The sequence below is a fragment of the Barrientosiimonas humi genome (assembly GCF_006716095.1).
GTDB lineage: Bacteria > Actinomycetota > Actinomycetes > Actinomycetales > Dermatophilaceae > Barrientosiimonas > Barrientosiimonas humi.
Genome location: NZ_VFOK01000001.1, coordinates 621,721 through 735,423 on the forward strand (window position 1 = coordinate 621,721; position 113,703 = coordinate 735,423).

Consider the following 113,703-nt stretch of genomic DNA (forward strand, 5'->3'; position numbering starts at 1 on the left):
GCAGTGGCGCCACCAGGCGGTGCAGCCGCCGGGCCAGGCGCAGAGCGAGCTGGACTTCTTCTTCGAGCTGGGCCGGCGCATCCGCGCGCGGCTGGCCGACTCGACCGACGAGCGCGACCGTCCGCTGCTGGACATGACCTGGGACTACCCGCTCGACGCGCACGGCAACCCCGACCCCGAGGCGGTGATGTCGGAGATCAACGGCTTCTACGTCTCCGGTCCCGACAAGGGCAAGAACCTGTCGGCCTACGGCGAGATGCGGGCCGACGGCTCGACCGCCGGCGGCTGCTGGATCTACACCGGCGTGTACGCCGACGGCACCAACCACGCCGCCCGCCGGGTGCCGCAGGGCGGGCCGGGGCAGGCGCAGTCGGAGTGGGGCTGGGCCTGGCCCGCCGACCGGCGGATCCTGTACAACCGCGCCTCGGCCGACCCCGAGGGCAAGCCGTGGAGCGAGCGCAAGAAGTACCTGTGGTGGGACGAGCAGGAGCAGCGCTGGGTCGGTCCCGACGTGCCCGACTTCCCGGCCGACAAGGCGCCGGGGGAGCGACCTCCGGTCGGAGTGGGCGGGGCCGAGGGCCTCGCCGGTGACGACCCGTTCATCATGCAGGCCGACGGCAAGGGCTGGTTGTTCGCGCCGCGCGGTCTGGTCGACGGGCCGCTGCCGACGCACTACGAGCCGCAGGAGTCGCCGGTCGACAACGCGCTCTACCCGCAGCAGCAGGCGCCGGCTCGCATCATGTTCCCGCGCGAGGACAACCTCGACGCCCCCAGCGCGGGGGAGCCCGGGGTGGAGGTCTACCCGTTCGTCTTCACGACCTACCGCCTCACCGAGCACCACACCGCGGGCGGCATGAGCCGCTGGTCGCCGTTCCTGGCCGAGCTGCAGCCGGAGATGTTCTGCGAGATCTCGCCGGCGCTGGCCGCCGAGCGCGGCCTGACCAACGGCGGGTGGGCGACGATCGTCTCGCCGCGCGCCGCGATCGAGGCGCGGGTGCTGGTCACCGACCGCATGACGCCGCTGCGCATCAACGGCCGGGCGGTGCACCAGGTGGGGCTGCCCTACCACTGGGGAGTCGGGACCGAGGCGGTCGTGCAGGGTGACGCCGCGAACGACCTGATCGGCGTCACGCTCGACCCGAACACCCAGATCCAGGAGTCCAAGGTCGGCTCGTGCGACATCGTCGCCGGCCGCCGGCCGCGCGGCGCGGCGCTGCTGCAGCTGGTGCGCGACTACCAGGAGCGCGCGGGCGCCACGACCCAGACCGACAACGTCCGGCTCACCGAGCAGCCGACCAGTCCCGAGGAGGGAAGGACGACCGATGGGTGAGTTCTCCGGCCCGTCCGACCCCGCACCCGACGCGGGGTGGACGGACGACCTGCCGCGCAAGGGCTTCTTCACCGACACCTCGATCTGCATCGGGTGCAAGGCCTGCGAGGTGGCCTGCAAGGAGTGGAACCACAACCCGCGCGACGGCGACCTGGAGCTGTCCGGGATGTCGTACGACAACACCGAGCAGCTCGGTGCGAGCACGTGGCGGCACGTGGCCTTCATCGAGCAGGGGCGTGAGCGCATCGAGGAGGCGCGGGCCAGCGGCCAGCAGCTGATCGACCTCGGCATGCCGCGGGTGGGGCCTCCCGAGACCCGCGCCGCCGCGCAGACCGACACGCTCGTCGACACCACGCCGCCGGACACCCCGGAGTTCCGCTGGCTGATGTCGTCCGACGTGTGCAAGCACTGCACGCACGCCGGCTGCCTCGACGTGTGCCCGACGGGCGCGCTGTTCCGCACCGAGTTCGGCACGGTCGTCATCCAGGACGACGTGTGCAACGGCTGCGGCACCTGCGTGGCCGGCTGCCCGTTCGGGGTGGTCGAGCGGCGCAGCGACGGCACGGCCGCGCCCAAGACCGACAAGCGCGGCCCGCGCGAGCAGCCCGACGTGCCCAACGTGGGCGTCGCCCAGAAGTGCACCCTGTGCTACGACCGGCTGCTCGACGACGAGACGCCGGCGTGCGCCAAGACCTGCCCCACGACGTCGATCAAGTTCGGCGACCACGACGACCTCGTGGTGACCGCGCACGAGCGGCTCGCCGAGCTGCAGGCGCAGGGCCGCACCGAGGCGCGGCTCTACGGCGCCAACGAGCACGACGGCGTCGGCGGCACCGGGTCGGTCTTCCTGCTGCTGGACGAGCCCGAGGTCTACGGCCTGCCGCCCGACCCGCGGGTGCCCACCGCGGACCTGCCGGAGATGTACAAGCGGGTCGGCATGGCCATGGCCGGGATGGCCGCGGCCGCCGCGCTCGCCTTCGTGAAGGGAGGGTGATGACCACCTCGGAGTTCGACGCCTACCGCCCGCCGGAGAAGCCCCGGCGCCGGTTCGGACGTCGCCCCGGTGGACGGCGCCGGCACGGCAACCTCGGCACCCAGCCCGGGGGCGACGGCACCCGCGAGGTGCCGATGGTGCCCGACGCCGAGTTCGTCTCCTACTACGGCAAGCCGGTCGTCAAGCCGCCGCCGTGGGAGTGGCCGGTCGCGCTCTACCTGTTCGTCGGCGGGGTCGCCGGCGGCTCCGGCGTGATCGCCGCCGGCGCGCAGCTGGCCGGGCTCGACACGCTGCGCCGCAACGCCCGGCTCGGGGCGATGACCGCGGTCGGCATCTCCGGTGCCGCGCTGGTCGCCGACCTCGGCCGGCCGGAGCGGTTCTACAACATGCTGCGCACGTTCAAGATCACCTCGCCGATGAGCGTCGGCTCGTGGATCCTCACCGGGTTCAGCTCGGGCATGGGCGTCGCCGTCGCGAACGAGGTGGACCGGATCAGCGGCAACCGGCTGCCGATCGGCCCGGTGCGTCCGGTGCTGCGCGCCGTCGAGGGTCCGGCCGGCATCGGTGCCGGCGTCTTCGGGCCGCCGCTCGCCGGCTACACCGCCGCGCTGCTGTCCAACACCGCCGTCCCGACCTGGAACGGCGCCTACAAGCACCTGCCGTTCGTCTTCGCCAGCTCCGCGAGCCTGGCCTCCGGCGGCCTCGCGATGGTCACCACGCCGACCTCGCAGACCCGGCCGGCGCGCACGCTCGCCGCCATCGGCTGCGCCGCCGACCTGGTCGCCACCAAGGTCATGGAGCGCCAGATGGACCCGGTGCTGGTCGAGCCGCTGCACCACGGCACCCCCGGGAAGCTGCTGCGCTGGAGCGAGCGGCTCGTGGTGGCCGGCGGCATCGGCACCCTGTTCGCCGGTCGGTCGCGCGCGGTCGCCGTGGCCTCGGGCCTGGCGCTGATGACCGCCTCGGCGTTCACCCGGTTCGGGGTGTTCGAGGCCGGGCTGGAGTCGGCCAAGGACCCGCGCTACACCATCGAGCCGCAGAAGCGCCGGCTAGCCGCCCGCCGCGCCGCCGGCATCACGGGCGACTCCATCACCACCGCCTGACCCGCCCGCCCCACCCCGCCCCACCAGCATCAGGGCGCAGGTACCCCACCCGGAGGTGCGCCTCCACCCGCGCATGAAACCGGGTTACGTGCGTTTGACCTCGATGCATCAGGGTCAAACGCACCTAACCCGGTTTCATGCGGGCGTTCTCCGGAGCTGCGGCGGTGGTCCCTAGACTGCCGCGGTGATCCAAGGACTGGGCCGGCTCGGCCTGAGCTGGAGCGTGCACGGAGGCGACGGCCGGTTGCGGCCCGGCGAGGTCGTACGTCCGGGGGAGCGGCTGACCTGGCCGCGCACCGTCGGCATCGGGGCCCAGCACGTGGTGGCCATGTTCGGCGCGACGTTCCTGGTGCCGCTGATCACCGGCTTCCCGCCGGCGACGACGCTGTTCTTCTCCGCGGTCGGCACGATGATCTTCCTGGTCGTCACCGCCGGCCGGGTGCCGTCCTACCTCGGCAGCTCGTTCGCCTTCCTGGCGCCGATCGGCGCGGCCAAGGCCGAGCACGGGATGGCCGGGGCGCTCGGCGGCGTGGTGCTCACCGGCATCGCCCTGGCGGCCGTCGGGCTCGTCGTCCAGGCGGCCGGCGCCGGGTGGCTGCGGGCGCTGATGCCGCCGGTCGTCACCGGCGCCATCGTGGCCCTCATCGGCCTCAACCTCGCGCCCGCGGCCAAGGACAACTTCGTGAAGTCGCCGCTCACGGCGCTCGCGACCCTCGTGGTGATCCTGCTCGTCACGGTGCTGGCGCGCGGCATCCTCGGCCGGCTCTCGATCCTGGTGGGCGTCGTCGCGGGGTACGCCGTCGCGGCCGTGCGCGGGGAGGTCGACCTGGCCGCCGTGGGCCGGGCCGGCTGGGTCGGGCTGCCGGAGTTCACCACTCCGACCTTCCACCTGGACACCGTGGGCCTGTTCGTGCCGGTCGTGCTGGTGCTGGTCGCCGAGAACATCGGCCACGTGAAGTCGGTCGCCCAGATGACCGGTGACGACCTCGACCCGATGTCCGGGCGGGCGCTGATGGGCGACGGGCTGGCCACGACGCTCGCCGGGCTCGGCGGCGGGTCGGGCACGACGACGTACGCCGAGAACATCGGGGTCATGGCCGCCACGAAGGTCTACTCCACCGCGGCCTACTGGGTCGCCGCGCTCGTCGCGCTCGGGCTGTCGTTCTCGCCCAAGTTCGGCGCCGCGATCTCGACCGTGCCGCCGGGGGTGCTCGGCGGGGCCGCCGTCGTGCTCTACGGGATGATCGGGCTGCTCGGCGCGCGGATCTGGGTCGAGAACCGGGTCGACCTCGGCAACCCGGTGAACCTGATGACCTGCGCCGTGGCGCTGATCATCGGCATCGCCGACTTCACCTGGCAGGTCGGCGAGCTGCAGTTCGCGGGCATCGCGCTCGGCACCGGGGCGGCGCTGCTGACCTATCACGTGATGCGCGCGTTCGCCCGGCTGACCCGAGCGGTGCCCGACCCGCAGGCGCCGGTACGATAGTTGAAACGCTGCCCCACCCATCGGAGGATCCCGTGAGCCAGCTGACCGTCGAGGTCGTCGCCGCCGACCGCAAGGTCTGGGAGGGCGAGGCCAGCCGGGTGACCGCTCGCACGCTCGACGGCGAGCTGGGCATCCTGCCCGGCCACGAGCCGATGCTGTCGCTGCTCGCGGAGAGCGACGTCAAGGTCGAGCCGCTCGACGGCTCCACCCGCACGGTCCACGTCGACGGCGGTTTCCTCTCGGTCGACCACGACACCGTGCGGATCGTGTCCGAGACGATCACCGACGGCGCCTCGGCCTGACCGAGGCGGTGTGACCGGGTGGGCGAGCTGGTCGTCACAGGAGAGATCCTCGGCGGCCTGCTGCTGCTCTTCGCCCTGATCCTGGCCCTGCTGCTCCTGCGCCGCTCGCGCATCTCCCGCGGCGGGCCGATGGTCCTGATGTCGCTGCACCGCGACGGCTCCTGGCGCTCGGGCATGGCCCGCGTCGGCGGCGAGGACATCGCCTGGTTCCCGTTGTTCGGGGTCACCACGCGCCCCGCGGCCCAGTGGGAGCGCGGCCGGCTCGCGCTCGGCGTGCCGCGCGACAGCGACTACCGCCCCACCGGCATGCCCGACCCGGTGCTCGTGCCGCTCGAGCTGCCCGAGCAGACCGTCGACGTGGTGCTCAGCCGCGCCGACTACACCGCGGTGCGGTCGTGGTCGGAGTCGGCGCCCCCGGGGCTCAACGCCAACAACGTGGCCTAGCGCCCGGGCGCGCGCTCAGCGCTCGCCGCCGGGCACCCAGGGCACGTCGCCCTGGGGCAGGTTGGCGACCCGGCCGAGGATGAACAGCAGGTCGGAGAGCCGGTTGAGGTACTGCGCGGTCAGCGGGTTGACCCCGCCGACGCCGCGCTCGCTGCCCGCGGAGGCGACCTCGGTGCCGTACTGCTCGATGGCGGCCCAGGTGGCGCGCTCGGCCCGGCGGACGACCGTGCGGGCGACGTGCAGCTGCGCCGCGGCGGGGGTGCCACCGGGCAGGATGAACGAGCGCATCGGCTCCAGGCCCTCGTTGTAGGTGTCGCACGCCTCCTCCAGCGCGTCGATCCACTCCTGCTGCACCCGCAGCGGCGGGTGCTCGGGGTTCTCGACCAGCGGGGTGCACAGGTCGGCGCCCACGTCGAACAGGTCGTTCTGCACCCGGGTGAGCAGCGCGCGTACGTCCTCGGCCACCTCGGTGGTCGCGAGGACCACGCCGATGCTGCTGTTCGCCTCGTCGGTGTCGGCGTAGGCCACCAGCCGCGGGTCGGTCTTGGACGTGCGGCTGAAGTCGCCGAGCGCCGTCGTGCCCTTGTCGCCGGTGCGGGTGTAGATCCGGGTGAGGTTGACCATGGCGACGATCGTCGCAGACCCGTGACGAGATCGTGACCGCAGCACAGGGCAACTCGTGGGCTCGTCGTGCGTCAATACGCATACACGCGACGGACGACGATCGGGGACGTGATGCGGGGGCACACGGCGAGGGACCAGGTCACGGCGACGATGGACGTCGAGGGCATCACGCTGCAGGGCAGTCTGGGGGTGGCGACCGCCGCCGACGTGCGCGCGCTGCTGCACACCGCGATCGACACCGGCTCGGGCGACCTGGTGCTGCACCTCGGCGAGGCCGAGGTCGAGGACGCCACCGGCCTGGGCGTGATCGTCGAGGCCCACCGGCGGGCCCGGCGGGCGGGGCGTCAGGTGGTCATCGCCGACGCCACGCCGCGCATGCGCCGGCTGCTGCGGGCCACGAAGCTCAGCCGGATCATCCCGACGGCCCCGGTGGCCGAGGCCGTCGCGGTCGCCGGCCCGGTCCCGGCCTGAGCCGGGTCACCCGGTTCGCCGGGCCCGGCCGGTTCACCCCACGGCGGTCGCTGCGGCCCGGCGCGGGTCGCCCGCGGCGCTGAGGTCGCCCTCGCGCGACACGAGCGCGCCGCCCACGCCGCCGAAGTACATCGCGACCGGGTCGTGCACGTTGCTCGGCCAGCCCAGAGCCTGGACCGCGGCGTCGATGCGCGGGTCGGGCTCGTGCTCGACCACCACCTCGTCGCCGGCGAGCACCCGCAGGTGCAGGCGCGGGTGGTCGATGGCCTGCTGCAGCCCCAGCCCGCCGCACAGGAACCACGCGAGCGTCTGCTGCAGCGCGGTGGTGATCCGGTCGGCCCCGGGGCTGCCGACCGCCAGGGTCGAGCCGTCGGGGTGGCGCGCGGTCGTGGGGGCCATGTTCGACGCCAGGCGGGTGCCCGGCGGCAGGGCGTGCACCCCGTGCCGGTTGAGCTCGGGCTCGCCCAGCGAGTTGTTGAGCAGCAGGCCGGTGCCCGGCACCGTGACGCCGGAGGAGTAGCCCGAGGAGGCGGTGATCGCGCAGGCCAGGCCGTCGGAGTCGACCGCCGACACGTGGGCGGTGTTGGGGGAGCGGGGGACGCGGTTCAGCGACAGCGCGTCCAGCGAGGCGAGCAGCTCGGGCCCGGCCACCTCGAGATCGGCGGCGGTGTCGAGGTTGTCGCGGCGATAGGTCAGCACCTCCCGCTGCACCCGGGCCAGGGTCTCCGGGTCCGGGGTGCCGTCGCCCATCAGGCGCAGCATCGTGGCCAGCACCGGGCCGCCGATCGACGGCGGCGGGTTGGTGGCCACCTGCCAGTCGCCGACCGCGCTGAGCGTCGCGGGGCGCACGACCACCTCGTAGTCGGCGAGGTCGGCGCGGGTGACGAGCCCGTCGAGCTCCTGCAGGTGGTCGGCGATGCGGTGGGCGAGGTCGCCGCGGTAGAGCGGCGCGGTGCCTTCCTCCGCCAGCTGCGTCAGCACTCGGGCCATGTCGGGGTTGGTCAGCGCCGCCCCCGGCCCGTGCGGCACGCCGTCGTCGGTGAGCGCGGCCCGGGTGTCGGGGTCGAACGTGAACAGCCCCTCGCCCACCTGCTGCAGGTAGCTGCCGGCGGCCGCGCCGACCCGCCACCCGCGGTCGGCGACGTGGATGGCCGGCGCGAGCACCTGCGCCCACGACGCCCCGCCGAACATCTCGTGCGCGCGCTCCATCGCGGCGAACGCGCCCGGGGTCGCCACGGACCCGGCGCCGGCCTGGATCTCCATGCCGCCGGCGTAGTCGAGCCAGACGTTGCGCACGCCTCGGCCGAACCGCTCGGGCGGCAGTCCGCGTCCGGGCATCTCGGCGTTGCCGTCGACGACCACCGGGTCGCCCTGCACCGGCCAGACCGCGACGAACGCGCCGCCCATCGCACTGACGATGCCGGGCTCGCTGACGAAGGTGACGGCCATGGCGGCCAGGGCCGCGTCGACGGCGGTGCCGCCGAGGGCGACGGCGTCGACACCCGCCTGGGCGGCGAGGGCGTTGGGGGCGGCCACGGCCGTACGTCGTGCTCGGGTCATGCGGGCGATTCTGCACCGTAGGTTGGACCGACCATGACGACATTCACCACTCGACCCACGCTGGCCGGAACCTTCGGGATGGCCGCGAGCACCCACTGGAGCGCGACGGCCACGGCGATGAGCGTGCTGGAGCGGGGCGGCAACGCCGTCGACGCGGCGTGCGCCGCGGGCTTCGTGCTGCAGGTGGTCGAGCCGCACCTCAATGGCCCCGGGGGCGACGCCCCGATCATCGTCTCGGTGCGCGGGGAGCGACCCCGCGTGCTGTGCGGGCAGGGTGTCGCCCCGGCGGGCGCGTCGGCCGAGCACTACCGGGGGCTGGGGCTGGACCTGGTGCCCGGCACCGGCCCGCTCGCCGCGGCCGTCCCCGGGGCCGTCGAGGCGTGGCTGGTGCTGCTGCGCGACCACGGCAGCTGGCCGCTGCGCGACGTGCTCGACCACGCCATCGGTCTCGCCGAGCGCGGGCACCCGTTCCTGGAGCGGGCGAGCGGCACGGTCGCCTCGGTGCGCGACCTGTTCACCGAGCACTGGCCGACGTCGGCGCAGGTGTGGCTCCCCGGCGGCGCGGTGCCGGCCCCGGGGCGGTTGTTCACCAACCCGGCGCTGGCCGCGACGTGGCAGCGGGTGCTGCGCGAGGCCGAGGCCGCCGGCGCCGACCGCGAGGCGCAGATCGAGGCCGCGCTGCGCACCTGGAAGACCGGCTTCGTCGCCGAGGCGATGGTGCGCACCGCGCAGACGCCCGCGATGGACTCCAGCGGCGAGCCGCACGCCGGCACGATGACGGCCGACGACCTGGCCGCGCCGCAGGCCCGCTGGGAGGACACGGTCGACGAGCGCTGGGGCGACTGGACGGTGCACAAGGCGGGGGCGTGGAGCCAGGGCCCGGCCTTCCTGCAGCAGCTGCAGCTGCTGAACGACGTTGCGCCGCAAGACATCTCGGACTTCGACCCCGATCTGATGCACCGGCTGGTGGAGGGCACCAAGCTCGCGCTGGCCGACCGCGACGCCTGGTTCGGCGACGCCGCGCCGGTCGACGTCGCCGCGCTGCTCGACCCCGGCTACGCCCGCGCGCGGGCCGGGCTGATCGGCGAGAAGGCGTCGGGCGAGTGGCGGCCGGGGCAGCCGTACGGCCGGGAGGCGCAGCTGCCCGCGCACGTCCGGCGGTTGCTGAGCGGCGACGTGGTGCCGGTCCGGGGCGAGGGCGCGGGCGAACCCACCGTGCAGGACCACGCGGCCCCGCGGGTCGACCGCGTCGGGCGCACGGCCGGCGACACGTGCCACCTCGACGTCGTCGACCGCTGGGGGACGATGGTGTCGGCGACGCCGAGCGGCGGCTGGCTGCAGTCCAACCCGGTCGTGCCCGAGCTCGGCTTCCCGCTCGGGACCCGGCTGCAGATGACCTGGCTCGACGAGGGGCTGCCGAACACCCTGACGCCGGGCCGTCGGCCGCGCACGACGCTGAGCCCGTCGATGGCCTCGCTCGGCGGGGTGCCGACGATGGCGTTCGGCACGCCGGGCGGCGACCAGCAGGACCAGTGGTCGTTCCACCTGTTCCTGCGGGTGGCGGCCGGCCACGCGCGCACGGGCGAGCTCGACCTGCAGGGCGGCATCGACGCACCCGACTGGCACACGGACGCGCTGATCGGGTCGTTCTGGCCACGGGCGTACGTGCCGAGATCCGTCGTGCTGGAAGCGAACCACGGGCCGGGCGTGGCTGCGGCGCTGCGCGCTCGCGGGCACCAGGTGAGCGTCGGACCGGCGTGGTCGGAGGGCCGGCTGAGCGCGGTGGCGCGCGACCCCGAGACGGGGATGCTCTATGCCGGTGCCAACCCGCGAGGGATGCAGGGGTACGCCGCCGGGCGCTGACATTCGGGTCCGTAGGGAGGTTCCTCGGGGGTCCTGCTGGTGGTTGGCTGGCCGGCATGACGACGCAGGTCACCTTGCAGGTCGACGGTGCCGCACGCACCGTCGACATCGACGTCCGGACCACCCTGCTCGACGCGCTGCGCGAGCGGCTCGGCGAGACCTCTCCGAAGAAGGGCTGCGACCACGGGCAGTGCGGTGCGTGCACGGTGCTGCTGGACGGGCGCCGTCACCTGACCTGCCTCAGCCTCGCGATCGACCACGACGGCGCCGAGATCACGACCGCGGCCGGGCTCGCCGACGGGGAGCGGCTGCACGAGGTGCAGGAGGCCTTCGTCGAGCGCGACGCCCTGCAGTGCGGCTACTGCACCCCCGGCCAGGTGTGCAGCGTGGTCGGCATGCTGGCCGAGGTGCGGGCGGGGCAGCCCAGCTATGTCAGCCCCGACCTCTCCGCCGCGCCGGAGCTGGGCGAGGCGGAGGTGCGCGAGCGGCTGAGCGGCAACCTGTGCCGCTGCGGCGCGTACGTCAACATCTGCGCCGCCGCGCTCGACGTCGCCGACGCCGATGTGGACCCGGTGACCGAGGAGGTGGCCGGATGAGCGCCCCGACGTATGCCCGCCCCACCTCGCCCGACGAGGCGGTCTCGGCGGTCGCGGACGACCCGAACGCGGTCTTCCTCGCCGGCGGCAGCAACCTGGTCGACCACCTCAAGCTCGGCATCGTCGCGCCCAGCGCGCTGGTGAGCGTCGCCGACCTGGGGCTGGACGAGATCACCGAGCAGGACGGCGGCCTGCGCGTCGGCGCCCGGGTGCGCAACAGCGACCTGGCGTCGGATCCGCAGGTGCGACAGCGCTATTCGGTGCTGTCGCGGGCACTCCTGTCGGGCGCTTCCGCGCAGATCCGGCACCAGGCCACGACCGCCGGCAACCTGCTGCAGCGCACCCGCTGCGTCTACTTCCAGGACCGCACGGTGCCGTGCAACAAGCGCGAGCCGGGCTCGGGCTGTCCGGCGATCGAGGGCTACGGCCGCTACAACGCGGTGCTCGGCGCCTCCGACCGCTGCGTGGCGGTGCACCCCTCGGACATGGCCGTCGCGATGCTCGCGCTCGACGCGCAAGTGGGCGTGCTCGGGGCCGGCGGCGCGCGGTCGCTGCCGATCGCCGAGCTGCACCGGCTGCCGGGCGACGACCCGTCGCGCGACACCGCGCTCGAGCACGGTGACCTGATCACCCACGTCGACCTGCCCGCCCAGCCCGAGGGTGCCCGCTCGGACTACGTCAAGGTGCGCGACCGCGCGTCCTACGCCTTCGCGCTCGTGTCGGTCGCGGCGAGCCTCACCGTCGACGACGACGGCACGGTCACCGACGTACGCGTGGCGTGGGGTGGCATGGCCCACAAGCCTTGGCGCGCAACGCTTCTCGAAGATGCGATGGCAGGAGGATCGGTGACCGCGGAGAACGTCCGGACGGCCTGCGCACGCGAGCTGGAGCAGGCCTCGACGAGCCAGCAGACGGCGTACAAGCTGCCGATGGTCACCGAGGCCACGGCGATGCTGCTGACCAAGCTGGCCGCCGGCGAGGGAGTGGACCGATGAGCGAGGCGACCCTGCCCGAGCAGATCCGGGCCCACGCGATGGGCCGGCCCGACCGGCGGCGCGACGCGCGCCTGAAGGTGACCGGACGGGCGACCTACGCCGTCGAGCACGAGACCGACGACACGCTGCAGGCCCACCTGGTGCTGTCGACGGTGGCCAAGGGGCGCATCCGGCAGATCCACGCCGACGAGGTGCGCGAGCTGCCGGGCGTCGTCGACGTCGTCGACCACACGAACGCGCCGCGGGTCGCGAGCGACGCCGACCCGGAGCTGGCGATCCTGCAGGACGATCGGGTGCACTATCGCGGGCAGGTCGTGGCCGTGGTGCTCGCCGAGACCGCCGAACAGGCGCGGGCGGCCGCGCAGCAGCTGCGCGTCGACTACGACGAGGAGCCGGCACGCACCGAGTTCGACGCGGACTCCGAGGGCTACGAACCGGATTCGGTCAACGCAGGGTACGAGACCGCCACCGACAAGGGTGAGGTCGACGCGGCTCTGCGCACGGCGGCGGTGGTGGTCGACGAGACCTACCGCACGCCGTACGAGCACCAGATGCCGATGGAGCCGCACGCCACGCTCGGACGGTGGCGGGGCGAGGGGGAGACCGACGAGGACCAGCCGACGCTCTGGCTCTACGACTCCACCCAGGGCGTGCACCCGGCGGCGTCGACGGTGGCCGAGCTCATGGGGCTCGACGCGGCCGACGTGCGGGTCACCGCGCCGTACGTCGGGGGCGGCTTCGGGTCCAAGGGCCTGCCGCACCCGCAGGTGGCGACGGTCGCGCTGGCGGCCAAGAAGCACGCCGGTCGGTGGGTGCGGCTGCCGGTCACCCGGCAGCAGATGTTCACGGTGACCGGGTACCGCACGGCCACCGTCCAGCACGTCCGGCTCGGCGCCGACTCCGACGGCAGGCTCACCGCGGTCGACCACCGGGTGCTCGAGCAGACGTCAGCCATCAAGGAGTACGGCGAGCAGACGGCAGAGGTGACGCGGCACGTCTACGCCACGCCCAACCTGCGCACGGCCCACCGGCTGGTCGAGCTCGACGTGTCGGTCCCGACCTGGATGCGGGCGCCCGGCGTCATGCCCGGGATGGTCGGTCTCGAGATCGCGATGGATGAGCTCGCCGAGCGTTGCGGGATCGACCCCATCGAGCTGCGCCGCCGCAACGAGCCCGAGGTCGACCCGGAGTCGGGCAAGCCGTTCGGCCACCGTCGGCTGATGGAGTGCTTCGACCGGGGAGCGCGCGAGTTCGGTTGGGAACAGAGGGCTTCCGAGCCCCGACAGACGCTCGAGGGCGACTGGTGGGTGGGGCTCGGGGTCGCGACGTCGACGTATCCGGCGCACCCCGCGCCGGGCAACACCGCGACGGTGCGGTCAGAGCCGGGGGAGCGCTACACCGTCGCGATCGGCGCCGCCGACATCGGCACCGGCGCCTGGACGGTGCTCGCCCAGATCGCTGCCGACGCGCTCGAGGTCGACGCCGACCGGGTGGAGATGCGCATCGGCGACACCCGCGACCCGAAGGCCACCGTGGCGGGCGGCCCGACCGGCACCAGCGGGTGGGGGTCGGCGATCGTCGCCGCGGCGCTGGCCTTCCGCAAGGAGCACGGCGACACCCCGCCGCCGGGGCTCGAGGCGACCGCCGACGCGGCGAGGAACCCGGCGTACAAGACCTTCTCGCTGCACTCCTTCGGCGCGCAGTTCGCCGAGGTGCGGGTCAACCGCTGGACCGGGGAGATCCGGGTGCCGCGGATGCTCGGGGTCTTCTCGGCGGGGCGCATCGTCAACCCCCGGCTGGCGCGGTCACAGCTCATCGGAGGCATGACGATGGGCATCGGCGCAGCGCTGTTCGAGGAGTCGGTGCGCGACCCCCGCTTCGGCCACTTCGTCACCCAGGACCTCGCGAGCTATCACGTCCCGGCCCACGCGGACATCCGCGACGTCGAGGCGGTCTGGTTGGACGATGTCGACCCGCGCGCCAACCCGATGGGGCTGCGCGGGGTCGGTGAGATCGGCATCGTCGGAGCGACCGCTGCGGTGGTCAACGCGATCCACCACGCCACGGGCGTGCGCGCCCGCAGCGTCCCGGTCACCGCGGACGAGCTGCTGCCCCGTTCCTGACCGCTCGGTACCACTCGGTCTCGATACGCGCTCGCCCAGCGGCTCGCGCTGCTCGACCAGCGTGGGCTCGCGGTCAGAACAGGCGGGTGGTGGCGTCGTCGATGCCGCGCAGCTCGTCGTAGTCCAGCGTCACGCACCGGATCCCGCGGTCGGTGGCGAGGGTGCGGGCCTGCGGCTTGATCTGCTGGGCGGCGAACACCCCGCTGACCGGGGCCAGGTGCGGGTCGCGGTTGAGCAGCTCGAGGTAGCGGGTCAGCTGCTCCACCCCGTCGATGTCGCCGCGGCGCTTGATCTCGACCGCGACCGTCGCGCCCGTGGGGTCCTTGGCGACGATGTCGACCGGGCCGATGGGGGTCTGGTACTCCCGGCGCACCAGCGTGTAACCCTCGCCGAGGGTGTGGATGTGCTCGGCGAGCAGCGCCTGCAGCTGCGCCTCGACCCCGTCCTTGACCAGGCCCGGGTCGATGCCGAGGTCGTGGCTGCTGTCGTGCAGCACCTCGTGCAGCAGGATGCGCAGCCGGTCGTCGGACTTGGCGTGCTGGACCTGCCAGCACTGGCGTACGCCCTCGGCACGTTCGTCGTCGGTCGGCTCGACCTCGGCCATCGCGCACGGCGGCGCCATCCAGTTGAGCGGCTTGTAGGAGCCGCCGTCGCTGTGCACCAGCACCGACCCGTCGGCCTTGACCATGAGCAGCCGGGTCGCGAGGGGCAGGTGGGCGGTGAGACGGCCCATGTAGTCCACGGAGCAGCGGGCGATGACGACACGCACCCGGACAACCTACCGACCGCCCGCCTTGGAAGACTGGCCCCCATGAGTGATGAGCGCACGAGCGGCATCGACCGCGTCGGAGTGGTCGGGCTCGGCACCATGGGTGCCGGCATCGTCGAGGTGTTCGCCCGCGCCGGGCTGAGCGTCGTGGCAGTGGACGGTACGCCCGAGCTGGCCGAGCGCGGACGCGGCTTCCTGGAGAGGTCGACCGGCAAGCAGGTGCAGCGCGGCCGGCTGAGCGAGGCCGACCAGCAGGCGCTGCTCGAGCGGGTCACCTTCGCGCACGAGCTCACCGCGCTCGCCGACGTCGACCTGGTGGTCGAGGCCGTGCCGGAGCGGATGGAGATCAAGCACGACATCTTCGGCACGCTCGACGGCATCGTGCGCGACGACGCGATCCTGGCCTCCAACACCTCGAGCCTGTCGCTGACCGAGATCGCCGCCGCGACCGCGCGCCCCGAGCGGGTCGTCGGCATGCACTTCTTCAACCCCGCGCCGGTGCTCAAGCTCGTCGAGGTGATCACCACCATCCTCACCGACGAGGCCGTCGTCACGAGCGTGCGCGACCTGGCCGAGCGGCTCGGCAAGAAGCCGGTCGTCGTGCGCGACCGGGCGGGCTTCGTCGCCAACGCGCTGCTCATCGCCTACCTGGCGCGGGCGATCCGGACGTACGAGACCGGTCACGTCACCCGCGAGGACCTCGACGCCGCGGCGACCGCCGGCATCGGGCTGCCGATGGGGCCGCTCACCCTCAGCGACCTCATCGGGCTCGACGTGGTCAAGGAGGTCTGCGACGTGCTCTACGCCGCGACGCACGACCCGGCGTCGGCGCCGCCGGCTCTGCTGCAGCAGATGGTCGCGGCCGGTCGGCTCGGCCGCAAGACCGGTCGCGGGTTCTACGACTACGCCGACGGCGCCCCCGAGACCCCGGCCCCCGAGGGAGAGGTGGTCACCGCCGACACCCCGGAGGCGCTGGCCCAGGCGCTCGCCGCCGACGGGGTGCGGGTCGAGCTGCACACCGAGTCGCCCAAGGGCCGACTCGCCGAGATCGTCTGCGGCGCAACGGCTTCCGAGGCCGACGTCGCCAAGGCGCGGGCGAGCCTCGCCGCCGCCGGGCTGGTGCCGGTCGTGTCGCGCGACCGGGCCGGGCGGGTGCGTGACGCGCTGCTGCTGCCGCACGTCAACGAGGCCGTGAAGATGCTCGACTCCGGCTATGCCTCGGCCGAGGACATCGACACCGCCATGACCGCCGGCTGCGGCTACCCCGAGGGCCTGCTGCAGATGCTCGACCGCTGGGGCGCCCAGCGGGTGCTCGAGGGGCTGCGGGAGATGACGGCCGAGACCGGCGAGCCGGCGCTGCACCCCTCGCCGCTGCTGGTCGAGCACGCCGCCACCGGCCGCCCGTTCCGCGGCTGAGCGATGCCGCGGCGCAACCGCCCGAAGCGGACCGAGCCACGCGGCGATGTGGCCCGGGCCTTCGGCGGGGGCACCCGGCGCGAGGCGTACGCCGGTCGCACCTACGAGGTGCGCTCGGTGCGCGGCAACGACGCCGGGCGCAGCTATGTCTGCCCCGGCTGCCAGTCGCAGGTCAGCAGCGCGGTGCCGCACGAGGTCGTCTGGCCCGCCGACGGGCTGGGCGACGTGAGCGATCGCCGGCACTGGCACACACCGTGCTGGCGGGCGCGCGACCGCAGGCCGCCCCGGGGGTCGTGGCGCTGAGTGGGCTCGCCCCGAGCGCTCAGGCGTGCGCCTGGCGCGGCACCAGCACCTCTTCGTAGAGCAGCAGCAGCCCCGCGGCGATCGGGATCGCCAGCAGCGCGCCGAGCACCCCGAGCAGCGTGCCGCCGGCCAGCGCCGCCACGACCGTGACCGCGCCGGGCACCGACACGGTGCGCTGCATGACGCGCGGGACGATGACGTAGTTCTCGAACTGCTGGTAGATCAGGTAGTAGATGCCGACGACCAGCGCCGTCTGCGGCGAGACGAAGAACGCCACGATCGCCACGATCACGGCGCCGATCGTCGCGCCGACCATCGGGATCAGCCCGAGGAAGCCGACGACCACCGCGAGCACCGCCGCGTAGGGGACGCCGAGCAGCGTCATCATCACCCAGCTGCAGACGGCGTTGATGCTGGCGACGATGACCTGGCCGATGGCGTACGACCCCGTGCGCCGCATGATCTCCTCGGCCAGCGACACGAAGCGGGGGCGGCGGCTGGCCGGCACCATCGCGTAGACCGCGCGCTTGACGGTGGGGAAGGAGGCGAGGAAGTACAGCGTCAGGATCAGCACGGTGAACGCCTGGAACAGCCCGCTCGCGACCGCCTTGCCGGCGCCGAGCACGCCGCCGAAGACCTGGCTGACGAACGCGCCGTCGGTGGTCTTCTCGGTCACCTGCTCGTTGATCTTCTGCCCGATCTGGTAGTCGTGGTCGAGCTGCTGCACCCACTCCTGCTCGGTGAAGCTCTCGGCATAGCTCGGGGCGTTCTCGACCAGCTGCGTGGTCTCCTTGATCAGCGGCGGCACCACGACCCACGCGAGGATCGCGAAGACGCCGACGAGCCCGAGACAGACCAGGGTGACCGCGAGCGAGCGCCGGGCGCCGCGCCGCTCCAGCGCCTCGACGATCGGGTTGAGCGCGAGGGTCAGGAAGAACGCGACGAGCAGCACCGTGAGCGTGGTCTGCAGCTCGGTCAGCATCTTGACCAGGCCGTACGCCAGCGCCACCCCGATCGCGGCCGTGAACCCCAGGTAGAGGGGGGAGTGGCGGTTGAACGCCTTCCCCAGCTGCCCGTACGCCGTCGCCGCCCGACGCCCGGACGTCGCGTGGGCCGCTCGGCTGGCTCCGTGCCCGCCGGCCTCAGCGGCCTCGTCGTCGGTCGCCTGTCCCGCGCTGGCTCGTCCCGCAGCCGGCTGCCTCGCGTCGTCCCCCGCGGCGTCGTGCTCCGCGGGGTCGTGCTCCGTCGCGTCGCGCTCGACGGCGTCGCCGAGCTCGGTGCGCCCCTCGTCGGGGTGGTCCGCGCCGGTCCGGCGGGCGTCGTCGACGGCTGCGGTGCCGGGGACGTACATCTCGTCGGGGTCCGCCGGCCCCGTCGGCCCCCCGCTCACCGGGTGGGTGTCGGGCCGCTGGATGCGGTTGCTCTCGCGCAGCGTCTGCAGCTGCTGCTCCTGGAACTGGCGCCAGCGGCGCATCGCGTCGCCGGGCCGGTACCCACGGCGCGCGGCGCCCTCGGCCTGGGCGTCGGTGCCGGACCCCGGCCCGGTCCCGGAGCCGTGCTCGCCCGCGGGGGTCGCCGCGTCGTCGATGGGCTGTCCGGGGCGCTCCACGGAGAGGCGGATGCGCGGCAGCTGGGGACGGGGCAGGCGCGGCACGACGGCGACTGTGCCACACCCGGGCAGGGACACACAGTGTCCTTGGGGGTGATGTCGTCAGGTGCGGCCCGGCCGCGCGCCGGGTGCTCGCGCGGTGCCTGCGGAGGGCAAGACTTACAGTGGTGCAGGTCACGCCCTCGCGTGCACCCACGTCACCACCGCCGTCGCTGGAGGCTCTTTCGTCATGGCGCAGAACGCTGATCGCACCCCCGTCCTGGTCGCCGGGGCCCGCACCCCGATGGGCCGGCTGCTGGGTTCGCTGAAGGACTTCTCCGGCGCCGACCTGGGTGGCGCGGCCATCCGGGGCGCGCTCGACAAGGCCGGGGTCACGCCCGAGCAGGTCGACTACGTGATCATGGGCCAGGTGCTCACCGCCGGCGCGGGCCAGATCCCCGCCCGGCAGGCCGCGGTCGCCGCGGGCATCCCGATGAGCGTCCCCGCGCTGACCATCAACAAGGTCTGCCTGTCCGGCGTCGACGCCGTCGCCCTGGCCGCGCAGCTGGTGCGGCTCGGCGAGTTCGACATCGTCGTCGCGGGCGGCCAGGAGTCGATGAGCCAGGCGCCGCACCTGCTGGAGAAGAGCCGCGAGGGGTTCAAGTACGGCGACGTCACCATGCGCGACCACATGGCCTACGACGGGCTCTGGGACGCCTTCACCGACCAGGCGATGGGCAACCTCACCGAGTCCGCGAACACCGGGGACCAGGGGTTCAGCCGCGAGGAGCAGGACGCCTTCGCCGCCCGCAGCCACCAGCTCGCCGCGCGCGCCTGGAAGGACGGGCTGTTCGACGACGAGGTCGTCTCGATCTCGATCCCGCAGCGCAAGGGCGACCCGATCGAGTTCAAGTCCGACGAGGGCATCCGCGCCGACACGACCACCGAGTCGCTGGCCAAGCTGCGCCCGGCGTTCAGCAAGGACGGCACGATCACCGCGGGCTCGGCGTCGCAGATCTCCGACGGTGCCGCCGCGGTCGTCGTGACGAGCAAGGCCAAGGCGGAAGAGCTGGGTCTGGACTGGCTGGCCGAGATCGGCGCCCACGGGGTCGTCGCGGGCCCCGACTCCACGCTGCAGTCGCAGCCCGCCAACGCGATCAAGGTCGCCTGCGTCAAGGAGGGCATCGAGCCCACCGACCTCGACCTGGTCGAGATCAACGAGGCGTTCGCGGCGGTCGGCCTGGCCTCCACCAAGGAGCTCGGGCTCGACCCCGACAAGGTCAACGTCAACGGCGGCGCGATCGCCATGGGCCACCCGATCGGGATGTCCGGCGCGCGCATCTACCTGCACCTCGCCCTCGAGCTCGCGCGCCGCGGCGGCGGGGTCGGCGCGGCGGCGCTGTGCGGTGGCGGGGGCCAGGGCGACGCCCTGGTCGTACGCGTGCCGAAGGCTTCGTCCTGACCGACCAGCAGGCGCGGCCCGCCCGGCGGCGACGCCGGGACACCGACGTCACCGGCCTGGTGGCGCAGGCCCGCGAGGGCTCGCCGCGCGCGGTCGCCCGGCTGATCACCCTCGTGGAGAACGCCGACCCGGCGCTGCGCGAGGTGATGGCGGCGCTCGCGCCGCACACGGGGCACGCGCGGATCATCGGGCTCACCGGCTCGCCCGGCGTCGGGAAGTCCACGTCGACGTCGATGCTGGTGCGGGCGTACCGCGACCAGGGGCTGCGCGTCGGGGTGCTCGCGGTCGACCCGACCTCGCCGTTCAGCGGCGGGGCGCTGCTCGGTGACCGCATCCGGCTGGCCGAGCACGCCACCGACCGGGGCGTCTACATGCGCTCGATGGCCAGTCGCGGCCACCTCGGCGGGCTGTCCTGGACCACGCCGCAGGCGCTGCGGGTGCTCGACGCCGCCGGGTGCGACGTGGTGCTGCTGGAGACCGTCGGTGTCGGCCAGTCCGAGGTCGAGGTCGCCGGGCTCGCCGACACCACCGTCGTACTGCTCGCGCCGGGCATGGGTGACGGGGTGCAGGCCGCCAAGGCCGGCATCCTCGAGATCGGTGACGTGTTCGTCGTCAACAAGGCCGACCGTGAGGGCGCCGACGTCACCGTGCGCGACATCCGCGGCATGATCAGCCTCGGCGACCGCACCGAGCCCGGCCTGTGGCGCCCGCCCGTCGTGAAGACCGTGGCCGAGCGCGGGGAGGGCGTCGAGGAGGTCCTCGAGGCGCTCGACAAGCACCGCGCGTGGATGGAGCAGACCGGCACGCTGCGCCAGCGGCGGCTCGACCGGGCCGCGCGCGAGGTCGAGGCCATCGCGGTGCGCACGCTGCGCGACCGGATGGGCGACGTGCGTGCGGGGCGCGGCCTGGACGAGCTGGCCGCCCAGGTCGTCGACGGCCGCACCGACCCGTACGCCGCCGCCGGCACCCTCGTCGCCGAGATCTGATTCCGCTGGCCTCGGTGGGGCGGGCAGGTGGGGTCGGTATCGACCCGAGGTGCCCGGTTTCGTCCGTTCGGGGCGGGCAGGTGGGGTCGGTATCGACCCGAGGTGGCCGGGGCCGCCGCGTAGCCTTGAGGCCATGCTCTTCGCCTTCTCCGTCGCCCCGTCCACGACCGACGACCCGGAGGGGTCGGTGAGCGCGGCCGTCGCCGACGCGATCGCCGTGGTGCGCGACTCCGGCGTGCCCTACCGGCTCGACTCGATGTTCACCACGCTCGAGGGCGAGTGGGACGAGTGCATGCCGGTGATCAAGGCCGCCTGCGACGCCGTCGCGAAGCACTCCCCGCGGGTGAGCCTGGTCGTCAAGGCCGACCTGCGGCCGGGGTTCACCGGGCAGCTGGACGCCAAGGTCGAGCGCGTCGAGCAGCGCCTGCGCGACGCCGGCGCATGAGCGAGGAGCTGGTCCTCTACACCGTCCGCCCACCGCGGCTCGCCGACGCCCCGCAGCTGGGTGAGCTGCACGTGCAGGTCTGGCGCCAGGCGTACGCCGGGATCATGTCCGAGGAGTACCTCGCCGGCCTGCGTCCGGCCGACCGGGCCGAGCGCTGGCGGGCGATCGCGGCGGAGGAGGCCGAGGGGGTCGCGGCCGCCGACGGCAAGGTGACGCGGGTCGCGCAGCACCCCGACGGCCGCCTCGTCGGCTTCGCCACGGTGGCACCGGCGCGCGACGACGAACCGCCAGTTCCGTTGGAGCTGTGGGCGATCAACGTGCTGGCCGAGTTCCACGGCACCGGAGCCGCGGGGCAGCTGCTGGCCGCGACCCTGGGCGACCGCTCGGCATACCTCTGGGTCGTCGAGGGCAACCAGCGCGCCATCGCCTTCTATCGCAAGCACGGCTTCGAGCTCGACGGGGAACGGGCCGTGCACGACGCCAGCGGGACGCCCGAGGTGCGCATGGTGCGCCGCCCCGCCTGAGGCGAATCGGTCCAGGACGACGGCGGCCGCTAGTTTGGCGCCGTGCCGAAACCGTTGCCGTTCGACCCGATCCGCCGCGCGGCGCAGCTGTGGGAGGAGCGGTTCGGCGAGGACAGCCCGGTGGCGGCGATGGCCTCGGCCACGTCGGTCATGCGGGTGCAGCAGATCCTCGTCGCCCGCCTCGACGCCGCCGTCGCGCCGTTCGACCTGACCTTCGCGCGCTACGAGGCGCTGGTGCTGCTGAGCTTCAGCCGCAACGGCGAGCTGCCGATGAGCAAGGTGGGGGAGCGGCTGATGATCCACCCCACGAGCGTGACCAACATCGTGCAGCGGCTGGCGGCGCAGGGTTATGTCGAGCGGGTGCGCAACCCGCGCGACGGGAGGGGGATGCTCGCGCGGCTGACCCCGCAAGGACGTACGGCGATGGAGCGGGCCACCGAGGCCCTGCACGAGATCGAGTTCGGGCTGGGTGCGCTCGACGACGACCAGCACCGCGACCTGTTCCGGCTGCTGCACGCCGTGCGCACCGAGCAGGGTGACTTCGAGGAGGGCGAGGCATGAGCGAACGCCTGGACGTGCTGGTCTTCTACGTCCCGGTCGAGGACGCCGAGCGGGTGCTGGCGGCGGTCTTCGCGGCCGGCGGCGGCCGCATCGGTGCGTACGACTCGTGCGCCTACCGCCAGACCGGCACCGGGCAGTTCCGCCCGCTCGACGGCGCCAACCCCGCGATCGGGCGCGTCGGCGACGTCGAGCAGGTCGCCGAAGAACGGTGCGAGCTGGTGCTGCCGCGCCGGCTGCGCGCCGAGGTGGTGGCCGCGCTCGTGGCCGCGCACCCGTACGAGACGCCCGCCTTCCACGTGCTCGAGACGGCCGACATCGACAACTACTAGGACGTCCTAGTATTCTGGGGTCATGTCGACGCAGCCTGACCCCACCACCGGCCGCTCCCGCTGGGAGCAGCGCTTCGCCGCCGCGCAGAGCAAGGGGCAGGTGCGCGACGCCGACTTCACGACCCTGTCCGGCATGGAGGTCGAGCCGGCCTACGGCCCGACCAACGGCGAGGCCCCCGAGCGCATCGGCTGGCCGGGCGAGTTCCCTTACACCCGAGGGCTCTACCCCACCGGCTATCGCGGCCGCACGTGGACGATCCGGCAGTTCGCCGGGTTCGGCAACGCGGTGCAGACCAACCAGCGCTACAAGATGATCCTCGAGCGCGGGGGCGGCGGGCTGTCCGTCGCGTTCGACATGCCGACCCTCATGGGACGCGACTCCGACGACGCGCTGAGCCTCGGCGAGGTCGGCCACTGCGGCGTCGCCATCGACTCGGCGGCCGACATGGACCTGCTGTTCTCCGACATCCCGCTGCAGGACGTCACGACGTCGATGACGATCTCCGGCCCGGCCGTGCCGGCCTTCTGCATGTACCTCGTCGCGGCCGAGCGCCAGGGCGCCGACATCAGCAAGCTCAACGGCACCCTGCAGACCGACATCTTCAAGGAGTACATCGCGCAGAAGGAGTGGCTGTTCGCGCCCGAGCCGCACCTGCGGCTCATCGGTGACCTCATGGAGTTCACGACCGCGAACATCCCTGCGTACAAACCACTTTCGGTCTCCGGCTACCACATCCGCGAGGCCGGCTCGACCGCCGCGCAGGAGCTGGCGTTCACCCTCGCCGACGGCTTCGGCTACGTCGAGCTGGGCCTCTCGCGCGGGCTCGACGTCGACGCCTTCGCCCCGGGCCTGTCGTTCTTCTTCGACAGCCACCTCGACTTCTTCGAGGAGATCGCCAAGTTCCGCGCCGCCCGCCGCATCTGGGCGCGCTGGATGCGCGACGTCTACGGCGCCAAGAGCGAGAAGTCGATGTGGCTGCGCTTCCACACCCAGACCGCCGGCGTCTCGCTCACCGCGCAGCAGCCGATGAACAACGTCGTGCGCACCGCCGTCGAGGCGCTCGCCGCCGTGCTCGGCGGCACCAACTCCCTGCACACCAACGCGCTCGACGAGACGCTCGCGCTGCCGACCGACCAGTCGGCCGAGGTCGCCCTGCGCACCCAGCAGGTGCTCATGGAGGAGACCGGCGTCGTGAACGTCGCCGACCCGCTCGGCGGCAGCTGGTACGTCGAGGCGCTCACCGACAAGATCGAGGCCGAGGCCGAGAAGATCTTCGACAAGATCCTGCAGCTGGGCGGCAGCGACCTCAGCTCCGCCGACCACGCCGGCCTGGCCGCCAAGGTGCGCTCCTCGGTCGGCCAGGGCGGCGACGGCGACTGGCCGATCACCGCCGGGATCCTGCGCGGCATCGAGGACGGCTGGTTCATGTCCGAGATCGCCGAGGCCGCCTTCCAGTACCAGACGGCGCTGGAGAAGGGCGACAAGAAGGTCGTCGGCGTCAACGTGCACACCCACTCGCTGGCCAACGAGCTGGAGATCCTGCGGGTCAGCCACGAGGTCGAGCGCGATCAGGTGCGCGAGCTCGGCGCCCGGCGCAAGGCACGCTCCCAGGCCGACGTCGACGCGGCGCTGCGCACCATGACCGAGGTCGCGCGCGGCGAGGGCAACCTCATCCCGCCGATGCTCGAGGCGGTGCGCGCCGAGGCGACGCTGGGCGAGATCTGCGACGCGCTGCGCGACGTGTGGGGCGTCTACCGCGAGCCCGCACGGTTCTAGATTCCTTCTGGTTCAGCTCCTCCTCCGGGAGCCGCTTGCTGCGCTGCGCGTCTCCCGGCATCGTCGCCGAACCGCTGCGTCCAGGTGGACTGGGTACTCCTGCTCCGGGAGGCGCTTGCTGCGCTACGCGTCTCTCGGCATCGTCGCCGAACCGGGTTCCCGCCGGGGTGAACCATCGGTGAGAATGACGGCATGACTCAGCAGCCTCTGAACGCCGCGCTGCGCGGTGCGGTGGACCTGTCCGGACTGGCCAACAAGCGCCCCGACGCCGGCGGCGCCGCAGCCGGAGCCCCCGGGGCGGGCGGCGGAGGCGGCTCGACCGGCGGCATGGTCGTCGAGGTCGCCGACGCCCAGGCGTTCAGCTCGCTGGTCAGCGCCTCGGTGCGCTACCCCGTGATCATCGCGCTCTACTCCGCCTCGCAGCCCGGCACCCGCACGCCGGTCGACGAGCTGGCCACCGCCGTGCGTGCCCAGGGCGGCAAGATCCAGCTCGGCGCGGTCGACATCGACCGGGTCCCCGAGGTCGCGCAGGCCTTCGCCCAGCTCGGGCAGCAGGTCGCCCAGCAGGGGCAGCTGCCGCCCGGCACCCAGGTGACCACCGTCGCGTTCCTGCAGGGGCAGCCGATGCCGCTGCCGCCGCTGCCCGACGCCGAGGCCGCGACCCAGCTGGTCGACGAGCTGCTGAAGGTCGCCGTCGCCAACGGCATCGCCGGTCGGGTGCCCGACCCGGGCGCCGACGAGGGCGCGCAGGACGACGCCGAGGGGGAGGGCGCCGAAGAGGCGCCGCTGTCGCCGGAGCTGCAGCAGGCGTACGACGCGATCGAGGCGGGCGACTACGCCGGCGCCGTGACGGCGTACGAGTCCGCGCTCGCGAAGAACCCCGCCGACGAGGAGGCGCGGCTCGGCCTCGGGCAGGTCAAGCTGCTGCAGCGCACCGAGGGGCTCGACGCCACGGCGGTGCGCGCCGACGCCGCGGCCGACCCGAGCAACCTCACGCTTGCCGCCCAGGTCGCCGACCTCGACGTGCTCGGCGGCCATGTCGAGGACGCCTTCTCGCGGCTCGTCGACCTGGTGCGCACCACCTCCGGGGACGAGCGCAACGCGGTGCGCGAGCATCTCGTGGGGCTGTTCGACATCGTCGGCGCGAGCGACCCGCGGGTGAAGAAGGCGCGCACCGCGCTGATGTCCGCGCTCTACTGAGCGCACCCCGCGCACGGTGGCTGCACGGCGAGAGCCGGCCTGGCTGAGCGCGCCCGCGACCGGCGGGCGCTCGGTCGACCTCGCGCTGGCCAGCGCGCTCGCGCACCCGTTGCCGGTGACGCTGTGGACGCCGGACGGGCTGGGCGACGCCGACGCCGCGCCGCTGGTCTGGTGCCACGACGGCCCGGAGTACGCCCAGCGCGCCGCCCTGCTCCAGTGGGCCGGCGCGCACGTCGAGGACGGTTCGCTGCCGCCGTTCCGGCTGGCGCTCGCGCAGCCGCAGCGGCGCAACCAGATCTACTCCGCCTCGCCGCGCTACCTGCGCTCGTTCGACCGCGCGGTCGCCGACCTGCGGGATCGGGTGCCGGTCGAGTCGCCCCTCGCGGTGATGGGCGCGAGCCTCGGCGGGCTCACCTCGTTGCTCGTCGCCCTGCACGACCCGGGCGTGGGTTGCGTTCTGTCCCAGTCGGGTTCGTTCTTCGAGGCCGGCGGCGAGGACCGCGCGTGGCGGTGGTTCGAGCGGGTGGTGGGCGCCGCCGACCGGGTGCGCGACGGGGCGTTCGCCGACCGCAGCGACGACCTGCTGATCGGGCTCACCTGCGGGCGCGACGAGGGCAACCTGGCCGCCAACCGGCGGATGCGCGACGCGTTGCGGCGCCAGGGGTTCGACGTCGCGTGGCAGACCGCGCGAGGCGGCCACGACTGGGACACCTGGCGCGACACCCTCGACCCGGTGTGGCCCGACCTGCTGCGCCGCGCCTGGTCCGGCTGAGCCGGACCGTCAGGCGCAGGCGGCGGAAGCGGCCTCGGGGCAGGTACGCCCACCGCCCGACCCGCGCTCGACCCGCCAGCTGGCGGTGGCGACGGTGAGCGACGTCAGGCCGAGGGCGATGGCGACCCAGATCGGTGCGCGCAGGCCGAGGCCGGCGTCGATCACCAGCCCGCCGAGCCACGGGCCGGCGGCGTTGCCGACGTTGAAGGCGGACACGTTGACCGAGGCGGCCAGGGTCGGAGCCTCGCCGGCGAAGGCGAAGACGCGGCCGTTCAGCGCGGCGGCGATCGAGAACGAGGTCGCGCCGAACAGGAACGTCGCGACCACCACGCCGACCGGGGACCCGGCGAGCGTGACGAGCGCCAGCAGCGCGAGCACCATCGCCCCGAGGCTGACGAACACGTTGAGCAGCAGGTTGCGGTCGGCGAACCGTCCACCGATCGTGACACCCACGAACGTGCCTACCCCGAAGAGCAGCAGCACCAAGGGAACTCGCGAGGCGGAGATGCCCGACACGTCGGTTAGCAGGGGCGCGAGGTAGGAGAAGCAGGCGAACACGGCCGCCTGGAAGGTCGCGGTGGTCGCCAGAGCGAGCCACACGCGGCGGTCACGGAAGGCGGCCACCTCGCGGCGGACCAGCACCCGCATCGGCGTCGACGCATCGGCGTGCTCCTGGGCGGGAACCATCACCCGCAGCACCACCGTCACCGCGAGCGTGGCAACAGCGACGGCGACGAACGCCGCCTGCCACCCCAGCTGCTCGCCGATCCACGTGCCGAGCGGGACGCCGAGCACGTTGGCCAGGGTGAGCCCTCCGACGATCGCTGCGAGTGCCCGGGCCGTCTGGCCCGGCCCGGCGAGGCGTACCGCGATGACCGCGCCCACGGCCCAGTAGGTCGCGCACGCGACGGCGGCGACGACACGGCCGACCAGGATGGCGGCGTACCCGTCGAACGCCAGCGGGAGCAGGTGCACCGCCGCGAAGACCAGCGCGGCTCCGAGCAGCGTCGCGCGGCGGGGGAGGCGCAGGGTGGCCAGGGTCATCAGCGGCGCGCCGAACGTCATGCCGAGCGCGAACGCCGTGATGAGCAGGCCCGCGCGCGCGATGGACACGTCGAGCCCCGCGGCCAGCTGCGGCAGCAGCCCGGCGAGCATGAACTCCGAGGTGCCGATGCAGAAGGTGCCGAGCGCGAGCACGTAGACGGCCAGCGGGAGGCGGGTGCGGGTGGGTGAGGTTTGGGTCGCGAGGGACACGACGGGACCTTTCTGGACGGATCGGTTCAGAAACATGCCGGGCGTCGATGCCGAGCAGTTCGGGCGGGGCGGGGGTCAGAGGAGCGAGAGGAGCGTGTGCAGTGCCTTCGTGTGGGCCGCCGGGTCGCTGCTGACGCGGGCGCTGATCTGCAGGCCGCTGAGCGTGGCATGGACCACGGCGGCGAGCTCGGCGGCAGGAGTGGTGGCGCTGATCGACCCGTCGTCCTGGCCGCGGGCGATCAGCGCGGCGACCACCGCGCGGAAGCTGTCGAAGCTCGCCCGCGAGAGCGCCGCGATCTCGGGGTCGCTGTCGCCGAGCTCGACGGCAGCGTTGATCGCCATGCAGCTGCGCCGCTCGGGGCTGTCGCACTGCGCATGGAGCACGTCGCCGAGCAGTGCGGCCAGCACCTCACGCCCGGTGCCCGCGCGGTCGAGGTAGTCGCCACGCTCCGCGGCGCGCAGCTCGTCGTAGCGCTCGAGCGCGCGGCGGTAGAGGTCGGACTTGCAGGTGAAGGTGTTGTAGAGGCTGCTGCGGGACAGGCCGGTGGAGGTGCACAGGTCCTGCGTGCTCGTGGCGGCGTAGGTCCCCGACCAGAACGTCTCGAGCGCATGGTCGAGCGCGCGCTGCTCGTCGAACTCCTTGTGCCGGGCCACGGGCTGAGCCTGGCACGTTCTGTACCGATGTGTCCAGAATCGGTCTCGTCAGGCGTCGGACGACCTCGCCCAGATGTTGATGCCCGCGTCGACCGCGTGCTTGTCGATCTTGGCCAGCTCGGCGTCGTCGAACGCGAGGTTGTCGAGCGCACCCACGCTGTTCTCCAGCTGCTCCACGCTCGAGGCGCCGACGAGCACCGACGTCACCCGCGGGTCGCGCAGCACCCACGCCAGCGCGAGCTGCGCCAGCGACTGGCCACGCGACCGCGCGATGCGGTTCAGCGCCCGGATGTGCTTCAGCGCCGTGTCGTCGATCATCTTCGGGTCGAGCGACTTCCCTTGTGCCGCACGGGAATCGGCGGGAATCCCCTTGAGGTACTTGTCGGTGAGCATGCCCTGCGCCAACGGCGAGAACGCGATGCAGCCGACACCCTCCTCGCCGAGCACGTCGAGCAGGTCCTCCTCGACCCAGCGGTTGAGCATCGAGTACGACGGCTGGTTGATCAGCAGCGGAGTGCCCAGGTCGCGCAGGATCCGGACCGCCTCGCGGGTGCGCGGCCCGGAGTAGGAGGAGATGCCGACGTAGAGCGCCTTGCCCTGTCGCACCGCCGTGTCGAGCGCGCCGAGCGTCTCCTCCAGCGGCGTGGTGTCGTCGAAGCGGTGGCTGTAGAAGATGTCGACGTAGTCCACCCCCATCCGGGAGAGCGACTGGTCGAGCGAGGCGAGGACGTACTTGCGCGAGCCGCCGCCCTGGCCGTACGGCCCCGGCCACATGTCGTAGCCCGCCTTGGTCGACAGGATCAGCTCGTCGCGGTAGCGACGGAAGTCCTGGGCGAAGACCGTGCCGAAGTTGCGCTCGGCCGAGCCGTACGGCGGGCCGTAGTTGTTCGCCAGGTCGAAGTGGGTGATGCCGAGGTCGAACGCCCTACGGAGAGTAGCCCGCCCGCGCTCCAACGGGACGTCGTCGCCGAAGTTGTGCCACAGGCCGAGCGAGACCGCGGGCAGATCGAGACCGCTCCGCCCGCAGCGGCGGTAGAGCATCGAGTCGTAGCGCGAGCGGTCGGCCTGGTAGTCGTCGGCGTGCAGCGTCATGCCCACCATCCTGGTCCCGGTGTCAACGCTCCGCCGCCGGTGCCGCCCCGGAGTGCGCGCATGAAACCCGGTCAGGTGCCTATGACCCTGATGCATCGAGGTCAGACGGGCGTAACCGGGTTTCATGCGGGGTGGGGGGTGTGCGGGGGAGTGCGGGGGATCAGGCGGAGGCGGGGACCTCACCGTCAGCCCGTACGCCTTCGCCGGCTCCCGCGACGGGCGCCGGCTCTCCCCGCAGCTGGGTGGCGACGAGCAGCGCGGCCGCCGCGACGACCGCTGCGTCGACGCCGATCGCCACGCGCAGCGCGCCCAGCGACTCCAGGGAGCCGACCGTCGTGGCGACCGCGCTCATGACCGGGACGCCCATGGCGACACCCACCTGCTGGGTCATCGTGGCGAGGCCGGTGGCCAGGCCCTGCTCGTGGTCGGGCAGCCCGGAGGTGGCCGCGACCATGAAGCCGACGATCACGCACACGTGGCCGATCGCGCCGAGGAAGGTGGCGCCGAGCACCAGCCAGATCCAGCCCACCGCGGGGCCGACGAGCAGCAGCAGCGCGGTGAAGACCGCCTGCACAGACAGCCCGCCGACGAGCGCACCGCGCACCCCGAAGGTGGCGATGACCCGCGGCCCGGTCACGCCGCCGAGGATCGCGCCCAGCCCGAGCCCGCCGAGCGTGAGCCCGGTCTGCAGCGGGGTCAGGTCCAGCACGTGCTGCAGGTAGAGCGTCAGCAGGAAGACCAGCGAGCTCTCCATCGAGAAGGTGACGAAGCCCGCGGCGTTGCCCCAGCCGATGGTGCGCCGGCGCAGGATCGCGGTCGGCACCAGCGGGTGCGGGTGGTGCGACTCGGCGCGCCAGAACGCGACGAGCAGCACGACCGAGGCCAGCATCGCCGCGACGGCCCACGGGTCGGTGAAGCCCTCCTCGCCGGCGCGGGTCACGCCGAACACCAGGGCGAGCAGGCCGGTGGTCACCAGCACCGCCCCCGGGACGTCGAGGGGCGACCGTTCGCGGTCGGCGCTGTCGGTGAGCAGCAGCGGCGCGAGCAGCACCACGACCGCGGCGACGGGCACGTTGACCAGGAACGCCCAGCGCCAGCTCAGCAGGTCGGTGAGCACGCCGCCGAGGATCGCGCCGGCGGTGAAGCCGGTCGACATCATCACGCTGTTGAGGCCGAGCGCGCGGGCACGCAGCGGACCCTCCGGGAACGAGGTCGTCAGCAGCGACAGGCCGGCGGGGGTCACGGCCGCGGTGGCGAGGCCCTGCGCCACCCGAGCCGTGAGCAGCATGGCCGGGTTGGTCGCGAGTCCGCCCACGAGAGAGGCGATCCCGAGCGAGGCCATGCCGATGAGGAAGATGCGCCGGCGGCCGACGTAGTCGCCGACCCGGCCGAGCAGCAGCGTGAACCCTGCCGCGCACAGCGCGAACGACGTGGCGATCCACTGCAGGTCGGCCTCGGCGAAGCCCAGGCCGGCGCCGACGGTGGGCAGCGCGACGTTGAGGATGGAGAAGTCGACGGCGAGCATGAACTGAGAGGCCAGCAGCAGCAACAGGATCAGCAGCTGCTTGCGGGTCATCGAGGTGGGGGCCTCGACGGGTGGTGCGGCGGTCACGGGGATCCCCTTCGGGGTCGACGGTCGTGGAACGACCACCAACCTCGGCCCGCGCGGCCGGGCCAGCCAGACCCCCGCGCTGCCTACCCACCGCGTGACTATCACTGACAGGGACAGGCAACCCCGGGCGTACGTCCGCACAATGGTGGGCATGACGACCGAGCTGGGCGAGTTCCTGCGGATCCGACGGGCCGCGATCAACCCCGAGGACGTCGGCGTGGTGTCCTACGGCGCGCGCCGGGTCCCCGGTCTGCGCCGCGAGGAGCTGGCGCAGCTGGCGGGGGTGAGCGCGACGTACTACACGCGGCTGGAGCAGTCGGCGTCGCACAACGCCTCCGACGGCGTCATCGACGCGCTGGCCCGGGCGCTGTCGCTGAACCCGCAGGAGCACGAGCACCTGCGCCGGCTGGCCCACCCCGAGCCCGGTCGGGTGCCGCGGCGGCCCAAGCCGACGCAGGCCCGCCCGGAGACCGTGGCGATGATCAGGTCGATGCACAACCCGGCGGTGATCCTCGACCACTGCAACGACGTGCTGGCGTGGAATCCGTTGGGGCACAAGCTGATCGGCTACCAGACCTGCTTCGAGCACCCGCGGCAGACGCGCAACCGGCCCAACCTGCTGAAGATGTTCTTCCTCGACCCGGACGGCCGCGACCTGTATGTCGACGCCGACCAGGTCGCCAAGGACATGGTCGCCTTCCTGCGCTTCTCCTCCGGCAACAACCCCGAGGACCCGGCGCTCACCGCGCTGGTCGGGGAGCTGTGCCGCAAGAGCGACGAGTTCGCCAGGCTGTGGTCCAAGCACCTGGTGCAGGACTGCGGGTTCGGCGTGAAGCGCTTCCAGCACCCGCTGGTCGGGCGCATCGACGTGGCGTTCGAGGTGCTCAGCCTCTCGGACAGCACCCACCGCATCGGGATCTATCACGCCGAGCCCGGCACGCCGGCCGCCGACGGGCTGGAGCTGCTCGCCCGCAGCTGACCGGAGCGCCGACGCGCGCTCAGACCTTGCTGTGCGCCCCCGTCATCAGCCCGGCCAGGTCCTCCGGCTGCAGGAACGACGGCGGCGGGGGCGGACCCCAGCTGAACAGCCCGCGCGCGCCGTCCAGCACCTCCGGCTCCCAGATCTCCTCCTCGGGGATGCAGTCCATGTCGGAGAAGTACTCCGAGAAGTTGCCGGCCGGGTCCTTGAGGTACCAGAAGAAGTTCGAGCCGGCGTGGTGCCGCCCCAGACCCCACACGTGCCGCTCGGGGTTGTCCTCGAGCATGGCGTACGCCCCGCGCCCCACGTCGTCGATGTCGTCGACCTGCCAGCTGGTGTGGTGCAGGTAGTTCACCGGCGACTGCAGCGCCAGGAAGTTGTGGTGGTCGTTCGAGCAGCGCAGGAACGCACCCTTGTCGCCGATGTAGTCGGACACCTTGAAGCCGAGCCCGTCGACGAAGAAGCGCATGGTCGCGGCCAGGTCGGTCGTGCCGGCGACGGCGTGGCCGAGGCGACGCGGACGTACGGGCTCGGTGCGCAGCACCCCGGGCGCCCGCCCGACGCGCTCGATGCGCCCGGGCCCGTTGTACGGCGTCGCAGGCGTCTCCTCCTGGCGCAGCCTGGGCAGCACGGCCAGGCGGGCGCGGAAGCCGCCGACCGGCTCGGTGGCCACGAGCTGCTCGCCCTGCAGGTCGACCGCCACGCCGAGGCGCTGTAGGTTCACCGCGACGCGGGCCAGGTCGTCGGTGTCGTCGACGGCGACGCCCACCTCGACGAGCTGGCGGCGCGGCGCCGCGACGATGCGCAGCTGCTCGCCGCCGTCGCGCGTGCTGAACCCGCCGTCGGCACCCTGGCTGAGGCCGAAATCGCTGTAGTACGACTGGGTCTCGGCAACGTTGGGCACGCCGATGACCACGTGGCTGAGGCGGTGCAGGCTCATGATGCGTCCTTCCCGTCGACGGCCGCCACGAACGTCTGCCGCAGCTCGCCGATGCCTTCGATGGTGCTGACCAGGACCTCGCCCGGCCGGATGAACCGTTGCGGCGAGCGGCCGAGGCCGACGCCGTCGGGGGTGCCGGTGAACACCAGGTCACCGGGGTAGAGCGTGACGACCCTGGACAGCTCGGCGACCAGCCGCGGCACGGGGACCAGCAGGTCGGCCGTGCGCCCGTCCTGGACCACCTCGCCGTCGAGCGAGCAGGTGAGGCGCAGGTCGTCGCGGTCGGGTAGCTCGTCGGGCGTGACCAGCCAGGGGCCGGTCGGGGCGAAGCCGGGGTAGGACTTCCCGAGCCCGAACTGCGGTGCCGGACCTGCCAGCTGGATGACCCGCTCGGAGATGTCCTGCCCGACGGTCAGGCCGGCGACGTGGTCCCAGGCGTCGTCCTCGGACACCTGCGACGCGGTGCGCCCGATGACCGCGACGAGCTCGACCTCCCAGTCGGTGTTGCCGCCCTCGGGCAGCGTCACCTCGGTGACCGGACCGGAAAGGCTGGACAGGAACTTCGGGAACACCGGCGGCAGGCCGGTCGGGGAGTCGAACCCGGACTCCTTGGCGTGCGCGCCGTAGTTGAGCCCGATCGCCAGGATCTGGCGTGGCTCGGGGGAGGGGGCGCCGAGGTCGGCAGCGTCGTAGGGGACGGCGTCGTCGAGCGGGGCCTCCTGCGCCCAGTCGCGCAGCTGCGCCCAGCTCTCGTAGACGGCGCGCAGGTCGGGGCCGAGGCGGCCGTCGCTCGCCTTGTGCACGTCGAGCGCGCGCCCGTCGGTGGTGATGAGCGCGGCGCGCCCACCGAGGTTGGCCAGTCTCATGTCAGCTCCTCGTGTCTGTGGTGGTCTCGGGGATCGGGTCGGTCGGGTCTGTCGTCGCTGCGGGGGAGGCGAGCGAGAGGGTGTGCCGCACGGCGCGCTCGAGGTCGGTCAGCGGGCTGCCGGTGAGCTCGGGGGCGCGCCAGGCGACGTGGTGGTCGGGCCGCACGAGCAGCACGCCGTCGTCGGCGATCTCGCGCAATGCCCGCCAGCGACCGGAGGTGTCGGCGTGCGCCTCGCCGTGGGCGATGACGTGCGCGGTGATCGGCACCCCGAGCTCGGCGGCGACCTTGTCGGCGGCCTCGACCCACGCGGTGCCGCCCACGCCGGTGAGCACGGTCAGCGCCCCGTGGCCGGCGAGGTCGATCGTCGAGACGTCCTCGCCCGCGCCGGTCAGCCAGGCGTGCGGCAGCCGGGCGCCGGGGTGGGTGGTCGGGTGGTGGTAGAGCTCGGGGTCGCGCGCCGGCTCGGGCCAGCTCGTGCCGTCGTCGAGCACCGCGCCCGAGGCGTAGCGCTGGTCGAGCTCCACGCCGTGCGCGTTGAACTGGTAGTTCTGCAGACGTACGGCCTCGTCCAGCGTGCGCCGGCGCATCGCCGCCTCCGGGGTCGCGCCGTACAGCCCGGCCAGGGCGGCGAGCCCCTCCTCGCGGGTCTGTCCGGGCGCGAAGCCGAGGGCCTGGGAGATCGGCAGCATGTCGGCGACGCTGCGCATGGCGCGGTCGACGACCTGCTCGCCCACAGGTCGCCGCTCGGCGTCGTAGCTGTCCAGGAGCGCGTCGCCGGCCCGGCCCTGGAGGACGTACGCCAGCTTCCAGGCCAGGTTGAACGAGTCCTGGATCGAGGTGTTGGTGCCGAGCCCGTTGGCGGGCGGGTGGCGGTGCGCGGCGTCGCCGACGAGGAAGGCGCGGCCGCGGCGGTAGGTCTCGGCGACCTGGCGGTTGATCTGCCACAGGCTGGTCGCCTTGATGCGCACGTGGACGCTCGGGTCGCCGATGGTCTGCTGCGCCCGGGCCACGAGCGACTCGTGGGACATGTCGGGCTCGCCCTCGGCGGGGTCGTACATGAACAGCAGCACCCACTCGGTCCACGGCTTGACGCAGATCCAGGTGCCCGAGCCGACCCAGTAGTCGTTGCCCGGCTGGCACATCCAGTACAGCGTGCCGGGGCGGTGCGCGGTGTAGGCCGTGAGGTCGGCCTCGAGCCAGACGTTGGCCGCGGCGCCGAGCCCGGCCTCGCCGCTGAAGGTGAAGCCCAGCTGGTCGGCCACCGTGCTGCGCCCGCCGTCGGCGCCGACGAGGTAGCGGGCCCGCACGCGCTGCTCGGTGCCGGTCTCGCGGTGACGCACCAGTGCGTCCACCCCGTCGTCGTCCTGGGTCACGCTCACCAGCTCGGTGGAGAACCGGATGTCGGCGCCACGGCGCTGGGCCGCCTCGAGCAGCACCGGCTCGAGCACGTGCTGGGGGATGTTGCACATCTGGCTCGGGCTGGCCAGGTCGTAGTCGCCGTGCCGCTCCGGCCCGCTGCCCCAGGTGAGCAGCCGGGCGATCTCCCGCTCGGCGAAGCTGGTGGCCCACACGTTGGTGCCCATCAGCTCGTTGGGCGTCGCGACGGCGCGCACGTCCTGCTCGATGCCGAGGTCGCGGAAGACCTCGACCGTGCGCTGGTTGGTGATATGCGCACGCGGGGAGTGGGCGGTGCCGGCGTACTTCGTCACGGTGACGGCGTCGACGCCGTGGCGGGCGAGCAGCGCAGCCATCGCGAGTCCGGCGGGTCCGGCGCCGACGACCAGCACGTCGGTGCGCAGGTCGGGGGCGGTCTCGGGTGCCGCGTCGGGCGGGCGGGTCGTGTCCATCGGGTCCATCGGGGGCTCCTTCGCGAGGTCCGTGACCTACCTCACTGTTGTACGCCTCGATGTGTGAATGTTCAACAGATATTCGAATATTTTTGGAAAATCGCATGCTGGTACGCTCGTGGCATGCCCGAGACCAAGCAGCGCGCCAGCACCGAGGCCGTGCACGCCGCCCTGCGCGCGGACCTGATCGCGGGCGCGCACGCCCCGGGCGAGCGACTGAAGTTCGCGCCGCTGTGCGAGCGCTACGGCGCCAGCGTCAGCGTGGTGCGCGAGGCCCTGACCCGGCTCGAGCAGCAGGGGCTCGTCGAGTCCGAGCCGCGCATCGGCTTCCGGGTGCGTCAGGTGTCGTTGGCCGACCTCGATGACCTCACCGAGACGCGAATCGACCTGGAGGCGTTGGCTTTTCGCCGTGCGATCGATCGAGGCGACGTCGACTGGGAGACCGCGCTGGTCGCGGCCCACCACCGTCTCGAGCGCACCGAGATGCTGACCGACGACGACCCACCCCAGCTGCGCGACGACTGGGAGGGCGCACACCTGGCCTTCCACGACGCGCTGCTCGCCGGCTGCGACCGGCCCTGGCTGCTCGGCATGACGCGCACGCTGCGCGACGCGGGGGAGTTCTACCGCCGGCTGTCCCACCTGCAGGAGCCCGGGCGCGACGTGGCCGGTGAGCACCGTGGCCTGCTCGAGGCCGCCCTGGCCCGCGACGCCGACGAGGGGACCCGACGGCTGCGCGAGCACTACGAACGCACTGCCGCGATCGTCCGCCGCACGCTGCCGTAGTCGCCGCCCCGGGCGTACGTCCTGCGCGGCTCGTTCGACAGGCGGACCCGTTCCCCGTGAACGCTGTGCGCGGCCTCACCCGTAGGACAGGATGTCCCCGTGGACGGCGAGCGGACCCAGCTCCAGGTCCCGGGCACCGACGTCGAGCTCGGGGTGATCCGGCACGGCCACTGGGGCCGGCCGGTGCTGGTCTTCCCCAGCGAGGCCGGGCGGGCCGAGGACTTCGCCGACAACGGCATGGTCGAGGCGGTGCGCGACCTCGTCGACGGAGGGCGGGTCAGCTTCTTCTGCGTCGACTCCGCCGACCGCTGGTCCTGGTCCGACAACGCCGCCACCACCGAGGAGCGCGCGCACCGGCACCAGGCGTACACCCGGTGGCTGGAGCACGCCGTGGTGCCGTGGATCCGCAGCCAGGTGGGCGACCAGGCGCCGCCGCTGATGACCCTCGGGGTCTCGCTGGGCGCCTACCACGCGGTGCACTTCACGCTCACCCACGCGCACGTCGTCCCGCTCGCGATCGGGATGTCCGGCAGCTACGACGTGACCAGCTGGCACGGGCACGGCGACCACGGCGACGCGACCTACTTCGCCAACCCGATGAGCTATGTCGCCGGCATGCACGGCGAGCACCTCGAGTGGCTGCGCCGGCACGCGTCGGTCCTGCTGACCGTCGGGCAGGGGCCGTTCGAGGTGCAGCCCACCCGCGCGCTGCCCTCGACGCAGGAGCTCGCGGAGCTGCTGCAGCGCAAGGGGATTCCCTGCGAGCTCGACCTGTGGGGCCACGACGTCGCGCACGACTGGCCGTGGTGGCGCAAGCAGCTGGCCCACCATCTGCCGCGGTTCTGCTGACCGCCGAAGCTGCCCGAGAGTCCGCCGAACCGAGCGAAGGAGCACGATGACCGAGCATCTGATCGGACTGCTGCTGGGGGCCGAGGAAGACTGGCCCCAGGCGCTGGAGGAGCTCGTGCGCCGAGTCGGCCCGATCGCCGGGCCCGACGGCGACAAGCACGAGCTGCGCACCGAACGGCTCACGATCGAGCCGTTCAACCTGCGCTCCACGCCACGGCAGCAGCTGGTCATCGATCGGTTGGCGCACTGGTACTACCACCCGCGCGAGTGGCTCAAGAAGGCCGCGCTGATGGACGACGTCTACCTGCTCAACAGCCCGTTCACGTTCCAGTCGATGGAGAAGCACTCGGCCTACTGCGCCCTCATGCGGCTCGGGATGCACGTGCCCGAGACGGTGCTGGTGCCCTACAAGAACCCCCTCGACAACGTGCGCTGGGCCTACACCTCCTCGAAGTACAACCGCTCGTTCGACCTCGACGCGGTCGCGGCCGAGCTGGGCTACCCCATGTTCATGAAGCCGTTCGACGGCGGCGCCTGGCGCGGGGTCTCGATGATCCGCGACGAGCGCGACCTGCACCGGTCGTACGACGACTCCGGCGAGATGCTCATGCACCTGCAGAAGGCCGTCGACGGGTTCGAGGTGTTCGCCCGGGCGCTCACCATCGGCCCCGAGACGATGGTCATGAAGTTCCGCCCCGACGAGCCGATGCACGAGCGCTACGCGGTGTCGTACGACTTCCTCTCGCCCGAGGTCGGGCAGGAGACGGTGACGATCGCCCAGACGGTCAACGCCTTCTTCCGGTGGGAGTTCAACTCCTGCGAGATGCTGGTCAAGGACGGCGTCGTCTATCCGATCGACTACGCCAACGCCTGCCCCGACGTCGCGCTCACCTCGCTGCACTACTACTTCCCCTGGGCCATCAAGAGCCTGCTGAAGTGGTCGGCCTACTGCGTGGTGTTCGACCGCACCGCCAAGACCCAGATCGACACCGGGCCGTGGTTCGAGGTCGCCGACGACGACGCGCTCGACTACGGCGCCAAGCTGCAGGCCTACCAGGAGCTGGCCGACGACCACTTCGAGACCGAGCGATACCGGGAGTTCGTCGACGACGCCCTCGGGCACGTCGACGAGATGGTGCTCGACTGGGTCGTGTCCGACGACTTCGACCGGCTGCTGGTCGAGACGGTGCGCTCGACCTACCCCGCCCACGAGCACGAGAAGTTCCTCGGGCACTTCCGCGGCCTCACCGGGCTGTGGGCCAAGGACGAAGCCGGCCGGCTGGGCTGATCGACGTGCAGATCGGCATTCCGCGGGAGACCGCGACGGATGAGACGCGCGTGGCCGCCACCCCCAAGACCGTCGGGCAGATCCGCGACCTCGGCTACGACGTGGTCGTCGAGTCGGGTGCGGGGGAGCGGTCCTCCTACCCCGACCAGGCGTACGCCGACGCGGGCGCGACGATCAGCGACGCCGCCGCCGTGTGGGCGAGCGACGTCGTGCTCAAGGTGCGCGCACCGTCCGAGCCCGAGGTGACCGCGCTGCGGCGCGGGGCGACGCTGATCTCGCTGCTCAGCCCGGCGCTGTCGCCGGAGCTGGTGCAGCGGCTCGCCGACCAGGGCGTCATCGCGCTCGCGATGGACGCGGTGCCGCGCATCTCGCGCGCGCAGTCGCTCGACGTGCTCTCGTCGATGGCCGGGCTCGGCGGCTACCGCGCGGTCATCGAGGCGGCGCACGAGTTCGGGTCGCTGTTCACCGGGCAGGTGACCGCCGCCGGGAAGGTGCCGCCCGCCCGGGTCTTCGTGATCGGTGCGGGCGTCGCCGGGCTGGCCGCGATCGGCACCGCCTCCAGCCTGGGCGCGGTGGTGCGCGCGTTCGACGTGCGGCCCGAGGTGGCCGAGCAGGTCGAGTCGATGGGGGCCGAGTTCGTGCGCCTCGACGTCGACGCCTCCAGCGACTCCGGCTATGCCACCGAGCTCACCGGCGACGCCGAGCGGATGACGATGGAGCTGTATGCCGCCGAGTGTGCCGCCGCCGACATCGTCATCACCACGGCGCTCATCCCCGGGCGGCCCGCGCCGCGGCTGATCACCGCCGAGACGGTGGCGGCGATGCGGCCCGGCTCGGTGATCGTCGACATGGCCGCGGCCAACGGCGGCAACTGCGAGCTGTCCGAGCCCGACCGGATCGTCATGAGCGACAACGGAGTTCGCGTCGTCGGATACACCGATCTGCCGGGGCGGCTGCCCACGCAGGCGTCGCAGCTGTTCGGCACCAACATCGTCAACCTGCTGAAGCTGCTCACGCCCGAGAAGGACGGTGAGCTGCGGCTCGACCTGGACGACGTCGTACAGCGGGGGCTGACGGTCACCCGCGACGGCGAGGTGCTCTGGCCGCCCCCGCCGGTGCAGGTGTCGGCCGCCCCGGCGCCGGCGAAGGCCGCGGAGCCGGTCGAGACCGAGCCGCCCCCGCCGCCCGACCCGCGGCGGCGATACGTCGCGATGGCGCTCGGCGCGGCGCTGTTCGCGCTCGCCGCGGCGTTCGCGCCGGCGTCGTTCCTCGGGAGCTTCACGGTGTTCGCGCTCGCGGTGATCGTCGGGCTGTACGTCATCTCCAACGTCGCGCACGCGCTGCACACGCCGCTCATGGCCGAGACCAACGCGATCAGCGGCATCATCCTGGTCGGCGCGTTGCTGCAGGTGGGCAGCGACGACCTGCTGGTGCGCACCCTCGCGTTCGCCGCGGTGGTGGTCGCGAGCATCAACATCTTCGGCGGCTTCGCGGTGATGGGCCGGATGCTGCGCATGTTCACCCGGGACGACACCCGATGAGCGGCAACCTCGTGCAGGCGGCGTACGTCATCGCGGCCGTGCTGTTCGTGATGTCCCTCGCCGGGCTGTCCAAGCACGAGACGGCCAGGCGCGGGAACGCGTACGGCGTGATCGGGATGGTCGTCGCGCTCGGCGCGACGATCTGGCTGGCGGCCGACCGGGCGAGCAACCCGGGGCTGACGGTGCTGCTGATCGCGGTGGCGATGTCGATCGGCGCGGCGATCGGTCTGTGGCGCGCGCGGGTCGTGCAGATGACCGAGATGCCGCAGCTGATCGCGATGCTGCACAGCTTCGTCGGCCTCGCGGCGGTGCTCGTGGGCTACAACTCCTACCGCGAGTCGCACGGGCTGACCGGCGCCGAGGCCAACGTGCACCTGGTCGAGGTGTTCCTCGGGGTGTTCATCGGTGCGGTCACGCTGTCCGGCTCGGTCGTGGCCTTCCTGAAGCTGTCGGCCAAGATGTCGTCGAAGCCGCTGATGCTGCCGCGCCGGCACCTGCTCAACCTGCTCGCGCTGATCGTCTGCGCCGGGCTGCTGGTGTGGTTCGTCGCGGCGCCGTCGTTCGTGCCGCTGATCGCCATGACCGTGATCGCGCTCGCCTTCGGGTGGCACCTGGTCGCCTCGATCGGTGGCGGCGACATGCCCGTCGTGGTGTCGATGCTCAACAGCTACTCCGGGTGGGCCGCGGCGGCCGCCGGCTTCATGCTCGGCAACGACCTGCTGATCGTCACCGGAGCGCTCGTGGGCGCCTCGGGTGCGATCCTCAGCTACCTGATGTGCAAGGGCATGAACCGCTCGTTCGTGTCGGTGATCGCCGGCGGGTTCGGTTCGGACGGAACGGTTTCCGGCGAGGAGCGCGACTACGGCGAGCACCGCGAGACCTCCGTCGACGAGGTGGCCGAGCTGCTGCGTGAGGCGAGGTCGGTCGTCATCGCGCCCGGCTACGGCATGGCGGTGGCCCAGGCGCAGTACCCCGTCGCCGACCTCACCTCGCGCCTGCGCAAGGCCGGCGTCGACGTGCGCTTCGGCATCCACCCGGTCGCCGGCCGGCTGCCCGGCCACATGAACGTGCTGCTGGCCGAGGCGAAGGTGCCCTACGACGTCGTGCTCGAGATGGACGAGATCAACGACGACCTCCCCGAGACCGACGTGGTGCTGGTGATCGGCGCCAACGACACGGTCAACCCCTCGGCCGCCGAGGAGCCCGGGTCGCCGATCGCGGGGATGCCGGTGCTGCACGTGTGGGAGGCCAAGGACGTCGTCGTGTTCAAGCGTTCGATGGCCACCGGCTACGCGGGGGTGCAGAACCCGCTGTTCTTCCGCGACAACACCCGGATGCTGTTCGGCGACGCCAAGGAGCGGGTGGAGCAGATCGCCGCGGCGCTCTGAGCGGTCGACGCCCCTCCTCGTCAGGGGGTGCTGCTGACCACCCAGGCGATGCCCGCGGCGAAGCACAGGAGCATCGCGAGCCCGGCGTACGCCATCGGCCGGCGCGGGTGCGCCCGTCCCTTGCCTCGACGGAGCCAGGCGAGCGCGATGCCGACCACGGCGAGCGGGATCTGCGGGGCGGCCGCGAGCACGCTGCCGCGTGCGACGCCCGTCTCGCACGCGACCTGCGCGCAGTCCACGGCCAGGACCCGCGAGCTCATGCCCACCCACGACAGCACCAGCGCCAGCAGGGCCAGGATGATGGCGGCGCCCTCGATGTTCTGCTGCGGCCCGGGCTGCTGCGGCTCGGGCTGCTGCGACTCGCTCTGCTGCGGGCCGGGTTGATCGGGAGTCGCCACGGCCTCAGCGCTCCGGGGTCTCGACGACGGCCTCGTGCTGGCGCTTGATGATCTCCAGCACCGTCTCCGGCACGTCGCGCTCGGCCGGGTCGAGCCGCAGGCCGACCGCGTCCGAGCCGCCGGTCGCACCTGCGTCGCCCGTCGGTCCGAGCAGCACCAGGTGCAGCGTCTCGGGGGCGGCGATCTCGAGGTAGTCCTCGAAGAACAGGCTCGGGATCTCCTCGGCGATCACCGCGTCGAACCCGGCGGCGCGGTAGGTGTCGGCCAGCACCAGCCCGCCGGCGTAGCGGAAGAGCAGCTGCTCCACCGCCTCGCTGCTCGGCTCGTCGCCCACCTCGGCGCGACCGCTGACCACGACGTCACCGACGACCTCGCCGTCGATGAACACCGCCTTGGTCAGCGTCTCGGCCAGGGCACGCCCGACCGTGGTGCGCGCCGGCTCGGCGCTGCTGATGACGAACAACCGCCCCGTCTCGGTCTGGTCCTCCACGGGCGCCACTCTGGCACAGGCGCGCTCAACCCAGCGCCGCGCCCACGACCTCGCGCGCCTCGGCCTGCACCTGCTCGAGGTGCTCGGGGCCGCGGAAGGACTCGGCGTAGATCTTGTAGACGTCCTCGGTGCCCGACGGGCGCGCGGCGAACCAGGCGTTCTCCGTGGTGACCTTCAGCCCGCCGATCGCGGCGCCGTTGCCTGGCGCCTCGGTGAGCTTCGCGGTGATCGCTTCGCCGGCGAGGGAGTCGGCCTCGACGTCGTCGGGCGATAGCGCCTTGAGCTTGGCCTTCTGCGCGCGGTCGGCCGGTGCGTCGACCCGGGCGTAGGCCGGATCGCCATGTGCCGCAACGAGATCGGCGTAGTGCTCGCTGGGGCTCTTGCCGGTGGCGGCGAGGATCTCCGAGGCGAGCAGCGCCAGGATGATGCCGTCCTTGTCGGTGGTCCACACGGTGCCGTCGGTGCGCAGGAACGACGCGCCCGCCGACTCCTCGCCGCCGAACCCGACCGAGCCGTCGAGGAGTCCGGGCACGAACCACTTGAACCCGACGGGCACCTCCCACAGCTCCTTGCCGAGGTCGGCGGCCACCCGGTCGATCATCGAGGAGGAGACGAGCGTCTTGCCGACGCGGTCGGAGCGCCAGCCGGGCCGCGCGCCGCCGTAGAGGTACTGGATCGCCACGGCGAGGAAGTGGTTGGGGTTCATCAGGCCGCCGTCGGGCGTGACGATGCCGTGCCGGTCGGAGTCGGCGTCGTTGCCGGTGGCGATCTGGAACTCGTCCTTGCGCGAGATCAGCGACGCCATGGCGTACGGCGAGGAGCAGTCCATCCGGATCTTCTCGTCCCAGTCCAGCGTCATGAACCGCCACGTCGGGTCGACCAGCGGGTTCACCACGGTCAGGTCGATCCCGTGCCGCTCGGCGATCTCGCCCCAGAAGGCGACGCTCGCACCGCCCAGCGGGTCGGCGCCGATGCGGATGCCGGCCTCCTTGACCTTGGCCAGGTCGACGACGTTCGGCAGGTCATCGACGTAGGTCCCGAGGAAGTCGTACGTCTGCGCGGCCGCGCGCGCCTGGGCCAGCGAGACCCGGCGCACCTGCTCGTCCTTGCCGCGCAGGTAGGCGTTGGCGCGGTCGGCGATGACCGTCGTGGCGTCGGTGTCGGCCGGGCCGCCGTGCGGCGGGTTGTACTTGAAACCGCCGTCGGCCGGCGGGTTGTGCGACGGCGTGACGACGATGCCGTCGGCGAGCCCGATTCCCTTGCGGCTCAGGTCTTTTCCGCGGTTGGCGCGCAGGATCGCGTGCGACACCGCGGGCGTCGGGGTGAACCCGTCGCGGTCGTCGACCAGCACCGTCACGTCGTTGGCCGCGAGCACCTGCAGCGCCGACGACCACGCCGGCTCGGACAGCCCGTGCGTGTCGCGGCCGAGGAACAGCGGCCCGTCGATGCCCTGTTCGCGGCGGTAGTCGCAGATCGCCTGCGTGGTCGCGAGGATGTGCCCCTCGTTGAACGCGCCGGCGAACGAGGAGCCGCGGTGCCCGGAGGTGCCGAACGTGACCTGCTGGTCGACGTCGTCCGGATCGGGCTCGGTCATGTAGTACGCCGTGACCAGTGCGGCCACGTCGACCAGGTCGCGCGGCTCGGCCGGCTGCCCTGCACGGGAGTCACTCATCGTCGCCATCCTTCGTTCGAACCATCATCGGGGTCTCGATACGGCCTCCGCAGGCTCCGGCCTACTCGACCGGCTTGGTGGTCTCGGCCGGCTTGGTCGTCTCGACCGGCTCGGCCTCCTCGGGGACGAACCACACGGTCGACAGCGGACCGAGCGTGACGCGGGCGGAGGCGGGCTGGCCCTGGTGCGGCTCGGCGACGGCCTCGACCGCGCCGAGGTTGCCGGCGCCGCTGCCGCCGTACGCCTCGGCGTCGGTGTTGAGCACCTCCAGCCAGCGGCCCTGGTGCGGCATCCCGATGCGCAGGTCCTGACGCTGCGACCCGCTGAAGTTGCAGATCGCCACCACGCTCGGCCGGTCGGCGCCCTCGCCCTCGCCGTAGCGCACGAAGGCGTAGGTGTTGCCGGCCGCGTCGTCGGCGTCGAGCCACTGGAAGCCGTCGGGGACGTGGTCGTACTCCCACAGCGCCCGGTGCTCGCGGTAGATCCGGTTGAGGTCCTTGGTCAGTGCGTGCACGCCCCAGTGGGCCGGCTGGTCGAGCAGCCACCAGTCGAGGCTGCGCCCGTCGGCCCACTCGGCCTCCTGCGCGAACTCGGTGCCCATGAACAACAGCTGCTTGCCGGGGTGGGACCACATGAAGCCCAGGTAGGCGCGCAGGTTGGCAAGCTGCTCCCACCGGTTGCCGGGCATCTTGCGCAGCAGCGAGCCCTTGCCGTGCACGACCTCGTCGTGGCTGATCGGCAGCACGAACTTCTCGCTGAAGGCGTACGTCAGCCCGAACGTCATCTTGTGGTGGTGGTACTTGCGGTAGACCGGCTCCTTGGCGAGGTACTCCAGGGAGTCGTGCATCCAGCCCATGTTCCACTTCAGGCCGAAGCCCAGGCCGCCGTCGCTCGTCGGTGCGGTGACCCCCGGCCACGAGGTGGACTCCTCGGCGATCGTGACCACGCCGGGCACCCGCTTGTAGACCGTCGCGTTGGTCTCCTGCAGCAGCTGGACGGCCTCGAGGTTCTCCTTGCCGCCGAACTGGTTCGGCACCCACTGGCCGTGCCCGCGGGCGTAGTCGAGGTAGAGCATCGAGGCGACGCCGTCGATGCGCAGCCCGTCGACGTGGAACTCCTCGAGCCAGTAGACGGCGTTGGCGACCAGGAAGTTGCGCACCTGCGGCCGGCCGAAGTCGAAGATGAACGAGCCCCACTCGGGGTGCCAGCCGCGCCGCGGGTCGGGGTGCTCGTACAGCGGGGTGCCGTCGAAGCGGGCCAGCGCCCACTCGTCGGTGGCGAAGTGGCCGGGCACCCAGTCCAGGATCACGCCGATGCCGTTCTGGTGCAGCGTGTCGACGAGCTGCTTGAAGTCGTCGGGGCTGCCGAACCGGGCGTTCGGGGCGTAGTAGCTGGTGACGTGGTAGCCCCAGCTCGGCGGGTAGGGGTGGTCCATGACCGGCATCAGCTCGACGTGGGTGAAACCCAGGTCCTTGACGTAGTTGACCAGGTGCTCGGCCAGGTCGAGGTAGCCGTGGTCCTGGCGCCAGCTGCCGAGGTGGACCTCGTAGGTGCTCATCGGCCCGTGGTGCGGGTTGTGCTCGACCCGTCGCCGCATCCACTCCTCGTCGTCCCACTCGTGGGTCGAGTCGGTGACGACCGACGCCGTCTGCGGAGCCACCTGTGCGCGCCGCGCCATCGGGTCGGCCTTCGCGCGCCACTCGCCGTCGGCGCTGAGGATGTTGAACTTGTACGCACTCCCCGGCTCGACGCCGGGCACGAACAGCTCCCAGACGCCCGAGCTGCCGAGCACCCGCATCGAGTGCCCGCCGCCGTCCCAGCGGTTGAAGTCGCCGACGACCTGCACCGCGCGGGCGTGCGGCGCCCACACCGCGAACGAGGTGCCGCGCACCTCGCCCAGCTCGCTGGGATAGGTGCGCACGCGGGCGCCCAGCACCTGCCACAGCTGTTCGTGCCGGCCCTCACCGATCAGGTGGATGTCGATCTCGCCGAGCGTCGGGAGGAAGCGGTAGGGGTCGTCGGCGACGTGCTCGACGCCGTCGTCGTACGTCGTCACCACCCGGTAGTCGGGCACCCCGTCGCCGGGCACCAGGCCCGACCAGATGCCCTCGTAGTCGTGCTGCAGGTCGACCGTCTCGCCGTCGGCCAGGCGCAGCTGCACGCGGTCGGCGAGCGGGCGCAGCACGCGCACGGTCGCTCCGTTCTTGCTCGGGTGCGCCCCGAGGAGGGAGTGCGGCCCGCGGTGCAGCCCGCGCAGCAGAAGGTCGGCCTCGGCGTGGTCGAGCGGGGCCGGACCCGAGCCGTCGGCGCGGTCGCCGCCGGTGGTGGGCGCGGGCGCGGCTGCGGGGGCGGCGGCCCGACCGGGCAGGGGAGCCGCGAGGCGACCCTGGCCCCCGCCGCGTGCGAGGTAGACCGACGACGCGGTGGAACCGGTCCGCGCACCTGCGGTGGTCGGCGAATCTCCTTGCGGTCGTTCGGTGTTCATGTCATCTCCAGTCGACTGTGCGGTGGCCAGACGGTCCACCGCAGCACGCGGGATCCCGACCCAGTCGGGCCGGTGGCGGGTCTCGTAGACGAGCTCGTAGAGCGCCTTGTCGAGCTCGTACGCCCGCAGCAGCGGGTCCTGCTCGCTCAGTCCGCCGTCGGCGGCGTACCCCTCGAGGAAGGCGGTGCGCGCGTCGCGCGCCCAGGCCGTGCGGTCCAGGCCGTCGGTCTGCTGGACCGACCCGGCGGCGTAGTCGAACGAGCGCAGCATGCCGGCCACGTCGCGCACGGCGGCGTCGGGCTCGGCCCGCTCGGCCAGCGGCCGCAGCGGCTCGCCCTCGAAGTCCAGCAGCACCCAGCCGAGGCCGGGGGCGTCGAGCACCTGCCCGAGGTGGTAGTCGCCGTGCACCCGCTGCAGCGGCGGCCAGTCGGCCGACTCCAGCCGCTGGAAGACCCGCTCGACGGCGTCGCGGTGCTCGGCCACGGACGGGTCGGCCGCGATCGCCTCCTCGAGCCGGGCGCGCATCCCGGCGATGGTGCCGGCGACGCGCTCGGCGTCGGCGTCGGCGGTCGGCTGCCCCGCGGCGAGCTGGGCGTGCACGTCGGCCGTCGCCTCGCCGAGCGCGCGCGCCTCACGGGTGAAGTCGCGGTTGTCGGTGGCCGCGCGCAGCGCCTCGCGCCAGGCGTCCTGCACCCCGGGGAGGAACTGCTGGGCCATCGCGAGGTCGCCGGTGTGGCGGGTCCCGGTGGCCTGGTCGGTCCAGCCGCCCTGCAGCCACCCGAGCATCCGCGGCACCCGCGTGCTGCCCGCGGCGGTGAGGCTGCCCTGCAGCTCCACGTCGGGGTTGCGCCCGTCGTGCAGCACCCGGAACACCTTGGTGATGACCTGCAGCTCCTGGCCGTCGAGGGTCACGTTGGCGATGAGCGAGGTGTTGGACTGCTCACCGGTCAGCACCCGCGCGCTGGTCACCGCCAGGTCGTGCTGGGTGCCGTCGCCGTGCCGCGGACGGGTGCCGAGCAGGCCGCTGCCCTTGCACGTCGCGGTGCTGGGGCGGGACTCGCCGGAGTCGGCGACGACCTGGCCCGCCTCGCTGCCGCCCTGCACGATCGCGCGCAGCAGCTCGGTGGCGTACACCGGGTCGTAGGCCGCGTCGTAGACGTAGCGGGTGCCGAGCACCGAGTGCTGCATCTCGCCGAGGAACGCGCGCTCGGGCGCGCTCTCCAGCGGCGCGCCGCGATAGCTGAGCGGCACCTGGTAGAGCACCGGCGAGGCCCCGGACTCGTCGAGCAGCAGCAGGGTCTCCAGGCCCACCTCGCCGTCGGGGTCGTCGAACCGGTACGCCGCCAGCTGGCGCAGCGCGGGCGTGCCGGTGCCGGCGTACCACCGACGGTCGGCGATCCAGCGGGAGACGATCGTCACCTTGTCGGGCTCGAGGGTGGCCCGGTGGATGGTCGCCATGTCAGTCCTTGTCCTGGGTCGTGAGGGAGAACCAGAAGAAGTCGCGCGACCCCAGGGTCAGCTGCAGCGTCCCGTCGTCGGCGACGTCGGGGAAGCCGACCCCGCCGAACAGGTCGCCGACCTCGGCCCCGGCCAGCTCCTCGGGCAGCTGGATGCGGGTCGCCTGCGGGCGGGAGGACAGGTTGTTGACGCACAGCACCCGGCGGTGCCGGGCGTTCTCGGACTGGGCGTCCGCCTTGCTCATCGTGCGCGTGTAGGCGAGCACCGCCTCGTTGTCCGCGGGGGCGACCACGAAGTCGCCGAGCCCGAAGACCGGGTGCTGCGCGCGTACGGAGAGCATGCCCCGGACCCAGTGCAGCAACGAGGAGCTCGACGCCATCTGCGCCTCGACGTTCACGTTGTTGTAGTGGTAGACGAGGCTGGACACGATCGGCAGGTAGAGCTTGCCCGGGTCGGACGCGGAGAACCCGGCGTTGCGGTCGGGCGACCACTGCATCGGGGTGCGCACCGCGTCGCGGTCGTCGAGCCAGATGTTGTCGCCCATGCCGATCTCGTCGCCGTAGTACAGGCACGGCGAGCCGGGCAGCGACAGCAGCATCGCGTGCGCCAGCTCGATCTCCGGCCGCGAGTTGTCCAGCAGCGGAGCCAGCCGCCGACGGATGCCGACGTTGGCGCGCATCCGGGCGTCGGGGGCGTACCAGCCGTACATCGCGGCGCGCTCCTCGGGCGTGACCATCTCGAGCGTGAGCTCGTCGTGGTTGCGCAGGAACGTGCCCCACTGCGTGCCGCCCGGGATCGCGGGGGTCTCGGCGAGCACGTCGATGATCGGGGCGGCCTTCTCCTCGCGCAGCGAGTAGAACAGCCGCGGCATCACCGGGAAGTGGAAGCACATGTGGCACTCCGGCTCCTCCTCGGTGCCGAAGTAGTCGACCACCTCGTGCGGCAGCTGGTTGGCCTCGGCGAGCAGGATCCGCCCGGGGTACTCCTCGTCGACCTTGGCGCGCAGCCGGGCGAGGAACTCGTGCGTGCGCGGGTGGTTCTCGCCGTTGTGCCCGTCCTCCTCGAACAGGTAGGGCACGGCGTCGAGCCGGAACCCGTCGATGCCCATGTCCAGCCAGAACCGCATGACGTCGAACATCGCCTCGGCCACGGCCGGGTTCTCGAAGTTGAGGTCGGGCTGGTGGGAGAAGAAGCGGTGCCAGAAGAACTGCCGGCGCACCGGGTCGAAGGTCCAGTTCGACACCTCGGTGTCGACGAAGATGATCCGCGCGTCGGGGTAGCGCTCGTCGGTGTCGGACCAGACGTAGAAGTCGCCGTAGGGGCCCTCGGGGTCCGAGCGCGACGCCTGGAACCACGGGTGCTGGTCGCTGGTGTGGTTCATCACCAGGTCGGTGATGATCCGGATGCCGCGCGCGTGCGCCTGGGTGACCAGCTCGGTGAACTCCGGCAGCGTCCCGAACTCGGGGAGCACCGCGGTGTAGTCGCTGATGTCGTACCCGCCGTCGCGCAGGGGAGAGGCGTAGAACGGGGGCAGCCACAGGCAGTCGACGCCGAGCCACTGCAGGTAGTCGAGACGTTGCAGCAGGCCGGAGAAGTCGCCCGAGCCGGACCCGGTCGAGTCGCCGAAGCCGCGCACGAGCACCTCGTAGAACACGGCTTTCTTGAACCACTGCGGGTCGTGCCGCAGACCCGGCTGCTGCAGGTTGAGACCTTGCACCACTGCTCAGAACCTCCTGACCTGGACGATGTGCACGGGTTCCTTCCCTGCCCCCAGCTCCACCCAGTTGTGCTGCCCCCAGCGCCACTCCGCGCCCGTGATCAGGTCGTGCGCGGTGAACGACTCGTCGGGCTGCAGCCCCAGCTCGGCCAGGTCGAGGTGGATCCAGGTCTGCCGCGTGCTGTGCGGGTCGCAACCGGCGACGACGACGATGACGTCCTCGGTCCCGTCGTCGAGCACCCGCCGCTTGGAGAAGCACAGCACCGTCTCGTCGTCGGTCTCGTGGAAGCGCAGGTTGCGCATCCAGTCCAGGGCCGGGTGCTGGTGGCGAATCTCGTTGAGCCGCGTGAGGTACGGCGCGAGCGACTGCCCCTCGCGGGGACCGCCCGGCTCGTAGTCGGCCCAGCGGCGGTCCTTGAACTCGTACTTCTCGTTGTCGATCTGCTCCTCGGCGCCCGGCCGCGCGACGTTCTCCATCAGCTCGTAGCCGGCGTAGATGCCGTACGTCGGCACCAGCGTCGCGGCCAGCGCCGCCCGCATCTTCCAGGCCGTCGGGCCGCCGTACTGCATGAACGGGGTGAGGATGTCGTGCGTGGTCGGCCAGAACGAGGGCCGCATGTAGTACGACGCGTCGCCGGCGAGCTCCTCGCAGTACTCCCGCAGCTCGGCCGCCTCGTTGCGCCAGGCGTAGTAGGTGTAGCTCTGCTGGAAGCCGACCTTGGCCAGCGTGTGCATCATCGCCGGGCGGGTGAACGCCTCGGCCAGCCAGATCACGTCGGGGTAGGTCTGCGCCACGTCGGCGATCAGCCACTGCCAGAACTCGGTGGGCTTGGTGTGCGGGTTGTCGACCCGGATGATCCGCACCCCGTGCTCGAACCAGACCTCGAGCGCGTCGCGCACCGCGCGGTAGAGCCCGTCGGGGTCGTTGTCGAAGTTCAGCGGGTAGATGTCCTGATACTTCTTCGGCGGGTTCTCGGCGAAGGCGATCGTCCCGTCGGCGCGCGTGGTGAACCACTCGGGGTGCGTCTGCACCCACGGGTGGTCGGGCGCGCAGTTCAGCGCCAGGTCGAGCGCGACCTCCATGCCGAGCTCCTCGGCGCGCTCGCGGAAGGCCTCGAAGTCGGCCCAGCTGCCGAGCTCGGGGTGCACCGCCTCGTAGCCGCCCTCCTTGCTGCCGATGGCGTACGGCGAGCCGGGGTCGCCGGGCTCGGCGGTGAGGGTGTTGTTCTTGCCCTTGCGGTTGACCGCGCCGATCGGGTGGATCGGGGTCAGGTAGACCACGTCGAAGCCCATCGCCGCGATGCCGGGCAGCCGGTCGGCGGCGGTGCGCAGCGTTCCGGTCGTCCACTCGCCGGTCTGCTCGTCGCGGTGCGCCCCCTCGCTGCGGGGGAAGATCTCGTACCACGCGCCGGTGAGCGCGCGCTCTCGCTCGACGAGCCAGGCGTACGTCCGGCTCGCGCTCACGACGTCGCGCAGCGGGCGGCGCACGGTCAGGTCGCGCAGCTCCTGGCTGAGTCCGGCGCCGAGCCGCGCGTCGACCGGCAGGTCGGTGTCGCGCAGGTCGCTCGTGGCGCCGGTGACCAGCGTGCGGTCGGCCGGCTCGAGGTCGAGCTCGGCAGCGAACCGCTCCAGCAGCCGGGCGCCCTCCTCGAGCATCAGCTCGGTGTCGACCCCGGCGGCCACCTTGATCGCGGCGTCGTGCGCCCACGTGCCGTAGGGGTCCGACCAGCCTTCGATGCGATAGCTCCACAGCCCCGTGCGGTCGGCCGCCACCTGCGCCTCCCACCGGTCGAGACCGGGGTTGGTGCAGGTCATCGGGACGTAGGTGACGGCTCCGTCGGGGTCGGTCACGACGACGCTGGCGTTGACCGCGTCGTGCCCCTCGCGGAAGACCGTGGCGCTCACCTCGAGCGGCTCGGCCACGACGCTCTTGGTGGGCAGCGCGCCCCCGTCGACGGCAGGACGGACGTCCTGGACGGGGATGCGACCGATCGGTCTGGGCTCGGGCGCGCCGGAGCGGGTCGTGGCGGTCGTGGCGGGCAGTCGGTACGAACGTTGCTGCTGCTCAGTCACGTCGCCGACGCTACTCGTTCCGGGCAGGGCACAGCACCCCGATCCCGCCGGTGGGTCCGGTGAGCTCGGGGGAGGTGCGGGGTGCGGATGCCTGGGGCGTCCCACCCGACCGCGTTGCTGACTGACCCCGACGGTTCTGACCCGCCCCCGCGTTCCTGACACACCTGCCTGCTGCAGCACACCGGTGTGTCAGAAACGTCGAATCGGGGTGTCGTCGGGGCGTTCTCGACGTACCGCTACGCGTGACCCGACAGGATGCCGCCATGCTGAGACTGCTCGAGGCGGCGCGCGCCCGTCCGTTCGGGCGACGCTGGCGCCGTTTCGCGCGGTGGCGTCACGAACGGGGGCAGCAGCCCGGTGCGGTTGGTTCAGTGCTGGGCACGCTGGACGAGGGGCCCAAGGACTGGCGCGACCGCGAGGTCGTCAAGCTCGTCGCCGTCGCGGTTCTCGCCATGCTGCTGGTCGCGGTGAGGTTCTCGACTCGGGACGCCTGGGCGTGGGTGGCCCTGCCGGCCGTCGTGGCTTTCCTCGCCTGGTGGGCGCTCGAGCTGGGTGTCGTCCGCCCGGACGCTCGGAGCGCGTGTTCGATCTGGGCGCTGATCGACGATCGGCTGGTGTCCGGTGGCGAGGTGCCCACGCCGGCCCCGGGCGTGGTCGTGCCCCAGCGCGCCATGCGGGCCGGCTGCTCGGAGCTGCTGCGATCGCGTGAGCGGGACGCGCCCGCCCAGCTGCGGCGCATCGAAGGCACGCGACTGACGTACGCCTTCACCGGAGTGATCGAGTGCTCGCGCCCACCGAGCGCGGCCGTGCTGAGCACCGCGCTGGCGACCTTCGTCGCGGTGCCGGACGAGGCGCGGCCGGCTCGCCTCCGCGACGGCACGGTCGCGTCGATCTCGCCACGCTTCCTCGCACCGGAGGTCGGTTCGGTCGCGGCGGGTCGGTGCACCTTCCGGCTGATGGCCGACGACGAGCCCGGCGGTCTCGACCAGTCGGACGTCCGACGCGACTGGCGCGTCGTCGAGGTCGTGGACGATGCCGCCTCGGCGGCGCGGCGGGGGACGTGGGAGGTCCGGATCGAACCGGTCCACGTCATCGGTGAGCCGGATCGGTGACCAACCGTGCGCTCAGCCGCACGCCTGCTCACCGATCCGACTCACCGATCCCGGTGGCACGCCGCTCAGGCGAGCCAGACGCGGTCCAGGTAGTCGCGCATCGAGCGGTCGCTGGAGAAGAAGCCGGTGCGGGCGACGTTGAGGATCGCCGACCGGGTCCAGGCGTCGCTGTCGCGGTAGGCCTCGTCGACCCGCGTCTGCGCGTCGAGGTAGGACCGGAAGTCGGCGAGCGCCATGAACGGGTCGTCGTGCAGCAGGTTCTGCACCAGCGGGGCGCTGGCCGAGGCGTCGCCGCCGGTGAAGATGCCGGAGCCGAGCAGGTCGAGGGTGCGGCGCAGCTTCTCGTCCGAGCGGTAGAACGCCTTGGGGTCGTAGCCGTCCGCGCGCAGCTGCTCGGCCTCGGGCTCGGTGAGCCCGAACAGGAAGAAGTTGTCGTCGCCGACCAGCGCCCGGATCTCGACGTTGGCGCCGTCGTCGGTGCCGATCGTCAGGGCCCCGTTGAGCGCGAACTTCATGTTGCCGGTGCCCGAGGCCTCCTTGCCGGCGAGCGAGATCTGCTCGGACAGGTCGGCGGCCGGGACCACCTTCTCGGCCAGGGTCACGTTGTAGTTCGCCGGGAACGCGACCGACAGTGCGCCCTCGATCCGCTTGTCCTCGTTGATGGTTCGGCCGACGGAGTTGATCAGGTAGATGATCTCCTTGGCCATGTAGTAGCCCGGCGCGGCCTTGGCGCCGAAGACGAACGTGCGCGACACCATGTCGGCGGGTGAGACGTCCCCGGAGATGAGGTCGTCGTACAGCGAGACGATGTGCAGCAGCTTGAGGGTCTGGCGCTTGTACTCGTGGAGCCGCTTGACCATCACGTCGAGCATGGCGTGCCGCGGCAGCTCCAGCCCGTCGCGGGCGCGCAGCTCGCGGTAGAGCCGCTCCTTGTTGGCCTGCTTGACCGCCTGGAACTGCTCGCGGAAGCCGGCGTCGTCGGCGTAGGGCTCCAGCCCGCGCAGCTGCTCCAGGTCGGTGACCCACGACGGGCCGATCGCCTCGGTGATGAGGGTCGACAGCAGCGGGTTGGCCTGGTGCAGGAAGCGGCGCGGCGTCACGCCGTTGGTGATGTTGGTGAACTTGTCCGGCCACAGCTCGGAGAAGTCGGGGAGCACCTTCTCGCGCAGCAGCTGCGACTGCAGCTCGGCCACACCGTTGACCCGCGAGCCACCGATCGTCGCGAGGTACGCCATCCGCACCGCGCGCTGCGGACCCTCGGCGATGATCGACATCCGGCGGACCCGGTCGGCGTCACCGGGGTAGGCCTCGCGCACCTCGTCGAGGAAGTTGTCGTTGATCCGGTAGATGATCTCCAGGTGGCGCGGCAGCAGCCGCCCGAGCAGCTCGACCGGCCACACCTCCAGCGCCTCCGGCAGCAGCGTGTGGCAGGTGTAGGCGAAGCACTCGCGGGTGATGTCCCAGGCCTCGTCCCACTCGAATCCCTTGAGGTCCACCAGGATTCGCATCAGCTCGGGGATGCCGATGACCGGATGGGTGTCGTTGAGCTGGAAGATGATCCGCTCGGGGAGGCGGCGCAGGTCGAAGTCGCGGGGGAGGGTGTTCTCGATGAAGTCGTGCAGCGAGCAGGCCACGAAGAAGTACTGCTGCTGCAGCCGCAGCTCCTTGCCCTGCGGCGTGGAGTCCTCGGGGTAGAGCACCTTGGAGATGTTCTCCGCGAAGGTCTGGGAGCGGACGGCCTCGGCGTAGTCTCCGGAGTTGAAGATCTGCAGGTCGAACGCCTGGGTGGCCTTCGCGCTCCACAGCCGCAGCGTGTTCACCGAGCCGTTGCGATAGCCGGGAACCATGTAGTGGTAAGGGATTCCGAGCACGTCCCACGCCGGGATCCAGGTGGTGCGCTCGCGGCCCTGCTCGTCCGTGGTGGTCTCGGTGCGGCCGCCGAACGCGACGCGCACCTGACGCTCGGGGTGGGGGAACTCCCACGGGCTGCCGAGCGACAGCCACGAGTCGGGCACCTCGGCCTGCCGGTCGTCGACGAAGGTCTGGCGGAAGATGCCGTACTCGTAGCGGATGCCGTAGCCGATGCACGGCACGTCGAGCGTGGCCAGGGAGTCCACGAAGCACGCCGCCAGGCGCCCGAGGCCGCCGTTGCCCAGCCCCGGCTCGATCTCCTGCGCGCGCAGCCGCGCCAGGTCCAGACCGCACTGGGTCATCGCCTCCTCGGCGATCTCGCCGAGCGTCGTCGCCATCAGCGCGTTGTCCAGCTGGCGCCCGAGGAGGTACTCGGCCGAGAGGTATCCGATGATCTTGCGGTCGCCCTGGCGCCGCCGCGCCCCGGTCTCGAGCCAGCCGGCCACGAGGTATTGCTGCACCGTGCGGGCCAGCGCGAGGTACTGGTCGTTGACGGTCGAGCGCGACAGCAGCACGCCCTGCCCGAAGTTCAGCTCGCGCAGGAACGCCTCGACGAACCCGTCGACCGTGTGCGCGGGCGGGTTCACCGGCCCCTGGGCGACCGGGTTGCGCACCGGCATCGTCGGACCGACCACGTTGGCGTCGGTCGTCTGCAGTTCGTCGGCGGCGGACTTGCCCGTGTTCGCATCAGTCACGGCGTACAGATTGCCGCACTGCCCGCCGCCGCGCGTAGTGCGACCGGTGATCAGGCCGTTCGTGTCGAGGACGTACGCTTTCCTGCCGTGGTCCCCGTCCTCACCGGCGCCCTCGTGGCCAGCCTGCTGCTGCTCGCCGGGCTCGCCGCCCTCGCCACCGCGCGCGGGCGGGCGGTGGACAACCCCACCTTCTACGCCGCCGCGCTGGTCGAGCTGCTCCTCGTGGTGCAGGTCGTCGTCGGGATCGCGCTGCGCGACGACGCCCCGCACGGCCTCTCCACCGGCCTGTTCGTCGCCTACCTGCTCGGCATGGCCGTGGTGCCGCCGGCGGCGTTCTACTGGGCGCTGGCTGACCGCGAATCCCGTTGGGGCACAGGAGTTCTCGCGGTCGCGGCGCTCGGGCTCATGGTGATGGTCGGCCGCCTCCTGCAGATCTGGAACGGCCAGTGAGCGGCGACGGCCGCGTCGAGCGGCGCAGCACCAGCAGCGGCCCGGGCCGCGTGCTCGTCGCGGTCTACGCGTTGTTCGCGCTCGCGGCCACCGGCCGGTCGGTGCTGCAGATCACCGAGTACTTCGACCGCGCGCCCGCGGCCTACCTGCTCTCGGCGCTCGCAGCGTTCATCTACGTCGTGGCGACGGTCGCGCTCGCGCGCGGGGATCGTACGTCCGCGCGCGTGGCGCGCATCACCATCGCGATCGAGCTGGTGGGCGTGCTGGGGGTCGGGCTGTGGTCGTACGTCCAGCCCAGCGCCTTCCCCGACAAGACGGTGTGGTCGCACTTCGGCCAGGGCTACGGCTTCGTGCCGCTGCTCCTGCCGCTCGTCGGCCTGTGGTGGCTGCGCCGCACCGGCAACCTCACGCCGGCCGACTAGTTGCGGACGGACGTGCGAGGCTGGGGCCACTCGACGAGGGAGGCACCCATGAGCACGTTCCGTTGGCCCGAGCTGCGGGTCGAGGACTGGGAGGACACGCGCGACACCCTGCACCTGTGGATGCAGATCCTCGGCAAGGTGCAGCTGGTCTCGACCTCGCTGGTGAACCACTGGTGGAACGTCTCGTTCGAGGTGAGTGCGCGCGGGCTGCGCACCCACCTGATGCGCGGGCCGGAGGCCGAGGTCGACGGTGAGTTCGACTTCGTCGACCACCGGCTGGTGCTGCGCAGCACCAACGGCGAGCAGCGCGAGATCGCGCTGGAGCCGAAGACGGTCGCCGCGTTCTGGCAGGAGGTGCAGGAGGCGCTGCCGCAGCTCGGCGCGGAGTGCTCGATCGACGCGCGTCCCAACGAGCTGGCGACGGCGATCCCGTTCGCCGAGGACACCGAGCACAAGTCGTACGACGCTGCCTCCGCGAACGCCTTCTGGCGCCAGCTGGTCAGCGCCGAGAACGTCTTCAGCGCCTGGCGCGCGGGCTTCGCGGGCAAGGACAGTCCGGTCCAGGTCTTCTGGGGCTCGATGGACCTGGCCTGCGCGCGGTTCTCCGGGCGGCCGGCGCCCAAGCACACCGGGAGCGTGCCGAACTGCCCGCCGTGGGTGATGCAGGAGGCCGAGTCGCGCGAGAACTCCGCGGCCGGCTTCTGGCCCGGCGGCTCCAGCGAGGGCACGTTCTACGCGTACGTCTATCCCGAGCCCGACGGCTACCGCGACGGCGACCTGTCGCCCGCCACGTTCGACACCGAGCTGGGGGAGTGGGTGCTGCCCTACGAGACGGTCCGCACGAGCGACGACCCCGACCAGACGCTCATGGACTTCCTCGACCGCACCTACGCCAAGGCCGCCGACCTCGCCGGCTGGGACCGCAAGCTGCTCGAGGTCGACCCGCACCGCCTGGACCGTTACCTCTACCCCCGCGGCGAGAAGCACTGGCCGCGCAGCGCGAAGAGCTAGCAGGCGCAACGGTTTTGGAGAAGGTTCCCGAGCCGGTCCTGCTCCGGCCCTGGCGAGACACCGATGCTGATGCCCTGCTGGCGATCAGTAGTTCTGACCCTGACCTGGTCCGTCAGATGCCGCCGGTGGTGAGTGCTGAAGACGCCGTGCGGGTGATCGCCGAGCGGTTCCCGTGGTCGACCGAGCACGTCAATGCCGCGATCGTGGTCGCCGGCCGCGCCGTCGGAAACGTCAGCGTCACCAACATCCGTCGCGAGGGTCCCGCCGCCGGAACGGCGTGGATCTCTTATCTCAGCGCGGCTGACGTGCGCGGACGTGGCCTCGTCGGGCGCGCGACGGCGGCGCTGTGCACCTGGGCGCTGCGTGACCTCGGTCTTGCGCGCCTGGAGCTGGGTTATCGGCAGAACAACCCCGCATCGGGAGCGGTCGCGCGGCGGGCTGGCTTCGCCACCGAGGGCTTGGAGCGGCAGAAGCTGGTCTACGACGGAGTTCGGTACGACGTGGTGACCTGCTCGCGCCTGGCGAGCGACCCCGTGCCACCGGCCGAGGGAGTCACGATCCAGCCGGCGTGATTGCGCCGCCCGGCGCATTTCGTACGTCAACGCACGATCTGAGGGGGCGTCGGCCGGGATTCCGGGGCTGGCGGCTGCATTTCGTGCGTCAACGCACGATCTGAGGGGGCGTCGCCCGGGATTCCGGGGCTGGGGGCTGCATTTCGTACGTCAACGCACGATCTGAGGCGGCGTCGCCCGGGATCCCGGGGGTGGCCGCAGCATTTCGTACGTCAACGCACGATCTGCGTGACCCGGCACCCGCCGCGCCGCTCTCGTCCGGCGCTCAGACCCCTTGGAACAGCAGGAAGTTCGCGCCCACCACCGGGTAGGCCTCGCCGGGGGCGGCCTCGCGGTCGGTGACCTCGCCCGGGTGCTCCCAGGCGCTGTCCCACAGCAGCCGCCACCGACGTACGCCGGGCTGACGGGGGAGCACCACCTCGCCGCCGTCGGTCGAGCCGTGCAGCACCATCAGCAGCCGGTCGTCGCCCACGTCGGCGCCGTCGAACACCGCCTGCAGCGTGCGGGTCTCGGGGGAGTCCCACCGCTGCGCGGTCATCAGCTCGCCGTCGATCGCGTGCCAGTGCAGCGCGGCGCGCTCGTCGCCGTCGATCGGGTCGCCGGGGAAGAAGTGCCGCTGACGCAGCACCCGGTGCTCCCGGCGCAGCCGCAGCAGGGCGCTCGTGGTGTCGATCAGGTCGTGCTGCCAGGGCGCCAATCCCCAGTCGTACCAACTGATCTCGTTGTTCTGGCAGTACGGGTTGTTGTTGCCGCCCTGGGTGCGGCCGAGCTCGTCGCCGCCGAGCAGCATCGGCACCCCCGACGACAGCGCGAGCGTGGCGAGCAGGTTGCGCCGCGACCGCCGCCGCAGCGTCTCGGTCTCCTCGTCGGCCGGGCCCTCGACGCCGTGGTTCCACGACCGGTTGTCGTTGCTGCCGTCGCGGTTGCCCTCGCCGTTGGCCTCGTTGTGCTTGCGGTCGTAGGCCGTGAGGTCGGACAGGGTGAACCCGTCGTGCGCGGTGACGAAGTTGACCGACGCGAGCGGCCCGCGGTGCGCCGAGCCGAACCGGTCGGCCGAGCCGGCGATGCGGGTGGCGAGCTCGCGCACGCCGTGCCCCGGCCGCCCGTCGAGCGTGCCGGCGACGTCGGGCAGCCAGAACGTGCGCACGGTGTCGCGGAAGGTGTCGTTCCACTCGGCGAAGGGCGGCGGGAACTGCCCGGTGCGCCAGCCGTCCGGCCCCAGGTCCCACGGCTCGGCGACCAGCTTCACCCGCGACAGCACCGGGTCGGTGCGCAGCGCCACGAGCAGCGGGTGGTCGGGGTCGAACGCGCCGTCCTTGCCGCGCGCCAGCGCCACCGCCAGGTCGAACCGGAAGCCGTCGACGTGCATCTCCTGCACCCAGTAGCGCAGCGAGTCCAGCACCATCCGCACCGGCACGGTGTGCTGCGGCGCGACGGTGTTGCCGCAGCCGGTGACGTCGACGTCGACGCCCTGCTCGTCCAGCCAGTAGTAGGTCCGGTTGTCGAGCCCGCGCCACGACAGCGTCGCCCCGCCGGCCGCCGACTGCTCGGCGGTGTGGTTGTAGACGACGTCGAGCAGCACCTCGATGCCGGCCGCGTGCAGCAGCTTGACCATGCCCTTGAACTCGGCGACCACACCCTGCGGGTCGCGCGCGGCGGCGTGCCCCGCGTGCGGCGCGAAGAAGCCGAGACTGTTGTAACCCCAGTAGTTCTCGAGCCCGCGCTGCACCACGGCCGGCTCGCTGGTGAAGCTGTGCACCGGCAGCAGCTCGACGGTGGTCACGCCCAGCCGTCGCAGGTGCTCGATCGTCACGGGATGCGCCACCCCGGCGTACGTCCCCTGCAGGTGCTCGGGCACGTCCGGCAGGAGCATGGTCAGTCCGACCACGTGGGTCTCGTAGATCACGGTGTGCCGCCAGCTGTGCTGCGGCGGCCGGTCATCGCCCCAGTCGAAGGTGGGGTCGACGACGACGCCGCGCGGGACGTGCGCCGCGCTGTCGCGGTCGTCGCGCGTCAGCCCGTCGCCGGCGAACGACTCGTCCACCCGGTGCCCGAAGACCTCGGGGCGCCAGTCGACCGTGCCGTCGACGGCCCGGGCATAGGGGTCGAGCAGCAGCTTGGCCGGGTTGTGCCGGTGGCCCGCGGCGGGGTCCCACGGCCCGTCGACGCGGTAGCCGTAGCGCTGACCGGGCCCGACGCCCTCGACCCGCAGTGACCACGCGCCGTGCGAGTGCTCGTCCATCGCCAGGTGGCGCTCGCGTCCCTGCTCGTCGAACAGGCACAGGGTGACGGCGTCGGCGTGACCGGCGTGCACGCAGAACTCCACACCGCCCTCGACGGGGTGCGCCCCGAGCGGCGGAGGGACGTCGGCGGGGGCGGTGCGAGCAGCGCGTGCGGCGGCCTCGACGGGCAACGGGGCGGGCATGGTGGCCAGCGTATTGAGCGGTTACGTTGGCCCCATGACTGATCCCACGTCACTGCCGAACTTCCCGCCCCCGTCCGACGAGTCGCCGCTGCGCGGTCGCGTGCTGGATGCGCTGCAGGACGACGGCTATCGCCCCGACATCGACGCCGACGGCGACGTGAGCTTCAAGGTGCAGGGCCAGCAGCTGTTCGTGAAGGCCATGGACGGCGACGTGCCGCTGATGCGCGTCTTCGGCCAGTGGCAGATCGCCGACGAGCTGCCGAGCGACCTCCTCACCCAGCTCGACGCCGCCAACGACGTCACCCTGAGCCTCAACATCATCAAGGTCGGGATCGCCGGCGGCACCCTCGTGGTCACCGCCGAGCACCTCGTCGGCCCCGACGCCGACCTGAAGACCCTGCTGCAGTCGACCGTCCAGATGCTGCTGCAGGCGGTGCAGATGTGGCACATGTCGGTCAACGGTGACCAGCACGTCTCGACCGGCGGCACCCCCGCCTTCATGCAGGACCCGCCCCCCGGCGCCGGCCCCGACGGCGCGCCGCAGGACGGGCCGCAGTGACCCAGTTCGGCGAGTTCGTCTCGACCAGCGTCGAGGACGGCATCGGCACGCTGCGCATCGACCGGCCCAAGCTCAACCCGCTCAACGCCGCGATCCAGGAGGGCATCGCGGCCGCGGCGGCCGAGCTGGCGGCCGACGACGCCGTCGCGGCGGTCGTGCTCTACGGCGGCGAGAACGCCTTCGCCGCCGGAGCCGACATCAAGGAGATGCTGGACATGTCGTACGCCGACATGGCCAAGCGCGCCGGTCGCCTCAGCGAGTGCTTCACGGCCGTCGCCCGCATCCCCAAGCCCACCGTCGCCGCCATCGAGGGCTATGCCCTCGGCGGGGGCTGCGAGCTGGCGATGGCCTGCGACTTCCGGGTCGCGGGCCAGAACGCCAAGCTCGGCCAGCCCGAGATCCTGCTCGGCGTCATCCCCGGCGCGGGCGGGACCCAGCGCCTGGCGCGCCTGGTCGGGCCGGCCCGGGCCAAGGACATCGTCTTCTCCGGCCGGTTCGTCGACGCCGACGAGGCGCTCGCGATCGGCCTGGTCGACGAGCTCGCCGAGCCCGGCGAGGTCTACACCGCCGCGCTCGCCCGGGTGAAGCCGTACGTCGGTGCCGCCGCCATGGCGCTGCGCGCCGCGAAGGAGGCCATCGACCGCGGCCTCGACGGCGACCTCGACACCGGCCTCGCCATCGAATCCCAGCTGTTCGCCGGGCTGTTCGCGACCGACGACCGCGAGATCGGCATGCGGTCCTTCGTCGAGAACGGCCCCGGCAAGGCGACCTTCACCGGCCGCTGACGGGTCGCGCCGAGGCGGGTGCGCGGTACATTGCGCAGCACGTCGCGCCGTACCCGCGACACCCGCCCCGGTCGCCGACCGTCACTGCCCGGAGAGGAACAGCCGTGACCATCAAGGCCTGGCACATCGACAAGGACTGGCAGGAGACGTTCGTCGCCGCGCTGGGCAAGCGGGGGGCGTCGCCGCAGGCCGTCAACCACGCGCTCGAGGTGGTCGACGACGCGCTGACCGCCAGCGGCAGCACCGCCCAGGAGGAGTTCGGCGACCCGGAGGAGTACGCCGGCAAGGTCAGCATCGCCGACGACCCCGAGGCCGCCCGCGCCTCGCAGACCAAGGCGGTGCTGCTGGCGCTGCTCGGCCTGGTCGGCATGTTCCTCGCGCTGTGGGGCTTCACCGCGCTGACCCGCGACGTCGACCGGCTGATCGGGATGCCGCCGGTCCTGCCCCTGGTCGTCGGACTGGTCGTCGTGGTCGGCGCCGCGGTGGCCGACAGCCTGCTCGGCCAGCGCGCCGACATCTACCGCGCCCGGGTCGGGGCCGCCGAGGCGCCGGGCGTGCTGGCCTTCGTGGTCAACCGGCTCGGCCCCTGGATCATCGTGCTGCTCACCCTCGTGGGGATGCTGCTGATCTGGATCCGCTACGCCTGAGGGTCGCCCACCGACCCTCACCCCTGCGCCCCGTTACCGGTCGGTAGCATCAGGGTCGCAGGACTCCCTCGCACGACAGCGACAGGAATGAGGACGAACGACATGAACATCGTCGTCTGCGTGAAGTACGTGCCCGACGCCCAGGCGGAGCGCACCTTCACCGAGGACAACACCACCGACCGCGAAGGCGTCGACGGGCTGCTCTCCGAGCTGGACGAGTACCCCATCGAGGCCGCGCTGCAGATCAACGAGGCGGCGGGCGGCGGTGAGATCACCGTCCTGACCGTCGGCCCCGAGCAGGCCGCCGACGCGGTGAAGAAGGCGCTGCAGATGGGTGCCGACAAGGCCGTGCACGTCGTCGACGACGCGATCGCCGGCTCCGACGCGCCCGCGACCTCGCTGGTGCTCGCCGAGGCGATCAAGAAGATCGGCAACCCCGACCTGGTCCTCATGGGCCTGGCCTCCACCGACGGCTCGATGAGCGTCGTGCCGGCCATGCTCGCCGAGCGCCTCGGCCTGCCGCAGGTCACCCAGATCTCCACGATCGAGGTCACCGACGGCAAGGTCACCGGGCGCCGCGACGGCGACGTCGCGAGCGAGACCCTCGAGGCCTCGCTGCCGGCCGTCGTCTCGGTCACCGACCAGACCAACGAGCCGCGCTACCCCTCGTTCAAGGGGATCATGGCCGCCAAGAAGAAGCCGGTCGAGACCTGGAGCCTCGCCGACCTCGGCGTCGACGCCGGTCAGGTCGGCCTCGACAACTCCTGGACCGAGGTCGAGTCCTTCACCGCGCGCCCGCCGCGCGAGCAGGGTCAGATCGTCACCGACGAGGGCGACGGCGGCAGCAAGCTCGCCGAGTTCCTCGTCTCCAAGAAGTTCGTGTGAGGGAGAGCATCCATGGCTGAAGTACTCGTCCTGGTCGACCACACCGACGGTGAGGTCAAGAAGACCACCGCAGAGCTGTTGACCATCGCCCGCCAGTTCGGCACTCCCGCAGCGGTTTTCGTCGGCAGCAACGTCGAGGCCGCCCGCCCGCGCCTCGCGCAGTTCGGCGCCGAGAAGGTCTACGTCATCGACAACGCCGACGTGTCCGACTACCTCGTGGCCCCGCTCGCCGAGGCCCTCGCGGCGGTCGTCGAGCAGTCCCAGCCCGCCGCGGTGCTGCTGCCCGCGACGCCGCACAACACCGAGGCCGGCGCCCGCCTGGCGATCAAGACCGGCTCCGGCCTGGTCACCGACGCCGTCGCGGTCGAGGGCTCCGAGGGCGCGCTCACCACGACCCAGTCGGTGTTCGCCGGGTCCTACACGCTCACCGGCAAGGTGAAGCAGGGCACGCCGATCATCACGGTCAAGCCCAACGTCGTCCCGCCGTCGGCCGCGCAGGCCAGCGCGACGGTGGTGCCGGTCGAGGTGTCCGTCAGCGACGGCGCCAAGACCGCCCGCATCACCGACCGCAAGGCCAAGGAGAAGAGCGGCCGTCCCGAGCTGACCGAGGCCGCGATCGTGGTCTCCGGCGGCCGCGGCACGGGCGGCGACTTCAGCCCGGTCGAGACGTTCGCCGACAGCCTCGGCGCCGCCGTCGGCGCCTCGCGCGCCGCGGTCGACTCGGGCTGGTACCCCCACTCCAGCCAGGTCGGCCAGACCGGCAAGCAGGTGTCGCCGCAGCTGTACGTCGCGTGCGGCATCTCCGGTGCCATCCAGCACCGCGCCGGCATGCAGACGTCCAAGACGATCGTCGCGATCAACAAGGACGAGGAGGCGCCGATCTTCGAGCTGGTCGACTTCGGTGTCGTCGGCGACCTGTTCACCGTGCTGCCGCAGGCCACCGAGGCCGTGCAGAAGGCTCGTTCCTGACGCGCTCTTCCACGCCAGCAGCGAGGCCCTCCGGTTCCGACCGGAGGGCCTCGCTGCGGCTAGCCGCAAGAGTCACGCTGGTCGAGCGCCCTGAGGAGCGCGAGGGACGAGCGCTCCCAAGGTGGTCGAGTAGGCCGAGCCGCTAGGCGAGGCCGTATCGAGACCCGTCACCTCGGTCTGCGGTCACCGAAAGGCGCCTGGAGGCGGGAGTGGGTGCCTGGTCGGCCCGGTCTGGCGGCTCGCGGTGGTGACGTTTCTGACAGAGCCCGACGTTGTTGACACGGACTGGCGTTGTTGACAGACCTGGGTGCTGTAGCAGCCCTTCGTGTCAACAACGCACTGCCGTGTCGAGATCGTGGGGTCGGGTCAGGAAGGACCCCGCCCAGGCTGGCCAGAAACTCCCAGACTGGTCGCGAGCTAACAGACGGGTCAGTTGCAACCGACCAGTTTGTTAGTTCGTGACCATTCTGGCGATGTACGCCGGCGGCGACTCGCGAGTCCGACGTCACCACAGGCGTACTCACGCCTCCCGGCGCCTTTCGGTCACCACTCGACAAGGTGACGTGGTCTCGATACGGGCTCCGCTGCGCTCCGCCCTACTCGACCAGCTTGGTGACGTGGTCTCGATACGGGCTCGCCTAGCGGCTCGCCCTACTCGGCCGACGTGCCGGGGCGGGGGTGACTAGCTGCTGGGGCTCGGCGCGGGCGTACCCGACCCGGTCGAGGGGGCAGGCGAGCTCGAGCCCGACGGCGCCGAGGACGACGGCGCCGACGAGGACCCGCTGGGCCTGGGCTTCGGGGCCGGCTTGGGGTAGGGCGGGTTCTCGTTCTTGTTGTAGAACGCCGCGTCACCGGTGTTGGAGGTCGCCCGCGAGCGGTAGATCACCTGCAGGTCCTTCAGGTCCGACGCCGAGCCCTTCGGGGCCCAGAAGATCAGCGTGTACGTCCGCGTCTGGCCCGCGGGGACCAGGTCGCTGGAGAGGTTCTCGCCCTCGGTGCCGAGCTGGCTGTAGCCGCACAGGTTGTTCTTGCCGTCGACCATCTGGAACATGTTGCGCTCGACGAACGCGACCGAGCCCACGGCCTCGACCTTCACGGTGACCTCGAGGCCGTCGACGTTGTTGGGGTGGCGGTCGCTCGGCTCCAACGTCTTCGGCCGGGGGTGGCTGACCGCGACCCGGACCGCGCCGGTGCGGGGGTCGCCGATCGTGTCGCGCTCGCCACCGAAGGAGGTGCGCTCGACACCGTCCTCCAGACCCATCGGGCTCGGCTTGTTGCTGCAGGTCGTGGCGCTCACGGACTTGGGGGCCGTGCCCTCGGAGGACCACTTGGCCGCCGCGGTGCGCGAGCTGGGGTCGCCGACGTAGACCACGGAGTACTCGGACAGGTCGGCGTCGTCGGGCACCAGGAAGCCCACGGTCCCGGTGACCGACTTGCGCTCGTCGATCTCGCTCACCGCGAGCGGCGAGGGCAGTGCGCTCGTGCGCGGGCGGGTGCACTGCTTGCCCTGCGGGTCGACCAGCACGAACGAGTCGGGACTCACCGCGAAGACACCGTTGGTCAGCACGCTCGCGTGCACCTTCAGCTGCGCCACGGCCCAGCCCCGCGCGCCGCTGGACACCTTGGTGAGGGTCGGCTCCGAGGTCTGCACGCCGACCGACTCGTCCTGGTCGACCTTGGCGACCGAGTCGTACGCCTGGGTCGTGCCCGTGAACTTCGGCGCCGCCGGGCCGTCGCACCCGGTGAGGGTCGGGCGGGCCGAGGAGGAGGGGGCGTCGCTGCGCGAGTCGGACGCGGAGTCGTCGGACGAGCACGCGCTCAGCGCGGTCGCCAGCGAGACGGCGGCGATCACCGGGAGGACGCGGCGGGGAGCAGGACGCATGAAGGCACCTTGGCTGGGGGAGCGGGCGAGGGACAGTGTGACAAACCCCGTGGTCGGGAGCGAAACCTCGTCCGGTGGCCGGGCCGGGCCGTCGGTGCCCCGACGTACCATCGACGAGTGCCTTCCCAGCCCGTCTATCTCGACCACGCCGCCACCACCGCGGTGCTGCCCGACGTGGTCGCCGAGGTCTCCGCGCAGCTGAGCACCCTCGGCAACGCCTCGTCGCTGCACGCCCAGGGCCGGGCCGTGCGCCGGGTGGTCGAGGAGTCGCGCGAGCGCATCGCGACCGCGCTGGACGCCCGCCCGTCGGAGGTGGTGTTCACCTCCGGCGGCACCGAGTCCGACAACATCGCCGTGCTCGGCGCCCACCGGGCCCGCCGGGGCGCCGACCCGGCCCGCGACCGGCTCGTGGTCAGCACCGTCGAGCACCACGCGGTGCTCGACGCGGTCGAGCACCTGGTCAAGCACGAGGGCGCCCGGGTGACCTGGCTCGAGGTCGACGAGACCGGCCGGGTCGACCCCGCGGCGCTGACCGACGCGCTCACCGGTGGCGACGTCACCGTCGCCAGCGTCATGTGGGCCAACAACGAGGTCGGCACGGTGCAGCCGGTCGCCGAGCTCGCGAGCGCCGCCCACGCGGCGGGCGTGCCGCTGCACACCGACGCCGTGCAGGCCGTCGGTCAGGTGCCGGTGTCGTTCGCCTCCTCCGGCGTCGACCTGCTGAGCATCACCGGCCACAAGCTCGGCGGCCCGGTCGGGGTGGGCGCGCTGCTCGCCCGGCGCGACGCGACCGTCGAGCCGCTGTCGTACGGCGGTGGCCAGGAGCGTCAGCTGCGCTCGGGCACGCTCAACGCACCCGGCATCGCCGGCCTGGCGCTCGCGGTCGAGCGGGCCGTCGCCGAGCAGGAGCAGCACGCCCGGCGGCTGGCCGCGCTGCGCGACCGGCTCGTCGCGGGCGCGCTGGCGCTCGACCTCGGCATCACGGTGAGCGGTGCGTACGCCCCGGGCGAGGTCACCCGGCGGCTGCCCGGCAACGCCCACCTGGTCGTGCCCGGGTGCGAGGGCGACTCGCTGCTCTACCTGCTCGACGCGGCCGGTGTCGCGGCCTCCACGGGTTCGGCGTGCACCGCCGGGGTGCCCCAGCCGAGCCACGTGCTGCTCGCGATGGGACTGCCCGAGCAGGCGGCCCGCGGCGCCCTGCGCCTGACGCTCGGTCACCCCTCCACCGAGGCCGACGTCGACCGCTTCCTGCAGGTGCTGCCCGGGGCGGTGGAGCGCGCCCGCAAGGCCTCGTCGGCATCGCGGGGTGCCTCGTGAGGATCGTCGCCGCGATGAGCGGCGGGGTCGACTCGGCCGTCGCCGCCGCCCGCATGCTCGACGCCGGCCACGACGTCGTCGGGGTGCACCTGGCGCTGTCGCAGTCGGCCGCCACGCTGCGCGAGTCGGCCCGCGGCTGCTGCACGATCGAGGACGCCGGCGACGCGCGCCGGGTGGCCGACCGGCTCGGCATCCCGTTCTACGTCTGGGACATGGCCGAGCGGTTCCGCGCCGACGTGGTCGACGACTTCGTGTCGGAGTACCAGGCGGGTCGCACCCCCAACCCGTGCCTGCGCTGCAACGAGCGCATCAAGTTCGCCGGGCTGCTCGACAAGGCGCTCGCGCTCGGCTTCGACGGGGTGGCGACGGGTCACTACGCGCAGATCGTCGAGACGCCGCAGGGGCGCGAGCTGCACCGCGCCGTCGACCCCGCCAAGGACCAGTCCTACGTCCTCGGCGTGCTCACCGCCGACCAGCTCGCCGCCGCGCACTTCCCGCTCGGCGACACCACCAAGCCGCAGATCCGGGCCGAGGCGGCCGAGCGCGGCTTCGCCGTGGCCAAGAAGCCCGACAGCCACGACATCTGCTTCATCGCCGACGGCGACACCCGCGGCTGGCTGACCGAGCGGCTCGGCGAGCAGCCCGGGCCGATCGTCGACACCGACGGCGAGGTCGTGGGCGAGCACGCGGGGGCCTACGGCTACACCGTCGGTCAGCGGCGCGGCCTCGGCCTGAAGGTGCCGCGGGCCGACCACGCCAAGCGCTACGTCGTCGGCGTCGAGCCGCAGCGCCGCACCGTCGTCGTCGGCACGGCCGACCTGCTGGGGGTCGACCTGATCGAGGCCGACCGGCTGCGGTGGTGCGGTGCTGCGCCCGAGGGTGAGCAGGCGTACGGCGTGCAGCTGCGGGCGCACGGCGAGGAGCTGCCCGGCCGGGCCCGGGTCGACGAGCAGGGGCGGCTCGTGGTGCGGCTCGCGGAGCGCACCCGCGGCGTCGCCCCCGGCCAGTCCGTGGTGCTGTACGCCGGCACCCGCGTCGTCGGGTCCGGCACCATCACCGGCGCCCGCCGCGCGGACCGCGATGCCTCGGAGTCGTGAGCGCGCCGCACTAGTCTGAGCGCAGACTTCGCTCAGGGAGGGATCGCATGAAGCCTCGTCAGACCTTCGGCGCCGTGGTGGTCGCCGTGCTCCTGCTGTTCACCGCGGCCTGCGGCAACGACGACGGCCCGACGGTGTCGGCGCCGTCGGCCACCCCGACCTCCTCGGCGCCGAGCGCGAGCCCGACCTCCGACCCCGGCCCGGTCGCCTCGGCGAGCACCGCCCAGCCGACGACGCCCAGCAGCAGCTCGACGTCGGCGCGCCCGACGCCCCCGAGCCAGCCGTACAAGGTCGGGCAGTGCCTCGGCCCGAAGCCGGGCTACACCCAGACGTCGTGCTCGCAGCCGCACACCTACGAGGTGTTCAGCGTGCGCAACGACTCGCGCGACTCCGGCGACCTCGTCAAGCGCGCCGCGTGGAAGACCGCGACCTGCAACCAGGACGGCGCCGGCTTCTTCGGCAGCCAGTCCTTCCTGCTGTCCCGCCTCGACGCGATCCCGCTCCCCGACGCGGCCATCAGCAAGCCGGACGCCGAGATCGTCTGTGTCGCTTATGAGTTCCGCGAGTCGCTGAGCGGTCTGGTCACCAACACCGGCTCGCTGAAGAACAAGCTCAAGGGCGACGGGTTCTACAGCTACAACGTCTGCACCAAGGGGCGCCCGAGCACCAGCGACGACGTCGAGGTCGTCTCGTGCAAGGAGCCGCACTCGGCAGAGGCGACGGGGGCCAAGCTCAACGGCAAGCCCGGCGACACCTTCCCCGGCAGCGACAAGGTCCAGTCCCAGGCCGTGAAGTTCTGCCTGCCGCTCGGCCAGAAGTTCCTCGGCGGGAAGCGCTCGGACATCATCGCCTCGCAGAACTCCGGCGGCAGCGCTCCCTGGTCGCGCGGGCTGATGGTGACCGGCTGCTTCGTCGAGGTGACCAACGGCACGGTCAAGAAGTCGTTGCGCGGCATCGGCAACAAGCCGCTCGACTCCTACCGCTGAGGTGCCGCGCGCGAGCGGGGTCGGGTCGTGGCCCGGACTGCAGATCACCGAGGCAGTCCGTCAGGTCCGTGACCTGCTCGTCGTCGAGCAGGGGCTGCCCTACCTTCCCGAGCTGCCCGCCCGCGGGCCCGGCGCCGACCTGGTCGGGCGCAGCGCCGGGCTGCTCGTCGAGCTGCCGGTCGACCTGCAGCCGTCGGGCTGGCGGCTGACCGACGCACCGGGGCGCGACGTGCGCCGGGCGCGCTCGCTGCTCGGTGAGGACCTCGACGCGCTCGCCGAGGCGTACGACGGTTTCGCTGGCGAGCTCAAGGTCCAGGTCGCCGGCCCGTGGACGCTCGCCGCGTCGATCTTCCTGCCGCGCGGCGAGCGGGCGGTCCACGACCCCGGGGCGGGCCGCGACCTCGCGGCGAGCCTGGCCGAGGGGGTGCGCGACCACCTCGCCGCCCTGGCCCGGCTGGTGCCCGGCGCTCGCTGGGTGCTGCAGGTCGACGAGCCGGCGCTGCCCGGGGTGCTCGGCGGCGTGCTGCCGACCGCCTCCGGGCTCGGGGTGCTGCCGGCGATCGAGCCCGACGTGGTCCGCGCCGGGCTCACCGAGGTGCTGGCGGCCGCGGCCGAGCGCGCCACGACCGTCGTGCACTGCTGCGCCCCCGACGTGCCCGTCGAGCTGCTGCGCGCGGCCGGGGCCGACGCCGTCTCGATCGACACCAGCCTGCTGGACCGCCCCGGCTGGGAGGAGCTGGGCGCGGTGGTCGAGCGCGGGGCGACCGCGTGGGCCGGCATCGTGCCGACCGACGCCACCGCGCCCCGTCCCGACGACCTGCTGCGCCCGCTGCTCGGCGCCTGGGAGTCGCTGGGCCTCGGCGACGACCGGCTCGACGCGGCCGTCCTGACCCCCGCCTGCGGCCTCGCGGGGGCGACCCCGCGCCAGGCGCTCGACCTGCAGCGGGCCGCTGTCGCGGCCGCCGACCTGCTGGCCGAGCGGCTCGCCTGACCCGCGGCGCACCGGGTGCTGTCGGCCTGTCGGTGCCGTGCGCCAGGATGAGCGGGTGAGCGAAACGTCCGTGCCCGAGGCCGACCCCGACGCCGCTGCCACCCAGCCGCCCGACGACGTCCGCCACACCTGGGCCGACCTGGCCGAGCAGCTGCGCGCCCACCAGTTCGCCTATCACGTCAAGGACGCGCCGACGATCAGCGACGGCGAGTACGACGCGCTCTACCGCGAGCTCGACCGGCTCGAGCAGGACTACCCCTCGCTGCGCACGCCCGACAGCCCGACGCAGCAGGTCGGCGGCGCGACGTTCAGCACCGACTTCGCCGCGGTCACCCACCGCGAGCGGATGCTCAGCCTCGACAACGTGTTCAGCCCCGAGGAGCTCGACGGCTGGCTCGAGCGCGTCGAGCGCGAGACCGGCGGCGCCACCGTGCACTACCTGTGCGAGCTCAAGATCGACGGACTGGCCATCAACCTGCTGTACGACCGCGGTCGCCTCGTGCGCGCCGCCACCCGCGGCGACGGCACCACCGGCGAGGACGTCACCCAGAACGTCCGCACCATCGAGGGCATCCCGCACCAGCTGCGCGGCGACGACGTGCCCGAGCTGGTCGAGGTGCGCGGCGAGGTGTTCATGTCGATGAGCGACTTCGAGCAGCTCAACGCCGAGCTGGTCGAGGCCGGCAAGCCGCCGTTCGCCAACCCGCGCAACACCGCCGCCGGCTCGCTGCGGCAGAAAGACCCCCGGGTCACCGCCCGCCGCGCGCTGCGCATGCTGGTGCACGGCATCGGCGCCCGCACCGGCTTCGACATCACCCGCCAGTCCCAGGCGTACGACCTGCTGCGCGAGTGGGGCCTGCCGGTCTCGACCCACTCCAAGGTCGTCAGCAAGCCGGCGCAGGTGCAGAAGTTCGTGCGCGACGCCGGCGCCGACCGGCACGCCGTCGAGCACGAGCTCGACGGGGTCGTGGTCAAGGTCGACGAGGTGCCGCTGCAGCGTGCGCTGGGGTCGACCTCGCGCGCGCCCCGGTGGGCGATCGCGTACAAGTACCCGCCCGAGGAGGTCAACACCACGCTGCTCGACATCGCGGTCAACGTCGGACGCACCGGGCGCGTGACGCCGTACGCCGTGATGGAGCCGGTGGTCGTCGCCGGGTCCACGGTCAGCCAGGCCACGCTGCACAACGCCTCCGAGGTCGAGCGCAAGGGCGTGCTCATCGGCGACACGGTGGTGCTGCGCAAGGCGGGCGACGTGATCCCCGAGGTGCTGGGGCCGGTGGCCGACCTGCGCGACGGGTCCGAGCGCCCGTTCGTCATGCCCACCGAGTGCCCCGCGTGCGGCACCCCGCTCGCCTACGAGAAGGAGGGCGACAAGGACATCCGCTGCCCCAACTCGCGCAGCTGCCCGGCGCAGCTGCGCGAGCGGCTGTTCGGGCTCGCCGGCCGCGGCGCGTTCGACATCGAGGCGCTCGGCTGGGAGGGGTCGATCGCGCTGCTGGAGTCGGGGGTGCTCACCGACGAGTCGACGCTGTTCGACCTCACCCGCGACGACCTGATCCGGGTCCCGCTCTACACCCGCGCCGCCCGCAAGTCCGACGACCCCGACCAGGTCGTCGACGGGCGCACCCTGTCCGCCGGCGGCGTCGCCCTGCTCGACAACCTGGCCCACGCCAAGGAGCAGCCGCTGTGGCGGGTGCTCGTCGGGCTGTCGATCCGTCACGTCGGGCCGACCGTGGCCCGGCTGCTGGCGACCGAGTTCGGGTCGATGGACGCGCTGCGCGCCGCCGACGCCGAACGCATCTCGGCCACCGACGGGGTCGGCCCGGTCATCGGCGAGGCCGTCGAGCAGTGGTTCGCCGTCGACTGGCACCGCGAGCTGGTCGACCGGTGGGCGGCGGCCGGGGTGCGGATGGCCGACGAGCGCGACGAGTCGGTGGCCCGCACGCTCGAGGGGCTCACCGTCGTCGTCACCGGCTCGCTCGAGGGGTTCTCCCGCGACGAGAGCAAGGAGGCGATCATCGCCCGCGGCGGCAAGGCGTCCGGCTCGGTGAGCAAGAAGACCGACTACGTCGTCGTCGGCGCCAACGCCGGCTCCAAGGCCGACAAGGCCGAGCAGCTGAAGGTCCCGGTGCTCGACGAGGAGCAGTTCGTCGAGCTGCTCGAGACCGGCCGGGTCGAGGGTGTGACGCCCGAGCCCGAGGGTGACGGCGAGGGCGCGGCCGACGACGGCGAGGCGGCGGAGCAACGCGGTGGCGACGACGCGGGGGAGGCGTCGTGAACGGGGGACCGGCGGTGCCGCTCGACGACGTGCGCACCCACGTGGACCGGGCGCTGCGCGGCATGGCCGCGACCCTGCGTGACCTGGGCGACGACCTGGCCAACGTGCGGCCCGACCTGCCCGGCGCTAACAGCCCGTACGCCATCGTCACCCACTGCCTCGGCGTCATGGAGTTCTGGGGCGGGCAGGTGCTGGCCGACCGGGTCGTCGAGCGCGACCGCGAGGCGGAGTTCGTGGCCACCGGTGCGGTGGCGCCGCTGCTGGAGCGCATGGAACAGCAACGCGCCCGCTTCGAGCGCGACCTCGCCGGCTTCGACGGCGCTGCGCCCCCGCGCGGCCCGATCCCCGACCGCGACCAGGCCGACATGCCCGAGTTCACCGCCACCCAGGGCGGCGTGCTGCTGCACGTCCTCGAGGAGCTCGTCCAGCACCGCGGCCAGCTCGACGTGACCGCCGACCTGGTCCGCCCCCGCACCTGACCCGACCGCGGCCCCCGATTTCTCAGCGCAGGCCTCCCACGCCCCGCCCCGTCACGCGGGGGCGGTCCACCGCCGGGGGGTGCGCTCAGCCGCACGATCCAGCGGTGGTCCGCGAGGGCGTACGTCATTTCCCCCGGTATCAGCGCTTGTGACGGGTCCACACGTCCACGGCCCGTCACAACCCCCGGTATCGGCGCTCGTGACGGGCGGGTACGCCTGGGGCGCGTCATTTCCCCCGGTATCGGCGCTTGTGACAGGTCCACGCGCCTGGGGCACGTCACAACCCCCGGTATCGGCGCTTGTGACGGGCGGGTACGCCTGGGGCGCGTCGTTTCCCCCGATATCGGCGCTACTGACAGGTCCACACGTCAGCAGCCCGTCACAACCCCCGGTATCGGCGCTTGCGACGGGCGCGTGCGTCCACGCCCCGTCACGACCCCCGGTATCGGGGTCAGCGGCGGGGGAGCGGGGCGCTCACCGCACGCGCGGGCGGGCCTCCGGAGCGGCGGCGGTCCAGCTCGGCGTCGAGCGCGCGCAGGCCGCCCTCGGTGAGCAGGTGGTTGGCGAGGACGTACTCCCCGAGCTGCTGCGAGGGGTTGCTGCCGAACGGGACGGCCAGCGCCTCCGACGCCTGCCGGAACTTGCTGGCCAGCCAGCCCTCCGACTTGGCGGCGCCGAGCCACTGGCCGCAGGTGCGCAGCAGCACGCCGCGCGGCACGGTGTAGCTCGGGTCCTTCATCCGTCCGCGGCGCAGCAGCACCGCCGCGAGCGCCGCGGCCACCTGCCAGTCCTGGCCCGCCGGGGGCGACTGGATCGAGGCGACGTTCCACCCGGTCGTCACGGTCGAGGCCGGGTCGGCCGCAGCCGGCGCCCCGGATGCTCCGGCAGCCCCGGGCGCGGCACCACCGGACCGGGGGAGGTGCTGCTGCCGGTCGGGGTTGACCACCACGGTGGCCTGCGCGCCGGTCGAGGTGTGCAGCAGCAGCTGGACCGGCGGGCGGAACGTCGCCTCCTCGCCGTCCTCGAGGCTGCCGGCCACCCGGCCGTCGGCACGCTTGACCTCCAGGGTCCCCTGCCGCTGCTGGCAGCGCACGTGCACCAGCCCGCCGGTCTCGGCCCGCAGCTCGAACGCCGAGCGCGACACCCGGCTCGAGGTGGACACCACCACGGTCCCTTCGTGCCCGGCACGGCCGAACACCAACGTCTCGCCCTCGCGCAGCGGCAGCTCCTCCTGCCCTCCGTCGCGCCGCAGCACCACCAGTCCGATCGTCACGGGTTCCCTCTCCGCCGTACGTCTGCCGCCGCTCTCCGCGAGAGCATCCTCTCGTTCCGTGGCCAGACTCGCCCCGCAACGCGTCTACTCAGTGTTACCGCACCCGGTGAGGGGAGCCCGGGAGCGGGTGACGGCGAGCAGTCGGCGCAGCCGAGTCGTCTGGGTCTGTCGGGGGGCGACCCAGCCGGCCCAGGCGCCGGGGTTCGCCGGCGGCCGTGGGGGCGGCCGCCGCGCCGGTCGGGCCGGCGGGGTCATGTGGCGGCCCCACCGGCCGGGCCGGCGCCGACAGCGTCCGCCAGGGCACGCGCCGCCGCCGTCCACAGCCTCGCGACTTCCGCCCGCACGCGCGCCCCCGACCTGCCATCCTTCGCTCACGCTCGACGGTCGGGCGCCGCGAAGGGGGATCGATGAGCACCCAGGACGACCCGTACGCCGCGCCGGGCCAGGCGTCCGACCCGGCCGTCCCGCCGCCGCAGCCGGCCGCCCCGAGCGGGCCGACGGCGTACGCCCAGCCGCAGCCGGCGTACGCCCAGCCGCAGCCGACGTACGCCTATCCCACGCCGGGATACGGCGGCGCCAGCGGCTCGGGCCGCGGGCTGGCCGTCGCCGCACTGGTGGTCGCGGTGCTCGCGCTGGTCGCAGCGGGCGTCGCCCTCGTGGTCGTGCTGCTCGCGCTGTTCCCGGGCGACCCCGGGCCGTACGGCCCCTACGACGAGGCCATCACCGGCACCCTGGCCCAGGCCGAGGCCGGCCAGCCGTACGCCGGTGCCGACCTGGCCGACGAGGTCGCCCGGGCGTTCGACACCTACTACGGGCCGGACTCGATCAGCGGCACGACCTGCCCCGACCTGCCCTCGGTGAGCGAGGGGGAGAGCGTCACCTGCACCGCGACGGTGCTCGACGTGCCGTCCGACCTCGAGGTGGTGCTCACCGACGACCGGGGCCACTTCGAGGTGCTGGAGTCTCCGTCCTGAGGGCCGAACGGGCCGCCGGCGAGGGCCGCGGCACCGCCCCGAGCCGGGGCCGCGCGGCCGCTCTAGACTGACCCGCATGTCCACGCTCTCCCGCGACGACGTCGCGCACGTCGCCATGCTCGCCCGGATCCAGCTCTCCGACGAGGAGCTGGACCACCTGGCGGGGCAGCTGGACCAGATCGTCGGCTTCGTCGCGAGCGTCAGCGAGGTCGCTGCCGCCGACGTGCCGCCGATGTCGCACCCGCTGCCGCTGCGCAACGTCACCCGGCCCGACGAGGTGCGCCCGAGCCTGTCCGCCGAGGAGGCGCTCGCCGCCGCCCCCGCGCAGGACCTGCAGCGCTTCGAGGTGCCGCGCATCCTCGACGAGGACTGACCGGCCACCGCTCCGCCACCCGCACCCCGCACCGAAGGACCCACGTGACCAGCGACCCCACCCGGCTGTCCGCGGCCGAGCTCGCCGACCGGTTGGCCGCCGGCGAGCTCAGCTCGGTCGAGATCACCCAGGCGCACCTCGACCGCATCGACGCGGTCGACCCCAAGGTCCACGCCTACCTGCACGTCGACCGCGACGGGGCGCTCGCCCAGGCCGCCGAGGCCGACCGGCGCCGCTCCGCGGGCGAGGACGTGGCCGCGCTCACCGGCGTGCCGATCGCGGTCAAGGACGTCGTCACCACCAAGGGCCTGCCCACCACCGCGGGGTCGCGCATCCTGCAGGGCTGGATCCCGCCGTACGACGCCACGCTGGTCACCCGCCTGAAGCAGGCCGGCATGCCGATCCTCGGCAAGACCAACATGGACGAGTTCGCGATGGGCTCCTCCACCGAGCACTCGGCCTACGGCCCGACGCGCAACCCGTGGGACCTCGAGCGCATCCCGGGCGGCTCCGGCGGCGGGTCGGCGGCCGCGGTCGGCGCCCACCTGGCGCCCCTGGCGATCGGCACCGACACCGGCGGCTCGATCCGCCAGCCTGCCTCGGTGACGGGCACGGTCGGGGCCAAGCCGACGTACGGCGGGGTGTCGCGCTACGGCCTCATCGCCCTGGCGTCCTCGCTGGACCAGGCCGGCCCGTGCACCCGCACGGTGCTCGACTCGGCCCTGCTGCACGAGGTCATCGGCGGGCACGACCCGATGGACTCCACCTCCATCGACGCGCCCGTGCCACCGGTCGTCGAGGCCGCGCGCCGCGCCGACGTGACGGGGCTGCGCATCGGCATCGTGCGCGAGCTGACCGGCGACGGCTACGCGCCCGACGTGCAGCGCCGGTTCGACGAGTCGGTCGCGCTGCTCACCGACCGTGGCGCCGAGATCGTCGAGGTCTCCTGCCCGCACTTCGAGCAGGCGCTCGCGGCCTACTACCTGATCCTGCCGAGCGAGGCGTCCTCCAACCTCGCCAAGTTCGACGCCATGCGCTACGGCCTGCGGGTCGGTCCCGAGGGGGTCGAGCGGCCCAGCGCCGAGCAGGTCATGGCGGCCACCCGTGACGCCGGTTTCGGCGACGAGGTCAAGCGCCGGGTCATCCTCGGCACGTACGCCCTGTCGGCCGGCTACTACGACGCCTACTACGGCCAGGCCCAGAAGGTGCGCACCCTCGTGGCGCGCGACTTCGCGGCCGCGTTCGAGCAGGCCGACGTGCTGGTCAGCCCGACCGCGCCCACCACGGCGTTCCGGCTCGGCGACAAGCTCGACGACCCGATGGCGATGTACCGCAACGACATCGCGACCATCCCGGCCAACCTCGCCGGCATCCCGGGGCTGTCCGTCCCCGCCGGGCTCGGTGACGACGGGCTCCCCGTCGGGTTCCAGGTGCTGGCCCCGGCCACGCGCGACGAGCTGATGTACGGCGTCGGCGCGGCCCTCGAGGCCGCGCTGCTGCAGGAGTGGGGCGGGCCGCTGCTCGACCGGGCGCCCGCGCTGGAGACGATGGAGGTCGCCCGATGAGCACCGCAACCACCGACGCCGTCGTGCCGTTCGACGAGGCCGTGCAGACGTACGACCCGGTGATGGGCCTCGAGGTGCACGTCGAGCTCGGCACCGCCACCAAGATGTTCTGCGGGTGCGCCACGACGTTCGGCGCCGAGCCCAACACGCAGGTGTGCCCGGTCTGCCTCGGTCTGCCCGGCGCGCTGCCCGTGGTCAACGCGACCGCGGTGGAGTCGGCCATCCGCATCGGCCTGGCCCTGCACTGCGACATCGCCGAGTGGTGCCGCTTCGCCCGGAAGAACTACTTCTACCCGGACATGCCGAAGAACTTCCAGACCAGCCAGTACGACGAGCCGATCGCCTTCGACGGCTACCTCGACGTCGAGCTGGACGACGGCGAGGTCTTCCGCGTCGAGATCGAGCGCGCGCACATGGAGGAGGACACCGGCAAGTCGTTGCACGTGGGCGGCTCGACCGGTCGCATCCAGGGCGCGGCCTACTCGCTGGTCGACTACAACCGGGCCGGCATCCCGTTGATCGAGATCGTCACCCGGCCGATCGTCGGCGCGGGGGAGCGCGCGCCGGAGGTGGCGCGGGCGTACGTCGCGACGCTGCGCGACCTGCTCAAGGCGCTCGGGGTCAGCGACGTGAAGATGGAGCAGGGCTCGATGCGCTGCGACGCCAACGTCTCGCTCAAGCCGAAGGGCGCCGAGCGGCTCGGCACCCGCACCGAGACCAAGAACGTCAACTCGCTGCGCTCGGTCGAGCGGGCGGTGCGCTACGAGATCTGCCGGCACGCGGCCGTGCTCGAGGCCGGCGACAGCATCACTCAGGAGACGCGGCACTGGCACGAGGACACCGGCGTCACGACGTCGGGCCGGCCCAAGTCCGACGCCGACGACTACCGCTACTTCCCCGAGCCCGACCTGGTGCCGGTGGCGCCGCCGCGCGAGGACGTCGAGCGGCTGCGCGCGACCCTGCCCGAGCCGCCGGCCGAGCGGCGCAAGCGACTCCAATCCGCTTGGGGTTACAGCGATCTCGAGATGCGCGACGTCATCAACGCGGGTGCCGTGGAGATCATCGAGGAGACCGTGGCCGCGGGTGCGAGCCCGGCCGCGGCGCGCAAGTGGTGGAGCGGTGAGCTGGCCCGCCGGGCCAACGCCGAGGGCAAGGCGGTCACCGACTTCGGCGTACGTCCGCGCGACGTCGCCGAGCTCGACGGCCTGGTCACCTCGGGCCGGCTCAACGACTCCATGGCGCGCCAGGTGCTCGACGGCGTGGTCGCCGGGGAGGGCACGCCCACCCAGGTCGCCGACGCGCGCGGGCTCGAGCTGGTGCAGGACGACGGGGCGCTGGAGGCCGCCGTCGACCAGGTCGTCGCCGACAACCCCGACGTCGCGCAGAAGGTGCGCGACGGCAAGGTGCAGGCGGTCGGGGCCCTCATCGGCCAGGTCATGAAGGCGATGAAGGGTCAGGCCGACGCCGCCAAGGTGCGCGAGCTGCTGCTGCAGCGGCTGGGCTGAGCGGACGACGTTCTCCCGCCGTTCATCCCGGAGGGCCTGGCAACCCACCGGGGCCTGTCGTAGTCTGGCGGCACGCGCGGGGGGTCGTGCGCGTTTGCCGAGGGAGCAACCGCTGGAATCTCGATCCCCCGATGCCTGGGCACCTGAGAGTCAGGAGCCCAGTCACCTGAGAGGTGTGAGTATGAAGACCACGACGCCGCACCGTCGCCTGGGTCTGGCCGCTGCTGTCGCGCTGAGCGGGGGGATGCTGTTCGCCGGCGTCTCGACCGCCACCGCGGCCACGAGCGGCAACCTGGAGACCAAGGGCCCGCTCTACTACTGCGAGGATGGCTACCCCCAGATGGTGGTCTACGTCCGGCCGACCAAGACGGACGAGAACGTGTCCTACAGCAGCAGCCCCGACCGCGGTGACGGTCAGTGGAAGCTGTCGGCCGGTGACAGCTACGGCCAGGTCTACAGCAACGGCTCCACGTTCGCGGGCTACTCCGGGACCATCACGTTCAAGGGCTCCGAGACCGACAGCTCGCTGACGGTCAAGGTCAACATCCCCGAGCGGTGTGGTGACCTGCCCAAGGAGCGTCCGGAGTCCGGCTGGGAGGGCACCGCCGTGCAGCCCACCTCGGTCCCGACCTCGAGCACCTCCAGCTCGTCGTCGAGCTCGAGCAGCTCCAGCTCGTCGTCGACCTCGAGCAGCTCCACGACCGCGAGCCCGACCTCCACCGACTCGCCGACCGGCCCGCCCGTGCAGACCGGTTACGAGCCCAAGGACAGCAGCAACGCCGGGGCCCTCGCGCTGATCGGCATGCTGGCTGCCGGCGCTGCCGTCACCGGCACCGCCGCGACCCGTCGACTGGGCGGTCGCTGATCCGATGCGTCGATCTCTGACGGCGGCGGCCGTGCTCATGACCACCGGGCTCCTGGCCGGATGCGCCAGCGACCCCGCGGCCAACGAGTCCGGGCCGTCGCCGTCAGGGTCGAACGGCATCCCGACCTCGGTGCCGGGCGGGGGCAGCACGCCCACCGGCGGCACCCCCACCGGCGGCACCCCCACGGGCGGGACCCCGACCGGTTCCGCCGGCGAGAGCGACCCGCAGGCGGCCAGCACCGGCGTCAACGGCGCGGCGCCCGAGGCGTCGGCCCCGGGCGGCAAGACCAAGGCGGCCGCGAGCGCGCCCGCGCAGCTGCAGATGCCGACCATCGGCTTCGACAAGGCCGTCACCAAGCTCGGCCTCAACGCCAAGGGCGAGATCAACCCGCCGGCCGGCGTCGTGCAGTGGTACGACAAGTCCGTCTCTCCCGGTCAGCCCGGGATCTCGGTCATCGCCGGGCACGTGCTCTACAACGGCCCCGACGTGTTCTACAAGCTCGACGACCTCAACGCCGGTGACGTCGTCACGGTGACCTACGGCAGCGGCGCGAAGAAGAAGTTCCGCGTCTACGCCGAGGAGGCCATCAGCAAGAAGGACCTGCAGAAGGACCCGCGGGTCTGGGGCTCGTCGGCGACTCCCGTCCTCGCGCTGATCACCTGCGACTCCGCGTCGCGGGTGGTCAACAACCGCCACACCGACAACTACGTCGTGTGGGCCAAACCGATCTGATCCGAGGGGGATTCGGCATGCGTCGCGGTTACGTCGCGCTGCCGGCCGCGCTCTGCGCTGCCGCGTTGGTGCTGACCGGGTGCGGTGAGTCCGATCCGCAGGCGCAGCAGACGCGCTCCGCGGCACCGAGCCCGTCCGACACCCCGACGAGCACGCCCACGACGGCGACGAGCTCGTCCTCGTCCAGCTCGAGCAGCTCGTCCTCGTCCAGCTCGAGCAGCACCTCCTCGTCGTCCTCGACGTCGTCGGACCCGTCCTCCAGCAGCACGTCCTCGACGACGACCTCGCGCTCCACCAGCCCGACCGCGTCCCGCACCCCGCGCAGCTCGACGAACAGCCCCGACGGCAGCGCGACCAAGACCGAGCGTCCCTCGGCCGGCAGCGGCGACTCCGGCGGCGGCTCCGACGCCCGCACCGTGCGCACCGGGCGCCCGACCCGGCTGCAGATGCCCTCGCTCGGCTTCGACCAGCCGGTGCGCGCCATGGGCCTGAACAACGGCGCGATCAACCCGCCGCCGCACGTCGTGCAGTGGTACACCGGCTCCGTCCGCCCCGGGTCGACCGGAATCTCGGTCATCGCCGGCCACGTAGCGCCCTACGGCGGCCGGGCCGGGATCTTCTCCCGGCTCAACGACCTCTCGATCGGCGACACCGTCACCATCGGCTACGCCGGCGGCGGCGAGCGCAGCTTCCGCGTCTATGCCAAGGACGCCGTCGGCAAGACCGAGCTGCAGCGCGACTCGCGCGTGTGGGGCTCCTCGTCCCGCCCGGTGATCGCCCTGATCACCTGCGACTCCTCCGCCCCGTCGCGCGGCGGTCACAGCACCCGCAACTACGTCGTCTGGGCTTCGCCTGTGTGATTTCTTGTCGCGGCTCCTCCTCCGGCGGCCCGTCGCAAGCTCCGGTCCGCCGGCATCGTCGCCGCGACCTCGTGAGCTGAACCGTCGGAGTGAATGCAGGGCCGGGGGGCCAGCGTCGGCAACTCCTCCGGCAAAGGGATCAAGGTCGCGGCGACGATGCCGGCAGGCGCGCAGCGAAGCAAGCGGCTGCCGGAGGAGGAGCCGAGACAAAAATCATGCAGGAACCCAGGAAACAATGCGGTCGTCGCCGGGGCGGGGGTCGCCGCGGAAGGTGTTGCTGCTCATCACCCACAGGCGCCCGTCGGGGCCGACGGTGACGGTGCGCACCCGGCCCAGGTCGGGGGTGCCGGCGCGGGCGGGGGTGCCGGGCCGGCCGTCGGTGAGCGGCACCCGCCAGACCCGTTCGCCCCGGAGCGCGGCGACGTACGCCGCGCCGTCCCGACCGATCGCGAGTCCGCTGGGGGAGGCCTCGTCGGGCGACCAGGTGACCAGCGGGTCGACCAGCCCGCTGCGGCCGCCGCGACCCTCCACCGTGGGCCAGCCGTAGTTCTGGCCCGCCCGGATCAGGTTGAGCTCGTCGAAGGTGTCCTGCCCGAACTCGGTCGCGAACATCCGCCCGTCGGCGTCCCACGCCAGGCCCTGCACGTTGCGGTGGCCGAGCGACCACACGGGGGAGCCGGGGAAGGGGTTGCCGGCGGGCGGGCGCCCCTCCTGGTCGATGCGCAGGATCTTGCCGCCGAGGCTGGCCCGGTCCTGCGAGCGGCCGGTCTCGCCGGCGTCGCCGGTGCCGACGTACAGCTGGCGGTCGGGTCCGAACGCCAACCGGCCGCCGTTGTGCACCGACGCCTTCGGGATGCCGGACAGGACGACCCTGTCGGGCCGCAGCGCCGACCCGTCCCAGGTGAAGCGCTCGATGCGGTTGTCCTCGGCGGCGGTGTAGTAGACGAACACCCGGCGGTCGGTCGCGAACGCGGGGGAGACCGCGATGCCGAGCAGCCCCGCCTCGCCCTCCGGCCGCACCGCGCCGATGGTGGCGACGGTGCGCGGCGCCTGGCCCGAGCGCAGCTGCACCACCTGGCCGCGGTCGCGCAGCGTGACCAGGGCCGACCCGTCGGGCAGGAAGGCCAGCCCCCACGGGACGTCCAGCCCGGTGGCGACGGTCTGCGGCGGCCCGGTCGGTACGCCCGTGCCGGGGGCGGCGCTGCTCGCACCACCCGGGGTGGCCGGCCCCTGCGTGGGCGCCGGGGAGGTGGCCGACCAGGTGGCCGGGCCCGAGGTCGCCGGTGGCGAGGAGGATCCCTCCTGCGGGCCGGAGGAACAGGCGGCCAGCAGCGCCAGCGACCCGGCGGACAGGCAGGCGGTGAGGCGTCGGCGGCGGAGGGTGTCCATGGGCCATTCAACCTCGCCCGCCGGTGCGGCGGGGGCGCAGCGGGCCTACCGTGCACCCATGGCTGTGGTCTCGATCCCCGACCCGCGCTGGGTCGACGCGCTGTCCGACGTGCCCGGTGTCGAGCTGGTGGAGTGGGACATGAAGTCCCCGCCGCCGCGCCCGGACATCGAGGTGGTGGTGCCGCCCTACATGTCCTCGCCCACGCGGCTCGAGCACCTGGCGGCGCTGCCCGAGCTCCAGGCGGTGCAGCTGGTGACCGCGGGCTACGACCACGCACTGCCCTACCTGCCCGACGGTGTACGCCTCGCCAACGGCGCCGGCATCCACGACACGTCCACGGCCGAGCTGGCCCTCGCGCTCGTCCTCGCCGCGCAGCGGGGCATCCCGGACTTCGTGCGGGCGCAGGAGCGCGGTGAGTGGCTGCGCGCGGCCGGCCGCCCCTCGCTCGCCGACCGCCGCGTGCTGGTGGTGGGTTACGGGTCGGTCGGGCGGGCGATCGTACGCCGGCTGCTGGCGTTCGAGACCGACGTCACCGTGGTCGCGTCGCGGGCGCGGGAGGGCGACGATCTGGTCGAGCGGGTGCACGGCATCGACGAGCTGTCGACGCTGGCGCCCCGGGCCGAGATCCTGGTGCTGATCGTGCCGCTGACCGACGACACCCGCGGCCTGGTCGACGCCGAGCTGCTGGCGCGGCTGCCCGAGCAGGCCCTGGTGGTCAACGTCGCGCGCGGACCCGTGGTCGACACCGACGCCCTGGTCGAGGCGTGCCGGGACGGGCGGGTGCGCGCCGCGCTCGACGTCACCGACCCCGAGCCGCTGCCCGAGGACCACCCGCTGTGGAGCACGCCCGGCGTGCTGATCAGCCCGCACGTCGGCGGCGCCTCGACGGCGTTCGAGCCGCGCGCGCTGGACTTCCTGCGTGAGCAGCTGGGGGCGCACGCCCGCGGCGAGGGCCTCACCCACGTGGTGCACCCGCGATGACTGCCAGGATGGGCCCATGAACGACGCGCCCACCCGCACCCTCGTCCTGCTCCGGCACGCCAAGGCCGAGGACTCCAGCACCGCGCAGACCGACCACGAGCGCGCCCTGAGCCCCCGCGGCCGCGCCGACGCGGCCGCCGCCGGCGAGTGGCTCAAGGAGCAGGAGATCGCGCCGACGCTCGTGCTGTGCAGCACTGCGCTGCGCACCCGCGAGACCTGGGCGGCGGTGTCGGAGACCAGCGGCTTCGGCGGCCTGGTCGAGCACGAGCGGCGCATCTACAACGCCCCCGTCGAGCAGCTGCTGCAGGTGGTCCAGGGCGCCGACGACGACGCCCGCGTGGTCGCGCTCGTCGGCCACTCGCCCGGCGTGCCCGGTCTCGCCGCGACGCTCGCCGGCGAGGGCAGCGACGCCGACGCGCTGCGCACCCTCCAGGAGGGGTATCCGACCTGTACGATCGCGGTGCTGGAGATCACGGGAGACTGGGCCGACCTGGCTCCCGGCAGCGCGCGCCTGCTCGCGGTGCACACCGCGCGCGACGGCGCCGAGGCGTGACCACCGAGGCGTGACCACCGAGGCCTGACCCCGCGTCCACGGCCCCGGCCGGCCGCCCACGCTGACCACATCCCGGGAGCGGCGTCCCACCCAGCGGACACGATCGTACGATCAGGGCATGACCAGCACGCCCGACATCAAGCCCCGCAGCCGCGACGTCACCGACGGTCTCGAGAAGGCCGCGGCACGCGGGATGCTCCGCGCGGTCGGCCTCGGCGACGAGGACTTCGCCAAGCCGCAGATCGGCGTCGCGAGCTCGTGGAACGAGATCACCCCGTGCAACCTGTCGCTGGACCGGCTGGCCGGCGCGGTCAAGAACGGCGTGCACGCGGCGGGTGGCTACCCGTTGGAGTTCGGGACGATCTCGGTCAGCGACGGCATCTCGATGGGGCACGAGGGGATGCACTTCTCGCTCGTGTCGCGCGAGGTCATCGCCGACTCGGTCGAGACGGTGATGAGCGCCGAGCGGCTCGATGGCTCGGTGCTGCTGGCCGGCTGCGACAAGTCGCTGCCGGGCATGCTCATGGCCGCCGCGCGGCTCGACCTGGCCTCGGTGTTCCTCTACGCCGGCTCGATCCTGCCCGGCAACGTCGACGGCCGCGACGTGACGATCATCGACGCCTTCGAGGCGGTCGGCGCCTGCCTCGCCGGCAAGATCAGCCGCGAGGAGGTCGACAAGGTCGAGCGCGCGATCTGTCCGGGCGAGGGCGCCTGCGGCGGTGCGTACACCGCGAACACCATGGCCGCCGTCTCCGAGGCGCTCGGGCTCGCCCTGCCCGGCAGCTCCGCGCCGCCGGCGGTCGACCGGCGCCGCGACGGCTTCGCCCACCGCTCGGGCGAGGCCGTGGTCGAGATGCTGCGCCAGGGCATCACCGCCCGCCAGATCCTGACCAAGGAGGCGTTCGAGAACGCCATCGCCGTCGCCATGGCGCTCGGCGGCTCCACCAACGCCGTGCTGCACCTGCTGGCCATCGCCAACGAGGCCGAGGTCGAGCTGACCCTCGACGACTTCACCCGCATCGGCGCCAAGGTGCCGCACCTCGCCGACATGAAGCCGTTCGGTCGCTACGTCTGGGTCGACTTCGACCGCGTCGGCGGCATCCCGGTGATCATGAAGGCGCTGCTCGACGCCGGCCTGATGCACGGCGACGTGCTGACCGTGACCGGCCGCACCATGGCCGAGAACATCGCCGAGCTCGACCCGCCGGCGCTCGACGGCCGCGTGGTGCGCACCCTCTCCGAGCCGATCCACAAGACCGGCGGCCTGACCATCCTCAAGGGCAGCCTCGCGCCCGAGGGCGCGGTCGTGAAGTCGGCCGGCTTCGACGCCGACGTGTTCGACGGCACCGCACGGGTCTTCGACGGCGAGCGGGCCGCGATGGACGCCGTCGAGGCCAACTCGCTCAAGCCGGGCGACGTCGTCGTCATCCGCTACGAGGGACCCAAGGGCGGCCCCGGCATGCGCGAGATGCTCGCGGTCACCGGTGCCATCAAGGGCGCCGGGCTCGGCAAGGACGTGCTGCTGCTCACCGACGGCCGGTTCTCCGGCGGCACCACCGGGCTGTGCGTGGGGCACGTGGCGCCGGAGGCGGTCGACGAGGGGCCGATCGCGTACGTCCGCGACGGCGACCCGATCCGGCTCGACGTGGCGAACGCCCGGCTCGACCTGCTGGTCGACGAGGAGGAGCTGCAGCGGCGGCGCGCCGAGGGCGTGCAGCACCCCGAGGCGAAGTACTCCCGCGGCGTGCTGGCGAAGTACCGCGCGCTGGTGCGCAGCGCGAGCGTGGGCGCCGTCACCGGCTGACCCGCCGCGGAGGGTCTCGCCGCGCCCCGAGGAATGCCCGCGGCGCGCTGCGACGTTGGGGCTGTCGCGGGCGCAGGAGAGGGGCGGGATGACGGTCGAGCACGGCAGCGCAGGGGGCCGGCGCGAGGAGCAGGTGCGCGAGCAGGTGGCGCTGGAGCAGACGTACCTCGACGGCGCGCACGCGCGGCGGGTCGAGCTGCGCGACGAGGCCGCGCTGCGGCTCGCGGACCTGGGGCCGGGCAGCGCCGGTGACCCGACGGCCCGGGCCCGGCAGGCGCGGCTGCGCGGCCGGGTGCGCGAGCTCGAGCTGGCCGAGCAGGGACTGATCTTCGGCCGGGTCGACCTCGACGACGGCGCGCAGCACCGCATCGGACGCACCGGCCTGCCCGCCCGCGACGACGAGGGCGACCCGGTGGTGGTCGACTGGCGCGCGCCGGTGGCGAGGGCGTTCTACACCGCGACGGCGGTCGACCGGCAGGGCGTGCGCCGCCGCCGCCACGTCCGCACCGACGGGCCGCTGGTCACCGGGGTGGACGACGACCTGCTGGAGGAGTCCGGCGACGGGCTCGTGGGGGAGGCCTCGCTGCTCGCCGCGCTCGGGCAGGGACGCACCGGGCGCATGGGCACCGCCGTCGCCACGCTGCAGCGCGAGCAGGACGACATCGTGCGCGCACCGGCCACCGGTCCGCTGGTGGTGCAGGGCGGTCCGGGCACGGGCAAGACCGTGGTCGCGCTGCACCGGGTCGCCTACCTGCTCTTCAGCAGCGAGCGGATCGCCGAGCGCGGAGTGCTCGTGCTGGGTCCCAATCACACGTTCCTGCAATACATCTCGCAGGTGCTGCCCGCGCTCGGGGAGACCGCGGTGGTGTCGACGACGGTCGACGACCTGCTGCCCGGGCTCGCGGTCGAGCGCGCCGAGAGCCGGGCCGTGGCCGAGATCAAGGGGCGCGAGATCTGGCTCGAGGTCGTGCGCCGGCACGTCGACAGCCTGCTGCCGTCCGACGGCGGGCTGTCGCTGCGGTTCGACGGCGAGACCCACGACATCGGCGCCGCCCAGGTCGAGCGTCTGCTGGCCGCGGCCCGCACCGACACGCGCAGCCTGCGCGAGGTGCGCGACCGCGCGGTCGAACGGGTGCTCGACCTGCTCGTCGACGCCGTCGCCGACCGCCACGCCGAGACGTTGGCAGCGATGGAGGAGGGGCTCGAGGACATCCTCGCCGGGGTCGACCGCAGCCTCGCCCGGCGCGACGACCGCGGGGTGGCGTCGGGCGACACCGGCGTCGACGTGGACGGCCAGCTGTCCGATGCCGACGTCGAGCGGCTGCGCGAGCGGGTCACCCTCGACCCCGACGTGCGCCGGCAGCTGCTCGCGTGGTGGCCGATCCCCGATCTCGGGGCCGAGTTCCGCCGGATGACGCGCGACGCGGACCATCTGCGGCGCGTCGCACCCGAGTTGGACGACGCCGAGATCGCTTCGGTGACAGGCGAACCCGAGGGCCGGTCGTCCTCCGACATCCCGCTGCTGGACGCGCTGCGAGCGGCGCTCGACGCCTCGCCGCGGGCTGCCGAGCAGGGTGAGTTCCTCGCCGAGCGCGCCGCCGACGACCCCGACTGGGTCTACGGCCACGTCGTGGTCGACGAGGCGCAGGAGCTGTCACCGATGCAGTGGGCGATGGTGCTGCGCCGGGCCGGTGGTCGTTCGATGACCGCGGTGGGCGACATCGACCAGGTCGAGGCCGCGCACCCGCACACCACCTGGGACGCCCTGCTCAACCCTGTCCTCGGAAACCGTTGGGAGACAAGCGCGCTCACGATCTGCTATCGCACGCCGCGCGAGGTCATGGCCCTCACCGGGCCGGTGCTCGAGGCGGCCGGCAGCAGCAACGTGCCGCCGACGGCGGTGCGCTCGTCGGGCGTCGCGCCGTGGGCACGCGAGACTCAGGAGGCGCACCTCGCAGCCTGCGTGGTCGAGGCGGTCGCCGGGCTGCGCGACCGGCACCCCGACGGCTCGGTCGGCGTGGTGGTCCCCGAGCAGCGCCGGGCCGCGCTCGCGGCGACGGTCGCGCGCGAGCTGGGCGAGGGCGTACCCGTGCTCAGCGCCACGGGCGCGAAGGGACTGGAGTGGGACGCCGTGCTGGTCGTCGACCCAGACGGGATCAGCTCCGAGCCGCGCGGCTGGAACGGTCTCTACGTCGCCCTCACCCGCTGCACTCAGGAGCTCGGCCAGCTCCTCCTGCGCCCGCGGGACTCCCAGGACTGATCGGGAAGACCCCAGCGTGGCTACGCGCCTCGATCGTTCTCGGGCGTCTCGGCGCGGGCGCGCAGCACCCGTCGCTCGGCGTCGGTGCGCGCCAGGTCCGCCGCGAGTCCGTACGCCCTCGCCGCCTCCGCGTGCCGGCCCAGCCGGGCGAGCATCTCCGCGCGGGCGGCAGGCAGGTAGGCATAGCCGCGCAGCGCCGGCTCGCTGGCCAGCGCGTCCACCAGTGCGAGCCCGGCCTCGGGTCCCTGTGCCATCGACACGGCGACCGCCCGGTTGAGCGCGACCACGGGGGACGGTTGCCGCGCGAGCAGCGCGTCGTAGAGCGTGACCAGCTCGGTCCAGTCGGTCGCGGCATGGCTCGGCGCCGTCGCGTGCACGGCGGCGATCGCGGCCTGCAGCAGATAGGGCCCGCTGGCCCCCGCGCGCAGGCAGCCGACGACCGTGCGGTGCGCGCGGTCGATGGCGTCGCGGTCCCAGCGCGAGCGGTCCTGCCCGGACAGGGGCACCGGCGTGCCGTCGTCGTCGGTCGCGGTCGCCGCGCGGGTCCGCAGCAGCTCCAGCAGCGCGCCGAGCCCCAGCAGCTCGGGGTCGTGCGGCACGTGCCGGCGCAGCAGCGTCGCCAGCTCGACGGCGCGGTCGAGCAGCTCGCCCTGCTGCCGGCGCTCGCCCGAGGTCGCGGCGTGCCCGAGCGTGCCGAGCAGGTAGGTCACGTCGAGCACGGCCGGCAGCCGCTCGGGCAGCTGCTCGCGGCGCGGCACCGCGAACGGGATGTGCGCCCGCGCGATCTTGCGCTTGGCGCGGGTGATCCGCGCGGCCATGGTCGCGGTCGGCACGAGGAACAGCGCGGCCACGTCGGCGGTCGGCACGCCCAGCACCAGCCGCAGGGTGAGGGCTGCGCGGGCGGCGTCGTCGAGCGCCGGGTGGCAGCACATGAAGATCAGCCGCAGGCGGTCGTCGTGCAGCACCGGTGCGAGGTCGCCCGGCAGCAGGTCCGGCCCCGGCGGGTCGTCCCCGTCGGGGACCACGAGCAGGGGCAGCTTGCCGCGCAGACTCGCCTGCCGACGTACGACATCGGTCGCCCGGCGCCGCGCCGTCACCGTGAGCCATGCGGCCGGGTTGTCGGGGACGCCCTCGCGCGCCCAGGCCTCCATCGCCTGGGCGTAGGCCTCCTGCACGCTCTCCTGCGCGAGGTCGAGGTCGCGGGTGGTCCGCGCGGTCGCGGCGAGCACGCTCGCCCAGTCGTGCCGGTGCGCCTGGGCGAGCGCACCGGCCACGACGGCCCGCGGGGTCCTCACGTGGTGACGCCTCCGGTGCTCGACTCGATCGGCTCGGTCGGGCGCACCTCGACCCCGCCGCCCTGGTCGTGGATCGGGTTGCGCCCGGCCAGCTCCAGCGCCTCGTCGAGGCTCGGCACGTCGATGACGTAGAACCCCACGACGACGTCCTTGGTCTCGGTGAACGGGCCGTCGGTGACCACGCCGCCACGGATGCTGGTGGCGGCGGTGTGGTCGGCGAGCGGCGTGCCGAACACCATGACGCCCGAGCGCTGCAGCTCCTCGCCGTGGCGCACGTGCGCCGCGAGGGCCTCGGGGTCGGGGTCGGCGGAGATCCGGTCGGCGGGGAAGTGCAGGAACACGGCGTACTGCGGCATGGGTTCATCCTTGCGGTCGGGCCGGCGCGGTGCCGGCGTCACGGGCGAACGGGTGCTCGCCTCACTGGTCCGTCGCACGGGACCGCACAGATCGACACCCCGGACCGGACCTTTCACCCCGGCGGGGGAGCGGGTTTGTTTGACTGGCCGCATGGATCTCGGGGAACCAGCGCTCGTCCTGGACGGGCTCACCAAGCAGTTCGGACCGCAGTACGCCGTCGCCGGCCTCAGCCTGGCGGTGCCGCAGGGGTCGATGTTCGGGGTGGTCGGACCCAACGGGGCCGGCAAGACCACCACCTTGTCGATGGTCACGGGGCTGCTGCGTCCCGACGCCGGCCGCGCGGTCGTGCTCGGTCACGACGTGTGGACCGACCCGGCGCGGGCCAAGGCGCTCATGGGCGTGCTGCCCGACGGGCTGCGCACCTTCGACCGGCTCACCGGCAGCGAGCTGCTGCGCTACCACGGGCTGCTGCGCGGCCTGCCCGCCGGCGTGGTCGCCGAGCGCGGCGAGCAGCTGCTCGCGTCCCTCGGTCTCGCGGGTGACGGCGACAAGCTCGTCGTCGACTACTCCGCCGGCATGACCAAGAAGATCGGCCTGGCCTGCGCGCTGATCCACGCGCCCCGGCTGCTGCTGCTCGACGAACCGTTCGAGGCCGTGGATCCCGTTTCAGGACAAGTGATTCGGCAGATCCTCGCCCAGTTCGTGCGCGGCGGCGGCACGGTCGTGCTGTCCAGCCACGTGATGGAGCTGGTCGAGAACCTGTGCGACCACGTAGCGGTGATCGTCGACGGCCGCGCGATCGCCTCCGGAGCCCTCGACGACGTACGCCAGGGGCAGTCGCTCCAGGAGCGTTTCCTCGGTCTGGTCGGGGTGCAGACCGGTGACGAGGAGGTGCTGTCGTGGTTGCAGTCCTCGCGCGACTGAAGTGGACGCTGCTGGTGCGCGCGCTGCGCACCAGCGTCTGGCGCACGGCCGGGGTGGTCCTCGGTGCGCTCGGCGGCCTGGTCGTCGCGATCGGCTGGGTCGTCACCATGCTGCTGATCGGAGCCGACGACGCGGGCCAGACCCAGGCCGCGGTCGTCCTCAGCCTCGCGGGCGTGGTGGCCGCGTGGGTGGTCATGCCGCTGCTGGTCTTCGGGATCGACGAGACCCTCGACCCGGTGCGCTTCGCGCTGCTGCCGCTGTCCGCCGAGCGACTCCGACCGGGACTGCTGGTCGCCGGATTCATCGGCGTACCAGGCGTTCTCACCGCCGTCCTGTCGCTCACGCCGCTGCTGGCGTGGGTGCAGCACGGGGTGGCGGCGGCGCTGGCGGCTCTGGTGTCGGGGGTGCTGTTCACGCTCACCTGCTTCCTCGGTGCCCGGGCGCTGACGTCGGGGTTCGCCGGCGCGCTGGCGTCACGCCGCTACAAGGATTTCGCCGCGGTGCTGCTCGCCGCCGTCGTCATGTGCGTCGGCATCGGGGTGAACGTGCTGTCGAGCCGGGCGGCCGAGTCGCCGGAGCAGGCGCGGCAGGTCATCACCACGGGCGCGAACGTGCTGGGCTGGACGCCGCTCGGCTGGGCGGCCGCCTTCCCGGGTGACGTCGCGCGCGGCGACTGGCTCGTCGCGGCGCTGCGGCTGGCGCTCGCGGTCGGTCTGGTCGCGGTGCTGTGGGCGGTGTGGGGCCGGTTCCTGCAGCGCGGGCTCACCTCGATCAGCGAGTCCGACACCTCGGGGCCGGGGGAGGCCAGCGACCTGCCCGAGCGGGTCTTCGGCACCTCGCCGACCGGGGCCGTGGCCGCCCGCTGCGCCCGCTACTGGCGGCGCGACCCGCGCTACCTCGCCTCCGTCGTGAGCTTCGTCGTGCTGCCGATCATGATCGGGGTCTCCACCTCGGTCGGTGGTGGCGGCGGCGACGCGTTCTTCGTCGGGCCGCTGATCCTCGCCGCGCTCACCGGCCCGGGGCTCACCTCCGACCTGGCGTACGACAGCTCCGCCCTGTGGACGCACGTCGTCACCGGGGTGCCGGGCCGGGCCGACCGGGTGGGTCGCGCGCTCGCGATGGGCGTCGTCATCGTGCCGCTCGTGATGATCACCGCGGTCGTCGCGCTCGCGGTCACCGGCCGGTGGGAGTGGGCGCCCGGTTATCTCGCCGCGCTCGTCTGCCTGGTGCTGGTCGGCATGGGCGTCGGGCTCGTGACCGGGAGCGTGCAGCCCGGCCAGGCTCCGCCGCCCGGCTCGAGCCCGTTCGCCACGGGCGGCAGCGGTGGGCTGCTGACCGTCGCGATCTTCGCCGGCGGCGTCGTCGCGGCCGGGCTGCTGTCGCTCCCGGTGCTGGTCCCGCTGGCCGTCTGGGGGCTGGACTCGGTGCCGGTCCAGCTGCTGCTCCTCGTCGTCGCCGTGGCCTGGGGCGGGCTGCTCTTCCGGCTCGCGGCGACCTGGTCCGGCCACCGCCTCGAGCGCCACTGGCCCGAGCTGCTGGCGCGGGTGAGCAACTGAGCGAGCGAGCGCGAACGAGAGGGGGAGCGCGATGCGACAGTCACGAGCCGTGACCGCGGCGGCGGTCTTCACGGTGCTGATGGTCCTGGGCCTGTTCGCGGCGTACGGCCGCGACGTGCCACCCAAGTCGGCCGTGGTGGTGGTCGTCATGGTCGCGGCCGCATGGGGACTTGCCGCCTTGGACGTACGAGCGCGCCGCCGACCCTGACCGGCACCCGCAGTCGCGGTGGTCCGCCGGGAGGTGCGCTCGGGCGCACCGGTTGGCGGTGGTCCGGCGCGGCGTGACCGGTGACGGGGGCGTACGCCTGGGCGGTCCTCCGCCGGAGGGTGCGCTCGGGCGCACGGGTCGGCGGTGGTCCGGCGCGGCGTGACCGGTGGCGGGGGCGTACGCCTGGGCGGTCCTCCGCCGGGGGGTGCGCTCGGGCGCACGGGTTGGCGGTGGTCCGGCGCGGCGTGACCGGTGGCGGGGGCGTACGCCTGGGCGGTCCTCCGCCGGGGGGTGCGCTCGGGCGCACGGGTCGGCGGTGGTCCGGCGCGGCGTGACCGGTGACGGGGGCGTACGCCTGGGCGGTCCTCCGCCGGAGGGCGCGCTCGGGCGCACGGGTTGGCGGTGGTCCGGCGCGGCGTGACCGGTGGCGGGGGCGTACGCCTGGGCGGTCCTCCGCCGGAGGGTGCGCTCGGGCGCACGGGTCGGCGGTGGTCCGGCGCGGCGTGACCGGTGGCGGGGGCGTACGCCTGGGCGGTCCTACGCCGGGGGGTGCGCTCGGGCGCACGGGTCGGCGGTGGTCCGCGAGGGCGTACGCAAGTCAGCGCCCGCATCGCGAGACGTGCGTCTCAGCATGTTGACGGGGGTGGGGCGGCGGGCGCAGGATGCTCGCGTGGCACGAATTCTCGTACTTCCGTAGCGCGCTCGGCGAACAGCCCAGCGCGCTAGCCCTCATTGCCGAGACCGGCTGAGGGTTTTTTTGTGCCCTAGCGACGATGACGAAAGCGGTGACCGACGTGACCGACCTGCAGGCCAAGCCGGCAGATCCTCGCCCTCCCTCGCCCGCCGACCTCGCGCAGCGCTCCGCTCGCGTCGAGGTCGAGCCACGCACCGTCACCGGTGCGCAGAGCCTGGTCCTGGCGCTCGAGGCGGTCGGCGTCGACACCGTATTCGGCCTTCCCGGCGGGGCGATCCTCCCCGCCTACGACCCGCTGCTCGACTCGGTCAAGCTGCGTCACGTGCTGGTGCGCCACGAGCAGGGTGCGGGGCACGCGGCCCAGGGCTACGCCTCGGCCACCGGCAAGGTGGGCGTCTGCATGGCGACCAGCGGTCCGGGCGCGACCAACCTCGTCACGCCGATCGCCGACGCCTACATGGACTCGGTGCCGATGGTGGCCATCACGGGCCAGGTCAGCTCGCGCACCATCGGCACGGACGCCTTCCAGGAGGCGGACATCCGCGGCATCACCATGCCGATCACCAAGCACAACTACCTCGTGACCGACCCGGCGGAGATCCCGCGGGCGATCGCCGAGGCGTTCCACGTCGCCGCCACCGGCCGACCCGGCCCGGTGCTGGTCGACATCACCAAGGACGCGCTGCAGGCCAGCACCACCTTCAGCTGGCCGCCTACCTTCGAGCTGCCGGGATATCGCCCCGTCACGCGTCCGCACACCAAGCAGATCAAGGCCGCCGCGGAGCTGATCCGCGCCGCCCGCAAGCCGGTGCTGTACGTCGGCGGCGGCGTGATCCGTGGCGGGGCCGCCGCCGAGCTGCGCGAGCTCGTCGAGGTCGCCCAGATCCCGCTCGTCACCACGCTGATGGCGCGTGGCGCGGTGCCCGACAGCCACGAGCTGCACCTCGGCATGCCCGGGATGCACGGCTCGGTGCCGGCGGTGACCGCGCTGCAGAAGTCGGACCTGCTGATCACGCTCGGCGCCCGGTTCGACGACCGGGTGACCGGTGAGCTCAGCTCCTTCGCGCCCGAGGCGAAGGTGATCCACGCCGACATCGACCCGGCCGAGATCTCCAAGAACCGCCACGCCGACGTGCCGATCGTCGGCGACGCCAAGGAGGTCATCCGCGACCTGACGGCGGCCGTCAAGGCCGACATCGACGCGGGCCGGGGCGGTGACTACGCCGCTTGGCGCAAGCGTACGGCGGGGTGGAAGGCCGACTTCCCGATCGGCTACACCGCCCCCGAGGACGGCAGCATCGCCCCGCAGTACGTCATCGAGCGGCTCGGCGCGCTGACCGGCGCCGAGGGCACCTACGTCGCGGGCGTCGGCCAGCACCAGATGTGGGCCGCGCAGTTCGTGCAGTACGAGCGCCCCAACTCCTGGCTCAACAGCGGCGGCCTGGGCACGATGGGCTACTCCGTGCCGGCGGCGATGGGCGCCAAGGCTGCCGAGCCCGAGCGCACCGTGTGGGCGATCGACGGCGACGGCTGCTTCCAGATGACCAACCAGGAGCTCGCGACCTGCGTGGTCAACGAGATCCCGATCAAGGTCGCGATCATCAACAACTCCAGCCTCGGCATGGTGCGCCAGTGGCAGACGCTGTTCTACAACGAGCGCTACTCCAACACCGACCTGCACACGGCGCACGACGGACGGCGGGTGCCGGACTTCGTGAAGCTGGCGGAGGCGTACGGCTGCGTCGGGCTGCGCTGCGAGCGCCCCGAGGACGTCGACGCGACGATCCAGCAGGCGCTGGAGATCAACGACCGGCCCGTGGTCATCGACTTCGTCGTCGAGCGCGACGCGATGGTGTGGCCGATGGTCCCGGCCGGCGTCAGCAACGACAAGGTCACCATGGCCCGGGCGATGACCCCGGTCTGGGACCGCGAGGACGACGAGGCCGTCGACCAGGCCGACCCCACCGAGGAGGACGAGGCATGAGCACCCACACCCTGTCCGTGCTGGTCGAGAACAAGCCCGGCGTGCTCGCGCGCATCGCGGGCCTGATCTCGCGGCGCGGCTTCAACATCGAGTCCCTCGCGGTCGGCCCGACCGAGCACGAGGAGATCTCGCGCATGACGATCGTGTTCGACGTCGACCCCGTCGTGCTCGAGCAGGTCACCAAGCAGCTCAACAAGCTCGTCGAGGTGCTCAAGGTCGTCGAGCTCGAGCCGGGCGCGTCGGTGCAGCGCGAGGTGCTGCTCATCAAGGTCCGGTGCGACAACGGCGCCCGCGCGCAGGTGCTGCAGCTGGCCGACGTGTTCCGCGCCAACGTCATCGACCTGCAGCCCGACTCGGTGATCATCCAGACGACCGGGGCACGCGAGAAGGTCGCGGCCTTCCTGGCGGCGCTCGAGCCGTACGGCGTGCGCGAGCTGGTGCAGTCCGGCGTCATCGCGATGGGGCGCGGCTCGCGCTCGATCACCGACCGCGCGCTGCGCTCCGCCTAGTCACGCTGGTCGAGTAGCGGCGAGGAACGAGCCGCGTATCGAGACCACCACCAAGATCAACCCTGCGAAAACCGCTACAACACAAGGAGATTCCCGTGGCTGAGATGTTCTACGACGACGACGCCGACCTGTCCGTGATCCAGGGCAAGAAGGTGGCCGTCATCGGTTACGGCAGCCAGGGCCACGCGCACGCCCTCAACCTGCGCGACAGCGGGGTCGACGTGCGCGTCGGTCTCGCCGAGGGCTCCAAGAGCAAGGAGAAGGCCGAGAACGAGGGCCTGCCCGTGAAGTCGGTCGCCGACGCGGTCAAGGAGGCCGACGTCGTCGTCATCCTCACCCCGGACCAGGTGCAGCGCACCGTCTACGCCGAGGAGATCAAGCCCAACCTCAACGAGGGTGCGGCGCTGCTGTTCGGCCACGGCTTCAACATCCGGTTCGACTACATCGAGCCCGAGGCCGGCTCCGACGTCGTCATGGTCGCCCCGAAGGGCCCCGGTCACCTGGTGCGCCGCGAGTACGTCGACGGCCGGGGCGTGCCGGTCATCGTCGCCGTCGAGCAGGACGCCTCGGGCCAGGCCTGGGACCTCGCGAAGTCCTACGCCAAGGCGATCGGCGGCCTGCGCGCCGGCGGGATCAAGACCACCTTCACCGAGGAGACCGAGACCGACCTGTTCGGCGAGCAGGCGGTGCTGTGCGGCGGCGCCTCGCAGCTCGTCCAGTACGGCTTCGAGACCCTCGTCGAGGCGGGTTACCAGCCCGAGGTGGCCTACTTCGAGTGCCTCCACGAGCTCAAGCTCATCGTCGACCTGATGGTCGAGGGCGGCATCGCCAAGCAGCGCTGGTCGGTCTCCGACACCGCGGAGTACGGCGACTACGTCTCCGGTCCGCGGGTCATCGACGAGCGGGTGAAGGAGAACATGAAGGCCGTGCTGGCCGACGTGCAGAACGGCACCTTCGCCAAGCGGTTCATCGACGACCAGGACGCCGGCGCGCCGGAGTTCAAGGCGTTCCGCGAGAAGGCGGCCCAGCACCCGATCGAGGGCACCGGCAAGGAGCTGCGCAAGCTCATGGCCTGGGTCGACACCAGCCAGGACACCGACTACACCGAGGGGAGCTCGGCTCGCTGATCTCGGATGGTGGGAAACGGGTTCCGTGACGTGGACACCCCACCCTACGGTTCTCGTTATGCAGCGGCAGGCTCTCATCATTCGCAGCCGCGGCGGGTCGCTCTAGTCGACAGGCCCGTCGCGGAGACCCCGCGATGCCGTCGGCAGACCCACCAGACATTCACCGCCCGCCCCTGCGGGGGCCGGAGCGGTCGCACGCGAAGGATGCACATCATGACCGAAGAGCAGCTGGACGCCCGTCGGGCGTTGCAGGAGTCGTTGGACCTGCGCGACTGATCTCCCGCGCAGGGACATGCAGGGGAAGGAAGCCCCCGGCCGAACTGGACAGCGGCCGGGGGCTTCCGCCTGTCCGGGGCCGGGTCGGCGTCCGCCTGTCCGGAGCCCGGCCGGCGTCAGTCCCGGCCGGTGTCAGTCCCGGCCGGCGTCCTCGGTCTCCTCGTCGGCCGCGCGCAGCTCGCCCGACTCGAGCTCGGCGATCAGGGTGCGGGCGTCGTACGCCCCGATGTGCCGCCGGTCGCCGACGAAGAAGGTCGGGGTGCCGCGCGCCCCGCTCGCCTCGGCGCTGTCGGCGTCGGCGCGCACCCGCTCGAGCAGCTCGGGGTCGGACAGGTCGCGGGCGAAGCGCTCGACGTCGAGGCCGGCGCGGTCGGCGTGGCCGAGCAGGTCCTCGAACTCCAGCTGGTCCTGGTTCTCGAACAGCACGTCGTGGAACTCCCAGAACTTGCCCTGCCGGGCCGCCGCCTCGGCCGCCACCGCGGCCTCCTCGGCGTGCGGGTGCACGTCGGTGAGCGGCAGGTGGCGGAAGACGTAGCGCAACCGGTCGCCCAGCTGCTCGCGCACCTCGCGCAGCATGCCGGTCGCCTTGCCGCAGAAGGGGCACTCGAAGTCGCCGTACTCCACGAGGGTGAGCGGCGCGTCGGGGTTGCCGCGGACGTGGTCGCGCTCGGGGTCGACCGGCCGGTCGAGCACCGTCGGCAGGCTGGCGTAGCGGTGGCCGAACACGCTGCGCGACACCCAGAAGACCAGGCCGCCGAGCAGCGTCGCGCCGACGGCCGCGAGCAGCACGCCGACCGTGGCCTGGCTGCGCAGCGCCGCGTCGTCGAACGCGAGGCCGATGATCAGCAGCGAGACGGTGAAGCCGATGCCCGACATCGCCGCGCCGCCCATGACCTGCGAGGGGCTCACACCCTGCGGCAGCTGCCCGAGCCGCAGCCTCACCGCGCCGATCGCGCCGAGGCCGATGCCGAGGAACTTGCCGATCACCAGACCGGCGACGACGCCCCAGGTGACCGACGAGCGCAGCGCCTCCTGCAGCACGCCGCCGCGCAGGTCGACGCCCGCGTTGGCGAAGGCGAACAGCGGGACGATGACATAGCTGGTCCACGGGTGCAGCACCACCTGCAGCCGCTCGTTGACCGACACGGCGCGCTGCAGCCCGAGCTTGGCGTGATAGCCGACGTCGGCGAGGGGGGACTGGCGGAACGAGCGGAACGCGGTGGTGGCGCGGTCGACGGCCTCGCGGCCGGGGGCGTACGCCGGCACGAGCAGTCCGGCGACCATCCCGGCGATCGAGGGGTGCAGCCCGGACTCGAGGGTGGCGAGCCACAGGACCACGATGACGAGGGCGTACGGCCAGGTGCGCCACACGCCGAGCCGCCCCAGCACGCACAGCGCCAGCAGCGCCAGCGCCATGACGACCAGGGCCGGCACGTTGGCCTCGTCGGAGTAGGCCACGCCGATGACCGACACCGCGACGATGTCGTCGAAGACGGTGAGGGTGAGCAGGAAGATGCGCAGCTGCGCCGGGCAGGCCGGGCCGAGCAGGGCGACCGCGCCCAGCATGAATGCGGTGTCGGTGCCGATGACCACGCCCCAGCCGGCGGCCGCGGGGCCCGAGGGGTTGAGCGCCAGGTAGATCGCGGCCGGCACGACGATGCCGAGCAGGGCCGCCACGAGCGGCACCACGATGCGGCGCCGGTCGGTGAGCTCGCCCATCGACAGCTCTCGACGCACCTCCATGCCGACGACGAGGAAGAACACGACCATCAGGCCGTCGTTGATCCACTCGTGCAGGTTGAGGTCGAGCCGCCAGGAGCCGATTTCGATCAGCGTCGGCGTCTCCCACAGGTGGGCGTACGTCTGGCTGCCCGGCCAGTTGGCCCAGACCAGCGCGGCGAGCGCGGCGACCGCGAGCAGGCCGGCGCCGCCGGCCTCGGTCGACAGGAACGAGCGCAGCGCCGACGGGACGCCCGACAGGCCGCCCGAGGGAGTGGCGTAGGACCGAAGACCTCGGCCGCGAGAGGTCCTGGTGCGCGTCGCCATGCGGGGGATTCTGTCAGGCCTTGCGCCCGCCTAGAGTCCGGAGCATGACGACAACCTCAGCACTCGTGGTGACCGGACCGGACGAGATGTCCGTGCAGGAGATCGACGTCGCGGCACCGGGTTCGGACGAGACCCAGGTCGAGGTGGCCGCGGCCGGGGTCAACTTCATCGACGTCTACCAGCGCCAGGGCGTCTACCCCGTCGAGACGCCGTTCGTGCTCGGCTCCGAGGGCGCCGGTACGTCCTCGTCGGGCGAGCGGGTCGCGTGGCCCCAGCACCTCGGCAGCGCGGCGGGCGTCGTGAACGTCCCGACCGACAAGCTGGTGCCGGTGCCCGAGGGCGTCGAGCTCGAGACGGCTGCCGCCGTGATGCTGCAGGGGCTCACCGCGCACTACCTGGTGACCAGCACGTTCCCGGTCAAGGAGGGCGACGTCGCGCTGGTGCACGCGGCGGCCGGGGGAGTGGGCCAGCTGCTGGTGCAGCTGATCACCGCGCGCGGGGGCCGGGTGATCGCCACGGCCGGCACCGAGGAGAAGCGGGCGAAGGCGCGCGACCTCGGCGCCGAGACGGTGATCGACTACTCCGACCCCGGGCTCGACCTGGCCCAGGCGGTGCGCGACGCGACCGACGGCCGCGGGGTCGACGTGGCCTACGACGGCGTCGGCAAGGCGACCTTCGACGCGTCGCTGGCGTCGCTGCGCCCGCGCGGGATGCTCGTGCTGTTCGGCGGCGCGAGCGGCCAGGTGCCGCCGTTCGACCTGCAGCGGCTCAACTCCGCCGGGTCGGTGTTCGTGACCCGGCCGACGCTCGGGCACTACCTGCAGGACCGCGCGGAGCTGCTCTGGCGCGCCGACGAGGTGCTCGGTGCCGTCGCCGACGGGTCGTTGCGGGTGGAGATCGGCGGGCGGTACCCGCTCGCGGAGGCCGCGCAGGCGTACGCCGATCTGGAGGGCCGGCGCACCACGGGCAAGCTGCTGCTCCTCCCGACCGCAACGCTGGTCGAGTAGGCGGCGAGGGACGAGCCGCCGTATCGAGACCCCTTCCGCATCGCGAGATCTGGCGCCCACGATGCAAGACGCCCGCCTACCCTCACAGGTATGGCAGACGAGGCGAGCAACGCACAGATCAACCTGGCCGTCATCGGCGGTGACGGCATCGGACCCGAGGTCGTCGCCGAGGGTCTGAAGGTGCTCGACGCCGTCTCGTCGGCCAAGGTCGAGCGCACGGAGTACGACCTCGGGGCCCGCCGCTGGCACGCCACCGGCGAGACGCTGCCCGACTCGGTGCTCGGCGAGCTGCGCGGGCACGACGCGATCCTGCTCGGCGCCATCGGCGACCCGACCGTCCCGAGCGGTGTGCTGGAGCGAAACCTGTTGCTGCGCATCAGGTTCGAGCTCGACCACTTCGTCAACCTGCGCCCCTCGAAGCTGTTCCCCGGCGTGACCAGCCCGCTCGACCTGGAGCAGGTCGCGCCCGACGGCATCGACTTCGTCGTCGTGCGCGAGGGCACCGAGGGGCCCTACACCGGCAACGGCGGCGCGCTGCGCGTCGGCACGCCGCAGGAGCTCGCGACCGAGGTCAGCGTCAACAGCCGGTTCGGCGCCGAGCGGGCGGTGCGCGACGCCTTCGCCCGCGCCCAGGCGCGCGAGCGCAAGCACCTCACGCTGATCCACAAGCACAACGTGCTCAGCCACGCCGGGCACCTGTGGCGCCGGACCGTCGAGGAGGTCGGCGCGGAGTTCCCCGAGGTCGAGACGGCCTACGCCCACGTCGACGCCGCCACGATCTACCTCGTGCAGGACCCGGGCCGCTTCGACGTGATCGTCACCGACAACCTGTTCGGCGACATCGTCACCGACCTCGCCGCGGCCGTGACCGGCGGCATCGGCCTGGCCGCCTCGGGCAACATCAACCCCGACCGCACGGCGCCGTCGATGTTCGAGCCGGTGCACGGCTCGGCCCCCGACATCGCCGGGCAGGGCAAGGCCGACCCCACCGCCACGATCCTGTCGGTCGCGATGCTGCTGGCCCACCTCGGCCGCGACGACGAGGCCCGGCGCATCGAGGAGGCCGTCTCGGCCGACCTCGCCGAGCGCGGGCGTACGCCGCGCAGCACCACCGAGGTCGGCGACGCCATCGCTGCCCGGGTCTGAATCCTTTTGCGGCGGCCTCCGCCCCCGTGGCACAGACCCAGGTGGCCGGAGTGGGTGTGAGGGGCCTCACCCCGGGCAACTAACCTGCTGATCACGCGGTCAGCGTCGACCGCACTGTCCAGCAAGGAGCCCGTGATGTCCCTGTCGTTCACCGTCACCGAACGGTCCGACCGCCTGCCCGACGCCGAGCGCGAGGCGATCCTGGCCGACCCCGGCTTCGGGAAGAGGTTCACCGACCACATGGTGCGGGCGACCTGGACCCGCGACGGCGGATGGCACGACGCGCAGGTCACCGCCTACGGGCCGTTCCAGCTCGACCCCGCCGCTGCCGTCCTGCACTACGCGCAGGAGATCTTCGAGGGGATGAAGGCCTACCGCCACGCCGACGGATCGGTGTGGACCTTCCGGCCCGAGGCCAACGCCGCCCGCTGGAACCGCTCGGCCCAGCGGCTCGCGCTGCCCGGCATGGAGGAGGCCGACTTCATCGGCGCCCTCAAGGCGCTGGTCGAGGTCGACAAGGCGTGGGTGCCCGACTCCACCAGCGGCGAGGCGTCGCTCTACCTGCGGCCGTTCATGTTCGCCTCCGAGGCGTTCCTCGGGGTGCGCCCCGCCGAGGAGGTCACCTTCTCGGTGATCGCCTCGCCGGCGGGTTCCTACTTCACCGGCGGCCTGAAGCCGGTGTCGCTGTGGATCTCCGAGCACTTCTCGCGCGCCGGCAAGGGCGGCACGGGCGCGGCCAAGTGCGGCGGCAACTACGCCGCGTCCCTCGCCGCGCAGATCGAGGCGGCCGAGAACGGTTGCGACCAAAGCGTTTTCCTCGACTCGCTCGAGCAGAAGTACATCGAGGAGCTCGGCGGCATGAACGTCTTCCTCGTGCACAAGGACGGCCGCCTCGTCACCCCGTCGCTCACCGGCTCGATCCTCGAGGGCGTCACCCGCTCCTCGATCCTCGAGCTCGCCAAGGACCTCGACCTCGAGCCCGAGGAGCGCAAGATCAGCCTCGAGGAGTGGCGCGCCGACGCCGAGTCGGGCGAGATCACCGAGGCGTTCGCCTGCGGCACCGCCGCCGTCGTGACGCCGATCGGCCGACTGGTGTCGACGCAGGGCGAGTTCCGCACCGGACCCGAGGGCGAGGGCGGCCCGGTGGCCAGCAAGATCCGCAAGGCACTGCTCGACGTGCAGACCGGTCGCGCCGAGGACACCCGCGGCTGGCTGACCCGGCTCGCGTGACCGAGCGGCCCCGCCTGGTCGCCACCGACCTCGACGGCACCCTGCTCGCGAGCGACGGGACGGTGAGCGAGCGCACCGGCGCCGCCTGGGCGCGGCTGCCCGAGCTCGGCATCGAGTCGGTGCTGGTCACCGCCCGGCCACCGCGGTGGATCGACCCGCTGTCAGCGATCGTCGGCAAGCACGGCATGGCGATCTGCACCAACGGCGCGTTCGTCTACGACGTCGCCAACCACCGCGTCGTCGAGCAGCACGGCATGCCGCGAGAAGTGGTGCTGCGCCTCGCGATCCGGCTGCGCGAGCGGTTCCCCGACGTCGGTCTGGCCGCCGAGTGCGCCGACGGGATGTATCGCGAACCGGTCTATCCCGACCCGCACCAGGAGCAGCTGGACATGCCGTTCCAACCGATCGAGGAGCTGCCCGAGCACGTCGTCGTCGGCAAGCTGCTGGCGGCGCGGCCGGGCCCCATCGACCCGGAGTTCGTCGCGACGGTCACCGAGGTCGTCGGCGCCGACGGCGAGGTCGCGTTCTCCGGCGTCGGTGCGCTCGCCGAGATCTCCGCCGCCGGCGTGACCAAGGGCGCGGCGCTGCAGCGGTGGGCCGCCGAGCTCGGCATCGACGCGGCCGACGTCTGGGCGTTCGGCGACATGCCCAACGACCTGCCGATGCTGCGCTGGGCGGGCCGGTCGTACGCCGTCGCCAACGCCCACCCCGACGTCGCCGCCGCCGCGACGCACCGGACCGCGAGCAACGACGACGACGGCGTCGCCCAGGTGCTCGAGCAGCTCTGAGCGACCCGGCGCCCATCCCCGCCCGGCCTGCCGCCGGTCCGGGCGCCCGCCCGGCGCCGATCCGGGGCAGACTGACGGAGCCGCGCCCGCGGCGCAGAGAGAGGCGTCACCCATGACCCGACCCGAGCCGGCCATCGTGGTCGAGCGGACCCTGGAGGTGACGGCGCCTCCCGAGGCGGTCATCGCCTACCTGCGCGACTTCGGCAACACCACCGAGTGGGACGACGGCACCGTCTCGTGCGAGCAGGTCGACGACGGCTCGATCGCCGTCGGCACCCGCTTCCGCAACGTGTCGAGGTTCGCCGGGCGCGAGACCGAGCTGACCTACACCCTGGTCGACGACCGGCCCGACCACGTCCGGTTCGAGGGGCGCAACAAGACCGCCCGCACCGCCGACGACATCACCGCGCGGCCGTCGGCGCAGGGGCCCGGCTCGCGGGTCGACTACCGCGCCGAGCTCGACTTCGTCGGGTGGGCCCGCATCCTCACCCCGGCGCTGCGCCTCGTGTTCGGTCGCCTCGCCGACCGGACCGAGCGGCAGCTGCAGACCGTCCTCGACGACCTCCCGACGCGCGGCCCGGGCTCGGCCGCGTGACCGCCCTCCTGTGGCTGCGCCGCGACCTGCGGCGGGCCGACCACCCCGCGCTGCGGGCCGCCGTCGACGAGGCGGGGGAGGGCGGCGTGCTGCCGGTCTTCGTGCTCGACCCCGGGCTGTGGGACGCCGCGGGTGACGCCCGCCGCGAGTGGCTCGGGGCGACCCTGGCCGCGACCGCGGCGCGGTTCGACGACGCGCTGGTGCTGCGGCTCGGCGACCCGGTCGAGCAGATCCCCGCGCTGGCGCAGGAGGTCGGCGCCGACGCGGTGCACGTCACCGCCGAGACCACCCCGTTCGGTCGCCGGCGCGACGCGGCCGTGGCCCGGCGCCTCGCCGAGGCCGGGATCGCCTGGCGCGAGACCGGCACGCCGTACGCCGTCCCACCCGGCTCGGTGCGCAACGGCAGCGGGAAGCCCTACCGCGTGTTCACCCCGTTCCGCAGCGCGTGGTGGCGGCACGGGTGGGAGGAGCCGCACCCCTCGCCGCGCGGCGTCACCTGGGCGAGCGCCGACCCGCACCAGGAGGCGGTGCGCCGGGTCGAGGAGGCCGCGACGGCGTACGCCGGGCGCGACCGTCTCCCGGCCGGCGAGGAGGCCGCCCGGCGCCGCTGGCGAGCGTTCGTCGCGGACCACCTGCTCGACTACGACGAGGGCCGCGACCGGCCCGACCTCGACGTCACCTCCCGCATGTCGCCCTACCTCAAGCTCGGCGTCGTGCACCCGCGCACGCTGCTGCACGACGTCGCCCCGCTCGTCCACGAGCACGACGGGGCGCGCGACCTCGCCAGCGAGCTCGCCTGGCGGGAGTTCTACGCCGACGTCGTGCACCACCACCCGCGCTCGCTCTGGTCGGACCTCACCGACGGGCTGCGCGCGATGCGCTACGACGAGCCGGTCGAGGACATTGAGGCCTGGCGCCAGGGCCGCACCGGCTTCCCGATCGTCGACGCGGGCATGCGCCAGCTGCTCGCCGAGGGCTGGATGCACAACCGGGTGCGGATGATCACCGCGAGCTTCCTCACCAAGGACCTGCACGTGTGGTGGCCGACCGGCGCCCGGCACTTCCTGGACCACCTCATCGACGGCGACGTCGCCTCCAACAACCACGGGTGGCAGTGGGTCGCCGGCACCGGCACCGACGCGGCGCCGTACTTCCGGGTCTTCAACCCGATCACCCAAGGCCGCCGGTTCGACCCGAGCGGTGCGTACGTCCGCCGCTGGGTCCCCGAGCTGCGTCACCTCGACGGGCCGGCCGCGCACGCCCCGTGGGAGGCCGACGACGGCTACGCGCACGGCTACCCCGAGCCGATCCTCGACCACGCCGTGGAGCGGCGCGAGGCGCTCGCGAGGTACGAGGCGACCCGCTGACCGACGCGGGTGAGGCGTCCCGGTGGGCAAGACGGGCGTACCGCCATGTGGTTCACCCGTGGGAGGGTGTGCGCGTGATGAGCCTGGAGCGAGCGGTCACCCCCGCCTCGACGATCATTATCTAGCGCGCGCCGGATCTTTCTCCGACGCGCGAACCTCCCGTACCCCGGGAGGTTTTTTCGTTCCCAGGCCACATCCCGGTCTGCCGGAGCAGCGCAGCGGAGAAGATCGTCACCAGGACCGTCACCGCCCACCCGAACCCAGCCGGAAGAGCCAGCACCATGACCACCGTCCACGTCTACGACACGACGCTTCGCGACGGCGCCCAGCAGGAGGGTCTGAACCTCTCGGTCGCCGACAAGCTGGCCATCGCCGGCCACCTCGACGAGCTCGGGGTGGGCTACATCGAGGGGGGCTGGCCGGGCGCCAACCCCAAGGACACCGAGTTCTTCCGCCGCGCCCGCAGCGAGCTCGACCTGCGCAATGCCGTGCTCGCGGCCTTCGGGTCGACCCGTCGCGCCGGCGGCACCGCGGCCGACGACCCGCAGGTGCAGGCGCTGCTCGACGCCGAGACCCCCGTGGTCACCCTGGTCGCCAAGTCGCACGTGCGGCACGTCGAGCAGGCGCTGCGCACCACGCGGGAGGAGAACCTCGCGATGATCGGCGACACCGTCACCCACCTGGTCGGCCAGGGGCGGCGGGTCTTCCTGGACTGCGAGCACTTCTTCGACGGCTACCAGCTCGACCGTGACTACGCCCTCGACGTGGTGCGCACCGCCCACGACGCCGGCGCCGAGGTCGTCGTGCTGTGCGACACCAACGGGGGCATGCTGCCGCCGCAGGTCAGCGAGATCGTCGCCGCCGTGCGCGAGGAGACCGGGGCCGACCTCGGCATCCACTGCCACAACGACACCGGCTGCGCGGTCGCGAACTCGATGGCCGCGCTCGAGGCCGGGGCGATGCACGTGCAGGGCACGATCAACGGCTACGGCGAGCGCACCGGCAACGCCGACCTGGTCACCGTCGTCGCGAACCTGCAGCTCAAGCGCGGCTACGACCTGGTCGAGCCGGAGCGGCTGCGGCACGCGCTGCACCTGTCGCACGCCATCAGCGAGGTGACCAACGTCGTGCCCTACGGGCGCCAGCCGTACGTCGGTGCCAGCGCCTTCGCGCACAAGGCCGGCCTGCACGCCAGCGCGCTCAAGGTCGACCCCGACCTCTACCAGCACATCGACCCCGCGCTCGTCGGCAACTCGATGCGCACCCTGGTGTCCGACATGGCCGGACGCGCCTCGATCGAGCTCAAGGGCAGGGAGCTGGGGTACGACCTCGCCGGGCAGCCCGAGCTGCTCGCCCGGGTGGTGGCCTCGGTCAAGGAGCGTGAGCTGCGCGGGTGGACGTTCGACGCGGCCGACGCCTCGTTCGAGCTGCTGCTGCGCCAGGAGGTGACCGGGGAGGCGTTGCGCTACTTCGACGTCGAGTCCTGGCGGGTCATCGTCGAGGCGGCGCACCGGGACGACGCCGCCGAGGCGACCGTCAAGCTGCACGCGGGGGAGAAGCGGGTCGTCGCGACCGGCGAGGGCAACGGCCCGGTCAACGCGCTCGACCACGCCCTGCGCGAGGCGCTCGCCGAGGTCTATCCCGAGCTGGAGAAGTTCGAGCTGATCGACTTCCGGGTGCGCATCCTGGACTCCTCGCACGGCACCGACGCCACCACCCGGGTGCTCATCGAGTCGACCGACGGCGAGCGCACCTGGGAGACGATGGGCGTCGCGCCCAACATCGTCCAGGCCGCCTGGGCCGCGCTGGTCGACTCCTTCACCTACGGGCTGATGAAGGCGGGCGTGGACCCGCGCTGAGCGCGGGGCCGGGTCAGCGGGTCAGGAGGGCAGCCCCGCGTCCACAGATTCTTTCGGAGGGGGCCGCGGCGCCGCCGGGCGTGGGAGCCTGGCAGGATCACCGCACCTCCAGGAGTCGCAGCATGCAGCGTCGCACCGCACTCGTCCTCGGCATCGGTCTGCTCGGAGCGGGCGCCGTCCCGCTCGTCGGCCACACCACCAGCGCGCAGGCCGCGCCAGAGCAGGGGTGGTACGTCGCGCTCGGCGACTCCCTCGTCGCCGGCTACCAGCCCGGCGCGGGTGACGACCGCGACGGCGGCTACGTCGGGCCGGTGCTCGACGCCGCGCGCAAGGGCGCGCCGGGGCTGGAGCTGAAGAACCTCAGCTGCAGCGGCGAGGACACCACCACGATGACCTCCGGCACCAAGTGCAGCTATCCCGAGGGAAGCCAGCTCGCCGCCGCCGAGAAGTTCCTGCGCAGCGAGGGCGACGCCGTGCGCCTGGTGACCGTGCAGGTCGGCGCGAACGACGTCCAGCGCTGCGCCGAGGGCACGAACATCGACATGGCCTGTCTGCAGGCGGGCATGCAGGCGGTGCAGCGCAACCTGCCGACGATCCTGGGCAAGCTGCGGGCGGCCGCGCCGAACGCGCGGATCGTCGTCGCGAACTACTACAACCCGTTCCTCGCCACCTGGCTGCTCGGCCCCGAGGGCCAGTCGGTCGCGCGGCTGTCGGCCACGCTGCAGGGCAGCCTCAACGGCGCGATCGCCACGGCCGCGAAGGGGATCAACGCGCCGGTCGCCGACGTCGCGAGTGCGTACGACAGCAACGACTGGACCCCCATCACGACCGACCGCGGGGAGCTGCCGACCAACGTCGCCACCATCTGCAGCCTGACCTGGATGTGCGCGAAGAACGACATCCACGCCAACGACGCGGGATACCAGCGGATCGCGCAGGCAGTGATCGCCGCGATGGGCCGGATCACGGGCCCCGGCGTGCCGAGCCCGACCGGCTCGCCCACCACGCGACCCACCGGCAAGCCCACGAACCCGCCCACCACCAGGCCCACGAGCAAGCCGACCCCGCCGACGCCGGCGCCCACCGCGCAGCCCAGCGGACCGCTCGTGCAGACCGGGTGAGACGAGGCCGCCGAGGGCGCGTGCCCTCTCTAGGCTGGCCCTCATGCGCATCGCGAGATACACCACGGGAGAGGACCCGACGTTCGGCCTGGTCGACGGCGCGGGCGAGAAGATCGCGGAGATCACCGGCGACCCGCTCTACACCAAGATCGAGCTGACCGGGCAGACGACCACCGTCGACGAGGTACGCCTGCTCGCCCCGGTCATCCCGCGCAGCAAGGTCATCGGCATCGGCCGCAACTACGCGGCGCACGCCGCCGAGCTCGGCAACGAGACGCCGGCCGAGCCGCTGATGTTCCTCGAACCCAACACCGCGGTCGTGGGTCCCGACGACCCGGTCGTGCTGCCGCCGCAGTCGCAGGACGTCCACTTCGAGGGTGAGCTCGCGGTCGTCATCGGCCGGCTCTGCCGCAACATCACCGCCGAGGAGGCGCGGCAGGTCGTGTTCGGCTACACCTGCGCCGACGACGTCACCGCGCGTGACCTGCAGCAGTCCGACGGGCAGTGGGCGCGGGCCAAGGGCTTCGACACCTTCTCCCCGCTCGGCCCGTGGATCGAGACCGACCTCGACCCGAGCGACCTGCGGGTGCGCACCCGGGTCGACGGCGAGGTCCGCCAGGACGGCACCACCGCCGACATGATCACCGGCGTCTTCGACCTGATCGCCTACGCCTCGCAGGCCTTCACCCTGCTGCCCGGCGACGTGATCCTCACCGGCACGCCCGAGGGTGTCGGGCCGGTCACGGCGGGGCAGCGCGTCGAGGTCGAGATCGAGGGCATCGGCACGCTGGGCAACCCGTTCCTGCGCCGCAACGACGACTGACGAGGGCGTCCGGTGCACCCGCAGGGCACCCCGCGAGTCGTCGGTCACAACGACCGCGAGAATGCCGGGAAGCGGCCACCTGGCCTCTACCCTGGGCGGCGTGTCTGACGCGCCGATCGGGATCTTCGACAGCGGGTTCGGCGGTCTCACCGTGGCGCGCGCGGTGCTCGACCAGCTGCCCCACGAGTCGGTGGCCTATCTCGGCGACACCGCCCGCGCGCCGTATGGCCCGCGCCCCATCGCGCAGACCCGCGCCTTCGCGCTGGAGTGCCTCGACCGGCTCGTCGACCACGGCGTCAAGGCGCTGGTGATCGCGTGCAACACCGCCAGCGCGGCGGTGCTGCACGACGCCCGCGAGCGCTACGACGTGCCGGTCGTCGAGGTGATCCGCCCGGCGGTGCGCCGGGCCGCGCGGGCCACCCGCAACGCGCGCGTCGGCGTCATCTCGACGCGGGGCACGCACCAGTCGCGGGCCTACCTCGACGCGTTCGCGGCGGCGCCGCAGATCGACGTCACCTCCCAGCCGTGCCCGCAGTTCGTCGACTTCGTCGAGGCCGGCGTGACCGGCGGCCCCGAGCTGATCGGCGTCGCCCACGGCTATCTCGACCCGCTGCGCGAGCGCGGCGTCGACACCCTCGTGCTCGGGTGCACGCACTACCCGCTGCTCACCGGCGTCATCTCCTACGTCATGGGCGAGGACGTCACGCTCGTCAGCTCCGCCGACGAGACCGCGAAGGACGTCTTCCGGGTGCTCGCCGACGCCGACGAGCTCGCCGAGCCCGGCCCGCCGCCCGGGCACTCGTTCACCACCACCGGTGACCCCGAGACCTTCCGCGCCCTGGCCAAGCGGTTCCTCGGCCTGGGGCCGGAGTTCGACCACGTCTTCCGCAACAACTTCCACCACACCTCGGTGCAGGCAGGAGCTTCATGAAGGTCACCGTCGTCGGCTGCGCCGGATCGTTCGCCGGACCGGAGTCACCCGCGTCCTGCTACCTCGTGCAGGCCGAGCACGAGGGGCGCACCTGGAGCGTCGCGCTCGACCTGGGCAACGGCTCGCTCGGGGCGCTGCAGCGCTACGTCGCGCTCGACCAGCTCGACGCGGTCGTGCTCAGCCACCTGCACCCCGACCACTGTGCCGACCTCACCGGCTTCTACGTCGTGCGCACCTATCACCCCGAGGGCGCGATGCCGCCGATCCCGGTGCACGCCCCCGCGGGCGCGGCCGAGCGCCTCGCCCGGATGTACGCCGTCGACCGGCCGGAGGACCTCGGCGACCGCTTCGACTTCCGCGACCTGAGCGACGGATCCGCTTTCACCGTAGGCCCGTTCACGATCAAGCCGTTCCTCGTCGAGCACCCGGTCGAGGCGTACGGTCTGCGTGTCGAGGCCGACGGGACGGTCGTCGCCTACACCGGTGACACCGACGAGACGCCCAACCTGTGCCCGCTGATGCACGGCGCGGCGCTGGTGCTCGCCGACGCGGCGTTCGTCGACGGTCGCGACGACGACAAGCCCGGCGTGCACCTGTCGGGCAGCCGCGCCGCGCGCGCCGCCGTGCAGGCCGGGGGAGTGCAGCAGCTCGTGCTCACCCACATCCCGGCCTGGAACGACCCGGAGGTGTGCCGCAAGCAGGCCGCCGAGGTGTGGCCGGGCGAGGTCGGGCTCGCCCGGGCCGGGCAGACGTACGACCTGGGCTGAGCCGGCGGGGCGGCGCGCGGTCAGGCGCCGGTCTGGGCGTTCGGAGCGCCCACCGGCTTGCTCTCGGGTGACCCGCGCTCGCGCAGGAACACCGCGAGGAACGCCATTGAGGCGACGGCGAGGAACTCCGACTGCCAGTTCTGCAGGCTGCGCTCCCAGAAGTCGGGACCGGTGACGTACTGCCCCCACGTCAGGTCGCCCAGCCCGGCCGACTCCCGCTCCTCGTTGTAGGCGAGCCGGCCGGTCACCGACTGCGCCAGCCACGACCCGACGAACAGCATCAGCATCACCAGGCCCAGCGAGCGGGAGTAGAGCTGGCCGCGCAGGCCGCCCACGCGGGCCCAGTGCGGTGAGTCGGGGCGGGCGTGGTCGCCGACCTGCTGCTCGCTGTCGCTGCCGCGGCCGGCGTCGCTCGGCTGCTTGGACTCGGGGGAGCCGCGCTGCACCAGCCAGACGGTGAGGATGATGAGCAGGAAGAACTGCAGGTACTCGCTCTGCCAGTTCTCGGCCACGTCGACCAGGAAGGTCGGCCCGGTCACGTAGGCGCCGAACGTCTCGGTCTCGCTGCCCTGCATCTGCTGCTCGGCGTTGTAGGCCGCGTGACCCACGAACGCCTGCCCGACCAGCGCGGCCAGGAACAGCCCGAGGAAGACGAGCGTCAGGCTGTTGTCCCGGAGGCGTCGTGCGAATGAGCCCATCCCGGCACGCTAGCGCTCGGCGGGCGGCCCGCCACCACCCTTGGGCGTTCAGGCCGGGCGGGCCGGACGGCGTCAGGCCGCGTGCGCCCGGGCGCGGCGGCGCAGCAGCAGACCGGCGCCGAGCACCGCGAACCAGATCAGCGAGGCGAGCAGGCCCTGGCGGGTGTCGTCGGCCAGGGTCAGCGTCCACACGACGAAGGCGAAGAAGACCAGCACCATCCAGGTGGTGACCACGCCGCCGGGCATCCGGTAGTGCGACCGCTCGTGCCGCTCGGGGAGGTTGCGGCGATAGACGAGGTAGGACACCAGGATGAGCGTCCAGACGAACAGGAAGAGGACCGAGCTGACCGTCGTGGCCAGGGTGAACGCCTCCGCGACGCCGCCGGTGGCGTACAGCAGCGGCACGGCCAGCAGCAGGCAGACGGCCGACACCAGCAGCGCGCGGTCGGGCGTGTGCCGCGAGCTGAGGTGGTCCAGGGCCTTGGGCGCGCTGCGCCGCGAGGCGAGGCCGAGCAGCATCCGGCTCGTGGAGTAGGTGCCGGAGTTGCAGCTGGAGGCCGCCGAGGTGATCACGACGAAGTTGATGACGCCGGCGGCCGCGGCCAGACCGGCGAGCGCGAAGGTCTGCACGAACGGGCTCTGGTCGGCCCGGGCGTTGGTCCACGGCGTGACCATCATCAGCACGACGAGGGCCGCGACGTAGAACAGCAGGATGCGGATCGGGATCGCGTTGATCGCGCGGGGGAGCGTGCGCTGCGGGTCCTTCGCCTCGGCAGCGGTCGTGCCCACCAGCTCGAGCCCGACGAAGGAGAAGATCGCGATCTGGAAGCCGGTGAGCACCCCGTGCATGCCGTTGGGGACGATGCCGCCGTGCTCCCACAGGTTCGACACCGAGGCAGTCGTGCCGTCCGAGCCGGTGAAGCCGGTGATGACGAGCCACAGGCCGACGCCGACCAGGGCGACGATCGCGACGATCTTGATCAGCGCGAACCAGAACTCCATCTCGCCGAACAGCCGGACGGCCATCATGTTCAGCCCGACGATGAGCGCGACCATCGCGACGGCGGGGATCCACGGCGGCAGGTCGGGCCACCAGTAGGCGACGTACGTCGTCACGGCCACGACCTCGGCGATGCCGGTGATGATCCAGCACAGCCAGTAGGTCCAGCCGATGCTGAAGCCGGCCCACGGGCCGAGGATGTCCTCGACCATGTCGGAGAAGGTGCGGTAGCGCCCGTCGGACAGCAGCATCTCGCCCATCGCGCGCATCATGAAGAACAGCATCAGGCCGATGACGGCGTAGACCCCCGCGATGGCCGGACCGGCGAGCGAGATGCCCTTGCCGGACCCCATGAACAGGCCGGTGCCGATGGCCCCGCCGATCGCCATGAGCTGGATGTGCCGGTTCGACAGGCCGCGCTGGAGCGTCTGCTCCTCCGGCGCGGTCTCGGTGTCGTGCATGGCGTGCGCCATGGGAGGCCTCCCTTGCCTGCGTCGGGGCCGCGACGGTGCGGTCCCGACGGGCTACCGTGCCAGAGCCGTCGCGCGGCGACGCACCCGACACGCGACCGACCGGTAGGACACCTACTCTCGGACGTATGACCGACACCCCTGCTCTTCGACACGACGGCCGCGCCCCCGACCAGCTGCGCGAGGTCCGGTTCACCCGCAACTGGCTCGACCACGCCGAGGGGAGCGTGCTGGTGGAGTTCGGCCGCACCCGCGTGCTCGTCGCCGCGTCGTTCACCGAGGGCGTGCCGCGCTGGCTGAAGGGGCAGGGCAAGGGCTGGGTGACCTCGGAGTACGAGATGCTCCCGCGCTCGACCAACACCCGGTCCGACCGCGAGGCCCGCAAGGGCAAGGTCGGCGGGCGCACCCACGAGATCTCGCGCCTGATCGGCCGCAGCCTGCGCGCGGTCATCGACACCACCGCGCTCGGCGAGAACACCATCGTCGTCGACTGCGACGTGCTGCAGGCCGACGGCGGCACCCGCACCGCGTCCATCACGGGTGCGTACGTCGCGCTCGCCGACGCGATCGAGGACGCCCGGGGCCGTGGCCTCATCCGCAAGGACGCGCAGCCGCTCACCGGGTCGGTGGCGGCGGTCAGCGTCGGCATGATCGACGGCCGGCCGGTGCTCGACCTGGACTACCCCGAGGACTCCACGGCCGGCACCGACATGAACGTCGTGATGACCGGCGAGGGGCAGTTCGTCGAGGTGCAGGGCACCGCCGAGGGGGAGGCGTTCGACCGCGCCGAGCTGGACGGACTCCTCGACATCGCCACCGCCGGCATCGCGGAGCTGACGAAGCTGCAGCAGGCCGCGCTCGCCGGCGAGGCTCGCGAGCGGGTGCTGTGATGGCCGACCGCC

Annotated in this window: 102 protein-coding genes (2 of these 102 cut by a window edge); 74 read left to right on the top strand and 28 right to left on the bottom strand. The window is 72.7% G+C overall.

Features of this window, described 5'->3' with window-relative positions; genetic code table 11:
• From fdh to FB554_RS03025, 6 genes are all read left to right on the top strand, one after another.
• Positions 1 to 1,330 carry the 3' portion of a formate dehydrogenase gene (gene fdh, locus FB554_RS03000; RefSeq protein WP_268885469.1) on the top strand. Its footprint begins 1,985 nt before the window's first position, so the window shows 1,330 of its 3,315 coding nt (coding positions 1,986-3,315); its start codon lies off the left edge, out of view; it ends in the stop codon at positions 1,328 to 1,330.
• The gene (locus tag FB554_RS03005; protein ID WP_142004572.1) at positions 1,323 to 2,324 is read left to right on the top strand and encodes a 4Fe-4S dicluster domain-containing protein; all 1,002 of its coding nucleotides are present in this window, start codon (positions 1,323 to 1,325) and stop codon (positions 2,322 to 2,324) included. Before fdh ends, FB554_RS03005 begins: the two co-directional genes overlap by 8 nt.
• Positions 2,324 to 3,427: an NrfD/PsrC family molybdoenzyme membrane anchor subunit gene (gene nrfD / locus FB554_RS03010; protein WP_142004573.1), complete on the top strand. Its 1,104-nt coding sequence runs from the start codon at positions 2,324 to 2,326 to the stop codon at positions 3,425 to 3,427. The genes FB554_RS03005 and nrfD overlap by 1 nt, the downstream gene beginning before the upstream one ends.
• 184 nt (positions 3,428 to 3,611) lie before the next feature.
• Positions 3,612 to 4,913 carry a uracil-xanthine permease family protein gene (locus FB554_RS03015; protein WP_420809456.1) on the top strand — a complete coding sequence of 434 codons (1,302 nt, stop codon included), beginning with the start codon at positions 3,612 to 3,614 and terminating at the stop codon, positions 4,911 to 4,913.
• A gap of 32 nt (positions 4,914 to 4,945) precedes the next feature.
• Complete coding sequence (locus FB554_RS03020; protein ID WP_142004574.1) at positions 4,946 to 5,215, top strand: F0F1 ATP synthase subunit epsilon; 270 nt, start codon at positions 4,946 to 4,948, stop codon at positions 5,213 to 5,215.
• 18 nt (positions 5,216 to 5,233) lie between these two features.
• Positions 5,234 to 5,659, top strand: coding sequence for a DUF2550 family protein (locus FB554_RS03025; protein ID WP_142004575.1), 426 nt, complete (start codon positions 5,234 to 5,236; stop codon positions 5,657 to 5,659).
• A 15-nt stretch (positions 5,660 to 5,674) separates the two neighbouring features.
• Here FB554_RS03025 and FB554_RS03030 read toward each other — a convergent pair whose 3' ends face one another.
• A complete protein-coding gene (locus FB554_RS03030) occupies positions 5,675 to 6,283 on the bottom strand; it encodes a cob(I)yrinic acid a,c-diamide adenosyltransferase (protein WP_142004576.1) in 609 nt (202 codons plus the stop codon).
• A gap of 111 nt (positions 6,284 to 6,394) precedes the next feature.
• Between FB554_RS03030 and FB554_RS03035 the strand changes: the two genes are divergently transcribed.
• Positions 6,395 to 6,754: an STAS domain-containing protein gene (locus FB554_RS03035; RefSeq protein ID WP_236022243.1), complete on the top strand. Its 360-nt coding sequence runs from the start codon at positions 6,395 to 6,397 to the stop codon at positions 6,752 to 6,754.
• Between the two features lie 33 nt (positions 6,755 to 6,787).
• Here FB554_RS03035 and FB554_RS03040 read toward each other — a convergent pair whose 3' ends face one another.
• The gene (locus tag FB554_RS03040; RefSeq protein WP_142004577.1) at positions 6,788 to 8,314 is read right to left on the bottom strand and encodes a gamma-glutamyltransferase; all 1,527 of its coding nucleotides are present in this window, start codon (positions 8,312 to 8,314) and stop codon (positions 6,788 to 6,790) included.
• 33 nt (positions 8,315 to 8,347) lie between these two features.
• On the opposite strand from FB554_RS03040, the gene FB554_RS03045 reads away from it, so the two are divergent.
• From FB554_RS03045 to FB554_RS03060, 4 genes are read left to right on the top strand one after another with little or no spacing between them, the layout of a single operon-like run.
• Complete coding sequence (locus FB554_RS03045) at positions 8,348 to 10,177, top strand: gamma-glutamyltransferase family protein (protein ID WP_142004578.1); 1,830 nt, start codon at positions 8,348 to 8,350, stop codon at positions 10,175 to 10,177.
• 56 nt (positions 10,178 to 10,233) lie between these two features.
• The gene (locus FB554_RS03050; RefSeq protein ID WP_142004579.1) at positions 10,234 to 10,773 is read left to right on the top strand and encodes a 2Fe-2S iron-sulfur cluster-binding protein; all 540 of its coding nucleotides are present in this window, start codon (positions 10,234 to 10,236) and stop codon (positions 10,771 to 10,773) included.
• The gene (locus FB554_RS03055; RefSeq protein ID WP_142004580.1) at positions 10,770 to 11,768 is read left to right on the top strand and encodes an FAD binding domain-containing protein; all 999 of its coding nucleotides are present in this window, start codon (positions 10,770 to 10,772) and stop codon (positions 11,766 to 11,768) included. The genes FB554_RS03050 and FB554_RS03055 overlap by 4 nt, the downstream gene beginning before the upstream one ends.
• Complete coding sequence (locus FB554_RS03060) at positions 11,765 to 13,891, top strand: xanthine dehydrogenase family protein molybdopterin-binding subunit (protein ID WP_142004581.1); 2,127 nt, start codon at positions 11,765 to 11,767, stop codon at positions 13,889 to 13,891. Before FB554_RS03055 ends, FB554_RS03060 begins: the two co-directional genes overlap by 4 nt.
• A gap of 73 nt (positions 13,892 to 13,964) precedes the next feature.
• Here FB554_RS03060 and nucS read toward each other — a convergent pair whose 3' ends face one another.
• The gene (gene nucS, locus FB554_RS03065) at positions 13,965 to 14,660 is read right to left on the bottom strand and encodes an endonuclease NucS (protein ID WP_142004582.1); all 696 of its coding nucleotides are present in this window, start codon (positions 14,658 to 14,660) and stop codon (positions 13,965 to 13,967) included.
• Between the two features lie 42 nt (positions 14,661 to 14,702).
• Between nucS and FB554_RS03070 the strand changes: the two genes are divergently transcribed.
• Together FB554_RS03070 and FB554_RS03075 are read left to right on the top strand one after the other, a co-directional pair.
• Positions 14,703 to 16,076 (top strand): 3-hydroxyacyl-CoA dehydrogenase, encoded by a 1,374-nt coding sequence (locus FB554_RS03070; RefSeq protein ID WP_142004583.1) that lies wholly within the window; start codon positions 14,703 to 14,705, stop codon positions 16,074 to 16,076.
• Between the two features lie 48 nt (positions 16,077 to 16,124).
• Positions 16,125 to 16,379, top strand: coding sequence for a hypothetical protein (locus FB554_RS03075; protein WP_338070548.1), 255 nt, complete (start codon positions 16,125 to 16,127; stop codon positions 16,377 to 16,379).
• 19 nt (positions 16,380 to 16,398) lie between these two features.
• On the opposite strand, the gene FB554_RS03080 is transcribed toward FB554_RS03075, so the two are convergent.
• A complete protein-coding gene (locus FB554_RS03080) occupies positions 16,399 to 18,033 on the bottom strand; it encodes an AI-2E family transporter (protein WP_236022244.1) in 1,635 nt (544 codons plus the stop codon).
• A gap of 184 nt (positions 18,034 to 18,217) precedes the next feature.
• On the opposite strand from FB554_RS03080, the gene FB554_RS03085 reads away from it, so the two are divergent.
• From FB554_RS03085 to FB554_RS03125, 9 genes are all read left to right on the top strand, one after another.
• Positions 18,218 to 19,429, top strand: a complete 1,212-nt coding sequence (locus FB554_RS03085; RefSeq protein ID WP_142004585.1) for an acetyl-CoA C-acetyltransferase — start codon at positions 18,218 to 18,220, stop codon at positions 19,427 to 19,429.
• A 56-nt stretch (positions 19,430 to 19,485) separates the two neighbouring features.
• Positions 19,486 to 20,415 carry a methylmalonyl Co-A mutase-associated GTPase MeaB gene (gene meaB, locus FB554_RS03090; RefSeq protein WP_236022437.1) on the top strand — a complete coding sequence of 310 codons (930 nt, stop codon included), beginning with the start codon at positions 19,486 to 19,488 and terminating at the stop codon, positions 20,413 to 20,415.
• Positions 20,416 to 20,548: 133 nt separating this feature from the next.
• Complete coding sequence (locus FB554_RS03095) at positions 20,549 to 20,860, top strand: thiamine-binding protein (protein WP_142004586.1); 312 nt, start codon at positions 20,549 to 20,551, stop codon at positions 20,858 to 20,860.
• Positions 20,857 to 21,384: a GNAT family N-acetyltransferase gene (locus FB554_RS03100; RefSeq protein ID WP_142004587.1), complete on the top strand. Its 528-nt coding sequence runs from the start codon at positions 20,857 to 20,859 to the stop codon at positions 21,382 to 21,384. The genes FB554_RS03095 and FB554_RS03100 overlap by 4 nt, the downstream gene beginning before the upstream one ends.
• A 42-nt stretch (positions 21,385 to 21,426) precedes the next feature.
• Complete coding sequence (locus FB554_RS03105; protein ID WP_142004588.1) at positions 21,427 to 21,945, top strand: MarR family winged helix-turn-helix transcriptional regulator; 519 nt, start codon at positions 21,427 to 21,429, stop codon at positions 21,943 to 21,945.
• Entirely contained in the window at positions 21,942 to 22,274 is a 333-nt protein-coding gene (locus tag FB554_RS03110) for a YqfO family protein (RefSeq protein WP_142004589.1), read from the top strand. The genes FB554_RS03105 and FB554_RS03110 overlap by 4 nt, the downstream gene beginning before the upstream one ends.
• Before the next feature lie 22 nt (positions 22,275 to 22,296).
• The gene (locus FB554_RS03115) at positions 22,297 to 24,051 is read left to right on the top strand and encodes a coenzyme B12-dependent isobutyryl-CoA mutase large subunit (protein WP_142004590.1); all 1,755 of its coding nucleotides are present in this window, start codon (positions 22,297 to 22,299) and stop codon (positions 24,049 to 24,051) included.
• Between the two features lie 192 nt (positions 24,052 to 24,243).
• Complete coding sequence (locus tag FB554_RS03120) at positions 24,244 to 25,251, top strand: tetratricopeptide repeat protein (RefSeq protein ID WP_142004591.1); 1,008 nt, start codon at positions 24,244 to 24,246, stop codon at positions 25,249 to 25,251.
• Between the two features lie 16 nt (positions 25,252 to 25,267).
• Positions 25,268 to 26,023, top strand: coding sequence for an alpha/beta hydrolase (locus FB554_RS03125; RefSeq protein WP_142004592.1), 756 nt, complete (start codon positions 25,268 to 25,270; stop codon positions 26,021 to 26,023).
• Positions 26,024 to 26,032: 9 nt separating this feature from the next.
• On the opposite strand, the gene FB554_RS03130 is transcribed toward FB554_RS03125, so the two are convergent.
• The 4 genes from FB554_RS03130 to FB554_RS03145 all read right to left on the bottom strand — a co-directional run bounded on the left by FB554_RS03130 (position 26,033) and on the right by FB554_RS03145 (position 30,635).
• Entirely contained in the window at positions 26,033 to 27,277 is a 1,245-nt protein-coding gene (locus FB554_RS03130; protein ID WP_211344520.1) for a Cmx/CmrA family chloramphenicol efflux MFS transporter, read from the bottom strand.
• A 75-nt stretch (positions 27,278 to 27,352) separates the two neighbouring features.
• A complete protein-coding gene (locus FB554_RS03135; protein WP_142004594.1) occupies positions 27,353 to 27,931 on the bottom strand; it encodes a TetR/AcrR family transcriptional regulator in 579 nt (192 codons plus the stop codon).
• Positions 27,932 to 27,979: 48 nt separating this feature from the next.
• Positions 27,980 to 29,023, bottom strand: a complete 1,044-nt coding sequence (mgrA, locus tag FB554_RS03140) for an L-glyceraldehyde 3-phosphate reductase (RefSeq protein ID WP_142004595.1) — start codon at positions 29,021 to 29,023, stop codon at positions 27,980 to 27,982.
• Between the two features lie 160 nt (positions 29,024 to 29,183).
• Positions 29,184 to 30,635 carry an MFS transporter gene (locus tag FB554_RS03145; RefSeq protein WP_338070549.1) on the bottom strand — a complete coding sequence of 484 codons (1,452 nt, stop codon included), beginning with the start codon at positions 30,633 to 30,635 and terminating at the stop codon, positions 29,184 to 29,186.
• A gap of 151 nt (positions 30,636 to 30,786) precedes the next feature.
• On the opposite strand from FB554_RS03145, the gene FB554_RS03150 reads away from it, so the two are divergent.
• Positions 30,787 to 31,614 carry a helix-turn-helix transcriptional regulator gene (locus FB554_RS03150; RefSeq protein WP_170206764.1) on the top strand — a complete coding sequence of 276 codons (828 nt, stop codon included), beginning with the start codon at positions 30,787 to 30,789 and terminating at the stop codon, positions 31,612 to 31,614.
• Between the two features lie 19 nt (positions 31,615 to 31,633).
• Here FB554_RS03150 and FB554_RS03155 read toward each other — a convergent pair whose 3' ends face one another.
• From FB554_RS03155 to FB554_RS03165, 3 genes are read right to left on the bottom strand one after another with little or no spacing between them, the layout of a single operon-like run.
• Positions 31,634 to 32,554: a VOC family protein gene (locus tag FB554_RS03155; RefSeq protein ID WP_142004597.1), complete on the bottom strand. Its 921-nt coding sequence runs from the start codon at positions 32,552 to 32,554 to the stop codon at positions 31,634 to 31,636.
• A complete protein-coding gene (locus FB554_RS03160; protein WP_142004598.1) occupies positions 32,551 to 33,420 on the bottom strand; it encodes a fumarylacetoacetate hydrolase family protein in 870 nt (289 codons plus the stop codon). The genes FB554_RS03155 and FB554_RS03160 overlap by 4 nt, the downstream gene beginning before the upstream one ends.
• A 1-nt stretch (position 33,421) precedes the next feature.
• A complete protein-coding gene (locus FB554_RS03165; RefSeq protein ID WP_236022245.1) occupies positions 33,422 to 35,278 on the bottom strand; it encodes an FAD-dependent monooxygenase in 1,857 nt (618 codons plus the stop codon).
• Between the two features lie 114 nt (positions 35,279 to 35,392).
• Between FB554_RS03165 and FB554_RS03170 the strand changes: the two genes are divergently transcribed.
• From FB554_RS03170 to pntB, 5 genes are all read left to right on the top strand, one after another.
• Positions 35,393 to 36,055 carry a GntR family transcriptional regulator gene (locus FB554_RS03170; RefSeq protein WP_142004599.1) on the top strand — a complete coding sequence of 221 codons (663 nt, stop codon included), beginning with the start codon at positions 35,393 to 35,395 and terminating at the stop codon, positions 36,053 to 36,055.
• Between the two features lie 99 nt (positions 36,056 to 36,154).
• Positions 36,155 to 36,904, top strand: a complete 750-nt coding sequence (locus FB554_RS03175) for an esterase family protein (protein WP_142004600.1) — start codon at positions 36,155 to 36,157, stop codon at positions 36,902 to 36,904.
• Between the two features lie 46 nt (positions 36,905 to 36,950).
• Positions 36,951 to 38,192, top strand: a complete 1,242-nt coding sequence (locus FB554_RS03180; RefSeq protein WP_142004601.1) for an ATP-grasp domain-containing protein — start codon at positions 36,951 to 36,953, stop codon at positions 38,190 to 38,192.
• A gap of 5 nt (positions 38,193 to 38,197) precedes the next feature.
• On the top strand, positions 38,198 to 39,733 hold the full coding sequence (locus tag FB554_RS03185; protein ID WP_142004602.1) for a Re/Si-specific NAD(P)(+) transhydrogenase subunit alpha: 1,536 nt from the start codon (positions 38,198 to 38,200) through the stop codon (positions 39,731 to 39,733).
• Complete coding sequence (gene pntB, locus FB554_RS03190) at positions 39,730 to 41,121, top strand: Re/Si-specific NAD(P)(+) transhydrogenase subunit beta (protein ID WP_142004603.1); 1,392 nt, start codon at positions 39,730 to 39,732, stop codon at positions 41,119 to 41,121. The genes FB554_RS03185 and pntB overlap by 4 nt, the downstream gene beginning before the upstream one ends.
• A 20-nt stretch (positions 41,122 to 41,141) precedes the next feature.
• Here the strand turns inward: pntB and FB554_RS03195 are convergent, their stop codons facing one another.
• The 6 genes from FB554_RS03195 to FB554_RS03220 all read right to left on the bottom strand — a co-directional run bounded on the left by FB554_RS03195 (position 41,142) and on the right by FB554_RS03220 (position 51,414).
• Positions 41,142 to 41,519, bottom strand: a complete 378-nt coding sequence (locus tag FB554_RS03195) for a hypothetical protein (RefSeq protein ID WP_142004604.1) — start codon at positions 41,517 to 41,519, stop codon at positions 41,142 to 41,144.
• Between the two features lie 4 nt (positions 41,520 to 41,523).
• The gene (locus tag FB554_RS03200; protein ID WP_142004605.1) at positions 41,524 to 42,009 is read right to left on the bottom strand and encodes a hypothetical protein; all 486 of its coding nucleotides are present in this window, start codon (positions 42,007 to 42,009) and stop codon (positions 41,524 to 41,526) included.
• Positions 42,010 to 42,034: 25 nt separating this feature from the next.
• A complete protein-coding gene (pgm, locus tag FB554_RS03205) occupies positions 42,035 to 43,681 on the bottom strand; it encodes a phosphoglucomutase (alpha-D-glucose-1,6-bisphosphate-dependent) (RefSeq protein ID WP_142004606.1) in 1,647 nt (548 codons plus the stop codon).
• Positions 43,682 to 43,742: 61 nt separating this feature from the next.
• Positions 43,743 to 47,624 (bottom strand): 1,4-alpha-glucan branching protein GlgB, encoded by a 3,882-nt coding sequence (glgB, locus tag FB554_RS03210; RefSeq protein WP_142004607.1) that lies wholly within the window; start codon positions 47,622 to 47,624, stop codon positions 43,743 to 43,745.
• Between the two features lies 1 nt (position 47,625).
• Complete coding sequence (treS, locus tag FB554_RS03215) at positions 47,626 to 49,341, bottom strand: maltose alpha-D-glucosyltransferase (protein WP_142007396.1); 1,716 nt, start codon at positions 49,339 to 49,341, stop codon at positions 47,626 to 47,628.
• 6 nt (positions 49,342 to 49,347) lie between these two features.
• Positions 49,348 to 51,414: an alpha-1,4-glucan--maltose-1-phosphate maltosyltransferase gene (locus FB554_RS03220; protein ID WP_420809457.1), complete on the bottom strand. Its 2,067-nt coding sequence runs from the start codon at positions 51,412 to 51,414 to the stop codon at positions 49,348 to 49,350.
• Positions 51,415 to 51,785: 371 nt separating this feature from the next.
• Between FB554_RS03220 and FB554_RS03225 the strand changes: the two genes are divergently transcribed.
• The gene (locus FB554_RS03225; RefSeq protein WP_142004608.1) at positions 51,786 to 52,526 is read left to right on the top strand and encodes a hypothetical protein; all 741 of its coding nucleotides are present in this window, start codon (positions 51,786 to 51,788) and stop codon (positions 52,524 to 52,526) included.
• A gap of 65 nt (positions 52,527 to 52,591) precedes the next feature.
• Here the strand turns inward: FB554_RS03225 and FB554_RS03230 are convergent, their stop codons facing one another.
• Positions 52,592 to 55,057, bottom strand: coding sequence for a glycogen/starch/alpha-glucan phosphorylase (locus FB554_RS03230; RefSeq protein ID WP_142007398.1), 2,466 nt, complete (start codon positions 55,055 to 55,057; stop codon positions 52,592 to 52,594).
• Between the two features lie 162 nt (positions 55,058 to 55,219).
• Here FB554_RS03230 and FB554_RS03235 point away from each other — a divergent pair, with 162 nt between their 5' ends.
• Genes FB554_RS03235 through FB554_RS03250 form a run of 4 tightly spaced genes read left to right on the top strand, consistent with a single transcriptional unit; the run spans position 55,220 to position 57,587 of the window.
• A complete protein-coding gene (locus FB554_RS03235) occupies positions 55,220 to 55,582 on the top strand; it encodes a hypothetical protein (RefSeq protein WP_142004609.1) in 363 nt (120 codons plus the stop codon).
• The gene (locus FB554_RS03240; protein ID WP_142004610.1) at positions 55,579 to 56,004 is read left to right on the top strand and encodes a hypothetical protein; all 426 of its coding nucleotides are present in this window, start codon (positions 55,579 to 55,581) and stop codon (positions 56,002 to 56,004) included. The genes FB554_RS03235 and FB554_RS03240 overlap by 4 nt, the downstream gene beginning before the upstream one ends.
• A 48-nt stretch (positions 56,005 to 56,052) precedes the next feature.
• The gene (locus FB554_RS03245; protein WP_142004611.1) at positions 56,053 to 57,015 is read left to right on the top strand and encodes a DUF5996 family protein; all 963 of its coding nucleotides are present in this window, start codon (positions 56,053 to 56,055) and stop codon (positions 57,013 to 57,015) included.
• A gap of 14 nt (positions 57,016 to 57,029) precedes the next feature.
• Positions 57,030 to 57,587 (top strand): GNAT family N-acetyltransferase, encoded by a 558-nt coding sequence (locus FB554_RS03250; RefSeq protein ID WP_142004612.1) that lies wholly within the window; start codon positions 57,030 to 57,032, stop codon positions 57,585 to 57,587.
• A 265-nt stretch (positions 57,588 to 57,852) separates the two neighbouring features.
• Here FB554_RS03250 and glgX read toward each other — a convergent pair whose 3' ends face one another.
• Positions 57,853 to 60,012 carry a glycogen debranching protein GlgX gene (gene glgX, locus FB554_RS03255; RefSeq protein ID WP_142004613.1) on the bottom strand — a complete coding sequence of 720 codons (2,160 nt, stop codon included), beginning with the start codon at positions 60,010 to 60,012 and terminating at the stop codon, positions 57,853 to 57,855.
• Positions 60,013 to 60,046: 34 nt separating this feature from the next.
• On the opposite strand from glgX, the gene FB554_RS03260 reads away from it, so the two are divergent.
• The 5 genes from FB554_RS03260 to FB554_RS03280 all read left to right on the top strand — a co-directional run bounded on the left by FB554_RS03260 (position 60,047) and on the right by FB554_RS03280 (position 63,857).
• Entirely contained in the window at positions 60,047 to 60,571 is a 525-nt protein-coding gene (locus tag FB554_RS03260; protein WP_142004614.1) for a hypothetical protein, read from the top strand.
• Positions 60,568 to 61,356 (top strand): enoyl-CoA hydratase/isomerase family protein, encoded by a 789-nt coding sequence (locus tag FB554_RS03265; protein ID WP_142004615.1) that lies wholly within the window; start codon positions 60,568 to 60,570, stop codon positions 61,354 to 61,356. The genes FB554_RS03260 and FB554_RS03265 overlap by 4 nt, the downstream gene beginning before the upstream one ends.
• Before the next feature lie 104 nt (positions 61,357 to 61,460).
• Positions 61,461 to 62,003 carry a hypothetical protein gene (locus FB554_RS17035; RefSeq protein ID WP_170206765.1) on the top strand — a complete coding sequence of 181 codons (543 nt, stop codon included), beginning with the start codon at positions 61,461 to 61,463 and terminating at the stop codon, positions 62,001 to 62,003.
• A gap of 102 nt (positions 62,004 to 62,105) precedes the next feature.
• A complete protein-coding gene (locus FB554_RS03275) occupies positions 62,106 to 62,888 on the top strand; it encodes an electron transfer flavoprotein subunit beta/FixA family protein (RefSeq protein WP_142004616.1) in 783 nt (260 codons plus the stop codon).
• 12 nt (positions 62,889 to 62,900) lie between these two features.
• On the top strand, positions 62,901 to 63,857 hold the full coding sequence (locus FB554_RS03280) for an electron transfer flavoprotein subunit alpha/FixB family protein (RefSeq protein ID WP_142004617.1): 957 nt from the start codon (positions 62,901 to 62,903) through the stop codon (positions 63,855 to 63,857).
• A gap of 682 nt (positions 63,858 to 64,539) precedes the next feature.
• Here the strand turns inward: FB554_RS03280 and FB554_RS03285 are convergent.
• Positions 64,540 to 65,739, bottom strand: coding sequence for a DUF4352 domain-containing protein (locus tag FB554_RS03285; RefSeq protein WP_142004618.1), 1,200 nt, complete (start codon positions 65,737 to 65,739; stop codon positions 64,540 to 64,542).
• 117 nt (positions 65,740 to 65,856) lie between these two features.
• Here FB554_RS03285 and FB554_RS03290 point away from each other — a divergent pair, with 117 nt between their 5' ends.
• The 6 genes from FB554_RS03290 to FB554_RS03315 are packed head-to-tail and all read left to right on the top strand — an operon-like array spanning position 65,857 to position 72,887.
• The gene (locus tag FB554_RS03290; RefSeq protein ID WP_142004619.1) at positions 65,857 to 67,056 is read left to right on the top strand and encodes a cysteine desulfurase family protein; all 1,200 of its coding nucleotides are present in this window, start codon (positions 65,857 to 65,859) and stop codon (positions 67,054 to 67,056) included.
• Positions 67,053 to 68,153 (top strand): tRNA 2-thiouridine(34) synthase MnmA, encoded by a 1,101-nt coding sequence (gene mnmA / locus FB554_RS03295; protein WP_142004620.1) that lies wholly within the window; start codon positions 67,053 to 67,055, stop codon positions 68,151 to 68,153. Before FB554_RS03290 ends, mnmA begins: the two co-directional genes overlap by 4 nt.
• 47 nt (positions 68,154 to 68,200) lie before the next feature.
• On the top strand, positions 68,201 to 69,139 hold the full coding sequence (locus FB554_RS03300; RefSeq protein WP_142004621.1) for a septum formation family protein: 939 nt from the start codon (positions 68,201 to 68,203) through the stop codon (positions 69,137 to 69,139).
• A 1-nt stretch (position 69,140) separates the two neighbouring features.
• Positions 69,141 to 70,130 (top strand): uroporphyrinogen decarboxylase/cobalamine-independent methonine synthase family protein, encoded by a 990-nt coding sequence (locus tag FB554_RS03305; RefSeq protein WP_142004622.1) that lies wholly within the window; start codon positions 69,141 to 69,143, stop codon positions 70,128 to 70,130.
• 55 nt (positions 70,131 to 70,185) lie between these two features.
• Positions 70,186 to 72,408 (top strand): NAD-dependent DNA ligase LigA, encoded by a 2,223-nt coding sequence (gene ligA, locus FB554_RS03310; protein WP_236022246.1) that lies wholly within the window; start codon positions 70,186 to 70,188, stop codon positions 72,406 to 72,408.
• Complete coding sequence (locus tag FB554_RS03315; protein ID WP_211344521.1) at positions 72,405 to 72,887, top strand: mycothiol transferase; 483 nt, start codon at positions 72,405 to 72,407, stop codon at positions 72,885 to 72,887. The genes ligA and FB554_RS03315 overlap by 4 nt, the downstream gene beginning before the upstream one ends.
• A gap of 451 nt (positions 72,888 to 73,338) precedes the next feature.
• Here FB554_RS03315 and FB554_RS03320 read toward each other — a convergent pair whose 3' ends face one another.
• Entirely contained in the window at positions 73,339 to 74,160 is an 822-nt protein-coding gene (locus tag FB554_RS03320; RefSeq protein WP_142004624.1) for a hypothetical protein, read from the bottom strand.
• A 407-nt stretch (positions 74,161 to 74,567) separates the two neighbouring features.
• Between FB554_RS03320 and FB554_RS03325 the strand changes: the two genes are divergently transcribed.
• The 6 genes from FB554_RS03325 (at position 74,568) to FB554_RS03350 (ending at position 80,175) form a co-directional block, all read left to right on the top strand.
• Positions 74,568 to 75,134 carry a DUF4333 domain-containing protein gene (locus FB554_RS03325; RefSeq protein WP_142004625.1) on the top strand — a complete coding sequence of 189 codons (567 nt, stop codon included), beginning with the start codon at positions 74,568 to 74,570 and terminating at the stop codon, positions 75,132 to 75,134.
• A gap of 76 nt (positions 75,135 to 75,210) precedes the next feature.
• Entirely contained in the window at positions 75,211 to 75,507 is a 297-nt protein-coding gene (gatC, locus tag FB554_RS03330; protein WP_142004626.1) for an Asp-tRNA(Asn)/Glu-tRNA(Gln) amidotransferase subunit GatC, read from the top strand.
• Between the two features lie 44 nt (positions 75,508 to 75,551).
• On the top strand, positions 75,552 to 77,072 hold the full coding sequence (gene gatA, locus FB554_RS03335; RefSeq protein WP_142004627.1) for an Asp-tRNA(Asn)/Glu-tRNA(Gln) amidotransferase subunit GatA: 1,521 nt from the start codon (positions 75,552 to 75,554) through the stop codon (positions 77,070 to 77,072).
• The gene (gene gatB / locus FB554_RS03340) at positions 77,069 to 78,577 is read left to right on the top strand and encodes an Asp-tRNA(Asn)/Glu-tRNA(Gln) amidotransferase subunit GatB (protein WP_142004628.1); all 1,509 of its coding nucleotides are present in this window, start codon (positions 77,069 to 77,071) and stop codon (positions 78,575 to 78,577) included. Before gatA ends, gatB begins: the two co-directional genes overlap by 4 nt.
• A 181-nt stretch (positions 78,578 to 78,758) precedes the next feature.
• Positions 78,759 to 79,442, top strand: coding sequence for a hypothetical protein (locus tag FB554_RS03345; RefSeq protein ID WP_142004629.1), 684 nt, complete (start codon positions 78,759 to 78,761; stop codon positions 79,440 to 79,442).
• A 4-nt stretch (positions 79,443 to 79,446) separates the two neighbouring features.
• The gene (locus FB554_RS03350) at positions 79,447 to 80,175 is read left to right on the top strand and encodes a class F sortase (RefSeq protein WP_236022247.1); all 729 of its coding nucleotides are present in this window, start codon (positions 79,447 to 79,449) and stop codon (positions 80,173 to 80,175) included.
• A 28-nt stretch (positions 80,176 to 80,203) separates the two neighbouring features.
• On the opposite strand, the gene FB554_RS17535 is transcribed toward FB554_RS03350, so the two are convergent.
• Positions 80,204 to 80,590 (bottom strand): hypothetical protein, encoded by a 387-nt coding sequence (locus tag FB554_RS17535; protein WP_236022248.1) that lies wholly within the window; start codon positions 80,588 to 80,590, stop codon positions 80,204 to 80,206.
• 1 nt (position 80,591) lies between these two features.
• On the opposite strand from FB554_RS17535, the gene FB554_RS17540 reads away from it, so the two are divergent.
• A complete protein-coding gene (locus tag FB554_RS17540) occupies positions 80,592 to 81,035 on the top strand; it encodes a class F sortase (RefSeq protein ID WP_236022249.1) in 444 nt (147 codons plus the stop codon).
• Between the two features lie 213 nt (positions 81,036 to 81,248).
• On the opposite strand, the gene FB554_RS03360 is transcribed toward FB554_RS17540, so the two are convergent.
• Complete coding sequence (locus tag FB554_RS03360; protein ID WP_142004631.1) at positions 81,249 to 82,424, bottom strand: PQQ-dependent sugar dehydrogenase; 1,176 nt, start codon at positions 82,422 to 82,424, stop codon at positions 81,249 to 81,251.
• Positions 82,425 to 82,482: 58 nt separating this feature from the next.
• Between FB554_RS03360 and FB554_RS03365 the strand changes: the two genes are divergently transcribed.
• The 4 genes from FB554_RS03365 (at position 82,483) to FB554_RS03380 (ending at position 88,023) form a co-directional block, all read left to right on the top strand.
• On the top strand, positions 82,483 to 83,406 hold the full coding sequence (locus FB554_RS03365) for a 2-hydroxyacid dehydrogenase (protein ID WP_142004632.1): 924 nt from the start codon (positions 82,483 to 82,485) through the stop codon (positions 83,404 to 83,406).
• 16 nt (positions 83,407 to 83,422) lie between these two features.
• The gene (locus FB554_RS03370; protein ID WP_142004633.1) at positions 83,423 to 83,959 is read left to right on the top strand and encodes a SixA phosphatase family protein; all 537 of its coding nucleotides are present in this window, start codon (positions 83,423 to 83,425) and stop codon (positions 83,957 to 83,959) included.
• A gap of 118 nt (positions 83,960 to 84,077) precedes the next feature.
• Entirely contained in the window at positions 84,078 to 85,763 is a 1,686-nt protein-coding gene (gene ilvD, locus FB554_RS03375; protein ID WP_142004634.1) for a dihydroxy-acid dehydratase, read from the top strand.
• 88 nt (positions 85,764 to 85,851) lie between these two features.
• Positions 85,852 to 88,023 carry a HelD family protein gene (locus FB554_RS03380; RefSeq protein WP_142004635.1) on the top strand — a complete coding sequence of 724 codons (2,172 nt, stop codon included), beginning with the start codon at positions 85,852 to 85,854 and terminating at the stop codon, positions 88,021 to 88,023.
• A gap of 20 nt (positions 88,024 to 88,043) precedes the next feature.
• Here the strand turns inward: FB554_RS03380 and FB554_RS03385 are convergent, their stop codons facing one another.
• Both FB554_RS03385 and FB554_RS03390 read right to left on the bottom strand, forming a co-directional pair.
• On the bottom strand, positions 88,044 to 89,318 hold the full coding sequence (locus FB554_RS03385; protein WP_211344522.1) for an RNA polymerase sigma factor: 1,275 nt from the start codon (positions 89,316 to 89,318) through the stop codon (positions 88,044 to 88,046).
• A complete protein-coding gene (locus tag FB554_RS03390) occupies positions 89,315 to 89,674 on the bottom strand; it encodes a YciI family protein (RefSeq protein WP_142004636.1) in 360 nt (119 codons plus the stop codon). Before FB554_RS03390 ends, FB554_RS03385 begins: the two co-directional genes overlap by 4 nt.
• Positions 89,675 to 89,825: 151 nt before the next feature.
• Here FB554_RS03390 and FB554_RS03395 point away from each other — a divergent pair, with 151 nt between their 5' ends.
• From FB554_RS03395 to ilvC, 6 genes are all read left to right on the top strand, one after another.
• The gene (locus FB554_RS03395; protein ID WP_142004637.1) at positions 89,826 to 90,599 is read left to right on the top strand and encodes an ABC transporter ATP-binding protein; all 774 of its coding nucleotides are present in this window, start codon (positions 89,826 to 89,828) and stop codon (positions 90,597 to 90,599) included.
• Positions 90,575 to 92,155: a hypothetical protein gene (locus FB554_RS03400; RefSeq protein ID WP_142004638.1), complete on the top strand. Its 1,581-nt coding sequence runs from the start codon at positions 90,575 to 90,577 to the stop codon at positions 92,153 to 92,155. The genes FB554_RS03395 and FB554_RS03400 overlap by 25 nt, the downstream gene beginning before the upstream one ends.
• A 31-nt stretch (positions 92,156 to 92,186) precedes the next feature.
• Positions 92,187 to 92,363 carry a hypothetical protein gene (locus FB554_RS17040; RefSeq protein ID WP_170206767.1) on the top strand — a complete coding sequence of 59 codons (177 nt, stop codon included), beginning with the start codon at positions 92,187 to 92,189 and terminating at the stop codon, positions 92,361 to 92,363.
• A 773-nt stretch (positions 92,364 to 93,136) separates the two neighbouring features.
• Entirely contained in the window at positions 93,137 to 95,041 is a 1,905-nt protein-coding gene (locus FB554_RS03405; protein ID WP_142004639.1) for an acetolactate synthase large subunit, read from the top strand.
• Positions 95,038 to 95,550, top strand: a complete 513-nt coding sequence (gene ilvN / locus FB554_RS03410) for an acetolactate synthase small subunit (protein WP_142004640.1) — start codon at positions 95,038 to 95,040, stop codon at positions 95,548 to 95,550. The genes FB554_RS03405 and ilvN overlap by 4 nt, the downstream gene beginning before the upstream one ends.
• Positions 95,551 to 95,645: 95 nt before the next feature.
• Positions 95,646 to 96,677 (top strand): ketol-acid reductoisomerase, encoded by a 1,032-nt coding sequence (ilvC, locus tag FB554_RS03415; protein ID WP_142004641.1) that lies wholly within the window; start codon positions 95,646 to 95,648, stop codon positions 96,675 to 96,677.
• A 408-nt stretch (positions 96,678 to 97,085) separates the two neighbouring features.
• Here the strand turns inward: ilvC and nhaA are convergent, their stop codons facing one another.
• Positions 97,086 to 98,999, bottom strand: coding sequence for a Na+/H+ antiporter NhaA (gene nhaA / locus FB554_RS03420; protein ID WP_142004642.1), 1,914 nt, complete (start codon positions 98,997 to 98,999; stop codon positions 97,086 to 97,088).
• Between the two features lie 44 nt (positions 99,000 to 99,043).
• Between nhaA and FB554_RS03425 the strand changes: the two genes are divergently transcribed.
• The 11 genes from FB554_RS03425 (at position 99,044) to FB554_RS03475 (ending at position 110,633) form a co-directional block, all read left to right on the top strand.
• A complete protein-coding gene (locus tag FB554_RS03425; RefSeq protein WP_142004643.1) occupies positions 99,044 to 100,006 on the top strand; it encodes a quinone oxidoreductase family protein in 963 nt (320 codons plus the stop codon).
• A gap of 90 nt (positions 100,007 to 100,096) precedes the next feature.
• Positions 100,097 to 101,152: a 3-isopropylmalate dehydrogenase gene (locus FB554_RS03430; RefSeq protein WP_142004644.1), complete on the top strand. Its 1,056-nt coding sequence runs from the start codon at positions 100,097 to 100,099 to the stop codon at positions 101,150 to 101,152.
• A 135-nt stretch (positions 101,153 to 101,287) separates the two neighbouring features.
• Positions 101,288 to 102,382, top strand: coding sequence for a branched-chain amino acid aminotransferase (locus tag FB554_RS03435; protein ID WP_142004645.1), 1,095 nt, complete (start codon positions 101,288 to 101,290; stop codon positions 102,380 to 102,382).
• Positions 102,379 to 103,170, top strand: a complete 792-nt coding sequence (locus FB554_RS03440) for an HAD family hydrolase (RefSeq protein ID WP_142004646.1) — start codon at positions 102,379 to 102,381, stop codon at positions 103,168 to 103,170. The genes FB554_RS03435 and FB554_RS03440 overlap by 4 nt, the downstream gene beginning before the upstream one ends.
• Positions 103,171 to 103,282: 112 nt before the next feature.
• The gene (locus FB554_RS03445; protein ID WP_142004647.1) at positions 103,283 to 103,765 is read left to right on the top strand and encodes an SRPBCC family protein; all 483 of its coding nucleotides are present in this window, start codon (positions 103,283 to 103,285) and stop codon (positions 103,763 to 103,765) included.
• Complete coding sequence (locus tag FB554_RS03450) at positions 103,762 to 105,132, top strand: cryptochrome/photolyase family protein (protein WP_142004648.1); 1,371 nt, start codon at positions 103,762 to 103,764, stop codon at positions 105,130 to 105,132. Before FB554_RS03445 ends, FB554_RS03450 begins: the two co-directional genes overlap by 4 nt.
• Positions 105,133 to 105,413: 281 nt before the next feature.
• On the top strand, positions 105,414 to 106,991 hold the full coding sequence (cimA, locus tag FB554_RS03455) for a citramalate synthase (RefSeq protein ID WP_142004649.1): 1,578 nt from the start codon (positions 105,414 to 105,416) through the stop codon (positions 106,989 to 106,991).
• A gap of 122 nt (positions 106,992 to 107,113) precedes the next feature.
• Positions 107,114 to 108,112: an SGNH/GDSL hydrolase family protein gene (locus tag FB554_RS03460; protein ID WP_142004650.1), complete on the top strand. Its 999-nt coding sequence runs from the start codon at positions 107,114 to 107,116 to the stop codon at positions 108,110 to 108,112.
• Positions 108,113 to 108,155: 43 nt separating this feature from the next.
• The gene (locus tag FB554_RS03465; RefSeq protein ID WP_142004651.1) at positions 108,156 to 108,935 is read left to right on the top strand and encodes a fumarylacetoacetate hydrolase family protein; all 780 of its coding nucleotides are present in this window, start codon (positions 108,156 to 108,158) and stop codon (positions 108,933 to 108,935) included.
• A gap of 100 nt (positions 108,936 to 109,035) precedes the next feature.
• A complete protein-coding gene (gene murI / locus FB554_RS03470) occupies positions 109,036 to 109,866 on the top strand; it encodes a glutamate racemase (protein ID WP_142004652.1) in 831 nt (276 codons plus the stop codon).
• Entirely contained in the window at positions 109,863 to 110,633 is a 771-nt protein-coding gene (locus tag FB554_RS03475) for an MBL fold metallo-hydrolase (RefSeq protein WP_142004653.1), read from the top strand. Before murI ends, FB554_RS03475 begins: the two co-directional genes overlap by 4 nt.
• Before the next feature lie 20 nt (positions 110,634 to 110,653).
• Here FB554_RS03475 and FB554_RS03480 read toward each other — a convergent pair whose 3' ends face one another.
• A complete protein-coding gene (locus FB554_RS03480) occupies positions 110,654 to 111,331 on the bottom strand; it encodes a DUF6766 family protein (protein ID WP_142004654.1) in 678 nt (225 codons plus the stop codon).
• A gap of 72 nt (positions 111,332 to 111,403) precedes the next feature.
• Entirely contained in the window at positions 111,404 to 112,804 is a 1,401-nt protein-coding gene (locus FB554_RS03485; protein WP_142004655.1) for an amino acid permease, read from the bottom strand.
• 125 nt (positions 112,805 to 112,929) lie between these two features.
• On the opposite strand from FB554_RS03485, the gene rph reads away from it, so the two are divergent.
• Both rph and rdgB read left to right on the top strand, forming a co-directional pair.
• Positions 112,930 to 113,691, top strand: coding sequence for a ribonuclease PH (gene rph / locus FB554_RS03490; RefSeq protein WP_142004656.1), 762 nt, complete (start codon positions 112,930 to 112,932; stop codon positions 113,689 to 113,691).
• Positions 113,691 to 113,703, top strand: the start of a protein-coding gene (rdgB, locus tag FB554_RS03495) for an RdgB/HAM1 family non-canonical purine NTP pyrophosphatase (RefSeq protein WP_142004657.1). 596 nt of this gene lie beyond the right edge of the window; 13 of the gene's 609 nt are visible here — the first part of the coding sequence; it begins with the start codon at positions 113,691 to 113,693; its stop codon lies off the right edge, out of view. Before rph ends, rdgB begins: the two co-directional genes overlap by 1 nt.

Excerpts from the sequence above, each read along its gene's own strand:
- gatB (WP_142004628.1), top strand. The coding sequence starts at position 77,069 with ATGAGCACCGCAACCACCGACGCCGTCGTGCCGTTCGACGAGGCCGTG.
- FB554_RS03475 (WP_142004653.1), top strand. The coding sequence starts at position 109,863 with ATGAAGGTCACCGTCGTCGGCTGCGCCGGATCGTTCGCCGGACCGGAG.
- FB554_RS03120 (WP_142004591.1), top strand. The coding sequence starts at position 24,244 with ATGACTCAGCAGCCTCTGAACGCCGCGCTGCGCGGTGCGGTGGACCTG.
- FB554_RS03430 (WP_142004644.1), top strand. The coding sequence starts at position 100,097 with ATGGCAGACGAGGCGAGCAACGCACAGATCAACCTGGCCGTCATCGGC.
- FB554_RS03115 (WP_142004590.1), top strand. The coding sequence starts at position 22,297 with ATGTCGACGCAGCCTGACCCCACCACCGGCCGCTCCCGCTGGGAGCAG.
- FB554_RS03165 (WP_236022245.1), bottom strand. The coding sequence starts at position 35,278 with ATGGACCCGATGGACACGACCCGCCCGCCCGACGCGGCACCCGAGACC.
- FB554_RS03040 (WP_142004577.1), bottom strand. The coding sequence starts at position 8,314 with ATGACCCGAGCACGACGTACGGCCGTGGCCGCCCCCAACGCCCTCGCC.
- nhaA (WP_142004642.1), bottom strand. The coding sequence starts at position 98,999 with ATGGCGACGCGCACCAGGACCTCTCGCGGCCGAGGTCTTCGGTCCTAC.
- FB554_RS03030 (WP_142004576.1), bottom strand. The coding sequence starts at position 6,283 with ATGGTCAACCTCACCCGGATCTACACCCGCACCGGCGACAAGGGCACG.
- FB554_RS03300 (WP_142004621.1), top strand. The coding sequence starts at position 68,201 with ATGAAGCCTCGTCAGACCTTCGGCGCCGTGGTGGTCGCCGTGCTCCTG.
- FB554_RS03060 (WP_142004581.1), top strand. The coding sequence starts at position 11,765 with ATGAGCGAGGCGACCCTGCCCGAGCAGATCCGGGCCCACGCGATGGGC.
- FB554_RS03325 (WP_142004625.1), top strand. The coding sequence starts at position 74,568 with ATGAGCACCCAGGACGACCCGTACGCCGCGCCGGGCCAGGCGTCCGAC.
- pntB (WP_142004603.1), top strand. The coding sequence starts at position 39,730 with ATGAGCGGCAACCTCGTGCAGGCGGCGTACGTCATCGCGGCCGTGCTG.
- FB554_RS03085 (WP_142004585.1), top strand. The coding sequence starts at position 18,218 with ATGGCGCAGAACGCTGATCGCACCCCCGTCCTGGTCGCCGGGGCCCGC.
- FB554_RS03435 (WP_142004645.1), top strand. The coding sequence starts at position 101,288 with ATGTCCCTGTCGTTCACCGTCACCGAACGGTCCGACCGCCTGCCCGAC.
- glgX (WP_142004613.1), bottom strand. The coding sequence starts at position 60,012 with ATGCCCGCCCCGTTGCCCGTCGAGGCCGCCGCACGCGCTGCTCGCACC.
- FB554_RS03350 (WP_236022247.1), top strand. The coding sequence starts at position 79,447 with ATGCGTCGATCTCTGACGGCGGCGGCCGTGCTCATGACCACCGGGCTC.
- FB554_RS03285 (WP_142004618.1), bottom strand. The coding sequence starts at position 65,739 with ATGCGTCCTGCTCCCCGCCGCGTCCTCCCGGTGATCGCCGCCGTCTCG.
- FB554_RS03345 (WP_142004629.1), top strand. The coding sequence starts at position 78,759 with ATGAAGACCACGACGCCGCACCGTCGCCTGGGTCTGGCCGCTGCTGTC.
- pgm (WP_142004606.1), bottom strand. The coding sequence starts at position 43,681 with ATGAGTGACTCCCGTGCAGGGCAGCCGGCCGAGCCGCGCGACCTGGTC.
- rph (WP_142004656.1), top strand. The coding sequence starts at position 112,930 with ATGACCGACACCCCTGCTCTTCGACACGACGGCCGCGCCCCCGACCAG.
- FB554_RS03035 (WP_236022243.1), top strand. The coding sequence starts at position 6,395 with ATGCGGGGGCACACGGCGAGGGACCAGGTCACGGCGACGATGGACGTC.
- FB554_RS03395 (WP_142004637.1), top strand. The coding sequence starts at position 89,826 with ATGGATCTCGGGGAACCAGCGCTCGTCCTGGACGGGCTCACCAAGCAG.
- ilvN (WP_142004640.1), top strand. The coding sequence starts at position 95,038 with ATGAGCACCCACACCCTGTCCGTGCTGGTCGAGAACAAGCCCGGCGTG.
- FB554_RS03365 (WP_142004632.1), top strand. The coding sequence starts at position 82,483 with ATGGCTGTGGTCTCGATCCCCGACCCGCGCTGGGTCGACGCGCTGTCC.
- FB554_RS03070 (WP_142004583.1), top strand. The coding sequence starts at position 14,703 with ATGAGTGATGAGCGCACGAGCGGCATCGACCGCGTCGGAGTGGTCGGG.
- FB554_RS03360 (WP_142004631.1), bottom strand. The coding sequence starts at position 82,424 with ATGGACACCCTCCGCCGCCGACGCCTCACCGCCTGCCTGTCCGCCGGG.
- FB554_RS03405 (WP_142004639.1), top strand. The coding sequence starts at position 93,137 with ATGACGAAAGCGGTGACCGACGTGACCGACCTGCAGGCCAAGCCGGCA.
- glgB (WP_142004607.1), bottom strand. The coding sequence starts at position 47,624 with ATGGCGACCATCCACCGGGCCACCCTCGAGCCCGACAAGGTGACGATC.
- nrfD (WP_142004573.1), top strand. The coding sequence starts at position 2,324 with ATGACCACCTCGGAGTTCGACGCCTACCGCCCGCCGGAGAAGCCCCGG.
- FB554_RS03425 (WP_142004643.1), top strand. The coding sequence starts at position 99,044 with ATGACGACAACCTCAGCACTCGTGGTGACCGGACCGGACGAGATGTCC.
- FB554_RS03050 (WP_142004579.1), top strand. The coding sequence starts at position 10,234 with ATGACGACGCAGGTCACCTTGCAGGTCGACGGTGCCGCACGCACCGTC.
- FB554_RS03390 (WP_142004636.1), bottom strand. The coding sequence starts at position 89,674 with ATGCCGCAGTACGCCGTGTTCCTGCACTTCCCCGCCGACCGGATCTCC.
- FB554_RS03460 (WP_142004650.1), top strand. The coding sequence starts at position 107,114 with ATGCAGCGTCGCACCGCACTCGTCCTCGGCATCGGTCTGCTCGGAGCG.
- FB554_RS03230 (WP_142007398.1), bottom strand. The coding sequence starts at position 55,057 with ATGCCGGTGCGCAACCCGGTCGCCCAGGGGCCGGTGAACCCGCCCGCG.
- FB554_RS03445 (WP_142004647.1), top strand. The coding sequence starts at position 103,283 with ATGACCCGACCCGAGCCGGCCATCGTGGTCGAGCGGACCCTGGAGGTG.
- FB554_RS03045 (WP_142004578.1), top strand. The coding sequence starts at position 8,348 with ATGACGACATTCACCACTCGACCCACGCTGGCCGGAACCTTCGGGATG.
- FB554_RS03480 (WP_142004654.1), bottom strand. The coding sequence starts at position 111,331 with ATGGGCTCATTCGCACGACGCCTCCGGGACAACAGCCTGACGCTCGTC.
- FB554_RS03465 (WP_142004651.1), top strand. The coding sequence starts at position 108,156 with ATGCGCATCGCGAGATACACCACGGGAGAGGACCCGACGTTCGGCCTG.
- ilvD (WP_142004634.1), top strand. The coding sequence starts at position 84,078 with ATGACCAGCACGCCCGACATCAAGCCCCGCAGCCGCGACGTCACCGAC.
- cimA (WP_142004649.1), top strand. The coding sequence starts at position 105,414 with ATGACCACCGTCCACGTCTACGACACGACGCTTCGCGACGGCGCCCAG.
- FB554_RS03280 (WP_142004617.1), top strand. The coding sequence starts at position 62,901 with ATGGCTGAAGTACTCGTCCTGGTCGACCACACCGACGGTGAGGTCAAG.
- gatC (WP_142004626.1), top strand. The coding sequence starts at position 75,211 with ATGTCCACGCTCTCCCGCGACGACGTCGCGCACGTCGCCATGCTCGCC.
- FB554_RS17040 (WP_170206767.1), top strand. The coding sequence starts at position 92,187 with ATGCGACAGTCACGAGCCGTGACCGCGGCGGCGGTCTTCACGGTGCTG.
- FB554_RS03275 (WP_142004616.1), top strand. The coding sequence starts at position 62,106 with ATGAACATCGTCGTCTGCGTGAAGTACGTGCCCGACGCCCAGGCGGAG.
- FB554_RS03380 (WP_142004635.1), top strand. The coding sequence starts at position 85,852 with ATGACGGTCGAGCACGGCAGCGCAGGGGGCCGGCGCGAGGAGCAGGTG.
- FB554_RS03095 (WP_142004586.1), top strand. The coding sequence starts at position 20,549 with ATGCTCTTCGCCTTCTCCGTCGCCCCGTCCACGACCGACGACCCGGAG.
- FB554_RS03370 (WP_142004633.1), top strand. The coding sequence starts at position 83,423 with ATGAACGACGCGCCCACCCGCACCCTCGTCCTGCTCCGGCACGCCAAG.
- FB554_RS03170 (WP_142004599.1), top strand. The coding sequence starts at position 35,393 with ATGCCCGAGACCAAGCAGCGCGCCAGCACCGAGGCCGTGCACGCCGCC.
- FB554_RS03155 (WP_142004597.1), bottom strand. The coding sequence starts at position 32,554 with ATGAGCCTGCACCGCCTCAGCCACGTGGTCATCGGCGTGCCCAACGTT.
- FB554_RS03260 (WP_142004614.1), top strand. The coding sequence starts at position 60,047 with ATGACTGATCCCACGTCACTGCCGAACTTCCCGCCCCCGTCCGACGAG.
- FB554_RS03150 (WP_170206764.1), top strand. The coding sequence starts at position 30,787 with ATGACGACCGAGCTGGGCGAGTTCCTGCGGATCCGACGGGCCGCGATC.
- FB554_RS03180 (WP_142004601.1), top strand. The coding sequence starts at position 36,951 with ATGACCGAGCATCTGATCGGACTGCTGCTGGGGGCCGAGGAAGACTGG.
- FB554_RS03100 (WP_142004587.1), top strand. The coding sequence starts at position 20,857 with ATGAGCGAGGAGCTGGTCCTCTACACCGTCCGCCCACCGCGGCTCGCC.
- FB554_RS03110 (WP_142004589.1), top strand. The coding sequence starts at position 21,942 with ATGAGCGAACGCCTGGACGTGCTGGTCTTCTACGTCCCGGTCGAGGAC.
- FB554_RS03055 (WP_142004580.1), top strand. The coding sequence starts at position 10,770 with ATGAGCGCCCCGACGTATGCCCGCCCCACCTCGCCCGACGAGGCGGTC.
- mgrA (WP_142004595.1), bottom strand. The coding sequence starts at position 29,023 with ATGACGCTGCACGCCGACGACTACCAGGCCGACCGCTCGCGCTACGAC.
- FB554_RS03160 (WP_142004598.1), bottom strand. The coding sequence starts at position 33,420 with ATGAGACTGGCCAACCTCGGTGGGCGCGCCGCGCTCATCACCACCGAC.
- FB554_RS03005 (WP_142004572.1), top strand. The coding sequence starts at position 1,323 with ATGGGTGAGTTCTCCGGCCCGTCCGACCCCGCACCCGACGCGGGGTGG.
- FB554_RS03245 (WP_142004611.1), top strand. The coding sequence starts at position 56,053 with ATGAGCACGTTCCGTTGGCCCGAGCTGCGGGTCGAGGACTGGGAGGAC.
- FB554_RS03485 (WP_142004655.1), bottom strand. The coding sequence starts at position 112,804 with ATGGCGCACGCCATGCACGACACCGAGACCGCGCCGGAGGAGCAGACG.